This window comes from Streptomyces sp. NPDC058665, from assembly GCF_042714995.1.
GTDB lineage: Bacteria > Actinomycetota > Actinomycetes > Streptomycetales > Streptomycetaceae > Streptomyces.
This window is the reverse complement of the sequence record NZ_JBHXRX010000028.1, coordinates 1-106,930: the sequence shown is the minus strand read 5'-3', so window position 1 is coordinate 106,930 and position 106,930 is coordinate 1. Positions and strand designations below refer to the sequence as shown.

Annotated in this window: 99 protein-coding genes; 68 read left to right on the top strand and 31 right to left on the bottom strand. The window is 70.4% G+C overall.

Annotated elements, in window-relative coordinates:
• Positions 1–4 precede the first annotated feature (4 nt).
• A complete protein-coding gene (locus ACFWV8_RS20240; protein ID WP_384203759.1) occupies positions 5–1,042 on the bottom strand; it encodes a PAC2 family protein in 1,038 nt (345 codons plus the stop codon).
• Between the two features lie 254 nt (positions 1,043–1,296).
• On the opposite strand from ACFWV8_RS20240, the gene ACFWV8_RS20235 reads away from it, so the two are divergent.
• The 5 genes from ACFWV8_RS20235 to ACFWV8_RS20215 are packed head-to-tail and all read left to right on the top strand — an operon-like array spanning position 1,297 to position 7,293.
• Positions 1,297–2,781 carry an enolase C-terminal domain-like protein gene (locus tag ACFWV8_RS20235; RefSeq protein WP_384203756.1) on the top strand — a complete coding sequence of 495 codons (1,485 nt, stop codon included), beginning with the start codon at positions 1,297–1,299 and terminating at the stop codon, positions 2,779–2,781.
• The gene (locus ACFWV8_RS20230) at positions 2,778–3,566 is read left to right on the top strand and encodes an SDR family NAD(P)-dependent oxidoreductase (RefSeq protein ID WP_384203753.1); all 789 of its coding nucleotides are present in this window, start codon (positions 2,778–2,780) and stop codon (positions 3,564–3,566) included. Before ACFWV8_RS20235 ends, ACFWV8_RS20230 begins: the two co-directional genes overlap by 4 nt.
• A 57-nt stretch (positions 3,567–3,623) precedes the next feature.
• Positions 3,624–4,694, top strand: coding sequence for a sugar ABC transporter substrate-binding protein (locus ACFWV8_RS20225; protein WP_384203750.1), 1,071 nt, complete (start codon positions 3,624–3,626; stop codon positions 4,692–4,694).
• 2 nt (positions 4,695–4,696) lie between these two features.
• Positions 4,697–6,265 carry a sugar ABC transporter ATP-binding protein gene (locus tag ACFWV8_RS20220; protein ID WP_384203747.1) on the top strand — a complete coding sequence of 523 codons (1,569 nt, stop codon included), beginning with the start codon at positions 4,697–4,699 and terminating at the stop codon, positions 6,263–6,265.
• A complete protein-coding gene (locus ACFWV8_RS20215) occupies positions 6,262–7,293 on the top strand; it encodes an ABC transporter permease (RefSeq protein WP_384203744.1) in 1,032 nt (343 codons plus the stop codon). Before ACFWV8_RS20220 ends, ACFWV8_RS20215 begins: the two co-directional genes overlap by 4 nt.
• A 111-nt stretch (positions 7,294–7,404) precedes the next feature.
• On the opposite strand, the gene ACFWV8_RS20210 is transcribed toward ACFWV8_RS20215, so the two are convergent.
• From ACFWV8_RS20210 to ACFWV8_RS20190, 5 genes are all read right to left on the bottom strand, one after another.
• Complete coding sequence (locus ACFWV8_RS20210) at positions 7,405–8,076, bottom strand: FadR/GntR family transcriptional regulator (RefSeq protein WP_384203741.1); 672 nt, start codon at positions 8,074–8,076, stop codon at positions 7,405–7,407.
• Between the two features lie 153 nt (positions 8,077–8,229).
• Positions 8,230–9,843, bottom strand: coding sequence for an FAD-dependent oxidoreductase (locus tag ACFWV8_RS20205; RefSeq protein WP_384203738.1), 1,614 nt, complete (start codon positions 9,841–9,843; stop codon positions 8,230–8,232).
• Between the two features lie 27 nt (positions 9,844–9,870).
• Positions 9,871–11,424: a glycerol kinase GlpK gene (glpK, locus tag ACFWV8_RS20200; protein ID WP_384203736.1), complete on the bottom strand. Its 1,554-nt coding sequence runs from the start codon at positions 11,422–11,424 to the stop codon at positions 9,871–9,873.
• A 45-nt stretch (positions 11,425–11,469) separates the two neighbouring features.
• Positions 11,470–12,261 carry an MIP/aquaporin family protein gene (locus ACFWV8_RS20195; RefSeq protein ID WP_384203734.1) on the bottom strand — a complete coding sequence of 264 codons (792 nt, stop codon included), beginning with the start codon at positions 12,259–12,261 and terminating at the stop codon, positions 11,470–11,472.
• A gap of 226 nt (positions 12,262–12,487) precedes the next feature.
• Entirely contained in the window at positions 12,488–13,252 is a 765-nt protein-coding gene (locus tag ACFWV8_RS20190) for an IclR family transcriptional regulator (RefSeq protein WP_384203731.1), read from the bottom strand.
• A gap of 239 nt (positions 13,253–13,491) precedes the next feature.
• Here ACFWV8_RS20190 and metH point away from each other — a divergent pair, with 239 nt between their 5' ends.
• The 3 genes from metH (at position 13,492) to ACFWV8_RS20175 (ending at position 20,172) form a co-directional block, all read left to right on the top strand.
• Positions 13,492–17,001: a methionine synthase gene (gene metH / locus ACFWV8_RS20185; RefSeq protein WP_384203727.1), complete on the top strand. Its 3,510-nt coding sequence runs from the start codon at positions 13,492–13,494 to the stop codon at positions 16,999–17,001.
• 399 nt (positions 17,002–17,400) lie between these two features.
• On the top strand, positions 17,401–18,102 hold the full coding sequence (locus ACFWV8_RS20180) for an HAD family hydrolase (RefSeq protein ID WP_384203725.1): 702 nt from the start codon (positions 17,401–17,403) through the stop codon (positions 18,100–18,102).
• A gap of 465 nt (positions 18,103–18,567) precedes the next feature.
• A complete protein-coding gene (locus ACFWV8_RS20175) occupies positions 18,568–20,172 on the top strand; it encodes an ABC transporter substrate-binding protein (RefSeq protein ID WP_384203722.1) in 1,605 nt (534 codons plus the stop codon).
• Between the two features lie 72 nt (positions 20,173–20,244).
• Here ACFWV8_RS20175 and ACFWV8_RS20170 read toward each other — a convergent pair whose 3' ends face one another.
• Together ACFWV8_RS20170 and ACFWV8_RS20165 are read right to left on the bottom strand one after the other, a co-directional pair.
• On the bottom strand, positions 20,245–20,916 hold the full coding sequence (locus ACFWV8_RS20170; protein WP_023542799.1) for a response regulator transcription factor: 672 nt from the start codon (positions 20,914–20,916) through the stop codon (positions 20,245–20,247).
• 86 nt (positions 20,917–21,002) lie between these two features.
• Positions 21,003–21,851 (bottom strand): RecB family exonuclease, encoded by an 849-nt coding sequence (locus tag ACFWV8_RS20165; protein WP_384203773.1) that lies wholly within the window; start codon positions 21,849–21,851, stop codon positions 21,003–21,005.
• A 123-nt stretch (positions 21,852–21,974) separates the two neighbouring features.
• Here ACFWV8_RS20165 and ACFWV8_RS20160 point away from each other — a divergent pair, with 123 nt between their 5' ends.
• From ACFWV8_RS20160 to ACFWV8_RS20150, 3 genes are all read left to right on the top strand, one after another.
• On the top strand, positions 21,975–23,261 hold the full coding sequence (locus tag ACFWV8_RS20160) for a site-2 protease family protein (RefSeq protein WP_384203719.1): 1,287 nt from the start codon (positions 21,975–21,977) through the stop codon (positions 23,259–23,261).
• Positions 23,262–23,314: 53 nt separating this feature from the next.
• Complete coding sequence (locus tag ACFWV8_RS20155) at positions 23,315–24,217, top strand: tRNA (adenine-N1)-methyltransferase (protein WP_329389626.1); 903 nt, start codon at positions 23,315–23,317, stop codon at positions 24,215–24,217.
• 193 nt (positions 24,218–24,410) lie between these two features.
• The gene (locus tag ACFWV8_RS20150) at positions 24,411–25,004 is read left to right on the top strand and encodes a hypothetical protein (RefSeq protein WP_384203716.1); all 594 of its coding nucleotides are present in this window, start codon (positions 24,411–24,413) and stop codon (positions 25,002–25,004) included.
• 74 nt (positions 25,005–25,078) lie between these two features.
• On the opposite strand, the gene ACFWV8_RS20145 is transcribed toward ACFWV8_RS20150, so the two are convergent.
• Positions 25,079–25,399: a ferredoxin gene (locus ACFWV8_RS20145; protein ID WP_329389630.1), complete on the bottom strand. Its 321-nt coding sequence runs from the start codon at positions 25,397–25,399 to the stop codon at positions 25,079–25,081.
• 253 nt (positions 25,400–25,652) lie between these two features.
• Between ACFWV8_RS20145 and arc the strand changes: the two genes are divergently transcribed.
• From arc to prcA, 6 genes are all read left to right on the top strand, one after another.
• Complete coding sequence (gene arc / locus ACFWV8_RS20140; RefSeq protein ID WP_329389632.1) at positions 25,653–27,419, top strand: proteasome ATPase; 1,767 nt, start codon at positions 25,653–25,655, stop codon at positions 27,417–27,419.
• A 236-nt stretch (positions 27,420–27,655) separates the two neighbouring features.
• The gene (gene dop, locus ACFWV8_RS20135; RefSeq protein WP_329389634.1) at positions 27,656–29,167 is read left to right on the top strand and encodes a depupylase/deamidase Dop; all 1,512 of its coding nucleotides are present in this window, start codon (positions 27,656–27,658) and stop codon (positions 29,165–29,167) included.
• Positions 29,168–29,300: 133 nt separating this feature from the next.
• Positions 29,301–29,519 (top strand): ubiquitin-like protein Pup, encoded by a 219-nt coding sequence (locus ACFWV8_RS20130; protein ID WP_329389636.1) that lies wholly within the window; start codon positions 29,301–29,303, stop codon positions 29,517–29,519.
• Positions 29,520–29,847: 328 nt separating this feature from the next.
• On the top strand, positions 29,848–30,120 hold the full coding sequence (locus tag ACFWV8_RS20125; protein WP_384203770.1) for an endonuclease VII domain-containing protein: 273 nt from the start codon (positions 29,848–29,850) through the stop codon (positions 30,118–30,120).
• A complete protein-coding gene (gene prcB, locus ACFWV8_RS20120) occupies positions 30,072–30,917 on the top strand; it encodes a proteasome subunit beta (protein ID WP_384203711.1) in 846 nt (281 codons plus the stop codon). Before ACFWV8_RS20125 ends, prcB begins: the two co-directional genes overlap by 49 nt.
• A gap of 53 nt (positions 30,918–30,970) precedes the next feature.
• Entirely contained in the window at positions 30,971–31,744 is a 774-nt protein-coding gene (prcA, locus tag ACFWV8_RS20115) for a proteasome subunit alpha (protein ID WP_329389642.1), read from the top strand.
• A 93-nt stretch (positions 31,745–31,837) separates the two neighbouring features.
• On the opposite strand, the gene ACFWV8_RS20110 is transcribed toward prcA, so the two are convergent.
• Positions 31,838–32,890 (bottom strand): LacI family DNA-binding transcriptional regulator, encoded by a 1,053-nt coding sequence (locus tag ACFWV8_RS20110; RefSeq protein WP_384203708.1) that lies wholly within the window; start codon positions 32,888–32,890, stop codon positions 31,838–31,840.
• Positions 32,891–33,026: 136 nt separating this feature from the next.
• Here ACFWV8_RS20110 and ACFWV8_RS20105 point away from each other — a divergent pair, with 136 nt between their 5' ends.
• From ACFWV8_RS20105 to ACFWV8_RS20050, 12 genes are all read left to right on the top strand, one after another.
• Complete coding sequence (locus ACFWV8_RS20105) at positions 33,027–34,298, top strand: MFS transporter (RefSeq protein WP_384203705.1); 1,272 nt, start codon at positions 33,027–33,029, stop codon at positions 34,296–34,298.
• A gap of 9 nt (positions 34,299–34,307) precedes the next feature.
• Positions 34,308–35,669: a Pup--protein ligase gene (gene pafA / locus ACFWV8_RS20100; protein WP_329389648.1), complete on the top strand. Its 1,362-nt coding sequence runs from the start codon at positions 34,308–34,310 to the stop codon at positions 35,667–35,669.
• Between the two features lie 125 nt (positions 35,670–35,794).
• A complete protein-coding gene (locus tag ACFWV8_RS20095) occupies positions 35,795–36,730 on the top strand; it encodes an FKBP-type peptidyl-prolyl cis-trans isomerase (RefSeq protein ID WP_384203703.1) in 936 nt (311 codons plus the stop codon).
• A gap of 43 nt (positions 36,731–36,773) precedes the next feature.
• On the top strand, positions 36,774–37,148 hold the full coding sequence (locus ACFWV8_RS20090; protein ID WP_384203700.1) for an FKBP-type peptidyl-prolyl cis-trans isomerase: 375 nt from the start codon (positions 36,774–36,776) through the stop codon (positions 37,146–37,148).
• A 196-nt stretch (positions 37,149–37,344) separates the two neighbouring features.
• Complete coding sequence (locus ACFWV8_RS20085; protein WP_384203697.1) at positions 37,345–38,301, top strand: helix-turn-helix transcriptional regulator; 957 nt, start codon at positions 37,345–37,347, stop codon at positions 38,299–38,301.
• An 18-nt stretch (positions 38,302–38,319) separates the two neighbouring features.
• The gene (locus ACFWV8_RS20080) at positions 38,320–39,288 is read left to right on the top strand and encodes a helix-turn-helix transcriptional regulator (RefSeq protein WP_384203694.1); all 969 of its coding nucleotides are present in this window, start codon (positions 38,320–38,322) and stop codon (positions 39,286–39,288) included.
• Between the two features lie 23 nt (positions 39,289–39,311).
• Positions 39,312–39,578, top strand: a complete 267-nt coding sequence (locus ACFWV8_RS20075; protein WP_384203691.1) for a hypothetical protein — start codon at positions 39,312–39,314, stop codon at positions 39,576–39,578.
• A 17-nt stretch (positions 39,579–39,595) separates the two neighbouring features.
• Positions 39,596–39,793 (top strand): hypothetical protein, encoded by a 198-nt coding sequence (locus tag ACFWV8_RS20070; protein ID WP_384203689.1) that lies wholly within the window; start codon positions 39,596–39,598, stop codon positions 39,791–39,793.
• Positions 39,794–39,999: 206 nt separating this feature from the next.
• Complete coding sequence (gene tatA / locus ACFWV8_RS20065; RefSeq protein ID WP_384203686.1) at positions 40,000–40,293, top strand: Sec-independent protein translocase subunit TatA; 294 nt, start codon at positions 40,000–40,002, stop codon at positions 40,291–40,293.
• 112 nt (positions 40,294–40,405) lie between these two features.
• Complete coding sequence (gene tatC, locus ACFWV8_RS20060; RefSeq protein WP_384203683.1) at positions 40,406–41,299, top strand: twin-arginine translocase subunit TatC; 894 nt, start codon at positions 40,406–40,408, stop codon at positions 41,297–41,299.
• Positions 41,300–41,388: 89 nt separating this feature from the next.
• A complete protein-coding gene (locus tag ACFWV8_RS20055; RefSeq protein ID WP_384203767.1) occupies positions 41,389–44,217 on the top strand; it encodes a DEAD/DEAH box helicase in 2,829 nt (942 codons plus the stop codon).
• 143 nt (positions 44,218–44,360) lie between these two features.
• Entirely contained in the window at positions 44,361–44,642 is a 282-nt protein-coding gene (locus tag ACFWV8_RS20050; RefSeq protein WP_384203681.1) for a DUF6355 family natural product biosynthesis protein, read from the top strand.
• Positions 44,643–44,688: 46 nt separating this feature from the next.
• Here the strand turns inward: ACFWV8_RS20050 and ACFWV8_RS20045 are convergent, their stop codons facing one another.
• From ACFWV8_RS20045 to ACFWV8_RS20035, 3 genes are all read right to left on the bottom strand, one after another.
• On the bottom strand, positions 44,689–45,648 hold the full coding sequence (locus ACFWV8_RS20045; protein ID WP_384203678.1) for an ADP-ribosylglycohydrolase family protein: 960 nt from the start codon (positions 45,646–45,648) through the stop codon (positions 44,689–44,691).
• Between the two features lie 53 nt (positions 45,649–45,701).
• Positions 45,702–46,547: a siderophore-interacting protein gene (locus ACFWV8_RS20040; RefSeq protein WP_384203675.1), complete on the bottom strand. Its 846-nt coding sequence runs from the start codon at positions 46,545–46,547 to the stop codon at positions 45,702–45,704.
• Positions 46,548–46,670: 123 nt separating this feature from the next.
• Positions 46,671–47,576, bottom strand: coding sequence for a 5'-3' exonuclease H3TH domain-containing protein (locus tag ACFWV8_RS20035; RefSeq protein WP_384203764.1), 906 nt, complete (start codon positions 47,574–47,576; stop codon positions 46,671–46,673).
• A gap of 292 nt (positions 47,577–47,868) precedes the next feature.
• On the opposite strand from ACFWV8_RS20035, the gene ACFWV8_RS20030 reads away from it, so the two are divergent.
• The 4 genes from ACFWV8_RS20030 to ACFWV8_RS20015 all read left to right on the top strand — a co-directional run bounded on the left by ACFWV8_RS20030 (position 47,869) and on the right by ACFWV8_RS20015 (position 53,223).
• Positions 47,869–49,026 carry a glycine betaine/L-proline ABC transporter ATP-binding protein gene (locus ACFWV8_RS20030; RefSeq protein WP_384203671.1) on the top strand — a complete coding sequence of 386 codons (1,158 nt, stop codon included), beginning with the start codon at positions 47,869–47,871 and terminating at the stop codon, positions 49,024–49,026.
• Positions 49,019–51,640, top strand: coding sequence for an ABC transporter permease/substrate binding protein (locus ACFWV8_RS20025; RefSeq protein WP_384203668.1), 2,622 nt, complete (start codon positions 49,019–49,021; stop codon positions 51,638–51,640). The genes ACFWV8_RS20030 and ACFWV8_RS20025 overlap by 8 nt, the downstream gene beginning before the upstream one ends.
• Before the next feature lie 287 nt (positions 51,641–51,927).
• Entirely contained in the window at positions 51,928–52,476 is a 549-nt protein-coding gene (locus ACFWV8_RS20020) for a helix-turn-helix domain-containing protein (RefSeq protein ID WP_384203665.1), read from the top strand.
• 15 nt (positions 52,477–52,491) lie between these two features.
• A complete protein-coding gene (locus ACFWV8_RS20015) occupies positions 52,492–53,223 on the top strand; it encodes a helical backbone metal receptor (protein WP_384203663.1) in 732 nt (243 codons plus the stop codon).
• On the opposite strand, the gene ACFWV8_RS20010 is transcribed toward ACFWV8_RS20015, so the two are convergent.
• Positions 53,162–54,403 carry a TDT family transporter gene (locus ACFWV8_RS20010; RefSeq protein ID WP_384203660.1) on the bottom strand — a complete coding sequence of 414 codons (1,242 nt, stop codon included), beginning with the start codon at positions 54,401–54,403 and terminating at the stop codon, positions 53,162–53,164. The two genes, ACFWV8_RS20015 and ACFWV8_RS20010, sit on opposite strands and share 62 nt — an antisense overlap.
• Positions 54,404–54,473: 70 nt before the next feature.
• Here ACFWV8_RS20010 and ACFWV8_RS20005 point away from each other — a divergent pair, with 70 nt between their 5' ends.
• A complete protein-coding gene (locus tag ACFWV8_RS20005; protein WP_384203657.1) occupies positions 54,474–55,397 on the top strand; it encodes a LysR family transcriptional regulator in 924 nt (307 codons plus the stop codon).
• Positions 55,398–55,491: 94 nt separating this feature from the next.
• On the opposite strand, the gene ACFWV8_RS20000 is transcribed toward ACFWV8_RS20005, so the two are convergent.
• From ACFWV8_RS20000 to ACFWV8_RS19985, 4 genes are all read right to left on the bottom strand, one after another.
• The gene (locus tag ACFWV8_RS20000; protein ID WP_384203654.1) at positions 55,492–56,952 is read right to left on the bottom strand and encodes an alkaline phosphatase PhoX; all 1,461 of its coding nucleotides are present in this window, start codon (positions 56,950–56,952) and stop codon (positions 55,492–55,494) included.
• A 111-nt stretch (positions 56,953–57,063) separates the two neighbouring features.
• Positions 57,064–57,780, bottom strand: coding sequence for a gamma-glutamyl-gamma-aminobutyrate hydrolase family protein (locus ACFWV8_RS19995; protein ID WP_384203652.1), 717 nt, complete (start codon positions 57,778–57,780; stop codon positions 57,064–57,066).
• A gap of 244 nt (positions 57,781–58,024) precedes the next feature.
• Positions 58,025–59,506, bottom strand: a complete 1,482-nt coding sequence (gene eat, locus ACFWV8_RS19990; protein ID WP_384203649.1) for an ethanolamine permease — start codon at positions 59,504–59,506, stop codon at positions 58,025–58,027.
• Between the two features lie 176 nt (positions 59,507–59,682).
• Positions 59,683–60,435, bottom strand: coding sequence for a FadR/GntR family transcriptional regulator (locus tag ACFWV8_RS19985; protein WP_384203646.1), 753 nt, complete (start codon positions 60,433–60,435; stop codon positions 59,683–59,685).
• A gap of 78 nt (positions 60,436–60,513) precedes the next feature.
• Between ACFWV8_RS19985 and ACFWV8_RS19980 the strand changes: the two genes are divergently transcribed.
• Genes ACFWV8_RS19980 through ACFWV8_RS19965 form a run of 4 tightly spaced genes read left to right on the top strand, consistent with a single transcriptional unit; the run spans position 60,514 to position 65,052 of the window.
• A complete protein-coding gene (locus ACFWV8_RS19980) occupies positions 60,514–61,884 on the top strand; it encodes a glutamine synthetase family protein (RefSeq protein ID WP_384203644.1) in 1,371 nt (456 codons plus the stop codon).
• Between the two features lie 11 nt (positions 61,885–61,895).
• The gene (locus ACFWV8_RS19975) at positions 61,896–63,269 is read left to right on the top strand and encodes an aldehyde dehydrogenase family protein (protein WP_384203642.1); all 1,374 of its coding nucleotides are present in this window, start codon (positions 61,896–61,898) and stop codon (positions 63,267–63,269) included.
• A 3-nt stretch (positions 63,270–63,272) separates the two neighbouring features.
• On the top strand, positions 63,273–64,076 hold the full coding sequence (locus ACFWV8_RS19970; RefSeq protein ID WP_384203639.1) for a 3-oxoacyl-ACP reductase: 804 nt from the start codon (positions 63,273–63,275) through the stop codon (positions 64,074–64,076).
• Between the two features lie 31 nt (positions 64,077–64,107).
• The gene (locus tag ACFWV8_RS19965; protein WP_384203637.1) at positions 64,108–65,052 is read left to right on the top strand and encodes a DUF2510 domain-containing protein; all 945 of its coding nucleotides are present in this window, start codon (positions 64,108–64,110) and stop codon (positions 65,050–65,052) included.
• Positions 65,053–65,060: 8 nt separating this feature from the next.
• Here ACFWV8_RS19965 and ACFWV8_RS19960 read toward each other — a convergent pair whose 3' ends face one another.
• Positions 65,061–66,263 carry an amino acid deaminase/aldolase gene (locus ACFWV8_RS19960; protein WP_384203633.1) on the bottom strand — a complete coding sequence of 401 codons (1,203 nt, stop codon included), beginning with the start codon at positions 66,261–66,263 and terminating at the stop codon, positions 65,061–65,063.
• An 802-nt stretch (positions 66,264–67,065) separates the two neighbouring features.
• Between ACFWV8_RS19960 and ACFWV8_RS19955 the strand changes: the two genes are divergently transcribed.
• The gene (locus ACFWV8_RS19955) at positions 67,066–68,010 is read left to right on the top strand and encodes a hypothetical protein (protein WP_384203630.1); all 945 of its coding nucleotides are present in this window, start codon (positions 67,066–67,068) and stop codon (positions 68,008–68,010) included.
• A complete protein-coding gene (mycP, locus tag ACFWV8_RS19950; RefSeq protein ID WP_384203627.1) occupies positions 68,007–69,224 on the top strand; it encodes a type VII secretion-associated serine protease mycosin in 1,218 nt (405 codons plus the stop codon). The genes ACFWV8_RS19955 and mycP overlap by 4 nt, the downstream gene beginning before the upstream one ends.
• Here the strand turns inward: mycP and ACFWV8_RS19945 are convergent.
• Entirely contained in the window at positions 69,199–69,918 is a 720-nt protein-coding gene (locus ACFWV8_RS19945) for a serine hydrolase (RefSeq protein WP_384203624.1), read from the bottom strand. The two genes, mycP and ACFWV8_RS19945, sit on opposite strands and share 26 nt — an antisense overlap.
• Positions 69,919–69,995: 77 nt before the next feature.
• On the opposite strand from ACFWV8_RS19945, the gene ACFWV8_RS19940 reads away from it, so the two are divergent.
• Positions 69,996–70,754: an SseB family protein gene (locus ACFWV8_RS19940; protein WP_384203621.1), complete on the top strand. Its 759-nt coding sequence runs from the start codon at positions 69,996–69,998 to the stop codon at positions 70,752–70,754.
• Here ACFWV8_RS19940 and ACFWV8_RS19935 read toward each other — a convergent pair.
• Complete coding sequence (locus ACFWV8_RS19935) at positions 70,745–71,107, bottom strand: DUF1844 domain-containing protein (protein WP_329389709.1); 363 nt, start codon at positions 71,105–71,107, stop codon at positions 70,745–70,747. The two genes, ACFWV8_RS19940 and ACFWV8_RS19935, sit on opposite strands and share 10 nt — an antisense overlap.
• A 399-nt stretch (positions 71,108–71,506) precedes the next feature.
• Between ACFWV8_RS19935 and infC the strand changes: the two genes are divergently transcribed.
• The 9 genes from infC to ACFWV8_RS19890 all read left to right on the top strand — a co-directional run bounded on the left by infC (position 71,507) and on the right by ACFWV8_RS19890 (position 81,546).
• Positions 71,507–72,223 carry a translation initiation factor IF-3 gene (gene infC, locus ACFWV8_RS19930; protein ID WP_384203619.1) on the top strand — a complete coding sequence of 239 codons (717 nt, stop codon included), beginning with the start codon at positions 71,507–71,509 and terminating at the stop codon, positions 72,221–72,223.
• 124 nt (positions 72,224–72,347) lie between these two features.
• Positions 72,348–72,542: a 50S ribosomal protein L35 gene (gene rpmI, locus ACFWV8_RS19925; RefSeq protein ID WP_078078233.1), complete on the top strand. Its 195-nt coding sequence runs from the start codon at positions 72,348–72,350 to the stop codon at positions 72,540–72,542.
• Positions 72,543–72,639: 97 nt separating this feature from the next.
• On the top strand, positions 72,640–73,026 hold the full coding sequence (rplT, locus tag ACFWV8_RS19920) for a 50S ribosomal protein L20 (RefSeq protein ID WP_242571084.1): 387 nt from the start codon (positions 72,640–72,642) through the stop codon (positions 73,024–73,026).
• Positions 73,027–73,201: 175 nt separating this feature from the next.
• Entirely contained in the window at positions 73,202–74,041 is an 840-nt protein-coding gene (locus tag ACFWV8_RS19915; protein ID WP_384203616.1) for a TrmH family RNA methyltransferase, read from the top strand.
• Positions 74,042–74,136: 95 nt separating this feature from the next.
• Complete coding sequence (locus ACFWV8_RS19910) at positions 74,137–75,378, top strand: ATP-binding protein (RefSeq protein WP_384203613.1); 1,242 nt, start codon at positions 74,137–74,139, stop codon at positions 75,376–75,378.
• Between the two features lie 125 nt (positions 75,379–75,503).
• The gene (gene pheS / locus ACFWV8_RS19905) at positions 75,504–76,634 is read left to right on the top strand and encodes a phenylalanine--tRNA ligase subunit alpha (protein WP_384203610.1); all 1,131 of its coding nucleotides are present in this window, start codon (positions 75,504–75,506) and stop codon (positions 76,632–76,634) included.
• A complete protein-coding gene (locus ACFWV8_RS19900; protein ID WP_384203607.1) occupies positions 76,634–79,189 on the top strand; it encodes a phenylalanine--tRNA ligase subunit beta in 2,556 nt (851 codons plus the stop codon). Before pheS ends, ACFWV8_RS19900 begins: the two co-directional genes overlap by 1 nt.
• 428 nt (positions 79,190–79,617) lie before the next feature.
• A complete protein-coding gene (locus ACFWV8_RS19895) occupies positions 79,618–80,955 on the top strand; it encodes a transcriptional regulator (protein WP_384203605.1) in 1,338 nt (445 codons plus the stop codon).
• 51 nt (positions 80,956–81,006) lie between these two features.
• Positions 81,007–81,546: an NUDIX hydrolase gene (locus ACFWV8_RS19890; protein WP_384203602.1), complete on the top strand. Its 540-nt coding sequence runs from the start codon at positions 81,007–81,009 to the stop codon at positions 81,544–81,546.
• Between the two features lie 37 nt (positions 81,547–81,583).
• Here the strand turns inward: ACFWV8_RS19890 and ACFWV8_RS19885 are convergent, their stop codons facing one another.
• Positions 81,584–82,444, bottom strand: a complete 861-nt coding sequence (locus ACFWV8_RS19885) for a 3-hydroxybutyryl-CoA dehydrogenase (RefSeq protein ID WP_384203599.1) — start codon at positions 82,442–82,444, stop codon at positions 81,584–81,586.
• A 158-nt stretch (positions 82,445–82,602) separates the two neighbouring features.
• Here ACFWV8_RS19885 and ACFWV8_RS19880 point away from each other — a divergent pair, with 158 nt between their 5' ends.
• Complete coding sequence (locus ACFWV8_RS19880) at positions 82,603–83,913, top strand: glycoside hydrolase family 10 protein (RefSeq protein ID WP_384203597.1); 1,311 nt, start codon at positions 82,603–82,605, stop codon at positions 83,911–83,913.
• Positions 83,914–83,938: 25 nt separating this feature from the next.
• Here ACFWV8_RS19880 and ACFWV8_RS19875 read toward each other — a convergent pair whose 3' ends face one another.
• Positions 83,939–84,835 (bottom strand): DMT family transporter, encoded by an 897-nt coding sequence (locus tag ACFWV8_RS19875; protein WP_384203594.1) that lies wholly within the window; start codon positions 84,833–84,835, stop codon positions 83,939–83,941.
• Between ACFWV8_RS19875 and ACFWV8_RS19870 the strand changes: the two genes are divergently transcribed.
• From ACFWV8_RS19870 to ACFWV8_RS19860, 3 genes are all read left to right on the top strand, one after another.
• Positions 84,834–86,270 carry a PLP-dependent aminotransferase family protein gene (locus tag ACFWV8_RS19870; protein ID WP_384203591.1) on the top strand — a complete coding sequence of 479 codons (1,437 nt, stop codon included), beginning with the start codon at positions 84,834–84,836 and terminating at the stop codon, positions 86,268–86,270. The two genes, ACFWV8_RS19875 and ACFWV8_RS19870, sit on opposite strands and share 2 nt — an antisense overlap.
• Positions 86,271–86,360: 90 nt before the next feature.
• On the top strand, positions 86,361–86,813 hold the full coding sequence (locus ACFWV8_RS19865) for a GNAT family N-acetyltransferase (protein ID WP_384203588.1): 453 nt from the start codon (positions 86,361–86,363) through the stop codon (positions 86,811–86,813).
• 31 nt (positions 86,814–86,844) lie between these two features.
• Positions 86,845–87,420, top strand: a complete 576-nt coding sequence (locus ACFWV8_RS19860) for a histidine phosphatase family protein (RefSeq protein WP_384203585.1) — start codon at positions 86,845–86,847, stop codon at positions 87,418–87,420.
• A gap of 54 nt (positions 87,421–87,474) precedes the next feature.
• On the opposite strand, the gene ACFWV8_RS19855 is transcribed toward ACFWV8_RS19860, so the two are convergent.
• Positions 87,475–88,452: an SDR family NAD(P)-dependent oxidoreductase gene (locus ACFWV8_RS19855; RefSeq protein WP_384203582.1), complete on the bottom strand. Its 978-nt coding sequence runs from the start codon at positions 88,450–88,452 to the stop codon at positions 87,475–87,477.
• Between the two features lie 200 nt (positions 88,453–88,652).
• Between ACFWV8_RS19855 and ACFWV8_RS19850 the strand changes: the two genes are divergently transcribed.
• Positions 88,653–89,300: an HD domain-containing protein gene (locus ACFWV8_RS19850; protein WP_384203762.1), complete on the top strand. Its 648-nt coding sequence runs from the start codon at positions 88,653–88,655 to the stop codon at positions 89,298–89,300.
• 42 nt (positions 89,301–89,342) lie between these two features.
• On the opposite strand, the gene ACFWV8_RS19845 is transcribed toward ACFWV8_RS19850, so the two are convergent.
• Positions 89,343–90,050 (bottom strand): SDR family NAD(P)-dependent oxidoreductase, encoded by a 708-nt coding sequence (locus ACFWV8_RS19845; RefSeq protein WP_384203579.1) that lies wholly within the window; start codon positions 90,048–90,050, stop codon positions 89,343–89,345.
• Between the two features lie 102 nt (positions 90,051–90,152).
• Between ACFWV8_RS19845 and ACFWV8_RS19840 the strand changes: the two genes are divergently transcribed.
• Positions 90,153–90,992, top strand: coding sequence for a helix-turn-helix transcriptional regulator (locus ACFWV8_RS19840; RefSeq protein WP_384203576.1), 840 nt, complete (start codon positions 90,153–90,155; stop codon positions 90,990–90,992).
• 61 nt (positions 90,993–91,053) lie between these two features.
• Here the strand turns inward: ACFWV8_RS19840 and ACFWV8_RS19835 are convergent, their stop codons facing one another.
• The gene (locus ACFWV8_RS19835; RefSeq protein ID WP_384203573.1) at positions 91,054–91,800 is read right to left on the bottom strand and encodes a TetR/AcrR family transcriptional regulator; all 747 of its coding nucleotides are present in this window, start codon (positions 91,798–91,800) and stop codon (positions 91,054–91,056) included.
• Positions 91,801–91,893: 93 nt separating this feature from the next.
• On the opposite strand from ACFWV8_RS19835, the gene ACFWV8_RS19830 reads away from it, so the two are divergent.
• Together ACFWV8_RS19830 and ACFWV8_RS19825 are read left to right on the top strand one after the other, a co-directional pair.
• Positions 91,894–92,418: an NAD(P)H-binding protein gene (locus ACFWV8_RS19830; protein ID WP_384203570.1), complete on the top strand. Its 525-nt coding sequence runs from the start codon at positions 91,894–91,896 to the stop codon at positions 92,416–92,418.
• Positions 92,384–92,611, top strand: a complete 228-nt coding sequence (locus ACFWV8_RS19825) for a hypothetical protein (RefSeq protein WP_384203568.1) — start codon at positions 92,384–92,386, stop codon at positions 92,609–92,611. Before ACFWV8_RS19830 ends, ACFWV8_RS19825 begins: the two co-directional genes overlap by 35 nt.
• Before the next feature lie 33 nt (positions 92,612–92,644).
• Here ACFWV8_RS19825 and ACFWV8_RS19820 read toward each other — a convergent pair whose 3' ends face one another.
• Entirely contained in the window at positions 92,645–93,223 is a 579-nt protein-coding gene (locus tag ACFWV8_RS19820; protein ID WP_329389742.1) for a helix-turn-helix domain-containing protein, read from the bottom strand.
• Between the two features lie 85 nt (positions 93,224–93,308).
• On the opposite strand from ACFWV8_RS19820, the gene ACFWV8_RS19815 reads away from it, so the two are divergent.
• The gene (locus ACFWV8_RS19815) at positions 93,309–94,190 is read left to right on the top strand and encodes an SDR family oxidoreductase (protein ID WP_384203564.1); all 882 of its coding nucleotides are present in this window, start codon (positions 93,309–93,311) and stop codon (positions 94,188–94,190) included.
• A gap of 39 nt (positions 94,191–94,229) precedes the next feature.
• Here ACFWV8_RS19815 and ACFWV8_RS19810 read toward each other — a convergent pair whose 3' ends face one another.
• Positions 94,230–94,805 carry a CGNR zinc finger domain-containing protein gene (locus ACFWV8_RS19810; RefSeq protein ID WP_384203561.1) on the bottom strand — a complete coding sequence of 192 codons (576 nt, stop codon included), beginning with the start codon at positions 94,803–94,805 and terminating at the stop codon, positions 94,230–94,232.
• Positions 94,806–94,886: 81 nt separating this feature from the next.
• Between ACFWV8_RS19810 and ACFWV8_RS19805 the strand changes: the two genes are divergently transcribed.
• Positions 94,887–96,059, top strand: coding sequence for an epoxide hydrolase family protein (locus tag ACFWV8_RS19805; protein ID WP_384203558.1), 1,173 nt, complete (start codon positions 94,887–94,889; stop codon positions 96,057–96,059).
• A 62-nt stretch (positions 96,060–96,121) separates the two neighbouring features.
• Here the strand turns inward: ACFWV8_RS19805 and ACFWV8_RS19800 are convergent, their stop codons facing one another.
• Positions 96,122–97,063 (bottom strand): RNA-binding protein, encoded by a 942-nt coding sequence (locus tag ACFWV8_RS19800; protein ID WP_384203555.1) that lies wholly within the window; start codon positions 97,061–97,063, stop codon positions 96,122–96,124.
• Positions 97,064–97,193: 130 nt separating this feature from the next.
• Between ACFWV8_RS19800 and argC the strand changes: the two genes are divergently transcribed.
• The 5 genes from argC (at position 97,194) to ACFWV8_RS19775 (ending at position 102,176) form a co-directional block, all read left to right on the top strand.
• Complete coding sequence (argC, locus tag ACFWV8_RS19795) at positions 97,194–98,222, top strand: N-acetyl-gamma-glutamyl-phosphate reductase (RefSeq protein WP_384203552.1); 1,029 nt, start codon at positions 97,194–97,196, stop codon at positions 98,220–98,222.
• A gap of 82 nt (positions 98,223–98,304) precedes the next feature.
• The gene (gene argJ / locus ACFWV8_RS19790) at positions 98,305–99,474 is read left to right on the top strand and encodes a bifunctional glutamate N-acetyltransferase/amino-acid acetyltransferase ArgJ (RefSeq protein WP_384203550.1); all 1,170 of its coding nucleotides are present in this window, start codon (positions 98,305–98,307) and stop codon (positions 99,472–99,474) included.
• Positions 99,471–100,418, top strand: coding sequence for an acetylglutamate kinase (gene argB, locus ACFWV8_RS19785; protein WP_384203548.1), 948 nt, complete (start codon positions 99,471–99,473; stop codon positions 100,416–100,418). Before argJ ends, argB begins: the two co-directional genes overlap by 4 nt.
• Entirely contained in the window at positions 100,415–101,629 is a 1,215-nt protein-coding gene (locus ACFWV8_RS19780) for an acetylornithine transaminase (protein WP_384203545.1), read from the top strand. The genes argB and ACFWV8_RS19780 overlap by 4 nt, the downstream gene beginning before the upstream one ends.
• 7 nt (positions 101,630–101,636) lie before the next feature.
• Positions 101,637–102,176: an arginine repressor gene (locus tag ACFWV8_RS19775; RefSeq protein ID WP_329389760.1), complete on the top strand. Its 540-nt coding sequence runs from the start codon at positions 101,637–101,639 to the stop codon at positions 102,174–102,176.
• 25 nt (positions 102,177–102,201) lie between these two features.
• Here the strand turns inward: ACFWV8_RS19775 and ACFWV8_RS19770 are convergent, their stop codons facing one another.
• Together ACFWV8_RS19770 and ACFWV8_RS19765 are read right to left on the bottom strand one after the other, a co-directional pair.
• The gene (locus ACFWV8_RS19770) at positions 102,202–102,915 is read right to left on the bottom strand and encodes a L,D-transpeptidase (protein WP_384203543.1); all 714 of its coding nucleotides are present in this window, start codon (positions 102,913–102,915) and stop codon (positions 102,202–102,204) included.
• Positions 102,916–102,951: 36 nt separating this feature from the next.
• Positions 102,952–103,581 (bottom strand): pyridoxamine 5'-phosphate oxidase family protein, encoded by a 630-nt coding sequence (locus ACFWV8_RS19765; protein ID WP_384203540.1) that lies wholly within the window; start codon positions 103,579–103,581, stop codon positions 102,952–102,954.
• A gap of 65 nt (positions 103,582–103,646) precedes the next feature.
• On the opposite strand from ACFWV8_RS19765, the gene ACFWV8_RS19760 reads away from it, so the two are divergent.
• From ACFWV8_RS19760 to argH, 3 genes are all read left to right on the top strand, one after another.
• Positions 103,647–104,054 (top strand): DUF488 domain-containing protein, encoded by a 408-nt coding sequence (locus ACFWV8_RS19760; protein ID WP_384203538.1) that lies wholly within the window; start codon positions 103,647–103,649, stop codon positions 104,052–104,054.
• A gap of 61 nt (positions 104,055–104,115) precedes the next feature.
• A complete protein-coding gene (locus ACFWV8_RS19755) occupies positions 104,116–105,309 on the top strand; it encodes an argininosuccinate synthase (protein ID WP_384203536.1) in 1,194 nt (397 codons plus the stop codon).
• Between the two features lie 55 nt (positions 105,310–105,364).
• Positions 105,365–106,792: an argininosuccinate lyase gene (gene argH, locus ACFWV8_RS19750; RefSeq protein WP_384203534.1), complete on the top strand. Its 1,428-nt coding sequence runs from the start codon at positions 105,365–105,367 to the stop codon at positions 106,790–106,792.
• The last annotated feature ends 138 nt before the right edge of the window (positions 106,793–106,930 follow it).

Here is a 106,930-nt window from a genome sequence, read left to right as displayed (position 1 = left end):
GTCCTCAGTCGTCCGAGGAATCCTCGTCGTCCCCGTCGTCCGGACCCGGCTCCCGGTCAGGGCCGGTGCCTGTGCCCGAATCGGGTCCGGGGCGGGGCGGCCGGGGCGGGCGCCCACGGCCGGGACCCGACGTGTCGCGCAGATATGTCCCCGAGCCCTCGCCGCTCTCCGTGGCGTGTCCGCCGGGCGACTGCCCCGGACCGCCGTCACGCCGGCGCAGATACCGCTCGAACTCCCGCGCGATGGCCTCGCCCGATGCCTCCGGCAGCTCCGCGGTGTCGCGCGCCTCCTCCAGCGACTGGACGTACTCCGCCACCTCGCTGTCCTCGGCGGCCAGTTGGTCCACGCCGAGCTGCCACGCCCGCGCGTCCTCCGCCAGCTCGCCCAGCGGGATCCGCAGCCCGATCAGATCCTCCAGCCGGTTCAGCAGAGCCAGCGTCGCCTTCGGGTTGGGCGGCTGCGAGACGTAGTGCGGTACGGCGGCCCAGAGGCTCACCGCGGGTACCCCCGCGTGCGTGCACGCCTCCTGAAGGATGCCGACGATCCCGGTCGGGCCCTCGTACCGGGTCTCCTCCAGGTCCATCGTCCTGGCCAGGTCCGCGTCCGAGGTCACGCCGCTGACCGGCACCGGGCGGGTGTGCGGGGTGTCGCCGAGCAGCGCGCCCAGGATCACCACCATCTCCACGCCCAGCTCATGGGCGAAGCCCAGGATCTCGTTGCAGAAGGAGCGCCAGCGCATGGAGGGTTCGATCCCGCGGACCAGCACCAGGTCACGGGGTTTCTCGCCGCCGACCCGGACCACGGAGAGCCGGGTCGTGGGCCAGACGATCTTCCGTGCTCCGCCGTCCAGATAGACCGTGGGCCGGTTGACCTGGAAGTCGTAGTAGTCCTCGGCGTCGAGCGCCGCGAACACCTCGCCCTTCCACTCCCGGTCCAGATGTCCGACCGCGGTGGAGGCCGCGTCGCCGGCGTCGTTCCAGCCCTCGAACGCGGCCACCATGACCGGGTCGATCAGCTCGGGTACCCCCTCGAGCTCGATCACCCAGGCCTCCTTCCGAAGTGTGCTCTGAACGTACGGACCAACCTTACGGCTTCTCAGCTACCGGCCCGCAGCCCCCGTGCACGCGCGGGTGAACTTCCGCGTCGCTGGGCATGGCTGGGGGTGCCGACCCCGGAATCGGAGAATTCATCCGAGCTGTGACCGTAAATTTCGTTCCGCCCCTGGACGTTTACCCGTCAACGACGCTATACATCGGATGACCGAAGAGGTCCGATGTTCTTCTCAGGGGGCGTGCAGTGAGTCAGACCGTCACAGAGTTCGAGGTACACGACATCCGCTTCCCCACCTCGGAACAGCTCGACGGCTCGGACGCGATGAACCCCGACCCCGACTACTCCGCCGCGTATGTGGTCCTGCGCACCGGCGAGGGCGCCGAGGGCCATGGATTCTGCTTCACCATAGGCCGCGGCAACGACGTGCTCGCCGCCGCCATCGAAGCCCTGCGGCCGTACGTCATCGGCCGCCGGGCACCGCGTACCGCAGCCGATCTCGCCGCGCTCCACATCGAGCTCACCCATGACTCGCAACTGCGCTGGCTCGGTCCGGAGAAGGGCGTGATGCACATGGCCGCGGGCGCGGTCATCAACGCCGCCTGGGACCTCGCCGCCAAGGCGGCGGGCCTGCCCGTCTGGGAGTTCCTGGCTGGCATGACGCCCGAGGAACTGGTCTCGCTCGTCGACTTCCGCTATCTCACCGACGCCATCACCCCGGTCGAGGCGCTGGAGATCCTGCGCGCCGCCGAGCCTGGCCGGGCTGAGCGCGCGGCCCGGCTGCGCGCCGAGGGCTACCCCGCGTACACCACATCGCCCGGCTGGCTCGGCTACGACGACACCAAGCTCGTCACCCTCGCCGAACAGGCCGTCGCCGACGGCTTCCAGCAGATCAAGCTCAAGGTGGGCGGCGATCTGGACGACGACGTACGGCGGATGAAGCTGGCCCGCGCGGCGGTCGGCCCCGACATCCGGATCGCCGTCGACGCCAACCAGCGCTGGGACGTGCCCGACGCGATCCGCTGGATGACCGCGCTGGCCCCGCACGAGCCGTACTGGATCGAGGAGCCCACCAGCCCCGACGACATCCTCGGTCACGCCGCCGTCCGGGCCGGCCAGCCGGTCAAGGTCGCCACCGGCGAACACATCGCCAACCGCGTGGTGTTCAAGCAACTGCTCCAGGCCGAGGCCGTCGACTTCGTCCAGATCGACGCGGCGCGCGTCGCCGGCGTCAACGAGAACCTGGCGGTCCTGCTCCTCGCCGCCAAGTACGGCAAACCGGTCTGCCCGCACGCGGGCGGAGTCGGCCTGTGCGAACTGGTCCAGCATCTGGCCATGTTCGACTACGTTGCCGTCTCGGGCACCTGGGAGGACCGTGCGATCGAATACGTCGACCACCTCCACGAGCACTTCACCGACCCCGTGGTGATCGACTCCGGCCGCTACGTCGCGCCGGGCGCCCCGGGCTTCTCCGCGCGGATGCGCCCGGAGTCGATGGCCGCGCACCGCTATCCGGAAGGGCCCGTCTGGCAGGCCCGCCGCTCGGGTCCTGTCCGGGCGACCTCTGCCGGGCCCGGGGCGTCTGGTACGGCACCTCGCCGCGTTGCCGAAGCGCCCACAGGAAACCACCCTGCGGGCACTTCGGCGCCTTGCGATGCACCGCACCAGACGCCCCGGGCTGATCCGACAAGATCGCCCGGACAGGACCCCACCGAGGAGGTCAACTCATGACCGGGGCACAGGACACAGGAGACTTCGCGGGCCTGGGCGCCCTCGTCACCGGCGGTGCCTCCGGCATCGGGGCGGCCGTCGCGACCCTGCTGCTCGCGCGCGGCGCGCGCGTCGCCGTACTCGACCGGGACACCGAATCCGCCCCCGAAGGCACCCTGGCGCTCAAGGCCGATGTGACCGACGACGCCGCCGTCCGCGCCGCGGTCGACGCTGCCGCCGCCGAGTTCGGCGCCCTGCACACCGTCGTCTCCAACGCCGGGATCGGCGCCATCGGCACCGTCACCGACAACGACGACGCCGAGTGGCTGCGGGTCCTCGACATCAACGTCCTCGGCATGGTCCGCACCGCGCGCCACGCCCTGCCCCATCTGCGGCGCGCCGCCGCCGGCCGGCCCGGCTGCGTCTCGATCACCCACACCTGCTCCATCGCCGCCACGGCGGGGCTGCCCCAACGCGCCCTCTACAGCGCCAGCAAGGGCGCCGTGCAGTCGCTGACCCTCGCGATGGCCGCCGACCACGTCCGTGAGGGCGTCCGCGTCAACTGCGTCAACCCCGGTACCGCGGACACCCCCTGGGTCGGCCGCCTGCTCGACCAGGCACCCGACCCGGCGGCCGAACGCGCCGCCCTCGAAGCGCGCCAGCCCACGGGACGGCTGGTCAGCGCGGACGAGGTCGCCGCGGCGGTCGCGTACCTCGCCAGCCCCGCCGCGGCTGCCGTCACGGGCACGGCACTCGCGGTCGACGGCGGAATGCAGGGCCTCCGTCTGCGCCCCGCCACGCCCTGAGCCCGCCACGCCCTGAGCCTGAGTCTGAGCCGACACTCATCCAAGGACGGAAAAACCATGCTGCGACACCCAGTGGGGCGATCCCCACGCACCGTACTGCGTACGAGCGCCGCGGCCTGCGCCGCGCTGCTCGCCGTGACGGCCCTCGCGGGCTGCAACCGTGACTCGGAGAGCGGGGACGGCGGTGGCGGCAAGGTCGGCATCGACCTGCCGCGCAGTGACAGCGACTTCTGGAACTCCTACCAGCAGTACATCGAGTCGGGCGTCAAGGACGAGGAGATCGACGCGCTGTCGCTGACCAACTCGCAGAACGACATCGGCAAGCTCGTCTCCAACGTCCAGGCCTTCACCGACCAGGGCGCCAAGGCCGTGGTCATGGCCCCGCAGGACACCGGCGCGATAGCCGAGACGCTGGCCGAGCTGAACGACAAGGACATCCCCGTCGTCAGCGTGGACACCCGCCCCGACAAGGGCGACGTCTACATGGTCGTACGGGCCGACAACCGGGCGTACGGGCAGCAGGCCTGTGAATACCTCGGCGAACAGCTGGGCGGCAAGGGCAAGGTCGCCGAGTTCCAGGGCGACCTCTCCTCCATCAACGGCCGTGACCGCTCGGAGGCGTTCAAGAGCTGCATGGACGAGAAGTTCCCCGGCATCAAGGTGTTCGAGCTGGCCACCGAGTGGAAGGGCGAAGTGGCGTCCGCCAAGCTCCAGTCCACGCTCGCCGCCCACCCGGACCTGAACGGCATCTACATGCAGGCCGGCGGCGTCTTCCTGCAGCCCACCCTCGCCCTCCTGGAGCAGAAGAAGCTCCTCAAGCCGGCGGGGGAGAAGGGCCACATCACGATCATCTCCAACGACGGCATCCCGGAGGAGCTGGACGCGATCCGCGAGGGCAAGATCGACGCCACCGTCTCGCAGCCCGCCGACCTCTACGCCAAGTACGCCCTGTACTACGCGAAGGAGGCGCTGGCCGGGAAGACCCCGAAGGAGGGTCCGACCGACCACGACTCCAACATCATCAAGATCCCGAACGGTTACGAGGACCAGCTTCCCGCGCCCCTGGTGACCAAGGAGAACGTGGACGACAAGGCGCTGTGGGCCAACCAGCTGGAGAAGAAGAGCTAACCATGAACCAGGCCCAGGCACCTGCGGCCGGGGCGCCGGCAGCGGCGGCGCCCGCCGTCCACGCGGAGGGCATCGTCAAGCGCTTCGGTCCCACCGTGGCGCTCGACGGTGTCCGGCTGACCGTCGCGCCCGGCGAGTCCCACGCACTCGTCGGGCGCAACGGCGCCGGCAAGTCCACCCTCGTCAGCGTCCTCACCGGACTCCACGAGGCCGACGCGGGAAAGGTGAGCTTCGGCGGAGAACCGGCGCCCGCCTTCGGCGACATCTCGGCCTGGCAGTCCAAGGTCGCCTGCGTCTACCAGAAGTCGATGGTCGTACCCGACCTGACCGTCGCCGAGAATCTCTTCCTCAACAACTACGGCCTGGACAAGGGCGGTTCGGGGATCGGCGGGCGCCTCATCAGCTGGCGCGGGCTCCGTACCCGCGCCGAGGAGCTGCTCGCCGAGTACGGCGTCAGCGTCGACCCGAACACCCGGGCCAAGGATCTCGCCGTCGAGCAGCGGCAGTTCGTGGAGATCGCGCGCGCCCTCTCCTTCGGCGCCCGGCTGATCATCCTCGACGAGCCGACGGCCCAGCTCGACGCCCGCGGCATCGACAGCCTCTTCGAGAAGCTCCGCGACCTCCAGAGCCAGGGGGTGGCGTTCCTCTTCATCTCGCACCACCTCCAGGAGGTGTACGAGCTGTGCAGCACCGTCACCGTCTACCGCGACGCCCGCCATGTCCTGACCGCGCCGGTCGCCGATCTGGCCAAGGCGGACCTGGTGACGGCCATGACGGGCGACGCGGCGAGTTCGGCGGCCGACTGGCACGCCGCCAACGCGGTTGTCCCGGACCGGACCGTGGAGCCCGTACTGACCACCGAAGGGCTCGCCCTGGAGGGCGAGTTCGAACCGCTCGACCTCGAAGTGCGGCCCGGTGAGGTCCTCGGTGTGGCCGGGGCAGCCGCCAGCGGCAACACCGCGCTGGGCGAGATCCTGGTCGGCATGCGGAAGGCGACGGCGGGCCGCGTCGCGGTGCGCGACCGGACGGTCAGGCCGGGCAGCGTCCCGGACTCGCTGGACGCCGGGATCGGCTACATCCCCGAGGACCGGCACCTCCAGGGACTCGTACTGAACCGCAGCGTCGCCGAGAACGCCACGCTCACGGTCGCCGACCAGCTCGGCCCGTGGGGGACCGTACTGCCCTCCCGTACACGGGAGTTCGCCCGGTCGATGATCGCCTCGCTGGACATCAAGACCACCGGGCCCGAGCAGCCGGTCTCGGGTCTCTCCGGCGGCAACCAGCAGAAGGTGGTGGTCGCGCGGGCGCTGGCCCGCGCGCCCAGCGTGCTGGTGGCCCTGCGCCCCACGGCGGGGGTCGACGTGAAGTCGAAGGATTCGCTGCTCGGTGTCGTACGCCGGGTGGCCGACGAAGGAAACGCGGCCGTGATCATCTCCGACGAGCTGGATGATCTGCGGGTCTGTGATCGCGTACTGGCCCTGTTCCACGGGCGAGTGGTGGCAACGTTCGGGAGCGGGTGGACCGACCGGGAACTGGTCGCCGCCATGGAAGGTGTGGGGGAGAACCGATGACCGAGACGATACGACCGCCGGTGCTCGACAAGGAGCGTGCCGACGACCATCCGCTGAGCCGGCTGAAGCTCATCAGGTGGAGCGACTTCTCGCTCGTGCCGGTGATCCTGGTGCTGATGGTGATCGGCTTCATCGTCTCGCCGGTCTTCCTCACCTCCAACAACCTGATCAGCGTCGTCCAGCAGTCGTCCGAGCTGAGCCTGCTGGTGCTCGGCCAGGCACTGATCCTGATCTGCGGCCGGATGGACCTGTCGCTGGAGTCGACCATCGGCATCGCGCCGGTCATCGCCATGTGGATGGTGCTGCCGAGCGAGGGCGGCCGGTTCGCCGGACTGGATCTGCTGCCCGTCTGGATGGCCATCCCGGCGTGTCTGCTGGTCGGCATGATCGTCGGAGTCGTCAACGGCTTCCTGATGCTGAAGCTGCGGGTCAACGGGTTCATCGCGACCCTCGGCATGCTCACGATGCTGCGCGGCCTCCAGATCGGCATCACCGAGGGCAAGTCGATCACCGATGTCCCGGAGTCCTTCCGCTACCTCGGCAAGACCGACTGGCTCGGGGCGCCCGCCGCCGTCTGGATCTGTCTGGCGCTCTTCGCGATCGGCGGGGCCTCGCTCGCCTGGCTGCGCCACGGGCGTTCGCTGTACGCCATCGGCGGCAACCCGGAGGCGGCGCGCGCCGCCGGTATCCGGGTGGACCGGATCACCTGGATCGTGCTCGCGATCGGCGGTGTCCTCGCGGCCTTCGCCGGCATCCTCTACACCGGCCACTACGGCTCCGTCGCGGCGACCCAGGGCAACGGCTGGATCTTCCAGGTCTTCGCCGCCGCCGTCATCGGCGGCATCAGTCTCAAGGGCGGGCGCGGCACGCTCTTCGGGGCGCTGACCGGTGTGCTGACGCTTCAGCTCGTGGTGAACGTGATGACGCTGGGCGGGGTTCCGGCGCTCTGGAACCAGTTCCTGAACGGCGCGATCATCATCGTCGCCCTGGTCATCTCGCGGTTCGCGAGCGGCGAGAAGCAGGACTGACCTGTCACGACGTCGCCGCCGAAGCGGGTCATGGACACGGTCATGGACACGGGCCTCCCGGGATGGATTCCTCTCCCGGGAGGCCCGTCGGCGTATGCCGCGCCGTCCCGCTCAGAGCGTCGAACGCAGCCACTGCTCCACACTCGCGACATGCACCGTCGCCCACGAGCGGGCCGCCTCCGCGTCCCGGTCGCGCAGCGCGGCCAGGATCGCCCGGTGCTCGTGCAGGGTGCGGCTGACCGCGTCCTCCTGGGTCAGCCCGCGCCAGACCCGGGCCCGTGTCGTCGGCCCCGAAAGACCGTCGAGCAGCGAGCAGAGAACCGAGTTGCCCGAGGCCTGCACGATCCCTCGGTGGAACTCCAGGTCGGATGCCACCAGCTCCTCCACCGAGGGCTCCGGCCCCAGCGCGTCCAACTGCTCGCTCAGCGCGTCCAGTTCGGAGTCCTTGATCCGGGAGGCGGCCATCGCCGTCGCGGCCGGCTCCAGGATCCGCCGTACCGCCAGGAACTCCAGCACCGTGTCGTCACGGTGGAAGTCGACGACGAAACTCAGCGCCTCCAGCAGGAGTTGCGGATCGAGGCTGGTGACGTACGTCCCGTCCCCCTGCCGTACGTCGAGAATGCGGATCAGCGACAGGGCGCGTACCGCCTCGCGCAGCGAGTTGCGCGACAGGCCCAGTTCGGCGGCGAGCTCGCTCTCCTTGGGAAGGCGGTCCCCCGGGCGCAGCGTGCCCGAGACGATCATTCCCTTGATCTTCTCGATGGCCTCGTCGGTGACAGCCATGGGCGACCTCCATACATCCGATGTATCGGCCTCCATTATGCGTCTCCGCGCGCGCCCGGCGCCCCCTTCCCCCGGAGTTCTCCGAGAACGACGGCGCCGGGGACGGTCCTGCCGGCCCCGGCGCTGTTTCGGAACTTGGTTCGAGGCGTGACCTCAGCCGGGCCGCTCGGCGAGCAACCGCTCGACCCTGGCCCGGATCTCGTCGGTGGCGAGCCCCCGGATCGTCAGCGTCGTACGGCGCCGCAGTACGTCGTCCGGGGTCTCGGCCCACTCGTGGTCGCGCGCGTACACGACCTGCGCCCAGATCTCCGGCGCGTCCGGGTGGATACGCTCGCCCAGCTCGGGGTGCTCGTACGCCAGGCGCGCGATGTCGAACGCCAACGACCCGTAGTGCCTGGCCAGATGGTGGGCGGTGTCGCGCGCCATCCCGTCGCCGTGCGAGCCGCCGTCGATCAGCAGCCGGTGCGTCACCGCCTGCGGGTTGGCGATGCCGGGCAGCGGCAGCATCTTCGGCAGCCGCGAGGTGGGTTCGATGTCGGAGCCGAGGGGACGGCCCGGCAGGGTCTCCAGCTTGTCCAGCACCGTACGGCCGATATGGCGGAACGTGGTCCACTTGCCGCCGGCCACCGACAGCATGCCGCCGCTGCCCTCGGTGACGACCGTCTCCCGTCTGGCGGTCGCGGTGTCACCGGGACCGCCGGGCAGTACCCGCAGGCCGGCGAACGAGTAGGTGATCAGCTCGCGCGAGAGCTGCTGGTCGCGGACGGACAGCGACGCCTCGTCCAGGATCTGGCGGATGTCCGCGTCTGTGACCGCCACATCCGCCGGGTCGCCCTCGTACGTCTCGTCCGTCGTGCCCAGCAGGAGCATGTCCTCCCAGGGGAGGGCGAAGGTGATGCGGAACTTGTCGATCGGTGTCGCGAGCGCCGCGTTCCACGGGGCGGTGCGCCGCAGCACGAGGTGTGCGCCCTTGGAGAGCCGGATGGAGGGCTCGGACCTCGGGTCCTCCAGCTTGCGTACCTGGTCGACCCAGGGGCCGGTGGCGTTCAGTACGAGCCGGGCGTCGACCCCGAACTCCGTACCGTCCAGGCCGTCCTTGAGGTCGGCGCCCGTCACCCGCCCGCCGGTGAACCGCAACCCGGTGACGTGGGCGTGGTTGAGGACTGCTGCGCCCGACTCGACGGCGGCGCGGACCGTCATGACGGCCATCCGCGCGTCGTTCATCTGGTCGTCGCCGTACACGGCCACGGCCCGCAGATTGTCCGTCCGCAGCTCGGGTACCGCGCGCCGCGCCTTCGCCGGGCTCAGCAGATGCCCCACGCCGTCGCCGAAGGCGGACAGCGCCGAGTACGCGAAGACACCGGCACCCAGCTTGGCCGCGCTGTGTGGCCCGTTCTTGTAGACGGGGAGATAGAAGGTGAGCGGGTTCGCCAGATGCGGCGCCACCCGGCGGGAGACCGCGCGGCGCTCGAAGTGGTTCTCGGCGACCAGCTTCACCTCACCGGTCTGCAGATAGCGCAGACCGCCGTGGAGCAGCTTGGAGGAGGCGGAGGAGGTGGCGCCCGCGAAGTCGCCACCGTCCACCAGGGCCACCCGCAGTCCCGACTGGGAGGCGTGCCAGGCGGTGGAGATGCCCAGGATGCCGCCGCCGATGACCAGCAGGTCGTAGGTGGCGCGGGACAGTTGCTCCCGGGTCTCGGCGCGGGTCGGCAGGGAGCCGCCGGCCGGATGCGTGCCCAGGGCGGGACCGCTGTGAAGGGTGGTCATGGTCTCTCCTCGATCGGACGGGACTGGTCAGCTGTCCTCGTCGTCGTCCAGCCAGGCCTTGGTGCGCTCGACGGCCTTGAGCCAGTTCTTGTATTCGCGCTCGCGCTTCGTCGCGTCCATGTCCGGTGTCCACTCCGCGGCCCGGCGCCAGTTGGCCCGCAGCGCGTCGGTGTTCGGCCAGAAGCCGACCGCGAGACCGGCGGCGTAGGCGGCGCCCAGGACGGTGGTCTCGGCGACCATCGGACGTACGACGGGCGCGTCGAGGACGTTGGCGAGCGTCTGCATCAGCAGGTTGTTGGCGGTCATACCGCCGTCGACCTTGAGTGACGTCAGCTCCACCTTGGAGTCCTTGGTCATGGCGTCGCTGATCTCACGGGTCTGCCAGGCCGTGGCCTCCAGCACCGCGCGGGCCAGGTGCGCCTTGGTGACATAGCTGGTGAGACCGGCGATCACACCGCGGGCCGAGGAGTCCCAGTGGGGCGCGAACAGCCCGGAGAAGGCGGGCACGAAGTACGCGCCGCCGTTGTCCTCCACGGAGGAGGCGAGCGTCTCGATCTCCGGCGCGGAGTTGATCAGGCCCAGCTGGTCACGCATCCACTGCACCAGCGCGCCGGTGACGGCGATGGAGCCCTCCAGGGCGTACACCGCCGGCTGGTCCCCGATGCGGTAACCGACCGTGGTGAGCAGCCCGTTGTAGGAGTTGATGGGCTTGTTGGCGGTGTTCATGAGCATGAACGTGCCGGTGCCGTACGTCGACTTGGCCTCGCCCTCGGCGAAGCAGGTCTGGCCGAACAGCGCCGCCTGCTGGTCACCGAGCGCCGAGGCGACCGGGACCCCGTTCAGCGGACCGCCCTTGGCCGTTCCGTACACCTCGGACGAGGAGCGGATCTTGGGGAGCATCGCCGTCGGGACACCGATCGAGTTGCAGATCTTCGGGTCCCACTCCAGGGTGTCGAGGCGCATCAGCATCGTCCGCGAGGCGTTGGTGACGTCGGTGACGTGCACACCGCCGTTGACGCCGCCGGTCAGATTCCAGATCACCCAGGAATCCATGGTGCCGAAGAGGATGTCGCCGCTCTCCGCGCGCTCGCGCAGGCCCTCGACGTTGTCCAGCAGCCAGCGGGCCTTCGGCCCGGCGAAGTAGGTCGCCAGCGGCAGTCCGGTGTCGCGGCGGAACCGGTCCTGGCCGACGTTGCGGCCCAGTTCCTTCACGAGCGCGCTCGTGCGGGTGTCCTGCCAGACGATGGCGTTGTGGACGGGCTCACCGGTGTTCTTGTCCCACAGCATCGTGGTCTCGCGCTGGTTGGTGATCCCGATCGCCAGGACGTCGGCCTTGGTGACCCCGGCCTTCTCGACGGCGTTCGCCAGGACCTCCTGGACGTTGACCCAGATCTCCTTGGCGTCGTGCTCGACCCAGCCCGGCTTCGGGAAGATCTGCTGGTGCTCCTTCTGGTCGACGGCGACGATGCGCGCGTCGACGTCGAAGATGATGCAGCGGCTGGACGTCGTGCCCTGGTCGATGGCCGCGATGAAGGGTCCCGCTCCGCGGGCGGAAGTCCCGGTGCTCTGTGCGTCACTCACGGTGTCTGCTCCTGCTCGGTTCGGAGGGCGGAGGGAAGGCGGGGCCTACTTGAGGGCCCAGTTGAAGAAGCCGGCCGCGGCGGCGCCGCCGAGCAGCGGGCCCACGACGGGGATCCAGGCGTACGTCCAGTCGGAGCCGCCCTTGTTGGGCAGCGGCAGCAGGGCGTGGACGATGCGGGGGCCGAGGTCACGCGCCGGGTTGATGGCGTACCCGGTGGGGCCACCGAGCGAGAGGCCGATGCCCACGACGACCAGTGCGACGATCAGCGCGCCCAGCGTGCCGAGGCCGTTGCCCTCGTTGTTCAGTCCCTGCGTGAGGATCGCGATCACCAGGACGAAGGTGGCGATGATCTCGGTGAGGAGGTTCTGCGCGGTGTGCCGGATCTCCGGGCCCGTCGAGAAGATACCGAGGACCGGACCGGCCTTCGGCGCGGTCTTCTGGTCGACCAGGCCCTCGACGCTCGGCTGTGCGGCGAGGATCTCCGGGTCGGTCAGGTGCGCCTTGAACTGGCCCATGTACGTCAGCCACACCAGGGTGGCGCCGATGAGGGCGCCGAGCAGCTGGCTCGCCATGTAGAGGGGGACGTCCCCCCACGGCGTCGTGCCGGCTATCGCGAGACCGAGGGTGACCGCGGGGTTCAGATGCGCGCCGGAGACGCCGGTGGCGAGATAGGCGCCGGTGAGAACGGCGAGACCCCAGCCGAAGCTGATGGCGACCCATCCGGCGCCGTGCGATTTCGAGCGCTTGAGGACGACGCCCGCCACCACACCGCCACCGAGAAGCAGCAGAAGCGCGGTACCGACCATCTCGCCGATGAAGATGTCGTAGTGAGACACCCGAGACTCCTTCGTCCAGGGAAGGCAGACCGGCGGCTCACACCGATGGTCCGCGCCCTCGGTTAAGGGCATTGCCGGCCCTTGGCGTTGTCGTGCACTCAGGATGATCTGCCGATCAATGTTCGACAATGCCGACCGCTGAACGGCAGTGTCATCCTGCGATGGATGCGTCGTCAAGGGCTCCGCAGTCGGAACCTTGTACTTCTCAGATCATCAGCCATCCGGTTCAGAACCGCCCGGCGCCGACATCCCTGGACACCGAACGGGCACATTCGCGCACCGCCGTGATCAGCTCCGGGCGGACTTCGCCGCCTTCGCACAGCCGTTCCACCGCGCCGGTGAGCGCGATGGCTCCGACCGGCATCCGGCGCCTGCCGTGAATCGGCGCGGCCACCGCGGCCACCCCTTCCCAGGTCTCCTCGACGTCCGTCGCCCACCCTCGCGACCTGGTGAGTTCGAGAATCGTCTCGAATTGCTCCAGATCGGTGACGGTGCGTGTGGTGAGCTCCTCGCGGGCGCCCCTGACGGCCTCACCGCGGGCCACCGGGTCGTACGCGGCGAGCACCTTCCCGAGAGCCGTGGAGTGCAGCGGCTGCATCGCGCCCACTTCGAGGACCTGCCGGCTGTCGTCGGGCCGGAAGACGTGATGCACGATCAGTACGCCCTCCAGGTGCAGCACCCCCAGATGCACGCTCTCGCCGCTGGACCGCGCCAGATCGTCCGTCCACACCAGGGCGCGGGACCGCAGCTCATGGACGTCCAGATAGCTGTTGCCGAGCCGCAGCAGCTCGGCGCCCAGCTGATAGCGGCCGGAGACCTCGTCCTGCTCCACGAAGCCCTCGGCCTGGAGCGTACGGAGAATGCCGTGCGCCGTACCCTTGGCCAGCCCGAGCGAGGAGGCGATGTCGGACAGGCCGAGCCTGCGCTCACCGCCGGCCAGGAGCCGCAGCACCGCCGCCGCGCGCTGCAGCGACTGAATACTCTTCGCCATCGGCCGGGCCTCCACTACACAGTCGTTCGGCAATGCTGAACATTATGGGCCCATGCCGACTCCCCTCGAAGGTCACCGGATTCCTTCCCCGGGCAGGGACATGACAGTCCGCCTCATGGCGACAGTCCGCCCCGTGGTACGGAAACGCCGTACGGAGCCGTGCACCGCTACCCTTGCCGGGTGCCCCTTCCACCGGAAGGCGCAAAGCCGACAGCCGTCGCATCCCCGGGAGTATGTTCATGGCCCCGTCCTCCAGCCTTTCCGCCGACAGCCGGACCCGAATCGAAGCGCTGCGCGAGGCGCTCGCCACCCGTGTGGTGGTGGCCGACGGCGCGATGGGCACGATGCTCCAGGCCCAGGACCCGACGATGGAGGACTTCCAGAACCTGGAAGGCTGCAACGAGATCCTCAATGTGACCCGCCCGGACATCGTGCGCTCGGTCCATGAGGAGTACTTCGCGGTCGGTGTCGACTGCGTGGAGACGAACACCTTCGGCTCGAACTTCGCCGCTCTGGCCGAATACGACATCCCCGAGCGCGTCTTCGAACTCTCCGAGGCCGGCGCCCGTATCGCCCGCGAGGCCGCCGACGAGTTCACCGTGTCGACGGGACAGCAGCGCTGGGTGCTGGGCTCGATGGGTCCCGGCACGAAGCTGCCGACGCTGGGGCACGTGGACTACCCGACGCTGCGCGACGCCTACCAGCGCAACGCCGAGGGCATGATCGCCGGTGGCGCCGACGCGCTGCTGGTCGAGACGACGCAGGACCTGCTCCAGACGAAGGCGGCCGTCCTCGGCGCCCGGCGCGCCCTCGACGCCACCGGCACGAATCTGCCGGTCATCTGCTCGGTGACCGTCGAGACCACGGGCACCATGCTCCTGGGGTCCGAGATCGGCGCCGCGCTGACGGCGCTGGAGCCGCTCGGTATCGACATGATCGGTCTGAACTGCGCCACCGGCCCCGCCGAGATGAGCGAACACCTGCGGTATCTGGCCCGCCACTCCCGTATCCCTCTCTCCTGCATGCCCAACGCCGGACTGCCCGTCCTCGGCAAGGACGGGGCGCACTACCCGCTGTCCGCCGGTGAACTCGCGGACGCGCAGGAGAACTTCGTACGCGACTACGGACTCTCGCTCGTCGGCGGCTGCTGCGGTACGACTCCGGAGCATCTGCGCCAGGTGGTGGAGCGGGTGCGCGGGGCCGGCATCACGGAGCGGGTGCCGCAGCCGGAGCCGGGGGTGGCCTCCCTCTACCAGAGCGTGCCGTTCCGGCAGGACACCTCGTATCTGGCGATCGGCGAGCGGACCAACGCCAACGGGTCGAAGAAGTTCCGTGAGGCGATGCTCGAAGGGCGCTGGGACGACTGCGTGGAGATGGCCCGCGGCCAGATCCGCGAGGGCGCGCACCTGCTCGACCTGTGTGTCGACTACGTCGGCCGGGACGGTGTCGCCGACATGGCCGAACTCGCCGGCCGGTTCGCGACCGCCTCCACGCTGCCGATCGTGCTGGACTCCACCGAACTGCCGGTCCTGCGCGCCGGGCTGGAGAAGCTCGGCGGACGAGCGGTCATCAACTCGGTCAACTACGAGGACGGCGACGGGCCCGAGTCCCGCTTCGTGAAGGTCACCGAACTGGCGGTGGAGCACGGGGCGGCGCTGATCGCGCTCACCATCGACGAGGAGGGCCAGGCCCGTACCCCCGAGCACAAGGTCGCGATCGCCGAGCGGCTGATCGCCGATCTGACCGGCAACTGGGGCGTCCACGAGTCGGACATCCTCATCGACACCCTGACGTTCACGATCTGTACCGGTCAGGAGGAGTCGCGCAAGGACGGCATCGCGACGATCGAGGCGATCCGGGAGCTGAAGAGGCGCCACCCCGAGGTGCAGACCACACTCGGTCTGTCCAACATCTCCTTCGGCCTCAACCCGGCCGCCCGCATCGTCCTCAACTCGGTGTTCCTGGACGAGTGCGTGAAGGCCGGCCTGGACTCGGCCATCGTGCACGCCTCGAAGATCCTGCCGATCGCCCGGCTGGAGGAGGAGCAGGTCAAGGTCGCGCTCGACCTGATCTACGACCGCCGCGAGGAGGGCTACGACCCGCTCCAGCGGCTGATGGAGTTGTTCGAGGGCGTCAACACCAAGTCGATGAAGGACGGCCGCGCCGAGGAACTGCTGGCGCTGCCCCTGAACGAGCGCCTGGAGCGGCGCATCATCGACGGCGAGAAGAACGGCCTGGAGGACGACCTCACCGAGGCCCTGCGGGCGCGTCCCGCGCTGGAGATCGTCAACGACACCCTGCTGAACGGCATGAAGGTCGTCGGCGAGCTGTTCGGCTCCGGCCAGATGCAGCTGCCGTTCGTGCTCCAGTCCGCCGAGGTGATGAAGACGGCGGTGGCGTTCCTGGAGCCGCACATGGAGAAGACCGACGACGACGGCAAGGGCACGATCGTGCTGGCCACGGTGCGCGGCGACGTGCACGACATCGGCAAGAACCTCGTCGACATCATCCTCTCCAACAACGGCTACACCGTGGTCAATCTCGGTATCAAGCAGCCCGTCTCCGCGATCCTCGAAGCCGCCGAGGAGCACCGGGCGGACGTGATCGGGATGTCCGGGCTGCTGGTGAAGTCCACGGTGATCATGAAGGAGAACCTCCAGGAGCTGAACCAGCGCAAGATGGCGGCCGACTTCCCCGTCATCCTCGGCGGCGCCGCCCTGACCCGCGCCTACGTCGAGCAGGACCTGCACGAGATCTACGAGGGTGAGGTCCGCTACGCCCGTGACGCGTTCGAGGGCCTGCGGCTGATGGACGCGCTCATCGGCATCAAGCGCGGCGTCCCCGGAGCCGTACTGCCCGACCTCAAGCAGCGCCGCGTCAGGCCCGCCGCCACGGCCGTGGTGGAGGAGCGCCCGGAGGAGGGCGCGGTCCGCTCGGACGTGTCGGTGACCAACTCCGTTCCGGAGCCGCCGTTCTGGGGCAGCCGCGTCATCAAGGGCATCCAGCTCAAGGAGTACGCGTCCTGGCTGGACGAGGGCGCGCTGTTCAAGGGGCAGTGGGGGCTCAAGGAGTCCCGCAAGGGCGGACCCAGTTACGAGGAACTGGTGGAGACCGAGGGCCGGCCGCGGCTGCGGGGCTGGCTGGAGAAGCTCCACACGGACAACCTGCTCGAAGCGGCCGTCGTCTACGGCTACTTCCCCTGCGTCTCCAAGGGCGACGACCTCATCCTGCTCGGCGAGGACGGCTCGGAGCGCACCCGCTTCACCTTCCCGCGGCAGCGGCGCGGGCGGCGGCTCTGCCTTGCCGACTTCTTCCGCCCCGAGGAGTCCGGCGAGAGGGATGTGGTCGGACTCCAGGTCGTCACGGTCGGCTCGAAGATCGGCGGCGCGACGGCGGAGCTGTTCGAGAAGAACGCCTACCGGGACTATCTCGAACTCCACGGGCTCTCCGTCCAGCTCGCCGAGGCCCTCGCCGAGTACTGGCACGCCCGCGTCCGCTCCGAGCTGGGCTTCGCGGGCGAGGACCCGTCCGAGGTCGAGGACATGTTCGCCCTGAAGTACCGGGGCGCCCGCTTCTCGCTCGGCTACGGCGCCTGCCCCAACCTGGAGGACCGCGCCAAGATCGCCGGCCTTCTGGAGCCCGGCCGGATCGGCGTGGAGCTCTCCGAGGAGTTCCAGCTCCACCCCGAGCAGTCCACGGACGCCATCGTCATCCACCACCCCGAGGCGAAGTACTTCAACGCGCGCTAGGGCGTGTTTTAGAAGTAGCGTCGTCCGCCCATTGGGCGGGGCCCACGGCGTCTGGTGCGTGCGATCGCAAGGCGGAGGATCAACCCCGTAGATGGACCGGACGTACTTGGATGACTCCGACAACGCGGCGAGCGCGCGTGCCAGGCGTCGTGGGCCAGACGGGACTTCTAAAACACGCCCTAGGGGTGCTCGCCGGGCTCGCGGTCCCTGATCCGGTCTGATCGGTAAGACACCCCCTAGGCCGGCCGGGGCACCGCACGGCGCGGCAAGCCGCTGACCGCGCACTTCGCGCGGCCGAGCCGTACACTGGTCGGCCCAGTGCAGGCCGGTTGCCGGACCCGACGGGAATCCCGTCAGGAAAGGCGACCGGCCTTCTCGTCCCTCTCGGAGGTGTGCCGGATGACCAGTACGGTTCCCGCGTCCATGACCCGCACGGCCGAAGGATCCGCCCTTCAGGCCGTTCTGCTCGACATGGACGGCACCCTGGTCGACACCGAGGGCTTCTGGTGGGACACGGAGGTCGCGGTCTTCAAGGACCTCGGCCACCCCCTGGACGACGCCTGGCGGGACGTGGTCGTCGGCGGCCCGATGACCAGGAGCGCCGGCTATCTCATCGAGGCCACCGGCGCCGACATCACCCTCGCCGAGCTGACCGTGCTGCTCAACGAGCGCTTCGAGGAGCGCATCGGCGCCGACGTGCCGCTGATGCCCGGCGCCGCCAAGCTCCTCGCCGAGCTGGCCCACCACGGCGTGCCCACAGCCCTGGTCTCCGCGTCCCACCGGCGCATCATCGACCGGGTGCTGGAGTCCGTGGGACGCCACCACTTCTCCCTCACCGTGGCCGGTGACGAGGTGCTGAACACCAAGCCGCACCCCGACCCGTATCTGCTCGCGGCGCGCGGGCTGAGCGCCGCCCCCGCGAGATGCGCCGTCATCGAGGACACGGCGACCGGTGTGGCATCGGCCGAGGCGGCGGGCTGCCGCGTGGTCGCGGTGCCCTCGGTCGCGCCCATCGCTGCCGCCGCGGGGCGGGTGATCGTGGAGTCCCTCGAAGAGGTCGATCTGGTATTCCTGCGTGGTCTGATTACGCACCAACACTGATACGCGTACAGAGCGTGGCCCCTGAAACTATCGACAATAGGTGGCTTTCTATACACGCTCAGGGACTCCTTGTTGATCATTGCGCGAATGATCATGAAGACCCTCAATTGAGCGCGAGTGATGTTGGTCACTCCCCGCCCTGTCGTCATCGGTGACCATGCCCGTTCGAGGGCTCCGGGCGGACCGTTAACCCTGCCGTTACGGGCAGCCATGTGTCCGGTTTTATGGCTTGATGTGCGAATGATTCTGGCGCCCTGATACCGCTTCACAGCAATCCCTGATCACTTTGCGATGAGGCCCGAAGCGGGCCCGGTTCAGGACGTCCGCACCCGCCGACTAATCTCGTCGCGAGAACTTTCGCCACACGTTCGCCGCCTCAAAGGTGTGATCCGACGGTCAATCACGTCGCGGAATTCTCAGCCACCGGTGGATCGCATGGTGTTCGGATGAGGGAGTACGTCCAGGATGAAGCGCAAGAGTCTCGTGCTGCCGGTTGTGGCCGGTCTGCTCGCCCCGGTGCTCGTCGCCTGCGGCGGCTCGGACAGCTCGTCGGACGACGGTGAGGCCATAGTCGTGGGCACCACCGACCAGTTCACCGCCACCAAGGAGTCCCCGGCGCCCCTGGACCCGGCGTTCGCGTACGACGCGGGCTCCTGGAACATCCTGCGCCAGACCCTCCAGACGCTGATGCACGTCCCGCGCGGCGGCGGTGCCCCCGTTCCCGAGGCCGCGTCGAACTGCCGCTTCTCCGACAACCAGAACGAGAGCTACCGCTGCGAGCTGCGCGACGGGCTCAAGTTCGCCGACGGCACCGAGGTCACATCGGAGGACGTGAAGTTCTCCATCGACCGTGTCATCGACATCAACTCCGAGGCCGGCGCGGTGGGCCTGCTCGCGAACATCGACACGATCGAGACGCCCAGCGACTCCGAGGTCATCTTCCACCTCAAGACCCCTGACGCCACGTTCCCGTACAAGCTCTCGACGCCCGTCGCCGGCATCGTCTCCCCGGAGTCGTACGAAGGCAAGAAGCTCCGTGACGGCTTCGACCTGAGCGGCTCGGGCCCGTACAAGTTCAACGCCGAGGTGAAGGACGACAAGATCGTCAAGGCGGTCTTCACCAAGAACGGCTCGTACAAGGGCGACCTCAAGCTTCGCAACAGCAAGGTCGAACTGCGCTCGTACCCCGACGCCGCCGCCATGGGAAAGGCCCTCGACTCCGGTGAGATCGACGTGATGGCCCGCACCATGGCCCCCGACCAGATCGAGCAGATGCTCACGAAGCCCAAGGACAGCGTCGCGCTCACCGAGATGCCGGGTCTGGAGATCCGCTACCTCGCCTTCGACACCGACGAGCCGGTGGGGAAGGAGAAGGCCGTACGCCAGGCCGTCGCCTCCCTCGTGGACCGCGGCCAGATCGCCTCCGAGGTGTACGGCTCCACGGCCGAGCCGCTCTACTCGCTCATCCCGGCGACCGTCACGTCGCACACCAACTCGTTCTTCAACAAGTACGGAGAGCCGAACCGGGCCGAGGCCGAGAAGCTCCTCGAAGACGCCGGTGTGCAGACGCCGGTGAAGTTCACCATGCACTACACCACCGACCACTACGGCGAGGCCACCGCCAAGGAGTTCGAGATGCTCAAGGAGCAGCTCAACTCCAGCGGCCTCTTCCAGGTCGACACCAAGGGCGCCGAGTGGGCCAAGTTCCGGCCCGCCCAGACGCGCGGTGAGTACACCGTCTACGGCATGGGCTGGTTCCCCGACTTCCCCGACCCGGACAACTACATCGCGCCCTTCCTCGACACGGACAACTTCCTCAACGCGCCCTACGCGAACCAGAAGGTGATCAGGGAACTGATCCCGCAGTCGCGCAGCGAGGCCGAGCGCAGCGCCGCCGCCAAGGCCTTCTCGGAGATGCAGGACATCGTCGCCGAGGACGTGCCGGTACTGCCGCTCTGGCAGGGCAAGCAGTACGTCGCCGCCGCCGACGACATCTCCGGCGTCGAGTGGGCCCTCAACCCCTCCGGCGAACTGCTGCTCTGGGAGCTGGGCACCGGCAGCGCGGTCTGACCGGCCCGACAGTCGTCATACGGAGAGGTCCCCGGCATCACGTCGATGCCGGGGACCTCTCCGTACGACCGGCTACTGGGCGCCCGGACGGACCAGACCGCTCTCGTACGCGTACACGGCCGCCTGCACCCGGTCACGCAGGCTCAGCTTCGTGAGCACATGACCCACATGCGTCTTGACCGTCGTCTCACTCACGAAGAGGTCCGCCGCGATCTCCGCGTTGGACAGCCCCCGCGCCACCAGCTTGAGAACCTCCACCTCACGCTCGGTCAGCGTGTGCAGGGTGTCCGGCACCTGCTCGTCGCCGGACGGCAGATGGTCCGCGTACTTGTCGAGCAGCCTGCGGGTGATGCTCGGCGCCAGCATCGCCTCACCGGCGGCCACCACCCGGATCGCCTGCACCAGCTCGTTGGCGGGCGCGTCCTTGAGCAGAAACCCGCTCGCCCCGGCGCGCAACGCCTCCACCACGTACTCGTCCAGATCGAACGTGGTCAGCACCAGCACCTTCGCCGGACCGTCCTTGCCGGGACCGGTGATCTGACGGGTCGCCTCGACACCGTCCATCCGGGGCATCCGGATGTCCATCAGTACGACATCGGGCTGGAGCGCCCGGACCTGGTCGATCGCCTGGAGGCCGTCCCCGGCCTCGCCGACGACGGCGATGTCCTGCTCGGCCTCCAGGATCATCCGGAAGCCGGTGCGCAGCAGTGGCTGGTCGTCGACCAGTAGGACGCGGATGGCCACGGGATCTCCTTCGGTGGGACTGATCCCGGTCCATTCTGCCCTGAGCGCCCGGCCGTGACCCCGGCGGGCACACACCGCTCTTCCCGCTACGCCCCCTGAGCCGGCCCGGCGGAAGCCACCGGCCCGGCAGCGCCGGCCACCTCCGGAACGGCAAGCGGCTCGGCGCCCCGCCGCGACGGCACCGTCAGCGGATACACCGGCGGAGTGCCCCCGAACTCCGGACACACCGCCTGGTGGTCGCACCAGCCGCACAGCTTCGTCGGCCGCGGCCGCCAGTCGCCCGTCTCCGTCGCCTGCCTGATCGCGTCCCAGAGCGCCAGAAGCTTGCGCTCCACGCGCTCCAGATCGGCCTCGACCGGGTCGTACGTCAGCACGTCGCCACTGCCCAGATAGACCAGCTGGAGCCGGCGCGGCACCACCCGCTTGAGCCGCCAGATCACCAGCGCGTAGAACTTCATCTGGAACAGCGCGCCCTCCGAATACTCCGGACGCGGCGCCTTCCCCGTCTTGTAGTCCACGATCCGCACCTCACCCGACGGCGCCACATCCACCCGGTCGATCACCCCGCGCAGCCGCAGCCCCGACTCCAGCTCCGTCTCCACGAACAGCTCACGCTCCGCCGGCTCCAGCCGCGTCGGATCCTCCAGCGAGAACCACCGCTCCACCAGCCGCTCGGCCTCCGAGAGCCAGCCCGCCAGCCGCTCCCCGCCCTCGTCCCCCGCGAACAGCTCGCCCAGCTCCGGTCTCGACTCCAGCAGCCGGTCCCACTGCCCGGGAACCATCGACCTGGCCCGCGGCGCCGTACGCTCGACAGCGGGGTCGTCGAACAGCCTCTCCAGCACCGCGTGCACCAGCGTCCCCCGGGTGGCCGCCTCGCTCGGCTTCTCCGGCAGCTTGTCGATCACCCGGAACCGGTACAGCAGAGGGCACTGCATGAAGTCGCTCGCACGCGACGGCGACAGCGAAGTGGGCTGCTGACTCGTACTCATGACGCAGACCCTACGGCCCGCCACTGACAGCGAGCGGAATACCATCGACGTAAGACCCTCGCGAACAGCATGATCGAGCGAGCGACGGTGCCGCAACGAAGGGATGACGTGAACAAGGACGACGAGAGCGGCGAGAGCAGGAGGCCGCGGTCCGGTCCTGAGGACGCGCCCCCCGGCGGCAAGCGCAAGCGGCCCGAAGACCCCGGCGGCGGGATCCTGATGGGCCGTCCCTTCGGCGTGCCCGTCTACGTCGCCCCCAGCTGGTTCCTGGTCGCCGCCCTGATCACCTGGGTCTTCGGCGGCCAGCTCGACCGGGTGCTGCCCGAACTCGGCGGTGTCCGCTACCTCGTCGCGCTCTTCTTCGCCGTCGCCTTCTACGCCTCCGTACTGGTCCACGAACTGGCCCACACCGTCGTCGCGCTGCGCTACAAACTCCCCGTCCGCCGAATCCAGCTCCAGTTCTTCGGCGGAGTCTCCGAGATCGAGAAGGAGTCGGAGACCCCGGGCCGCGAATTCATGCTGGCCTTCGTCGGCCCCCTGCTCTCTCTCGTCCTCGCGGGCTTCTTCTACCTCACGATGCTCGCCGTCGAGCCCGGCACCGTGCCCGGCGTCCTCCTCGCCGGCCTGATGATCTCCAACCTCATCGTCGCCGCCTTCAACCTGCTCCCCGGCCTGCCCCTCGACGGCGGCCGGATGCTGCGCGCCGTCGTCTGGAAGATCACCGGCAAGCCCATGACCGGCACCGTCGCCGCCGCCTGGGTCGGCAGGGCACTCGCCGTCGCCGTCCTCATCGGCCTGCCCCTGCTCACCCACACCGGCGCACTCGGCAACTCCACCAAGGACATCGGCGGCGTGGAGACCGTCACCGACGCGCTCCTCGCCGCCATCCTCGCCGCGATCATCTGGACCGGCGCCGGCAACAGCCTGCGCATGGCCCGCCTGCGCGAACACCTGCCCGACCTGCGCGCCCGCGCCCTCACCCGGCGCGCCGTCCCCGTCGAATCGGCCACCCCGCTCTCCGAAGCGCTGCGCCGCGCCAACGAGGCCGGAGCCCGCGCGCTCGTCGTCGTCGACGGCCAGGGCGAACCGACCGCGCTGGTCCGCGAGGCAGCCATCGTCGGCGTCCCCACCCACCGCCGCCCCTGGGTCGCCGTGAGCGGCCTCGCCCAGGACCTCACCGACGGGATGAAGGTCCCCGCCGAACTCGCCGGAGAAGCGCTCCTCGACCGCCTCAGGGCCAGCCCCGCCACCGAGTACCTGGTGGTCGAGGAGACCGGCGAGATCTACGGAGTCCTGTCCACGGCCGACGTGGAACGCGCCTTCGTCGCCGCCATGGCCAGGCCCGACAGCAAGTGAGGGCCGCTCAAGCCAGGTGAGGAAGGCCCAAATGGAGCAGGTAGTCTGACCGCATGTCCGAACCGACCGGTGCCGCCCGTCGTCGCGGCCCCTTCAAGGTCGGGGACCAGGTCCAGCTCACCGACCCCAAGGGACGCCACCACACCTTCACGCTCGAAGCGGGGAAGAACTTCCACACCCACAAGGGTTCCTTCCCCCACGACGAGCTGATCGGTGCTCCCGAGGGCAGTGTTGTCCGCACCACGGGAAACGTCGCCTACCTCGCGCTGCGCCCCCTGCTCCCCGACTACGTCCTGTCCATGCCCCGCGGCGCCGCCGTGGTCTACCCCAAGGACGCGGGCCAGATCCTGGCCTTCGCCGACATCTTCCCCGGCGCCCGCATCGTCGAGGCGGGAGTGGGATCGGGCTCGCTCAGCAGCTTCCTGCTGCGCGCCATCGGCGACCAGGGCATGCTGCACTCCTACGAGCGCCGCGAGGACTTCGCCGACATCGCCCGGCAGAACGTGGAGCGCTACTTCGGCGGCCCTCACCCCGCCTGGCAGCTCACCGTCGGCGACCTCCAGGACAACCTCTCCGACACCGAGGTGGACAGGGTCATCCTCGACATGCTCGCGCCCTGGGAATGCGTCGAGCCCGTGTCGAAGGCGCTCGTACCCGGCGGCATCCTCTGCGCGTACGTCGCCACCACCACCCAGCTCGCCCGCACCGTCGAGACCATCCGAGAGCACGGCTCGTTCAACGAACCGGCCGCCTGGGAGTCGATGGTCCGCAACTGGCACGTCGAGGGACTCGCCGTACGCCCGGACCACCGCATGATCGGCCACACCGGCTTCCTGATCACCGCCCGCCGTCTCGCCGACGGCGTGGAGCCGCCCCTGCGCCGCCGCCGCCCCTCCAAGGGCGCCTACGGCGAGGACTACGACGGCCCGGGAAGCGGCAGCGGCTCCCGAGGCTGAGCCCGCTGAGGCCACTGAGCCCGCGTCACCGCTCACAACACGACACCACCGCCGCCGAGTTCACGTCCACCCGACGCGAACTCGGCGGCGCAGTCTTTACGTTGGCCTTACGGACCCCGCTGTTCCACCGCACTGTGACGTGTGGCACCATTCACGCCACCCCCACCGGCACCGCCTTCACAGGAGTCACCGCGTGCAGATCTCCGACGTCCCGGACCTCGCGCACACCCAGCCGCGTCCGGTGCACTGGCTCGCCACGGCCACCGCGATGGCCGCCGTGGTGGCCTTCGCCGGTCTGCTCCAGCCCGACGCCGCCACGGCCGACCAGCCCGGCTCCGAACCCACCGCCCACACCGCGCCGAACACGGCACCGCTGCCCGCGCCCGACACCGCCGCCGTGGACTTCCCACTGGAGTGCGGTGGCGCGAAAGCGCTGGTCACGAAGGAAGCCACCGGAGACCTCGACGGCGACGGCAGCCCCGAGACCGTGGCCGCCGCCCGCTGCGACGCGGGATCCGGCACCCCGCCGAGCGGTCTGTACGTCCTCACCGCCACGAAGGACGGCGGCGCCCCTCGTATCGTCGCCACGCTCGTGGACCCGGCCGACCGGCAGAGCGTGGCCGACCTGGAGACGAGCGACGGCGTCGTCCGGGCCCGGCTGCTCGGCTACTCGGGCCCCGACGTACCCGGCTGCTGCCCCGACGAGGAGACCACCCCCACCTGGGAATGGAAGAACGGCGCCTTCGTACGGAGCGAAGGCGCACAGAACCAATCGCGCAGCGTCTGATCCGGTCACCCCAGGTGATCTCACCATTGCCGCGCCGACGGCGTAACCTCTAACTCAGGAGCCTGCGGGGAGGCTCATTCCGCGTCGGGGCCGTACACCTCGACACTGTCCGAAACGCGCCGTACATGAATGCAGTCACCCGGGCATTCCTTCGCCGAGTCGACGACATCCCTGAGGATGGGCAGCGGCACCCGCGTGGTGGCGCCGGGTGACTGGAGAAGTTCGTCGTCGGCGCTCTTCACATAAGCGAGGCCGTCGATGTCGAGCTCGAAGACATCAGGGGCGTACTGGGCACAGATCCCGTCACCCGTGCAGAGGTCCTGGTCGATCCAGACTTCGAGCGGCTCGGAGCCCTCGGTGACGGCATCTGTCGGAACCTGCTGCTGCACGGTCATATCTCCTGCCGTTTCCTGCTTGGGGTGAGGCAATCTCGGGCAAGTCGCGCCAGCCCGGACGGGTGTTGAACACTTCGACGATACAACCGGCCGCTTTCCGATGTTGAACGGTGGGTATTCCCCTGGCGTGAGGGAGAGCGCAAGGGTGAAGATCGGACACGCCCCGACAGTCTTTGTGATCTAGGGGTTTTAATCACCACCTACCCAGGTAGGGTCAGGAAGCGTCCAGCTCCCCTTGGAGGAGGTGAGGACCGTGGCAGCCCACGACGACGACATCAACCGCGGCATCCGGCCCGGACGAGGGTCTGAAGACCCGGCCGGCCAGGTTGCCTATCTCGAGCAGGAAATCGCCGTCCTGCGACGTAAGCTCGCCGACTCTCCGCGTCATACGAGGATTCTCGAAGAGCGGATCGTCGAACTGCAGACGAACCTGGCAGGTGTGTCCGCGCAGAATGAGCGGCTCGCCAATACGCTGCGTGAGGCCCGCGACCAGATCGTGGCCCTCAAGGAAGAGGTCGACCGGCTCGCGCAGCCGCCGGCCGGCTTCGGTGTCTTTCTGCATGCGAACGAGGACAGCACGGCCGACATCTTCACCGGGGGCCGCAAGCTCCGGGTGAACGTCAGCCCCGGCGTCGAGCTCGAAGAGCTCCGGCGCGGCCAGGAAGTCATGCTCAACGAGGCCCTCAACGTGGTCGAGGCCATGGAGTTCGAGCGGGCCGGGGACATCGTCACCCTCAAGGAGATCCTTGAGGACGGCGAACGCGCCCTGGTCGTGGGACACACCGACGAGGAACGGGTGGTACGGCTCGCCGAGCCGCTGCTCGACATCAACATCCGCGCCGGCGACGCCCTCCTGCTCGAACCGCGCTCCGGCTATGTCTACGAAGTCGTTCCCAAGAGCGAGGTCGAAGAGCTCGTCCTCGAAGAGGTCCCCGACGTCGACTACAGCAAGATCGGCGGTCTCGGCGGCCAGATCGAGATGATCCGCGACGCGGTCGAGCTCCCGTACCTCTACCCGGACCTCTTCAAGGAGCACGAACTGCGCCCGCCGAAGGGCATCCTGCTCTACGGTCCGCCCGGCTGCGGCAAGACACTCATCGCCAAGGCCGTCGCCAACTCCCTTGCCAAAAAGGTCGCCGAGGTGAGCGGCCGGCCCGCGGGGAAGAGCTACTTCCTCAACATCAAGGGCCCCGAACTCCTCAACAAGTACGTCGGCGAGACCGAGCGGCACATCCGCCTGGTCTTCCAGCGCGCCCGTGAGAAGGCCAGCGAGGGCACACCTGTCATCGTCTTCTTCGACGAGATGGAGTCCCTCTTCCGCACCCGCGGATCCGGCGTCAGCTCGGACGTGGAGAACACCATCGTCCCGCAGCTCCTCGCCGAGATCGACGGTGTGGAAGGCCTGGAGAACGTCATCGTCATCGGCGCCTCCAACCGCGAGGACATGATCGACCCCGCGATCCTGCGGCCCGGCCGGCTCGACGTGAAGATCAAGATCGAGCGTCCGGACGCGGAGGCGGCCAAGGACATCTTCGCGAAGTACCTCCGCTCCTCGCTGCCCCTGCACGAGGACGACCTGTCCGAACACAAGGGCTCGCCGGAGTCCACGGTGGAGGGCATGATCCAGTCCGTCGTCGAGCGGATGTACACCGAATCCGAGGAGAACCGCTTCCTCGAGGTCACGTACGCCAACGGCGACAAGGAAGTCCTGTACTTCAAGGACTTCAACTCCGGCGCGATGATCCAGAACATCGTCGACCGGGCCAAGAAGATGGCGATCAAGGACTTCCTCGACGAGAACCAGCGAGGACTCCGCGTCGCCCATCTGCTGCAGGCCTGCGTCGACGAGTTCAAGGAGAACGAGGACCTGCCCAACACCACCAACCCCGACGACTGGGCCCGTATCTCCGGCAAGAAGGGCGAGCGGATCGTATTCATCCGCACCCTCGTCACCGGAAAGCAGGGCGCGGACACCGGACGGTCCATCGACACGGTGGCCAACACCGGGCAGTACCTGTAAGGCACAGACCGGCTGCGGATGTCCGGACGGGCATCCGCAGCCGGTTGCTTTCCCCGTACCTTTCACCACACCAGGGCAATGACGGAAACGATCTCCCCACCAGTGCAAAGGCGTTCTAGGCTCTTCGGTACCGCCGCGTCGCGCAGTGCGGGGCCAGGCACCGCACACGCACCGGAGAGACAGCGGTACTTGAGCGCCGTTCCCGAACGGGAGCGCCGCCGGGCAAGGAGGGCCGCATGACCGTACGGCGAGTAATGGGCATCGAGACGGAGTACGGCATCTCCGTCCCCGGCCAACCGAACGCCAATGCCATGCTCACCTCGTCCCAGATCGTCAATGCCTACGCGGCGGCGATGCACAGGGCGCGCCGCGCCCGCTGGGACTTCGAGGAGGAGAACCCGCTGCGGGACGCACGAGGCTTCGACCTCGCCCGCGAGGCCGCCGAGTCCAGCCAGCTCACCGACGAGGACATCGGGCTGGCCAACGTGATCCTCACCAACGGCGCGCGGCTGTACGTCGATCACGCACACCCGGAGTACAGCTCACCGGAGATCACCAACCCCCGCGACGCCGTCCTGTGGGACAAGGCAGGCGAGCGCATCATGGCCGAGGCCGCCGAACGCGCCGGCCAGCTCCCCGGCGCCCAGCCGATCCTGCTGTACAAGAACAACACCGACAACAAGGGCGCCTCGTACGGCACGCACGAGAACTACCTGATGAAGCGGGAGACCCCGTTCTCGGACATCGTGCGCCACCTCACGCCGTTCTTCGTCTCACGGCAGGTCGTCACGGGCGCCGGCCGCGTGGGCATCGGCCAGGACGGCCACGAGCACGGCTTCCAGATCAGCCAGCGCGCGGACTACTTCGAGGTCGAGGTCGGACTGGAGACCACCCTCAAACGGCCCATCATCAACACCAGGGACGAGCCGCACTCGGACGCCGAGAAGTACCGCAGACTCCATGTGATCATCGGCGACGCGAACCTCTCGGAGATCTCCACCTATCTCAAGCTCGGGACGACATCCCTGGTCCTGTCCATGATCGAGGACGGGTTCATCAATGTCGACCTGGCCGTGGACCAGCCGGTACGCACACTCCACCAGGTCTCGCACGACCCGTCCCTGGGACAACTGGTCACGCTCCGTAGCGGGCGGACACTCACCGCCGTACAGCTCCAGATGGAGTACTTCGAGCTGGCGCGCAAATACGTCGAGGAACGCTACGGCGCCGACGCCGACGAGCAGACCAGGGACGTGCTCGGCCGGTGGGAGGACACGCTCAACCGGCTGGAGAGCGACCCGATGAGCCTGTCGGGCGAGCTGGACTGGGTCACGAAGAAAGAGATCCTGGAGGGCTACCGCCGCAGGGACGGCCTGGAATGGGACGCGGCGCGGCTGCATCTGGTGGATCTCCAGTACTCGGACGTACGCCCCGAGAAGGGCCTCTACAACCGTCTGGTGGCCCGCGGGAAGATGGACCGGCTCCTGGACGAACCGGACGTGGAGCGGGCCGAGACAAAGCCTCCAGAGGACACCCGGGCCTATTTCCGGGGCCGCTGTCTGGAGCAGTACGCGGACGACGTGGCGGCGGCCTCCTGGGACTCGGTCATCTTCGACCTCCCGGGCCGGGACTCGCTCCAGCGGGTACCGACCCTGGAGCCGCTGCGGGGCACCCGTAACCACGTGAAAGAGCTCCTGGACCGGTGCCGTACGGCCGAAGACCTCGTCCGCGTGCTCTCGGGCGGCTGAAATGGTCCAGGTCCGGGAATCATGAAGGTGGCCCCCGGACGTTGTACGAACTGCGGGGCCGATGTCGGACCCTGCTTGTAGGGTCGGATCTTGAAGGTCACATCGAGCGGGGCAACCGAGCGGGGTGAGGGATATGGCGACCAAGGACACCGACGGCGGGCAGCAGAAGGCGACGCGCTCCACCGAGGACGTCGAGGAGACGACCGAGGACGCACAGCAGTCCGAGGACCTCAAGGAACGCCAGGAAAAACTGTCGGACGACGTGGACTCCGTGCTGGACGAGATCGACGACGTCTTGGAAGAGAACGCGGAGGACTTCGTGAGGTCCTTCGTGCAAAAGGGCGGTGAGTAGTTAGCGGATGTCCGAGTCGATCACCGAGAAACGGTGCTCAACCTGCCGGACGATGCTTCCTGTCAGCGCATTCGCGTCCAACAAGTCTCGGCCTGATGGGCTCCAGACAAACTGTCGCGAATGCGCTGCGGGATATCACCGCCGTCGTCAGGAGGCACGAGGCAGGACGGTCAGGGCGAAGGTGCCTGTCCCACGTGGGTACAAGCGTTGCCCACAGTGCGGCGAGGCCAAGGCCTACTCGGAGTGGGAGCTCAACCCAACTTCGTCGGACGGCTACGCGAGCTACTGCAAGCCCTGCCGGGCCACTCGGAATCGACAGGCCTACTTCATGCGGAAGTACGGCATCACCATGGTGGAGCGCGACGAGATGATCTCGTCGCAGATGGGTATCTGCGTCATCTGTCTCTCCGCTCCCGCCGCGCATGTGGATCACTGCCATGAGACGGGTAGGGTCCGAGGCGTACTGTGCTTCAACTGCAATTCGGCCATTGGCAAGTTGGGGGACGATCCCGACACCCTGCGCCGGGCCACCGCATACCTGGAGGGAAACGCGTGGAAGCCAACACTCGTAGCACCGGGCGTCTACCAGCTGCCTTCCTGACGCCCGGGTCGGCCTCGTTCATGGACTTCCTGTCCGTCCACTCGCCGGAGATCCTGCCGGGCAACCGGGTGCTGCCGCCCGTCCAGGGCGCGATCGAGGCGCCGCACGGGACGACGATCGTCGCCGTCACCTTCGAGGGCGGCGTGATTCTCGCCGGTGACCGGCGGGCCACCATGGGCAACATGATCGCCCAGCGCGACATCGAGAAGGTCTTCCCGGCCGACGAGTACTCGGCCGTGGGTATCGCGGGTACGGCGGGTCTGGCCGTGGAGATGGTCAAGCTCTTCCAGCTGGAGCTGGAGCACTTCGAGAAGGTCGAAGGCGCGCAGCTCTCGTTCGAGGGCAAGGCCAACCGGCTCTCCACCATGATCCGCAGCAATCTCGCCATGGCCATGCAGGGTCTGGCCGTCGTTCCGCTCTTCGTCGGCTGGGACGTCGACCGGGGCAAGGGCCGTATCTTCTCGTACGACGTCACCGGTGGCCGTTCCGAGGAGCAGGGGTACGCGGCCACCGGGTCGGGTTCGCTCTTCGCGCGCGGTGCGATGAAGAAGCTCTTCCGTGAGGGGCTGACGGAGGAGCAGGCCATCACTCTCGTCATCCAGGCGCTCTACGACGCGGCGGACGACGACTCGGCCACCGGTGGCCCGGACGTGGCCCGCAAGATCTATCCCCTTGTCAACATCATGAGTGACGAGGGTTTCCGCAGGGTCACCGAGGAGGAGTCCTCCCGGGTCGCCCGTTCCATCATCGAGCGCCGGCTGGAACAGCCCGACGGCCCGCGCGCCGAGCTGCTCTGACGCCTGGCCTCTTCTGATAAGACATGTCACTGACAGGAAGGGACGGATAGCCGGTGTCGACGCCGTTCTATGTCTCACCCCAGCAGGCCATGGCCGACCGGGCGGAGTACGCCCGCAAGGGCATCGCCCGCGGTCGCAGCCTGGTTGTGCTGCAGTACGCCGACGGCATTGTCTTCGTCGGTGAGAACCCGTCCCGCGCGCTGCACAAGTTCAGCGAGATCTATGACCGGATCGGTTTCGCCGCCGCCGGTAAGTACAACGAGTACGAGAATCTGCGCATCGGTGGTGTCCGCTACGCGGATCTGCGCGGGTATACCTACGACCGTGACGATGTGACGGCCCGTGGGCTCGCGAACGTCTACGCGCAGACGCTCGGCACGATCTTCTCCAGCGCCGGTGAGAAGCCGTACGAGGTGGAGCTGGTTGTCGCCGAGGTGGGTCCGACGGCCGACGGGGACCAGATCTACCGGCTGCCGCACGACGGATCGATCGTCGACGAGCACGGCTCGGTGGCTGTGGGCGGTAACTCCGAGCAGATCAGTACTTTCCTGGACCAGCAGCACCGTGACGGGATGACGCTCGCGGAGGTGCTGAAGCTGGCTGTGCAGGCCCTGTCCCGTGACACGAACGGGGGCGAGCGGGAGATTCCCGCCGAGCGGCTGGAGGTGGCGGTCCTGGACCGTACCCGGCCGCAGCAGCGCAAGTTCAAGCGCGTCGTGGGGCGTCAGCTCGCGCGTCTGCTGGAGGCGGACGGCGCGGCGTCCACGCCGACGGACGCTCCCTCGGACACCGAGGAGACGGAAGGGTCCGGCGAGTCCGACGAGTGAGTGACGCGAGTCCTCCGGTGCCCCGTACCGCCCGTGCGGTCCGGGGCACCGGTCTGTCCGGGCATCTTCCGCGTGGCCGCCGGTCCGTCTGTCTCAGGCCGGTGGGGGCGCTGTCGAGCCGCGGGTCACCAGGGATACGGGCAGGACGGTGTTCTCGGGTTCGCGTCCGTCGAGGATGGCCAGCAGTGCCGACATCCCGTGCTCGCCGACCCGTTCGGCGGGCAGCCGTACGGTGGTGAGTTCGGGTTCCAGCGCGGTCGCGAGCCCGGAGTCGTCGAAGCCGGTGACGGAGATGTCGTCCGGCACTCGCAGGCCGAGTTTCCGGGCGGCTTTGACGGCGCCGGCCGCCAGCACGTCGCTGTCGCAGATCAGTGCCGTGGCGCGGGGCCCTGGGCCACGCAGGGCCTGTTGGGCCGCTTCTCGCGCGGCGTGCACTTCCAGGGCCGAGGGCATGGTGTGTACGACTGCCCCCGGCACGCCTCGTACGGCCTCGGCGAGGGTGTCGGCGCGCACGGTGAAGGTCCAGGACGTCACGGCCGAGGCCAGGTGGACGATCCTGCGGTGGCCCTGTCCCAGGAGGTGGCCGGTCACCTGGCGCATGGCGTCCGCGATGTCGAGGTTCACGTGCGCGGCGGCGCCGGATCCGGCGGGGTCGCTGTCGAGCATCACGAGCGGCAGGTCGGTGCCCCGGATCGCGGCGAGCGCGTCGGTGGCCATGGAGGAGGCGATCACGCCGTCGAGTGCCGCCCGTGCGGAGGCGAACGGGTCTCTGGCGGGTCCGACGCCCTCCGGTGAGGGATAGAGGACCACCCCGAATCCGTGTTCGGCGGCGACCGAGGCGGCGCCTGTGTAGACGCGGGCGAAGAACTCGTGGGTGAGTGCCGGGACGACCAGGAGCGCGGTCCTGGTCCGGCCGAGGCGGAGGCTGCGGGCGGCGAGGTTGGGCCGGTAGCCCAGCTCGCGCGCCGTGTCGCGGACGAGTCCGGCGGTGCGTTCGGAGACCCGGCCGGTCCACTTGTCGCCGAGCACGAGGGAGACCGTCGCCTGCGACACCCCGGCGGCACGCGCCACGTCCCTGCTGGTCGGTCTCGCGGATCTCGCGGCGGTGCCGGGCGCGGAGCGGTCGGTACGGGGCGGCTCTGTCATGGGTGTCGTCCTCCGCGGTGACTGCTGCGGCCCGAAAGCCGGTGGACCCGCGGGCTCCGGACATGGTACGTATGAGCCCGCACGTTATACGTAAAACTTGCCGTGCCGGGCGAACCGGGGGACAGAAGGGGGAGCCATGGCCACCGGCTATGTGGAGATTCTCAGGGCACCGCACGCGGCACGGCTGCTCGCGGGCACGCTCGTCGGGCGGCTGCCGAGCGCCACAGGCCATATCGCGATCGTCCTGTTCACCCGCGACGCGGGCGGCAGCTACACCCTCGCGGGCATCCTGGCGGCCGTCTACGGGCTGTCCACCGCGATCGGCCAGCCGCTGCTCGGCCGGGCCGTGGACCTGGTCGGCCAGCCGCGGGTCCAGCTCCCCGCGGCCCTCGTCTCCGCCATCGGCATGGTGTTCCTCGCCGCCAACGGCATCGACCCGCTGCCCCTCGCCTACGCGGCGGTGGTCGTCGCGGGCTTCTTCACGCCGCCGCTCGAAGGCGGCCTGCGGGCCCTGTGGCCCAGCGTGCTCGGCAGGGAGGACCGGGTGCACCGGGCGTACGCCATGGACGCCGTGGCGCAGGAGGTGATGTTCACGGCCGGACCGCTTTTCGTCACCCTCCTCGTGGCCCTCTGGTCCCCGGGCGCCGCCCTTCTGGTCATCAACGCCATAGGCGTCGTCGGCGCGCTCACGGTCGTGCTCTCCGAACCCTCCCGCGCCTGGCGCTCGGCGCCCCGCGAGGCGCACTGGCTCGGCGCCCTGCGCTCACCCGGGCTTCTCGCGCTTCTCGCCGCCTTCCTCTTCGTCGGCCTGGCACTGGGTTCCATCACCGTCGCCGGCGTCGCGTACGCGGACGACCGGGGCCGCGAGTCGGTGTACGGGTGGCTGATGGCCGCTCTCGGTCTCGGGGCGCTGGTGGGCGGTCTCGCGTACGGGGCCAGGCAGTGGACCGGCACCCCCGAGCGCCGGCTGCTGGGGATCACCGCGCTGCTCGCCGCCGGCTATCTCCCACTGATGCTCACTCCCGGCGTCGTGGCCATGACTGGGCTCGCCGCGCTCGCCGGGGTCTTCCTGGCGCCCGCGCTGGCCTGTGCCTTCATCGTGGTGGACCGGCACGCCCCGCGCGGCACCGTCACGGAGGCGTTCTCCTGGCTCGTGACGACCTTCGGCGTGGGCGCCGCCTTCGGTACGGGAGTGGCCGGCCCGGTCGTCGAACTCGCCGGTACGTCGGAGAGCTTCGGCGTCGCGGGGGCGGGCGGTTGCGCCGCGCTGCTGGTTCTGCTGGCCACCCGGAAGGTCCTGGGGGCTCCCCGCGAGGACGCCGCGTCCGGCCCCATCGGGGAAGCCGGTCTCGAAAATGATCGCAACGGTGCGGCCCAACACGGTTTCAGCTCAGGCCATCAGGCGTAATGTTCAGACATGGACCGCCGCATTTTCGGGCTGGAGAACGAGTACGGCGTCACGTGCACCTTCAGGGGACAGCGCCGGCTGTCCCCTGACGAAGTGGCGCGCTACCTCTTCCGCCGTGTTGTGTCATGGGGCCGCAGCAGCAACGTCTTCCTGCGGAACGGTGCCCGCCTCTACCTCGACGTGGGTTCGCATCCGGAATACGCGACACCCGAATGCGACAACGTGACCGAACTGGTCACGCACGACAAGGCGGGCGAGCGCATTCTCGAAGGCCTGCTCGTCGACGCCGAACGCCGCCTGCACGAGGAGGGAATCGCGGGCGACGTCTATCTGTTCAAGAACAACACCGATTCGGCGGGAAACTCCTACGGCTGCCACGAGAATTATCTCGTCGCCCGCCACGGGGAATTCTCCCGGCTCGCGGACATCCTCATCCCGTTCCTCGTCACCCGGCAGCTGCTGTGCGGCGCCGGCAAGGTGCTGCAGACCCCGCGTGGCGCGGTCTACTGCGTCAGTCAGCGCGCCGAGCACATCTGGGAGGGTGTCAGCTCCGCCACCACCCGCTCCCGGCCGATCATCAACACCCGTGACGAACCGCACGCCGACGCGGAGCGCTACCGCCGGCTGCATGTCATCGTCGGCGACTCGAACATGTCCGAGACGACCATGCTCCTCAAGGTCGGCGCCACGGATCTCGTGCTGCGCATGATCGAGGCGGGCACGGTCATGCGTGACCTCACCCTGGAGAACCCGATCCGGGCGATCCGCGAGGTCAGCCACGACATCACCGGCCAGCGCAAGGTGCGCCTGGCCAGCGGGCGCGAGGCGTCCGCCATCGAGGTCCAGCGGGAGTACTACGAGAAGGCCGTGGACTTCGTCGACCGCCGGGGCATCCGCACCGGCACCGTGGAGCAGGTCCTGGAGCTCTGGGGCCGGGCGCTCGACGCGATCGAGGCCGAGGATCTGGACCGGATCGGCACCGAGATCGACTGGGTCATGAAGTACAAGCTCATCGAGCGCTACCGGGCCAAGCACAACATGACCATGTCCCACCCCCGGGTCGCCCAGATAGACCTCGCCTACCACGACATCCACCGCCGTCGCGGGCTCTACTACCTCCTGGAGAAGCGCGGCCAGGCGGCCCGGATCTGCAACGACATGAAGATCTTCGAGGGCAAGTCCGTGCCCCCGCAGACCACCCGGGCACGGCTGCGCGGAGACTTCATCCGCCGGGCCCAGGAACAGCGGCGGGACTTCACCGTCGACTGGGTCCATCTCAAGCTCAACGACCAGGCGCAGCGCACCGTGCTGTGCAAGGACCCGTTCCGATCCGTGGACGACCGGGTGGAAAAGCTGATCGCCGGTATGTGACAGTTCGATCACCTGTTCCGGCCGTCCGGAACGCGACTCGGGCCCCGTACGTTTCTCGTGCGGGGCCCTTGCCACGCCCTAGAGTGTCGAGGAACTTAACCTTCCGTCTGAGATCTGAGGAATTCGTGCGCCGACTTGCCGGCCTCATCGTCATCCCCCTCCTGCTGCTGTCCACAGCGGCCTGCGGTGACGACGGAGGCTCCGACTCCACCTCGTCCAAGAACGGGCTTCCCGAGATCACAGCGGGTGCCAAGTTCGGTGAGAAGCCGACTCTCGGGAAGGGTGAGGGGACCCCGCCGAAGGAGCTGCAGACCGACGTCATCAGTGAGGGTGACGGCGAGAAGCTCAAGAAGGGTGACGCGATCCAGGTCAATTACCTGGGCCAGTCCTGGGACTCGACCAAGCCCTTCGACAACAGCTTCGACCGCGAGGCCCCCTTCGACCTGACGCTCGGCGCCGGCATGGTCATCCAGGGCTGGGACAAGGGCCTGGAGGGCCAGCGGGTCGGCAGCCGGGTCGCGCTCGGCATTCCGCCGGAGCTCGGTTACGGGGCGCAGGGCCAGGGTGACATCAAGCCCAACTCCACCCTCGTCTTCGTTGTCGACATCCTGAAGGCGACGCAGGTCCCGACCACCGCCAAGGGCACCGAGGTCGCGCAGGACGACGCCGATCTGCCCAAGGTCGGGGTGAACGCAGACGGCAAGGCCCCCACGGTCAAGATCCCGAAGGTGGACCCGCCGGCCAAGCTCGTCTCCAACTACGTGCTGGAGAGCAAGGGCGAGGTCGTCAAGGACACCGACTCGGTCGTGCTGAACTACGAGGCGCTGCTGTGGAAGGACGCCAAGACCTTCGACAGCACGTACAAGAACGGCAAGACCGTCACGTTCCCGCTGCCGCAGCTCACCCTCAAGGGGCTGAAGGACGGCGTCGTGGGCAAGAAGGTCGGCAGCCGGGTGCTGGTCGTGATCCCGCCGGCGGAGGCGTTCGGTGACAAGGAGCAGCAGGGCATCCCCAAGAACTCCACTCTGGTGTTCGCCGTGGACATCCTGGCGAAGGTGTAAGACTGTCCCGGTTGCCCCGTTCATCATTTAGAGGAGCAGTTCAGTGAGCATCGAGAAGCCCGAGATCGACTTCCCGGGTGGCGAGCCGCCGGCCGACCTGGAGATCAAGGACATCTGGGAGGGCGATGGTGCCGTGGCCAAGGCGGGCGACACCGTCTCCGTCCACTACGTGGGCGTGGCCTTCTCCACCGGTGAGGAGTTCGACGCCTCCTGGAACCGCGGTGCGCCGCTGTCGTTCCAGCTCGGTCTCGGACAGGTCATCTCCGGCTGGGACCAGGGTGTCCAGGGCATGAGGGTCGGCGGGCGCCGTCAGCTGACGATTCCCTCGCACCTGGCGTACGGCGAGCGTGGCGCGGGCGGCGGTGCCATCGCCCCCGGCGAGACGCTGATCTTCGTCTGCGATCTCGTCTCCGTCTGACCGGTGTCTGTGGCCGGCGTCGCTGATCGACGCGGCCGATCGGCGTTGTCGGCGGAATGACGCACCTGTCCGATCACATACGGACACACCGAGGGCCCATGCTGTCCGGCGTGGGCCCTCGGCTTTTGCCGCGGGACCGCCGGGCGGTACGGTCGACGCGCGGATCCGGCACTATCAAATGAGGTGTAGGGCGTCGATGGCCATTGCCAAGGCCGAGCGGTTGATGAATCTCGCGCTGTGCCTGCTCGGCACCCGGCGCCCGCTCAGCAAGCGCGAGTTGCGCGAGTCCATCGAGGCATATCTGGAAGCCGGCTCCGACGACTCCTTCAACCGGATGTTCGAGCGGGACAAGGACGATCTGCGCGAACTCGGCCTGGTCATCGAGACCGTGGAGAATCTGGACGGCGAGACCGGTTATCTCGCCCGCCGCGACAGCAACCGGCTCCCCGCGATCACGCTGGACGCCGAGGAGGCCGCCGCGCTCGGTCTCGCCGCCAAGGTGTGGCAGCAGGCCCGGCTCGCGGGCGCGGCCAGTGGCGCGCTCCAGAAGCTGCGGGCCGCGGGCATGCCGGAGGCGGAGGATTCGTACGAGGCGCACCACAGCGCCCTGGAGCCGCGCATTCCCGTTCATGAGGCCGCGTTCGAGCCTCTGATGCTCGCCTGCCGCGATCGCAGGCCCGTGGTCTTCGACTATCGCAAGGCCAACGCCGCGAGGCCCGAGCAGCGCCAGGTCGAGCCGTGGACCCTGGAGTGCTGGCGGGGCCACTGGTATCTGGCCGGCTGGGACCGGGAGCGCCGGGCTGAGCGGGTCTTCCGGCTCTCGCGGATCACCGGCCGGGTCCGCTCCAGGGCGGGGGAGTTCACCGCTCCCGTACCCGACGTGGTCACCGTGCGCGAGACCGTGGAGACCTGGGCGGGTGAGACGGCGACGCGCTCGGCGCTGATCCGGCTCCGTTCCGAGAGCGGATATCCGCTGCGCGCGAGGGCGGTGTCGTCGCGTGAACTGGGCGACGGCTGGGACGAGTTGGAGATTCCGTACGGTCACGGCCTGGACGCCTGGCTGGTGGAGTTCGGGCCCGACGTGGTCGTGCTGGAGCCCGCGGATCTGCGGGCCGACGTCGTGGACCGGCTGCGCGCCGTGGCCAAGGGCTGAGGGGACTTCGTACACACCATGGCAGCCAACGCCATCGACCAGACCCGCCGGATGCTCTCGCTGGTGACCTATCTGCGCGAGCGCCCGGGGGCGCACGTCCAGGACGTCGCGCGCGCCTTCGGGATCACCGAGGACGAGCTGATCTCGGACCTCGACGTGCTGCCCATGTGCGGGACGAGTTTCCGCGGTGGTGACCTGCTCGACATCGACACCGACGGCGACCGCATCTGGTGGCACAACCCGGACGACGTCGCCGAGCCGCTGCGGCTCGCCGCGGACGAGGCCACCGCGCTGCTGGTGGCCGCCCGCGCCGTCGCCACCCTGCCGGGGCTGCGGGAGAGCGACCGGCAGGCGCTGCTGCGGGCCACCGCCAAGCTGGAGGCCGCCGCCGGGGAGGTGGCGGGTGCCAGCTCCCGGCTCTCGGTCACCTTCGAGTCCGAGGGCGGTGTCTTCGCGGATGTGGACCGGGCCATCTCCGAGCGGCGTCGGCTCTGGCTGCGTTACTACTCCCCGGCGCGCGACGAGCTGACCGAGCGTGAGGTCGACCCGATCAGGCTGTTCGCCGTGGGCCACACGTACATGGAGGCCTGGTGCCGGCTCTCCGAGGCGCGGCGTACGTTCCGGCTCGACCGGGTCGCCGAGATCAGGCTGCTCGACGAGCCGGCCGCGCCGCCGGAGCTGGAGCTGCGTGATCTCTCCGAGGGGTTGGTGCAGCCGGCGGCCGAGGATCCCGAAGTGGTGGTCGAGGTCGGGCCCGGCGGGCGCTGGGTCGCCGAGTACTACCCGCACGACAGCGCGGAGGAACTGCCCGACGGGGGCTTGCGGATCACGCTGCGTACGCCCGCGCCGGCCTCGCTGCGCCGGCTCGCGCTGCGTCTCGGCAGGGACGGCCGTATCACCTCCCCGCCGGATCTCGCGGAGAGCGCGCGGCTGGCGGCGGGCGAGGCGCTGGCGGCGTACGAAGCCGACGACTACCGACGCAACTAGGGGATTTGGGGAAAATGTCCGTGATGGGTGGTTTCTCGGCGCCTGCGTCCATGGTGCCGGCGTCCATGGTGCCGGTCCTCTTCCAGGCTGCCTGCCCCGAGTGCCGGGCCCGCTTCGAGCTCTCGGCCGGCGCGCTGCGGCTCGCGATCGGCGCCAGCCGCCGTACGACCTTCTACTCCTTCACCTGCCCCGAGTGCGAGACGGCGGTGCGCAAACCCGCCGGTGAACGCATCGTCGAACTGCTCATGGGCGGCGGCGTCCGGACGCTGCGCCTGCATTCGACTCTCTAGGGAAAAGGCTTCCTCGCGTGTTCTGGCCCATGCTCGCCATCGCCCTCGGATTCTGCGGACTCACCGTGCTCGGTGTCCTCGCGGTCCGTGTCTTCGTCGAGGCCCAGCGCCTCGGCCACCAGGTCGCCTCCACCACGCGGCGGATCAACCAGGCGGCCGAGGAGCTGGAGCTGGCCGCTACCCATCTCGCCAAGACCGGCGATGCCATCCGATAAATGAATGCACCCTCCCTCCATCACCAGTTCGGGCGGTAGGGTGACGAAGCGGTCTCGGACTGGAGGCGGGGGCCGTCGTAGGGAGTACGCACAGGCATTGCCCAGCGTTTACCCCTGCGGGTTACGATCGCTGCCAGCACGGTGGTCAGACAACTGTCCGGCTGTCGTCCAAGACTCCTGTCGCCTCGGTGAAGAAGGTAATCGCTATGGGTAGGCTCGGCCCCACCGAGATCATCCTCATTCTTGTCGTCATCATCCTGCTCTTCGGCGCCAAGAAGCTTCCCGACATGGCCCGTTCGCTCGGCAAGTCGGCGCGCATCCTCAAGAGTGAGGCGAAGGCGATGAAGACCGACGACAACAAGAGCGGCACCGTTCCGACGGACCCGCCGACCGCCTCCGCCGAGCCGGACCAGCCCGCGCCCCGGACGATCCAGGCCGCGCCCGGCGATGTCACGAGCTCGCGCCCCGTCGCCGAGCCGACCGACTCGACCAAGCGCTGATCCGACCCCTGGGCCGATGCACGCACCGGGCACGGTGACGGCCTTCCGCACGAGATGAGGACGTGGGTTGCCCAAGTCTGCCCGCACAGAAGAGAAGGATCCCGAGGGGCGCATGCCGCTCGTGGAGCATCTTCGTGAGCTGCGCAACCGGCTGTCGAAAGGGATCCTCGCGATCGTCGTGGTGACGATCGTGGCGGTGTTCTACAGCGAGCAGATCATGTCGTTCCTCTCGGAGTCGGTCCCCAAGTGTGAGAACGGGCTCCAGGAGAGCGACGGCGGCAACTGTGCCGTCGTCTCCTTCAACACCCTCACCTCGCCGTTCACCACGACGATCCGGGTCAGCCTCACCGCCGGCATCATCGTGTCCAGCCCGGTCTGGCTCTACCAGCTGTGGGCGTTCATCGCCCCGGGCCTGCACAAGAACGAGAAGAAGTACACGTACGCGTTCGTCGCGAGCGCGGTGCCGCTCTTCACGGCCGGTGCCTACCTGGCCTACATCATCCTGCCGATCAGCGTGAAGGTGCTCATCAGCCTCACGCCGGAGGGCTCGTCCAACATCCTCTCGCTCGACGAGGTCCTCGACTTCACCACCCGTATGGTGCTGGTCTTCGGTCTCGCCTTCGAGCTGCCACTGGTGCTGGTCATGCTCAACATGACCGGCATGGTGACCGGCCGCCGGATGGCCGGCTGGTGGCGCGGTGTCGTCATGGGCGTCTTCGTCTTCGGCGCGGTGATCACCCCGACGACCGACCCCGTGGGCATGCTCGCGCTGGCCGGTCCCATCGTCGTCCTCTACTTCGGCGCGGTCGGCTTCTCGCTCGTCAACGACCGGCGCAGGCGCCGCAAGAACCCGGACGCGGATCTGGACGACGACGAGGCGTCGGATCTGGACCACACTCCTGAGAGCGTCGGCGACGTCGAACCGGTCTCGTCCGTGGCCGCACTGCCCGAGCAGGCGGACAGCGGCCGTAACGCCCGGGTGAACGGCTACGACGACATCACCTGACCTGGGCCGGCGACCGCCGGTGGGCCGTGGTACCTCGCCCGTAAAGATCGCGCTGACTGTCAGAGGTGGCGGGTAGGCTCGTGAGCAAGATGACAGAGGACCTCACACCGGCCGAGCGGTACGCCGCAGCTCGGATCCGGGCAGCCGAGCAGGCCACCGCACTCGCGCCGTTCCGCGAGATGTACGACTTCGGCCTCGATCCGTTCCAGATTGAGGCATGCCAGGCGCTGGAGTCCGGCAAGGGCGTCCTGGTCGCCGCGCCCACGGGCTCCGGCAAGACCATCGTCGGCGAGTTCGCCGTGCACCTGGCCCTCGCCGAGGGCCGTAAGTGCTTCTACACCACACCCATCAAGGCGCTGTCCAACCAGAAGTACGCGGACCTGGTGAAACGCTACGGCGCGGACAAGGTCGGGCTGCTCACCGGCGACAACAGCGTCAATTCCGACGCCCCGGTGGTTGTCATGACCACCGAGGTCCTGCGCAACATGCTCTACGCGGGCTCCCAGTCGCTGACCGGGCTCGGCTATGTGGTGATGGACGAGGTGCACTACCTCTCCGACCGCTTCCGGGGCGCCGTCTGGGAAGAGGTGATCATCCACCTCCCCGAGTCCGTGACGCTGGTGTCACTGTCGGCGACGGTCTCCAACGCCGAGGAGTTCGGTGACTGGCTGGACACCGTCCGCGGCAGCACCGAGGTGATCGTCTCCGAGCACCGCCCCGTGCCGCTGTGGCAGCACGTCTTCGCGGGCCGCCGGATGTACGACCTCTTCGAGGAGAGCACCGACCACGGCGGCCGGGGCGGCGCCCGCCGCGAGGTCAACCCCGACCTCGTCCGGCTGGCCCGGATGGAGAACCAGAAGACGTACAACCCCCGTGAGCGCCGTCGCGGCAAGATGGTCCGGGAGGCGGACCGAGAGCGCGAGCGTCGGCAGCGGAGCCGGATCTGGACGCCGGGCAGGCCCGAGGTCATCGAGCGGCTCGACGCCGAGGACCTGCTGCCCGCCATCACGTTCATCTTCAGCCGGGCCGGCTGCGAGGCCGCCGTACAGCAGTGTCTGCACGCCGGGCTGCGGCTGAACGACGACAGCAGGCGCGCACGGGTCCGCGAGATTGTGGAGGAGCGCACCGCGTCCATCCCCACCGAGGACCTGCATGTGCTGGGGTACTACGAGTGGCTGGAGGGCCTGGAGCGCGGCATCGCCGCCCACCACGCCGGCATGCTGCCCACCTTCAAGGAAGTCGTCGAGGAGCTGTTCGTACGCGGTTTGGTCAAGGCCGTGTTCGCCACGGAGACCCTGGCGCTCGGCATCAACATGCCCGCCAGGTCCGTCGTCCTGGAGAAGCTCGTCAAGTGGAACGGCGAGCAGCACGCCGACATCACACCCGGCGAGTACACCCAGCTGACCGGGCGCGCCGGGCGCCGTGGCATCGATGTCGAGGGCCACGCGGTGGTCCTCTGGCAGCGCGGCATGGACCCGGGCGCGCTCGCCGGTCTCGCGGGCACGCGCACGTATCCGCTGCGCTCCAGCTTCCGGCCGTCGTACAACATGGCGGTCAATCTGGTGCAGCAGTTCGGCCGTCACCGCTCGCGCGAGCTGCTGGAGACGTCGTTCGCGCAGTTCCAGGCGGACAAGTCGGTGGTGGGGATCTCCCGTCAGGTCCAGCGGAACGAAGAGGGGATGGAGGGCTACCGGGAGGGCATGACCTGCCACCTGGGGAACTTCGAGGAGTACGCGCGGCTGCGCCGCGACCTCAAGGACCGCGAGACGGAGCTGGCCAAGCAGGGTGCCGTGCAGCGGCGGGCCGCCGCCGCCTCCTCGCTGGAGAAGCTCAAGCCCGGTGATGTCATCCATGTCCCGACCGGCAAGTTCGCCGGGCTCGCGCTGGTGCTCGACCCCGGGCTGTCGGCCGGGCGGGCCAATGGACACCGGGGCATGGAGTATCACGACGGCCCGAGGCCGCTCGTCCTGACCGCCGAGCGGCAGGTCAAGCGGCTCGCGTCGATGGACTTCCCGGTGCCGGTCGAGCCGTTGGAGCGGATGCGGATCCCCAAGAGCTTCAACCAGCGCTCGCCGCAGTCGCGTCGGGATCTGGCGTCCGCGCTGCGCACGAAGGCCGGTCATATCGTGCCGGAGCGGCACCGCAAGGGGCGGGCGGCGGCAGCCGACGACCGCGAGATCTCGCGGCTGCGCTCGGAGTTGCGCGCGCACCCGTGCCACGGCTGCGACGAGCGCGAGGACCACGCGCGCTGGGCCGAGCGCTACCACCGGCTGCAGCGGGACACCCGGCAGCTGGAGCGGCGGATCGAGGGCCGGACGAACACCATCGCCCGCACCTTCGACCGTATCGTCGCCCTCCTCACGGAGATGGACTATCTGCGCGGCGACGAGGTCACGGGCAACGGCAAGCGGCTCGCGCGGCTCTACGGCGAACTGGACCTGCTGGCCAGCGAATGTCTGCGCGAAGGCGTCTGGGAGGGGCTCTCCCCGGCCGAACTGGCCGCGTGCGTCTCGGCGTTGGTCTTCGAGGCGCGCCAGTCGGACGACGCGGTGGCGCCCCGGCTGCCCACTGGCGCGGCGAAGGCCGCGCTCGGCGAGATGGTCCGTATCTGGGGCCGGCTCGACGCTCTGGAGGAGGACTTCAAGATCAACCAGGCGGAGGGCGTCGGCCAGCGCGAGCCCGACCTCGGCTTCGCCTGGGCCGTGCACATGTGGGCGTCGGGCAAGGGACTCGACGAGGTGCTGCGGGACGCCGAGATGCCGGCGGGTGACTTCGTCCGCTGGTGCAAGCAGGTGATCGACGTCCTCGGGCAGATCGCCGCGGCGGCGCCCCGCGAGAACAGCACGGTCGCGAAGAACGCGCGCAAGGCGGTCGACGCGGTGCTGCGCGGGGTCGTGGCGTACAGCTCGGTGGGGTGACGGCGGCCCGAGTCGCCCGATTCAGTGACCTGTTGGGCTCTTACGGGTGAATCAGGAAATCACTCAGGGTAGTTGATGGCATGCTCTCTGTGCGCACCGATCACCGGTGCCCGGGTTCCACGTCCTCAACAAGGAGCAGCCGCATGCGCGTTCGTCAGTCCCTCCCCGCCCTCGTCGGCGCCGTCGCCATGGTCCTGGGAATGTCCACCGCGGCGACGGCGGCCCCGTCCGCCGCGACGCCCTGTGGGTACTACGCGTCGTCCAGCGACTCGTACTACAACCACTGCACGAATGACGGCTCGCGCGTCGTCATCGAGGTCGAGGTCTCGGGCTGGAACTACGAGCAGTGTGTGGGTCCGGGCGTCACGTGGCTCGGCTCCACCAGCAAGGTGAGCGACGCGTGGTATGTGGGACGCACCTGCTGACCCTTTTTCGCGGAAGGGCCCGGACACCGAGTGTCCGGGCCCTTCGTCATGCGGCCAACCGCCGTGCGAGCGCGGTCAGTTCGGGCGTACGCAGCACACGGTCGCCGAATCCGGGCAGGGGCACATGGAGCGGTTCGGTCCAGCGGCGGGGGATCGCGGCGAAGCCGTAGGCGGCGCCGGCGAGCGCGCCGGTGACCGCCGCGACCGTGTCCGTGTCCCCGCCCAGGTCGATCGCCGCGGCGAGGGAGGTCTCGAACGAGTCGGTGGTCCGCAGCGCCCAGAGGGCCGAGCCCAGACACGGCCACACCGCGCCGTTGAACTCCGTGGCGTCGTCCGGGTGCCAGCCGGGATCGAGCACCGTCGCCCAGCGCGGGCGGTGGTCCTCGCGTACATCCCGGAGAGCGCCGGGCACGGCGGCCACCGGGTCACCGCCGTCCAGCGCCACCCGGATCAGCTCGTGCAGCACGGCCGTGCCCTCCCACGCCGCCGCGTCACCGTGGGTGAGCGCCGCGATCCTGCGGGCGGCCGACATGGTGGCCTCGCGGCCGGCGGCGGCGAAGTGCACGGCGGGGGTGGCCGCGCGCATCAACGAGCCGTTGCCGGCGGCCCGTCCGGAGCGCTGGAAGTGGAGTGGAGCGGCGAGGTCCCAGGGATCGCCGCTCGTTAGGACCTGTTCCGTCTGGAGTCCGATGTCCTTGGGGTCGGCCGCGGCCCAGCGCCTGAACCGGTCGAAGATGTCGGGCAGTTCGAGGCCGCCGCGCTCCAGCAGCGACTCGCCGATGAGGACCGCCATCTGCGTGTCGTCGGTCGCCTCGCCCGGCTCCCAGCCGCCGCCACCGCACATCTCGCCCACGCCGTCCGGGAAGCGGGCGGCGAAGACGCCGGCGGGGCCGAACTCGAAGGGCGCTCCGAGCGCGTCGCCGACGGCGGAGCCGACGACCGCTCCGCGTGCGCGGTCGGCGCGCGCGGTTCTGTCCGAGGGGGCCGGGTGGTCCGGTGGGGTCATCCGGCCAGGATAGGGAGGCCGGACGCCGTCCGGCGATCGAGGGGAGTCCGGCGTCAGGCCGTCGGGTTCTCCTGCTCGCGCTCCACCTGCTCGTTCCATTCGCGCTTGACCGCCCGCCATGCCTCGTCGTTCTGGCCCAGCCGCCAGTAGCCCGAGATCGACAGCCGCTCGCGCGGGATCTGCCGGTCGTGCCGCAGATGACGGCGGAGCTCCTTCACGAAACCGGCCTCGCCGTGCACGAAGGCGTGCACGTCACCGGCGGGGAACTCCAGCGCCCGTACCGCGGCGACCAGCGCCTCGCCGACCGGGCGGCCCCCGCGGCGCAGCCAGACGATCTCCGCGCCGGCGGGAGCGGCGATCTTCTGCTCCTCCTCGGGGGCCTCGATCTCGACGAAGACCTTGATCCTGGCGCCCTCGGGAGCCTGCTCGACCGACGCGGCGATCGCGGGCAGCGCGCTCTCGTCACCGACGAACAGATGCCAGTCGGCGGCCGGGTCGGGGGCGTACGACCCGCCGGGGCCCAGGAACCGCACCGTCTCGCCGGGCTTCGCGGCGGCGGCCCAGGGCCCCGCCAGGCCCTCGTCGCCGTGCACCACGAAGTCGATCGTGATCTCCCCGGCGGCCGGATTCCACTCGCGCACCGTGTACGTACGGGTGGTGGGCCACTGTTCGCGCGGGAAGCCCTCGCGGATCCGGTCCATGTCGAACGGCTCGGGATAGCTGACACCCTCGGCGGCGAACAGCAGCTTGACGTAGTGGTCGGTGAATCCGCCGGACCGGAGCCCGGCGGGTCCCTCGCCGCCGAGGACCAGGCGCACCATGTGCGGCGTGATGCGCTGGGTGCGTATGACCCGCGCCTCCTGGACCTTCGGTGACCTGCGGGCCGGCTCTGCTGCCACGGCGTCTCCCTCGACTCGTGCGGTGCTTAGGTATGCCTAAGTTAACACCACGCCGTCGGCCCGCGCGCGATATGTGCGTACCGATGTGTGAACCGATACGCGTCCCCGGTGTGACTCGCGCCGTCACTTCCCCAGCGTGGTGAGCAGCCGGTGCATGGCGTTGTTCAGACCCCACCGCGCGGCCAGCGCCTCCACCAGCTCCGGGTCGAGCGGCTCGGAGGGCAGCGCCGGGTCGAAGTCCGGCAGCGGGACGTCCCCGGCGACCCGCACCACCTTGGGCGCGACCGCCACATAGGCCCTGGCCTCGTCCAGCCGCTTGCGCTGCGAGGGCGTGAGCCCGGACCGCGGGTCGTCCACCGCCGCCATGATCCCCGCCAGATCGCCGTACGCGTCGAGCAGCTTGGCCGCCGTCTTCTCGCCGATCCCGGGCACGCCCGGCAGCCCGTCGCTCGGGTCGCCGCGCAGCAGCGCCAGATCGACATAGCCGGGCCCGTCGACCCCGTACTTCTCGCGCAGCCATGCCTCGTCCGTCACCTGGAGCGAGCCGACCCCCTTCAGGGGATACAGCACCCGCACCTGGCGGGCGTCGTCCACGAGCTGGTACAGGTCGCGGTCGCCGGTGATCACATCCACCGGGCCGGTGGCGCGGCCGGTGAGGGTGCCGATCACGTCGTCCGCCTCGTAACCCGCCACGCCGACCCGGGCGATCCCCAGCGCGTCGAGCACCGCCTCGATGATCGGCACCTGCGGGGCGAGCGTGTCCGGGGTCTCCTCCTCGTCCGGCCCCTCCGGCCGCTCCACCGCCACGCGATGCGCCTTGTACGACGGGATCAGCTCCACTCGCCACCGCGGCCGCCAGTCGTTGTCCCAGCAGGCCACGAGGTCGTCCGGGTGGTGGTCCTGGACGAGCCGGGCGATGAAGTCGAGCAGGCCCCGGACCGCGTTGACGGGCGTGCCGTCAGGGGCACGCACCGAGTCGGGGACCCCGAAATAGGCCCGGAAGTAGAGGGAGGCGGTGTCGAGGAGCATCAGGCGTCGCGTCACACCCCGATGATGCCGCATCCCACTGACAGTGGCCGGACGGTGGACGGGTCCCGCCGGCCACTGGCGCCCGTACCGGTCTGACCTGCGCGGCAGCGCGCCGAGTGGTGTGGACCACATAAATGTTTGGGTCATGAGGACCAGGGCAGGCGCGCACACGGAGCGGACCCGGACACGGACTCACGAAGACCGCCGGACATCACGGGCAGACCCCGTGCCGCTCCACGGCCCGCCGGCGGGGGTGGCGGGCCGTTTCTCATTTCGACGGCGTGAGGTATATGTGTCCAGGCTGCAGGCGGAACACCTGTACAAGGTATTCGGCGCACGACCCGGTGAAGCGGTGGGGAAGCTCGAAAGCGGCGCGGACCGCGAGGAGTTGCGCGCCGAAGGTACGACCGCAGCGGTGATCGACGCCTCGTTCTCCGTCGACCCCGGTCAGATATTCGTCGTGATGGGACTCTCCGGATCCGGCAAGTCCACCTTGCTGCGCATGCTCAACGGACTGCTGGAACCGACCGCCGGCAGAGTCCTCTTCGACGGCCAGGATCTGACCGCCCTGAGCGCGGCCGAGCTGCGTACCGTGCGCTCCACCAAGATCAGCATGGTCTTCCAGCACTTCGCGCTCTTCCCGCACCGCAGCGTGCTGGAGAACGCGGGATACGGCCTGGAGGTCCAGGGCGTCCCACGGGCCGCACGGAACAAGCGCGCCACCGAGGCGCTGGAGCTCGCGGGCCTGGCCGGCTGGGAGAAGGCCTGGCCCGACGAGCTGTCCGGCGGTATGCAGCAGCGCGTGGGTCTGGCCCGCGCGCTGGCCACCGACGCGGACCTGCTGCTCATGGACGAGTCGTTCAGCGCGCTCGACCCGCTGATCCGCCGTGACATGCAGGACCAGCTCCTGGAACTCCAGAAGCGGCTGAAGAAGACCATCGTCTTCATCACCCACGACCTCAACGAGGCCATGCGGCTCGGCGACCGGATCGCCGTGATGCGCGACGGCGAGATCGTGCAGCTGGGCACCGCCGAGGACATCCTCGTCACCCCGGCCAACGACTACGTCGCCTCCTTCACCCAGGACGTCGACCGCTCACGGGTGCTGACCGCAGGCGCGATCATGGCGGACGCCGACACCGCGCACGGCCTCCGTACGGAGGGCGGCAAGGAACTGCGTACCGATGAGGACGTGCTCGCGGCGGCGCCCGCCAGCGTCACCACGAGCACCCCGATCATCGAGCTGTTCACCCCCTGCTCCACCAGTTCGGTGCCCGTCGCCGTCACCGACGACGAGGGGCGGCTGGTCGGAGTCGTACCGCGCGCCAGGCTGCTCGCCGTGCTCGGCGAGCCGATGACGCCCGCAGACGCGCCCGTCGGTACGCCGGCGCCGGTGACCGACGGCGCCCCGGCGGAGCTGTCCGTGGGCAAGGAGGCCGCCAGTGCCTAGGCTCCCGCTCGGCGAGTGGGTCGACAGCGGGGTCGACTTCCTCCAGCGCCATCTCTCCTGGCTGTTCGACGCCATCAGCTCGCTCGTCACCGGCATGTTCGACGCCGTCGACGCGGTGCTGAGCGGCCCGGAACCGCTTGTCCTCGCCGGCATCCTGGCCGTGCTCGCCTGGTGGCTGCGCGGACTGCTCGCCGCCGTACTCGCCTTCGCCGGGTTCGCGCTCATCGACTCGATCGAGCTGTGGGAACTCGCGATGTCGACGCTCTCGCTGGTGCTCGTCGCCACGATCGTCATCCTGGTCGTCGCGGTGCCGCTCGGTGTCTGGGCCTCGCGCTCGGCCACCGTCAGCGCCGTCATCCGGCCGGTGCTCGACTTCATGCAGACGATGCCCGCGATGGTCTATCTGATCCCCGGCATCATCTTCTTCGGCGTGGGCGTGGTGCCCGGCATCATCGCCACGATCATCTTCGCCCTGCCGCCCGGCGTCCGTATGACGGAGCTGGGCATCCGGCAGGTCGACGCCGAACTGGTCGAGGCCGCCGAGGCGTTCGGCACCAGCCCGCGCAACACCCTGCTGCGCGTCCAGCTCCCGCTCGCGCTCCCGACGATCATGGCCGGCATCAACCAGGTGATCATGCTGGGCCTTTCGATGGTCGTCATCGCGGGCATGGTCGGCGGCGGCGGCCTCGGCGGCGCCGTCTACCGCGCCATCGGCAACGTCGACATCGGCCTCGGCTTCGAGGCGGGCGTCTCCATCGTCATCCTGGCGATGTACCTCGACCGGATGACCGGCGCCCTCGGCAGGCACGTCTCGCCGGTGGGGCGCCGCGCGCTGGCCAAGGCGCAGGCACTGAGCGGTTCGTTCAAGATCTGGGACCACCGTCCGCGTCCCTCGGTCGCCGTCGTCGGCGTGGTCGTACTCGCGCTTGTCGCGGGCGGCATGAGCATCTTCGGCGGCGACAAGACCTCGACCGTCGCGGGCGACGGCGACATCGGCCAGGGCAAGAAGATCAGCATGGGCTACATCCCCTGGGACGAGGGCATCGCGTCCACCTTCCTCTGGAAGGAGCTGCTGGAGCGGCGCGGTTACGAGGTCGAGGCCACCCAGTACGAGGCCGGGGCGCTCTACACCGGCCAGGCCAACGGCCAGATCGACATCCAGACCGACTCCTGGCTGCCGACCACGCACGCCACCTACTGGGCCAAGTACCAGGACAAACTGGAGGACATGGGCTCCTGGTACGACGAGACGTCCCTGGAGCTGTCCGTGCCCTCGTACGTGGACGGCGTCGACTCCCTGGCCGATCTCAAGGGCAAGGCCGGCCAGTTCAAGGGCCGGATCATCGGTATCGAGCCCAGCGCGGGCGAGATGGGCATCCTGAAGGACAAGGTGCTCAAGGAGTACGGCCTCGAAGGCGAGTACAAGGTCGTCGACGGCTCCACGCCCGGCATGCTGGCAGAGCTCAAGCGCGCGTACGAGAAGAAGGAACCGGTCGTCGTCACACTCTGGTCCCCGCACTGGGCGTACAACACCTACGACCTGAAGAAGCTCAAGGACCCCAAGGAGACCTGGGGCAAGGGCGACGGCGTGCACACGCTCGCCCGCAAGGGCTTCTCCGCCGACAACCCGGGCGTCGCCAAGTGGCTCAAGAACTTCGAGATGACTGAGGACCAGCTCACCAGCCTCGAAGCGGAGATCCAGGGCGCCGGCAAGGGCAAGGAGCAGGACGCCGTACGCGCCTGGCTGAAGGACAACCCCGGGCTGGCCGACAAGTGGACCCCGGTCGCCGGGGTCAGCAAGGGCGCGAACGGCAAGGACGAGCGTGAACGGCCCATCGAAGTCGCCTGGTTCCCCTGGGAGGAGGACATCGCCGCCACGTATCTGTGGAAGGCGGTGCTGGAGGAACGGGGCTACACGATGAACCTCAAGCAGTTCGAGGTCGGCCCGATGTACGCCGCGCTCTCCCGGGGGCAGATCGACGTCCAGTTCGACGGCTGGCTGCCCAACACCCAGAAGAGGTACTGGGACAAGTACGGCGACAAACTCTCCGACCTCGGTTCCTGGTACGGGCCGACGTCCCTGGAGATCGCCGTGCCCAGTTACGTCAAGGGCGTCGACTCGCTGGAGGATCTGAAGGGCCGCGAGGACGAGTTCAAGGGCCGGATCGTCGGTATCGAGCCGGGCACCGAGACCATGAACCTCCTCAAGAACGACGTCCTGCCGGGCTACGGCCTGGACGGCGACTACAAGGTCGTCGACAGCTCGACGCCGGGCATGCTGGCCGAACTTGAGCGGGCGTACGGCAAGAAGGAGCCGATCGCGGTCATGTTGTGGACCCCGCACTGGGCCTACAACGAGTACGAGCTGACCAAGCTGAAGGACCCCAAGAAGGCCTTCGGCGATGGCGACCAGATCCGGACCGTGGCCAACAAGGACTTCCCCGAGAACTACCCGCAGCTCACCAAGTGGTTCAAGGACTTCAAGCTCAGCGAGCAGCAGCTGGCCGGTCTGGAGAACGAGATCCAGAAGCGCGGTGCGGGACATGAGGAAGAGGCGGTCAAGGCCTGGATGGACAAGAACCCGGGCATCGCGGACCGGATCGCCCCGCAGTGAGCGGTCGGCGCTGAGCCGCAGGCGGTAGGCCGTCGCGCTCAGCGGCAGCGGCAGTGGCGGAAAGTAGCGGGCGGACACCGTGAGAGACGGTGTCCGCCCGCTGTTTCCGCCCACCGCGCTCTGGGGGTGCGGTCGGCGCTGAGCGTCGTACGTTGGAGCTGTGGCCCTCGGACACGTCCTACGGGTCGGTAACCGGATCCGGGCGGATCGGCGGCGGGTGAGACAGACCGTACTTACACGGCCGTCAACTCTGAGAAGATGACGATCCGGCCGGAGGGAGCCCAGACATGGACGACAAGGAAGCGCTCAGGGTGGGCGCCGCCGTCCGAAGACGGCGCAGGTCCCTCGGGCTGACGTTGGCGGCCGTCGCCGACCGCAGCGGACTGTCCGTACCCTTCCTCAGCCAGATCGAGAACGAACGGGCCCGGCCCAGCTCCCGCTCGCTGGAGCGGGTGGCCGAAGCCCTGGAGACCACCACCGCCGCGCTGCACGCCGCGGCGGACTCGGCGCGCACCGTCGATGTCGTCCGGGCCCACGAGGGCGGCCATGGCGTACGCAGGGTGGCACGCGGCGGCCACCAGCTGCACGCCAAGGAGTACACCGGCGAGCAGGACACCGGGCGCGAGCACCAGCACCGCAACGACGAGGTCATGTACATCGCCGACGGTGCGGCCGAGGTGGAGGCCGAGGGGCGGGCCTACCGCCTGGAGCGCGGCGACACGCTGTATCTCTCCGGAGGCGTCAGGCACCGCTGGCGCGCCACCGAGCCCGGTACCCGCATCTTGGTCGTCGCCGTCGCCGAGCACATCGACGCGACGTTCGACACCCGGCGCTGAGCGGCGGGCGCCGCCGTGCCGAGAGACCGTGGGGGCCGGCGGATCGTTTCACTCGTTCCCTCGCTCACGGAGGCCGTCGCGGTCACCGCGCCCGGACTGCTGGTGGGCGCCACCGACTGGTGCGTCCACCCCGCCGGCCTCGACGTCGTACGTGTCGGCGGCACCAAGAATCCCGACATCGCCGCGATCACCGCGCTCCGCCCCGATCTCGTCGTCGCCAACGAGGAGGAGAACCGCGGGCCCGATCTGGCCGTGCTGCGGGCGGCGGGCATCGAGGTGCTGGTCACCGAGGTGCGCGACCTCGACCAGGCCTTCGCTGAGCTGGAGCGGCTGCTCGTGACGGGCTGCGGGCTCACGGTGCCGCGCTGGCTGGACGAGGCCCGCGACGCCTGGGCGGCGGTGCCCCCTCCGTACGGAGGAGGGCGCCGGGCGGTCGTACCGATCTGGCGCAGGCCCTGGATGGTGCTCGGGCGGGACACCTTCGCCGGGGATCTGCTCGCCAGGCTCGGTGTGCGCAACGTCTACGGCGACCGGGCCGAGCGCTACCCCCGTATCCCGCTGGACGAGCTGCGGGCCTCGGGGGCCGACCTTGTCGTCCTGCCCGACGAGCCGTACCGCTTCACCGCCGACGACGGCCCGGAGGCCTTCCCCGGGCTGCCTGCGGCGCTGGTCGACGGGCGGTTCCTCACCTGGTACGGGCCGTCACTGGCCCAGGCGCCGGCGGCGCTGCGGGCAGCACTCCGCTGACGAGACCGTGGACCGTACGGGTCCAGGCGACCGCCCACGCGGCTGTCAGCAGGGCGAACAGGGCGAACGCGAGCCAGGTCGGGGCGGCCGGGCCGGTGGCGCTGCCGAGCCCGGCGGCGCCGGTCACACAGGTGCCGACCGGGAAGGTGAAGGCCCACCAGGTCATCGAGAACGGCATTCCGCGCCGGGCGCCCCGTACGACCATCGCGACCGCCAGGGCCAGCCACAGCAGCGCGAAGCCCAGCACCGGGACGCCGTACAGCACCGCGAACGCGTCCAGCGCGGACAGGTACGGGGACGAGGGCCCGAGCGCGACGGGGGCCGCCTCGGCGAGATGGCCGACCGCCGTCGTGGACTGCCCGAGCGGCCCGAGTACGAGGAAGAGCGCCGGCGTCAGGGCGACGGGCAGCGGACCGAGGAGAACCAGCCGTCCGAAGATCAGCGGCAGCAGGGTGAGCGTGGTGAGGAGGCTCAGACCGAACATCGCGTAACAGCCCAGCAGCAGCGTCCCGCGCCACTGCCCGGCGGGCAGATACGGGATCAGCGGCGGTCCGAGCGCCGCCGACACCATGGGGGCCACCACCGGCAGCAGCCACACCGGGGACGCGTCGGCCGCCCGTATCCGGTGGTGGACCACCATCAGATACGGGATGCCCACCGCCGCCGCCAGGCCGACGAGCGTGCCGGCCGTGAAGAGCACGGTGTCCACGGCCACGGCCGTGTCCTCGCCGATCACGTGCCGGCCCACGGTGAGGGTGGCGCCGCCGACCGCGAGCAGGGCCATCGCGAGGCATCCGTAGAAGGGCGCCACGGCGGGGTCGAGCAGCTGGGCGCGTGCCTGGTCGCGGTGGTGGATCCAGTGCCCGGCGCGGGCGGCGAGGACGAGCAGGAGCATCAGCGCCGACAGCGCCCAGACGGTGGCGGAGAAGGCGCGCGACACGGGGGCGAGCGACGGGGCCCAGGGGAGTGCGGCGCCCGCGCTCGCGACGATCGCCGTCCCCATCACGCTCGCGTACCAGTTGGGGCCGACATGGCGCAGGGCCGGGAATCGCCGGGGGGTTTGCCGCACGGTCGGCGGGACGGCCGTGTCCACCGTGGCGAGGACTCCCGGGGCGGCGGGGGCGGTCGGAGCGGTGGCGGCGTTCGGAACGGTCGGGGCGGTCGGGGCGAGGCTGGGCATACCCGCACCCTCCTCGCTCCGTGCCCTCCTCACCAGGCCCCTTGGCGCTATGAGGCCATAACCTGCGTATATGACCGATGAGCCTCCCCCGACCCTCGCCCACCGGGTGCCCGAGCTGGGCGCGCTGGAACTGCTCATCGCCGTCGCCCGGCACGGCAGCATGGGGGCGGCCGCCCGCGAGCTGGGCATCAGCCAGCCCGCCGTGAGCAGCCGGATACGGTCCGTCGAACGGCAGCTCGGCGTCAGCCTCTTCGACCGTTCGCCCAGCGGCTCCCGGCTCACCCGCGCCGGCGCTCTCGTCACGGACTGGGCCCGGCGGATCATGGAGGCGGCGGAGGCCTTCGACGCGGGCGCGCAGGCGCTGCGTGACCGGCGTGACTCACGGCTGCGGGTCGCAGCGAGCATGACCATCGCGGAGTATCTGCTGCCCGGCTGGCTCATCGCGCTGCGCGCGGCCCGGCCGGACACGGCCGTCTCGCTCCTGGCGGGCAACTCGGGCGCCGTGGCCGCGCGGCTGACCGGCGGCGAGGCTGACATCGGCTTCGTGGAGGGCCTGGCCGTGCCCGGAGGGCTGGACGGCACGGTGATCGGCCGCGACCGGCTGGTGGTCGTGGTGGCGCCGACGCACCCGTGGGGCGACCGGCGCACGGCTCTGACACCCGCCGAGCTGGCGGCGGCACCGCTGATCCTCCGTGAGGAGGGCTCGGGCACCCGGCAGGTGCTAGACGCGGCGCTCGCCTCCTACGGAGGTCCCGCCGAGCCGCTGCTCGAACTGTCCTCGACAACGGCGGTCAAAGCGGCGGTGGTGAGCGGCGCCGGGCCATCGGTGCTCAGCGAACTCGCCGTGAGGGAGGAGCTGGCGTCACACCGGCTGAGGGAGGTGGAGGTGGCGGGGATCCGGCTGCGGCGCGAGCTGCGTGCCGTCTGGCCGACCGGGCACCGCCCCGGCGGGCCGGCCCGCGACCTGCTGGCCCTGACACGCGCGACCCCCTGACCGCTCACGTCGCGCCCCGAGAGCCGTACCCCGAAAGCCGTCCTCCGAGAGCCGCGCCCCGGACGATCGGGGCGCGGCCATGAGCGGCGGAGCGTCAGCGCTGGTGGCGCCAGGGGCCGGTGATGGCCACCTGGATGCCGGGGCCCTGGATGCTCGCGTACAGCGTCTTTCCGTCGGGCGAGAAGACCACACCGGCGAACTCGCTGTACTCGGGCTCCTCGGCGGTGCCTTCGTTCAGCTCGTTACGGGCGATCGGGTAGGTCCTGCCCTCGTCCGTCGCGCCGAACAGGTGCTGGATCCCGTCGCCGTCCTCCGCCAGGATCACACCGCCGTACGGGGAGACCGTGATGTTGTCCGGGCCGTCGAAAGCGCCGTCCTTCGACGGGTCCTGGTTGATGCCCAGGATCAGCTTCAGGGTCAGCTTGCGGCGGGCCGGGTCGTAGAACCACACCTGGCCGTCGTGCTGCTTGGGGCTCTCCTCACGCGCGTAGGAGGAGACGATGTACGCGCCGCCGTCGGCCCACCACATGCCCTCCAGCTTGCGGGCGCGCGTGACCTGCGTGTCGGTGAACTGCTCTCGTACGGACACGGTCTTGGCGTCGCGGTCGGGCACGGTCACCCAGTCGACGCCGTAGACGGTCCCGGCCTTCGTGGCGCGGGAGAGGTCGTCCACGAACGCGCCCCGGGAGTCGAAGCACTTGAAGGCCTCCAGCACACCGGCGGTGTCGGAGAGCTCGCGCAGCTTGCCCCGGCCGTGGCGGAAGCCCTTCGGCGGGGTCCAGCGGAACAGCAGGCCGTTCGGCTCGTCGGCGTCCTCGGTGAGATACAGATGGCCGCGCTTGGTGTCCACGACGACGGCCTCGTGGTCGTACCGGCCGAGCGCCTTGATCGGCTTGGGGTGCAGGTTCGCGCGGCGGTCGTACGGGTCCACCTCGAAGACATAACCGTGGTCCTTGGTCATGCCGTCCTCACCGGCCCTGGTGGTGTCCTCCTCGCAGGTCAGCCAGGTGCCCCACGGGGTGCGCCCGCCCGCGCAGTTCTCCTGCGTACCGGCGACGCCGACCCACTCGGCCACGGTCTCGCCGTGCTTGGAGACCTCGACCACGGTGCAGCCGCCGGGGGCGGCGGGGTCGTACACGAGTCCCGGCGTGAGCGGCACGGGGAAGTCGGCCTCCGCGCGGTCGCCGCCGATCTCGTGGTTGGTGACCAGGAGCGTGGAGCCGCGCGTGCCCCGGAAGGCGGCCGTGCCGTCGTGGCTGCCCGGCGTGAACTCGCCACTGTCCAGCTTGGTGACACCGGCGTGGGTGATGACCTTGTACGAGAAGCCGGCGGGGAGCGCGACCAGCCCCTTCGGGTCGTCGATCAGGGGACCGTACCCGGTCTTGCCGCCGAGCGCCTGGGCGGACCTGGCTTCCTGGTCTCCGGGCGCGGTGGCTTCCGCGTTCTCCTCCGAGTAGGCGTACGCGGACGCGGTGGAGAGGACACCGGCGGTACCGACGAGGGTGAGGCCCACGGCGGCCGAGTTCTTGGAGAAGTCTCTACGGGTGATGGGCACGTTCATCTCCTGTGGATGCGCTGTGGGGCGGCCGAGGTGACCGGAGCCTGGGCTACGGTTCCCTCCATCCGCGAACGGCGGGTGAACGGGACACCATCAACGCATGCTGTCTCACCGGCCGGGCGGTCGTGCGCCCACCCGCCCCCGCTCGCGCGCCGCGGTCACCAGTGCCGCCATCACGCGCACGTCCTCGCCCATCTCGGGATGCCACTGGACCCCCAGCGCCCATCGCTCGTCCACCAACTCGACGGCTTCCACGGTCCCGTCGCCCGCGTACGCCGACGGGATCAGGCCATCGCCCAGCCGGTCCACCGCCTGGTGGTGGGAGGACGGTACGTCCGACTCCTCCGGTACGACGGTTCCGTAGCGCGTCCCCGGCACCGGCTTCACGGGGTGCTCGCCGAACACGCCGGGCGTCGTGGCCGTGTGGCCCTCCAGATGCTGGACGAGCGTCCCGCCGAGGGCGATGTTCAGCAGCTGCATGCCCCGGCAGATCGCGAGCAGCGGCGTTCCGGACGCCAACGCGGCCTCGATCAGGGCCAGTTCCCATTCGTCCCGCTCCCGGGCCGGCGGTCCGGTACGGGGGTCTGGCTCGGCCCCGTAGCGTACGGGCTCGACATCCGGACCGCCCGCGACGACCACCCCGTCGAGCCGGGCGACCACCGAGGCGGCGGTGGCCGACTCGTCCGGCGGGAGCATGACGGCCACACCGCCCGCGCGCTGGACGAGCCGGGGGTATCCCACGGGCAGCAGGGCCGCGGGGAGATCCCAGACGCCCCACTTGGCCGACGTCTCCAGATACGTGCTGACGCCGATGAGCGGCTTCACTGAACGTTCCTCCGATGTGGTGCTGTGCTGTGGCGCTGTTCCGCGGTGCTGTCCGGTCCGACAGCGTCTAGGGCGTGTTTTAGAAGTCCCGTCTGGCCCACGACGCCTGGCACGCGCGCTCGCCGCGTTGTCGGAGTCATCCAAGTACGTCCAGTACGAGGATGATCCTCCGCCTTGCGATCGCACGCACCAGACGCCGTGGGCCCCGCCCGGTGGGCGGACGACGCTACTTCTAGAACACGCCCTAGTCCCGTTCGAGCTCCGCCTCGGCCGCCGCGAGCGCGGCGAACTCCTCCTCGGGCGCGGCTGCGACCAGCCGGTGCCGACTGTAGAAGGCGAAGTAGGCGAGTGCCACGACATAGACGCCGAGCGCGATGAACGCGGCGTCCTTGTCCACCAGGAAGGTCGCCACCAGCGCGGACAGGGCCAGTACGAAGGCCACTCCGGAGGTCAGCATGCCGCCCGGTGTCCGGTACGGACGGTGCAGACCGGGCTCGCGGCGCCGCAGTACGAGATGGGACAGGGCCATCAGGGCGTAGGAGATGGTGGCGCCGAAGACCGCGACGTTCAGCATCCGCCCGCCGTTGCCGCTGCCGGCGGCGAGGGCGAAGCCGATCGCGCCGGGGATCAGCAGCCCCAGATAGGGCGCCTTGCGGCTGCTCGTCAGGGAGAGGAAGCGGGGCAGATAGCCGGCGCGGGAGAGCGCGAACAACTGCCGGGAGCCGGCGTAGATGAGGGAGAAGAAGGACGCGACGAGACCTGCGAGGCCCGCGTAGTTGACGAACCGGCTGAGCGCGGTGGGATCGCCGTCGCCCTGGAGCGCGACGACCAGCGGGTTGCCCGCCTCCTGGACGGCGGCGGAGCCGCGGGCGCCGGTGGCGGCGAAGAACGTGATCAGGGCCAGCAGCGCGAGGACGCCCATCGAGATCGACAGCGCCCTCGGCATCGACTGCACCGGGTCCTTGGCCTCCTCGGCGGCCAGCGGCACACCCTCGACACCGAGGAAGAACCACATGCCGAAGGGGAACGCGGCCCAGATGCCCAACAGGCCGTACGGCAGCCAGGAGTTGGAGCCGAAGGCGTCCTCCTGGACGGGGATGTCGTTGAGGTTGCCGCTGTCGAAGTCCGTGAAGGCGCCCACGGCGAAGATCAGCAGCGCGGCCACGGCGATGGCCGTCACGACCAGGCTGAAGCGCAGCGCCTCGCCGACTCCCCAGAGGTGGATGCCGATGAAGATCGCGAAGCAGGCGAGATAGACCGGCCAGCCCGCGTCCAGCCCGAAGAGGTTGAGCGACTCGACGTAGTCACCGATGAAGATGGAGATCGCGGCCGGCGCCAGGATGTACTCGATGAGGATGGCCGTGCCGGTCAGGAAGCCGCCCCAGGTGCCGAGCGCGCGGCGGGCGAAGCCGTAACCGCCGCCCGCCGTCGGCAGGATGGCGGACAGTTCGGCGAGCGAGAAGACGAGACAGGCGTACATCGCGCCCATCAGGAGCGTCGCGATGGCGAGTCCGCCGAAGCCGCCCTCGGAGAGTCCGATGTTCCAGCCCGAGAAGTCCCCGGAGACGACGTAGGCGACACCGAGACCGGTCAGCAGCAGCCAGCCGGCGCTGCCGCGCTTCAGGGTGCGGCGTCGCAGATAGTCCGTGGCGGCGTCCGGCGCGGGGCCGCCGGCCGGACGCGACGGATCGGCTGGTGGGATACGGGAGTCCGTGCCTTCGGCCATGAGCCGCTCCTGCCTGGGGTTCCTGCCACGGGTCAAAGGTGTGAGGCCATACCATTGCGGCCTCAACGCCCAGGCGCAAGCCCCCTGCGTTAAACGACTGTTACGGCGGACCGCTACGGCCCCGCACGGCGGGGACGGCCATGGTCCGCGCGGCCCACCCCCCTCGCTACCCGCTCTCAGGCCAGAAAACCCCGCAGCAGCGCCGCCGTCCCGCCGCAGTGCTCGCGCATCACCTCGCGCGCCGCCTCCGCGTCGCCGTCCAGGACCGCCTCCACCAGCGCGGTGTGCTGCTGCTGGGAGTGCTCCAAGTTCCGTACCAGCAGCGGAATGCAGTCCAGCAGATCGTTCACCGTCGCGCGGACCGACACATAGCTCTCGGTCAGCCGCGCCGAGCCCGACAGCTCCGCGAGCGTCAGATGCAGCAGCGTGTCGAGGCGGCGGTAGTCGCCCAGCGGGGCGTCGTGCGTCGCCGCGAGCGCCGCACGCAGGCGGGACGCCTCCGGCCCGGACAGGCCGTGCGCCGCGCAGAGCCCGGCAGCGCCCACCTCCAGCACCTCGCGGAACCGCAGCACGTCCTCGATGTCCACCCCCGATACCCGGCGCCGCAGCTCCTCCTCGACCCCCTGCGACGGGGCGTCGGGCCGGGGCAGGACGAACGTGCCGCCGTAGCGCCCCCGCCGGCTCTCCACCAGCCCCTGGTCGGTGAGGACCTTCAGCACCTCGCGCAGCGTGACCCGGCTGATCCGCAGCCGCTCCGCCAGCTCCCGCTCGGCTGGCAGCCGTTCACCGCCCGCGACCAGACCGAGGCGCAGTACCTGCAGGATCTGCTCCAGGGCCTCCTCGAAACCGTTGCCCGCCCGCACGGGACGCAGGACGGGCGTCAGCCGGTCGGCCGGCTCACTCTTCCTCGCCGCATCCTTCTTCGCCACGTCGCCGTTTCCCCTTCCCAAGCAATGGTCTCCCGGAATACCTTAAGGTCCCCGGCTGGCCGATGGAGGAGTTGTCCCGTGGCAGACCGCACACCCCCACTCTCCGTCGAGGAGCTGCGCGCCCTCGTGGCGAACGGCGAGATCGACACCGTGGTCCTGGCCTTCCCCGACATGCAGGGCAGACTCCAGGGCAAGCGTTTCGCCGCCCAGTTCTTCCTGGAGGACGTCCTGGAACACGGCACTGAGGGCTGCAACTACCTCCTCGCCGTCGACGTCGAGCTGAACACCGTCGACGGCTACGCGATGTCCTCCTGGGACCGCGGCTACGGCGACTTCGCCATGCACCCCGACCTCGCGACCCTGCGCCGCGTCCCCTGGAACGAGGGGACGGCGATGCTGATCGCCGACCTCGCCTGGAACGACGGCTCACCGGTCGTCGCCGCGCCCCGCCAGATCCTGCGCCGCCAGCTCGACCGGCTCGCCGAGCACGGCTACACCGCGCACGTCGGCACGGAGCTCGAATTCATCGTCTTCAAGGACACCTTCGAGCAGGCCTGGGACAGCGGCTACCGCGGCCTCACCCCCGCCAACCAGTACAACATCGACTACTCCGTCCTCGGCACCGGCCGTATCGAGCCCCTGCTGCGCCGGATCCGCAACGACATGACCGCCGCCGGTCTGACCGTCGAATCCGCCAAGGGCGAGTGCAATCCGGGCCAGCACGAGATCGTCTTCCGTTACGACGAGGCCCTGCTCACCTGCGACCAGCACGCCATCTACAAGACCGGCGCCAAGGAGATCGCCTCCCAAGAAGGCGTCTCCCTCACCTTCATGGCCAAGTACAACGAGCGCGAGGGCAATTCCTGCCACATCCACCTCTCGCTCCAGTCCGTCGACGAGCCGGGCACGAACGTCATGGCGGGCGACGACCCCCACGGCATGTCACCCGTGATGCGGCACTTCCTGGCCGGCCAGCTCGCCGCGCTGCGCGAGTTCTCCCTGCTGTACGCGCCGAACATCAACTCCTACAAACGCTTCGCGCCCGGCTCCTTCGCCCCGACCGCCGTCGCGTGGGGCAACGACAACCGCACCTGCTCGCTGCGCGTCGTCGGCCACGGCCGCTCCATGCGCTTCGAGAACCGGCTGCCCGGCGGCGACGTCAACCCCCATCTGGCCGTCGCCGGCCTGGTCGCGGCGGGCCTCCACGGCATCGAGCACGAGCTCGAACTCCCCGAGGTCTGCACCGGGAACGCCTACACCTCCGAGTACGAGCAGGTCCCCACCACGCTGCGCGAGGCCGCCGACCTCTGGGAGCACAGCCCCATCGCCAAGGCCGCCTTCGGGGACGAGGTCGTCGCCCACTACCTCAACCTGGCGCGGGTCGAACTGGCCGCCTTCGACGCCGCCGTGACCGACTGGGAGCTGCGCCGCTCCTTCGAACGCATGTGAGGAACACAGCCGTGCCCGACGAGCCCCACGTCCACCAGATCCTCAACCCGGCGACCGAGGAGGTCGTCGCCACCGTCCCGGCGACGAGCGCGACCGAGGTCGACGCTGCGGTCGTACGGGCCGCCGCCGCCCAGCGCCGGTGGTCGCAGGCCGGGCCCGCCGACCGCGCACGACTGCTGCGCCGGTTCGCCGCCATCGTCGACGCCCACCTCGAAGAACTCGCCCGGCTGGAGGTCCGGGAGGCGGGCCACACCCTCGGGAACGCCCGCTGGGAGGCGGGCAACGTCCGCGACCTCCTCGACTACGCGGCCGGGGGAGTGGAGCGCCTGACCGGCCGTCAGATCCCGGTCGCCGGCGGCCTCGACATCACCCTCCTCGAACCCCTCGGCGTCGTCGGGGTCATCGCCCCCTGGAACTTCCCCATGCCCATCGCCGCCTGGGGCGCCGCACCGGCCCTGGCGGCAGGCAACGCCGTACTCCTCAAGCCCGCCGAGACCACCCCCCTGACCGCGCTGCGACTGGCCGAACTCGCCCTGGAGGCGGGCCTTCCCGAGCATCTGTTCCACGTGCTGCCCGGCGCCGGGGGCGTCGCGGGCCAGGCCCTGGTCGACCACCCCGGCGTTGCCAAGATCGTCTTCACCGGCTCCACCCGGGTCGGCAAGGAGATCATGGCCCGGGGGGCGCGGCACATGAAACGCGTGACCCTCGAACTCGGCGGCAAGAGCCCCAACATCGTCTTCGCCGACGCCGACATCGAACGGGCCGCCGCCGAGGCCCCGATGGCCTACCTCGACAACGCCGGACAGGACTGCTGCGCCCGTACCCGCATCCTCGTCCAGCGCACCGCGTACGACCGGTTCCTCGAACTCCTCGCCCCCGCCGTGCGATCGGTCGTCGTCGGCGACCCGTCGGACGAGAAGACCCAGATGGGCCCGCTGATCTCGCGCACCCAACTGGAGCGCGTGCGCGGATACGTCTCCGACGACCGGGCGGCCGTCCGGGGCAGCGCCCCCGACGGACCGGGCTTCTGGTTCCCGCCGACCGTCCTCACCGACCTCCCGGCCGACGACCCCGCCCTGACCGAGGAGATCTTCGGCCCCGTCGCCGTCGTGATCCCGTTCGACGACGAGGAGCAAGCCGTCCGCCTCGCCAACGACACCGAGTACGGGCTCTCCGGCTCCCTCTGGACCCGCGACCTCGGCCGCGCGCTGCGCGTCTCGCGCGCCGTCGCCGCCGGCAACCTGTCCGTCAACTCCCACAGCAGCGTGCGCTACTCGACGCCCTTCGGCGGCTACAAGCAGTCCGGCGTCGGGCGTGAGCTGGGCCCCGACGCCCTCACCGCGTTCACCGAGACCAAGAACATCTTCATCAGTACGGAGGCCTGACCCATGCCCGACGAGATCAACCAGAGCGCCGAGACTCCCGTCTGCCGCCGGCTGGTCGGCCGCACCGCCGTCGTCACCGGCGCGGGCAGCGGCATCGGTCTCGCCACCGCGCGCCGGCTCGCCTCCGAAGGGGCGCACGTCGTCTGCGGCGACATCGACGAGAGCGCGGGCAAGGCGGTGGCGGACGACGTGGGCGGCATCTTCGTCCAGGTCGACGTCACCGACGCGGAACAGGTCGACGCCCTCTTCAAGAAGGCGTTCGACACCTACGGCAGTGTCGACATCGCCTTCAACAACGCGGGCATCTCGCCCCCCGAGGACGACTCGATCCTTACCACCGGCATCGACGCCTGGCGCCGGGTCCAGGAGGTCAACCTCACCTCCGTGTACCTCTGTTGCAAGGCCGTCATCCCCTACATGCGACAGCAGCGGCGCGGCTCGATCATCAACACCGCGTCGTTCGTCGCGACCATGGGCGCGGCCACCAGCCAGATCTCGTACACCGCCTCCAAAGGAGGTGTGCTCGCCATGTCACGTGAGCTGGGCGTGCAGTTCGCCCGCGAGGGCATCCGGGTCAACGCGCTCTGCCCGGGGCCGGTCAACACCCCGCTGCTGCGCGAGCTGTTCGCGAGCGACCCGGAGCGGGCCGCGCGGCGGCTGGTGCACATCCCGGGCGGGCGGTTCGCGGAGGCGGAGGAGATCGCCGCGGCGGTGGCGTTCCTGGCCAGCGACGACGCGTCGTTCGTCAACGCGACGGACTTCATGGTCGACGGCGGTATCGGCGGGGCGTACGTGACCCCTCTGTAGGGCCGCCCCCGGGGGCTCTTAGGGTGGCGGAATGAGCATGACGACGCCGCCCGGCTGGTACGCGGACCAAGGCGTGCCCGGCACCGAGCGCTGGTGGGACGGGAACGCCTGGACCGCGCACACCCGGCCGCTCGGCGGTACGGCTCCCGTACCGGGGCCGTACCAACAGCCGTACCGGCAACCGCCGACGGTGCCTCCCGGGCCGGGCGGCGGCCGGGGCGGCGGTCGCGCGCGGGGCCTCGCCGTGGCCGGGGTCGGCGTGCTTGTCGCAGCCGCGATCGTCGCCGGTGTCACGCTCCTCGGCGACGACGGGACCGAGACCGTGCCCCGGTCCGCCCCCACCACCAGCGAGCCCGCGCCGGACCCGACGGACGGCACCGGCGAGAGCCCCACGGCCGAGCCGAGCGCCGACCCCGACATCCTGGTCGACCAGCTCAACGGCATCACGCTGCCCATCCCCGACGACTGGGAGAAGTCGGACAGCCTCGTGGACCGCGCGGTCACCATGACGACCGTGGCGGACCGTGAGTGCCCCGGCGAGACGAACCGGTACTGCCGCTACGGCCGGGTCATGTCCGCCACCGCCACCCAGACCGACGCGGACAGCCCCGAAGCCCTCGCCAAGGAGGACATCCAGGACGCGTCCGACGCCCTGTACGACGAGGACACCATCGGCAACACCCCCTACGGGAACGTCACTTCGCACACCGTCGTCAGGTCCGAGGCCGTCTCCGTCACCGGGCGCACCGGCTATCTGGTGCGCTGGAAGGTCACGACGGGCAAAGGGCAGGGCGGTTACGTCCAGTCGCTGGCCTTTCCCTCCGCCATCGGGGCGGGATCACTGGTCGTCGTCCGGTTCGCCTTCGACGCGGGGCCCGAGGGCCCGCCCGTCAGCGGCATGGACACGATCACCAAGGGCATCCGGACGATCGGTGACAGCACGGGCGGCGTCGGCAGCTCCATCGAGCCCTCCTGAGCGGTGCCTCAGAGGTACGTACGACCCTCGCCCCGGTACGTCGGCACCGTCGCCGTCACCCGGTCACCCTCGATCAGCACCAACTCGTCGAAGCGCTCGCACAGTTCGCCGGCCTTCGCGTGCCGGAACCAGACCCGGTCGCCGATCAGCAGATCGTCGGCGGCCGAGCCGAGCAGCGGGGTCTGCACCTCGCCGGCGCCCTCCTGGGCGTCGTACCGCAGCCCCTCCGGGAGATACGGCTCCGGCAGCCGGTCCCGGCCGGCCGGCCCCGACGCCGGATAGCCGCCGCCGAGCACGGTGACCACGCCGACACCGGGCCTGCGCACCACCGGCTGCGCGAAGAGCGCGGCCGGACGGCCCCTGAAGGAGGTGTAGTTGTCGAACAGCCGCGGCGCGTACAGCCCCGACCCGGCGGCGATCTCCGTGACCGAGTCCTCGGCCGCGGTGTGCTGCACACTGCCTGTGCCGCCGCCGTTGACGAACTCCAGCTCCGGCGCCACCAGCCGCACCGCGCGCACCACCGCCCCGCGCCGCTCGGCCAGTTCCCTGCGCGCGGCGGTCTGCATCAGCCGCACCGCACGCGAGCGCAGCGGGCGGTCCGCGACCGAGTCACCGACACCGGCGACATGACCCTCGTACGCCATCAGCCCCACCAGCCGGAAACCGGGCCTGCGGACGACCGACCTGGCCAGCTCGGCCAGCTGCGCGGGCTCCCGCAGCGGTGAGCGCCGGGAACCGATCCGGACCCGCCCGCCGAACATGTGGAGCGCCGTGTCCAGCTCCAGACAGACCCGGATCTCCTCCGTGCCGCCGGCCCGCGAGAGATCGACGAGGTCCAGCTGGGCAGGATCGTCGATCACCACCGTCACGGCTGCCGCGAGCTTCGGATCGGCTGCGAGCTCCGCGAACGCGCCCCGGTCGACCGACGGATAGGCGAGCAGCACGTCGTCGAAACCGGCACGCGCCAGCCACAGCGACTCGGCCAGCGTGAACGACATCACGCCGGCGAAGCCGTCGCGTGCCAGGACCCGCTCAAGCAGCGCGCGGCACCGCACCGATTTGCTGGCGACCCTGATCGGTTTGCCCGCCGCCCGGCGGACGAGATCGTCCGCGTTGGCGTCGAATGCTTCGAGATCGACGACGGCGAGCGGGGCGTCCAGATGTGCGGTGGCCCGGTCGTACCGGGCCCGGTCGGCGGCGCGGGGAGTCATCTTCCGAGCTTGCCAGACGGGCCTACCCGACGGTAGGGCCTGTCTTCCGGGTCTTGCCGGACTCGCGGGGTCCGGTACGCACGCCCGCCCCCATAGCCCTTCGGGCACGGGAGGTGCCCGTCGCGTCGTCGGAGTCGGCCGAGTACGACGGGCCATCTGCGACGCCGGTCCTCCGCCTTGCGGTCGCGCGCGCCAGGGCGCGAGTCCCGCCTTGCGGGCGGACCACGCCCATTGTCGGACATGGCCCAGGGGGACGTTCTGGTCAGATCCGCCCCGACCTGCGGACCTGTTCCCGCGCGGTGCTCTCCAGCCCGTAGAGTGACGCCCACGCGGCGACGAACGGGCCTGCCCCGTCCGGCGATCCGCCGTGGACAAGGCCGTGATCACAGGGGGGCGGATGAGTACCGAAGCGCGGCGCGCGCCCTTGCCGCCCCGCCCCGCCGGCCCACCGCCACCGTCGGGACCCCCGCTCGCACAGCCCACCCACGGTCGCGACGAAGCCACCGGATCCGACCGCACCGGGAAGCCGCGCACCGAGCCCACGGAAGCGCCGGGCGGAGCGCCCGCCGGGGCAGCGGGCCGGTCCTCCGGCGGGACGCCCGCTATACCCCCGCGACCGTCCGGACCGCCCCCACAGCGACCGCCCGCGCAGCGAACGGGCCCACGGTCCACCGTGCCGCCCGACGAGGACACGGCCCGCCTCCGCGCCGTACCCCCGGCCCCGCCCGCCGGCGGCGTACCGCCCCGGCCCGTCCGGCCGCCCGCGACACCCCCACCGCCGTCGGCGCCGACATCATCGGCCATGGGCAGGCCAACGACGCTCCCGCCACCGCCCCCCGGCTACCAGATCTCCCGCGAGACCCCGCGCGGCCCGGCCGGGCCGCCCGCCCCCTCCGGCGGCCGGCCACTCCCGCCGCCGCCCTACCGCTGGCCGGTGGAGCCTCCCGTAACCACCGCCGACACGACCATCGGGCCGGGTCCCGTGCCCGCTCGCCACCCCGGCAGGACAGCCGCCGCGATCGCCTGTGTCGTCCTCGGCCTCGGCCTGATCGGCGGCGCCGTCACCGGCAGCTGGCTGACCGGGGACTCGTCCGCCGACCCCGCCACGGGCGCCGGCTACGCACCGCTCCGTTCGCTCTGGCACAGCACCCCCGTCGACACGTTCTTCCCGCGCACCCTCAAGGGCGACGGCGCGGGCCCCGGCGGCGCCGACCGGACCTGGACCAGGGTCGCCGCGGCTCCCGACAGCGGCTGTACGGGAGCCCTGGACCCGCTCCTCCTGAAGACGCTGCGCCCGGTCGGCTGCCAGCGGGTCCTGCGGGCGACCTACGTGGACGCCACCAGCAGTACGGTCACCACCGTCGGCATGGTCTTCACGGAGGCCGAACCGGCGGGCATGGAAGCCCTGGGCGCCCGGTTCACCAACGAGAAACTGGGCGAACGCACCGACCTGATGCCCCGCACCTATCCGGTCAAGGGCACCGTGGCCGCGGGCTTCGGTGACGGACAGCGCGCGAGCTGGACGGTGAACGTCCTCACCGAGGCCCCCGTCGTCGTGTACGCCGTCTCCGGCTTCGCCGACGGACGCCAGGTCCCCGACCCGCAGCCGGTCGACAAGGCCACCGCCGACGGCGCGAAGACGGCGGCGGCCCAGTCCGGGCTCGGCCACGACGCCAAGGGCATAGCCGAGCGGGTCGAGCGCGGTCTGCGTACGACAGCGAGCAAGGCGACGGAGAAGCCCGAATGACCACGCCCCCGCGCGCGAGGCGCGCGTCCCGCCGCCGCCACCGTTTCGCGGCCACGCTCGCCGCCGCCTCCTTCCTGCTCGCCGTCCCCGCGACGCCCGCCCACGCGGACGTCATACGCGCCCAGCAGTGGGCCCTCGAAGCGATGCACACCGACGACGCCTGGCGCACCACCAAGGGCGACGGGATCACCGTCGCCGTGCTCGACACCGGCGTCGACCCCACCCACCCCGACCTCGCCGGGCAGGTCCTGACCGGCAAGGACCTCATCGGCTTCGGCGCCGGGAGCGGCGACCGGGCCTGGGCTCGTCACGGCACCGCCATGGCGGGCATCATCGCGGGCCGGGGACACGGCCCCGGCCGCGAGTCCGGCGTCCTCGGGATCGCCCCCGAGGCGAAGATCCTCCCGGTCCGCGTGATCCTCGAAGGCACCGACCCGGACCGGGCCAAGGCCCGCAAGTCGCGCGGCGGTTCACTCGCCGACGGGATCCGCTGGGCCGCCGACAACGGCGCCGACGTCATCAACCTCTCCCTCGGCGACGACAGCGAGTCGGCCCACCCGGAGCCGGGCGAGGACGCCGCCGTCCAGTACGCGCTGTCCAAGGGCGCGGCCGTCGTCGCGTCGGCGGGCAACGGCGGTGAGAAGGGCGACCGCATCTCCTACCCGGCCGCCTACCCCGGCGTGATCGCCGTGACGGCCGTCGACCGTTACGGCACGCACGCCGCGTTCTCCACCCGCCGCTGGTACGCCACCGTCAGCGCGCCCGGTGTCGACGTCGTCATAGCGGACCCCGACCGGCGTTACTACGAAGGCTGGGGCACCAGCGCCGCCGCCGCCTTCGTCTCCGGCGCCGTCGCCCTCGTACGCGCGGCCCACCCCGGGCTCAAGCCGGCCCAGATCAAGAAGCTGCTCGCCGACACCGCGCGTGACGCCCCGGACAACGGCCGCTCCGACTCGACCGGTTACGGCATCGTCGATCCGGCCGCGGCGATCGAGGCGGGCGGAAAGCCGACCACCACGGCCGCCGATTCGAAGGACAAGGCGACCGGCTACACGAAGAAGTACTTCGGCCGCGGCCCCGACAACGCCTCGGGAGACTCCGAGCCCGCCGCCTGGCTCGCCCCGGTCGCCGGCGGCCTCGGCGCGCTCCTGCTGGCCGGCGCCGTGGTGCTCTGGCGCGGCGGACCGGTCAGCGGGCGCCGCCGGCCGCACTGACGGCGGCCCGCGCCACCGCCTCGACCAGGGCGATGCCCGCGTCCTTCGTAGGATGACCGCCCGACAGGACCGCCAGGAGGATGTCGCGGTCCCCCGCGGTGACGCGGCCGACCGAGTTGACCACCCACAGCCCGTTGGCGCTCAGCGGCATCCACCCGTTCTTCAGCGCCGGCGCGCCGCCCGCCGCCGAGACACCCCACGCCTGGTCCGGCACCACCCGGGTCATCAGGTCCGCCACGAAGGCGCGCGAGCGCTCGCTCAAAGGCGTCGTCCCGCCTCCGAACACGGCCTCCAGCAACGCCAGTTGATCCGCCGCGGTGGTGCGCGTGAGGCCCCAGGACTCCGCCGCAGCCGACTCGCGCAGCCCGAGGCGCCGGTGGGCCGCGTCCAGTCCACCGGCGCCGCCGACCACCTTCAACAGCCCGGTGGCGGCGTCGTTGTCGCTCCGCTCGATCATGTCGGCTGCCGACGCGCGCTCGTGGGAGGTCGGCTCGCGGCCCGTGTCCTGGGTGCGCAGCAGAAGAGCGGCGAGAATGCCGAGCTTGACGACGCTGGCGGTGGGGTGCGTGTGGTGCGCCGGGCCGGAGGCGTGGCGGTACGCCGTGGTGCGCCCGGTGACCGTGTCGCGGACGGCGACGTCGTACGTGACGTTCGCGCCGGTCGTGACGGCGAGCGGTTCGCCAGGAGCGCGCATATGTCCCCCTCGGTCCGCCGCCGATTCTGCCCGGTGCCCGCGCGGGGCGTCGAGAGCGCGGACACTAGGCTCACTGCGTGGCCCTCAAGAACATCCCCGACCCCGGTTTCTCCGACGACGACGGCACCGCCGACCCCGTCCTCACCGAAGCCCTCGCCGCCTGGTCCGGCGACCGGACCGCCGAACCGCGCGTCCTCGCCGCCCTCAAGGGCGCCCGGCTGCTCGTCCCCGTCGTCGCCGTCCTCGGCGAGACCGAAACGGACGAGCGGGGTCTGCGGCGCGAGAAGAACAGCGACATGGCCGTCCCCACGCTCCAGGCCGGTGGCCGGCGCGCCCTGCCCGCCTTCACCTCGACCGCCTCGCTGGCCCGCTGGGACCCGGGGGCGCGCCCCGTCGCCGTCCCGCTGCACCAGGCACTGAGCGCGGCGGCGCACGAGAAGGCCGACACGGTCGTCATCGACATGGCGGGGCCCGTGCCGTACGAACTGGCCGGACCGGCCCTGTTCGCGCTCGCCGAGGGCCGTACGAGCACCGACCCGCTCGACGATCCGGCCGTCGTCGCCGCGGTCAGGGAGGTGGCCGCGGCCGAGCCCTCCGTACTGAGGGCCCATCTCGGCCCGGGTGAGGCCGACGGCACCCTCGCGCTCGTCCTGCTGCCGGAAGCAGCCCCGGGGGACGCGGTCCGGCGGATCGCCTCCGCGCTGGCGGCCCACGACGTGCTGAGGGCCCGCCTGGTGCGCGGTCTCGACCTGGCGCTGCTGCCGGCCGGTGTCACACCTCCGGGCGAGCCCCTCTTCGTACGGGAGTCCCCGGGCGTCCCGAGCGATCAGCCGTAGACCGGTCCCGTGTACTTCTCGCCCGGACCCTGGCCCGGCTCGTCCGGGACCAGGGACGCCTCGCGGAACGCCAGCTGGAGCGACTTCAGCCCGTCGCGCAGCGGCGCCGCGTGGAAGGAGCTGATCTCCGTCGCGCTCGCGTCCATCAGCCCCGCGAGCGCGTGCACCAGCTTGCGCGCCTCGTCCAGGTCCTTGTGGTCGCTGCCGTCCTCCGTGAGACCGAGCTTCACCGCCGCGGCGCTCATCAGATTGACGGCGACGGTCACGATCACCTCGACGGCCGGTACCTCCGCGATGTCGCGGGTCATCTCGTCGTAACTGGCGGGCGACGGAGACTGGGGTGTGTCGGTCATCGGGTCATCATCTCTCTGGGGGCGGGAAAGGCCCTCAGCGTAGTTGACAGGGCCGTGCGCGCCGGAGGCCGACGAGACAGAGGCCGACAAGACATGAGGCCGAGGCCGCCCCGTTCCGGCCGGTGAGCATTCGTGCCAAGTGCTGATATCCTGTAGTTGACCGGTCGGCCACGTGTGCCGACCCACAAGTGGAGGCTCCGTTCTCCCACCTGGCCGCCCTCACGGGTGGCGGGTCACCGGTCAGGTGGTCCCCATCGTTCCGTACGGACGATGGAACCACCCGATACGCCCCGCGGTTTCGACGCGGCGGTGTTCCGGTATTCATGGAGCTCCCGCCTGTGTCCCGTCCGGGGCATTTTTCGTTTCCCCCCGCGGTTGGTCTGACGAAACAGACGTTACGTGGCTGTCTGCCAGGCAGTCTCGTGGTGCTACCGAGGAGGATCCATCAGCGCTGAGCCCCGCATTAACGACCGGATTCGTGTTCCCGAGGTCCGCCTTGTCGGCCCCAGCGGCGAGCAGGTCGGCATCGTGCCGCTTGCGAAGGCCCTGGAGCTCGCGCAGGAGTACGACCTGGACCTGGTCGAGGTCGCGGCGACCGCCCGTCCGCCCGTGTGCAAGCTCATGGACTACGGGAAGTTCAAGTACGAGTCGGCCATGAAGGCCCGTGAGGCGCGCAAGAACCAGGCGCACACGGTCATCAAGGAGATGAAGCTCCGGCCGAAGATCGACCCGCACGACTACGACACCAAAAAGGGCCACGTCGTCCGGTTCCTCAAGCAGGGTGACAAGGTCAAGATCACGATCATGTTCCGTGGTCGCGAGCAGTCCCGCCCCGAACTGGGCTTCAGGCTGCTCCAGCGTCTCGCTTCGGATGTCGAGGAGCTCGGCTTCATCGAGTCGAACCCGAAGCAGGACGGCCGGAACATGATCATGGTTCTGGGCCCGCACAAGAAGAAGACCGAAGCCATGGCCGAGGCCCGCGAGGCCCAGGCGGCCCGGAAGGCGGAGCGCCAGGGTTACGCGAACGACGACCACGTGGACGAGTCCCCGGACGCCGCGAAGGCCCGTACGGACGCCGCCGCCGAGGCTTCGGCCGAATCGTCCTCCGAGGCGTGACACAAGGGCCGCCGGCCAGGCGGCCCGCGGAGTCCCGCCCGGGTTCCATACACAGCAATCTGACGCTCCCGCCCGCCGGTCCGACCGACCGGCGGGGAGTGCCACTGATGAGGAGAACGGCGTTATGCCGAAGAACAAGACGCACAGCGGTGCGAAGAAGCGCTTTCGCGTGACCGGCTCCGGCAAGATCCTTCGCCAGCGTGCGGGCCGTCGCCACTACCTGGAGCACAAGCCGTCCACCCTGACGCGCCGTCTCGCCGGCACGGTGGAGCTGGCGCCGGGTGACGCAGCGAAGGCCAAGAAGCTTCTCGGCCTGTAGGCGCGGGCCCCGCCGTCGCGCGGGGCACGGCCGCATACCGACCACGCCGTTCTCGGGTCACGCCAACGCCAGTGACCCAGCTACAAGGAGTTAACAAGTGGCACGCGTCAAGCGGGCAGTCAATGCCCACAAGAAGCGCCGGGCGATTCTGGAGCAGGCCAAGGGTTACCGCGGCCAGCGTTCACGCCTGTACCGCAAGGCCAAGGAGCAGGTAACCCACTCCCTGGTCTACAACTACAACGACCGCAAGAAGCGCAAGGGCGACTTCCGCCGGCTGTGGATCCAGCGGATCAACGCCGCCGCCCGCCAGAACGGGATGACGTACAACCGCCTCATCCAGGGTCTCAACGCCGCCAACGTCGAGGTGGACCGCAAGATCCTGGCCGAGCTCGCGGTCAACGACGCCAACGCGTTCGCCGCGCTCGTCGAGGTTGCCCAGAAGGCGCTCCCGAGCGACGTCAACGCCCCGAAGGCCGCCGCCTGATCCCCTGCCGGATCACGGAGCAGAGCACTTCCCGCCGGACCCGCAGGCACACCGCCTGCGGGTCCGGCGCGTTCCACCCGAAATCGCAGCACGCGCCTTCCACCCGTAACCGCAGCACGTACGCCCGGCGCCCGCCACGCGCGCGTACGTCCGCACGAGAAGCGAGCCGCCGCCCATGGGCACCCCCGAGCTGATCTCTCCGCGTTCCCCGCGCGTCACCGCCGCCCGGCGGCTGGCCAGACGGGCCTTCCGCGGCAAGGAACGCCGGTTCATCGCCGAGGGCCCGCAGGCCGTGAGGGAGGCGGTCGAGCACCGGGGCGACGACGGTGCCCCGACGCTGGTCGAGCTGTTCACAACCGTCGAGGCCGCCGAGCGGTACGCCGGTATCGTCGAGGCCGCCCACACCGCCGGGGCGCGGGTGCACTACGCGGACCCCGCCGTCCTCGCCGACGTCTCCCAGACCGTCACCCCGCAGGGGCTGCTCGGCGTCTGCCGCTTCCTCGACTCGCCGTTCGACGCGGTCCTGCGGGCGCGGCCCCGTCTCGTCGCCGTCCTCGCGCACGTACGCGACCCCGGCAACGCGGGCACCGTGCTGCGCTGCGCCGACGCCGCGGGCGCCGACGCCGTCGTCCTCACCGACGCGTCCGTCGACCTCTACAACCCCAAGTCGGTCCGGGCGTCGGTCGGTTCGCTCTTCCATCTGCCGGTCGCCGTCGGCGTGCCCGTCGAAGAGGCCGTGGCGGGCCTGCGGGAGGCGGGCGTACGCGTGCTGGCCGCCGACGGGGCGGGCGACGACGACCTGGACGACGAGCTCGACGCGGGCACCATGGGCGGTCCGACGGCCTGGATCTTCGGCAACGAGGCATGGGGGCTGCCGGCCGAGACGCGGGCGCTGGCGGACGCTGTCGTACGCGTTCCGATCCACGGCAGGGCCGAGAGTCTGAACCTCGCGACCGCCGCGGCCGTATGTCTCTACGCCTCGGCCCGCGCGCAGCGTGTCCGCACTGTGAGCTGAGGGGGTCCGCGCAGTCACCTTGAGCGATGAGAACGAGTAGGGTGACCGGAAACTCGGGGGCCCACCGGGCTCTTCGGAAGAGGTGGGATACGGGCATGACGGTCGGGGCGAGCGGGTCGGCCATCACACGGGGACCCGTCAGGCCTGGTCCCGGCGGCACCGGCCCGCCGGGCCTCGCGCGGGAAGCACTCGCGCACCAAGCGGGCGGCCTCGGCCAGGACCCCGGTCAGGGCTTCGGGATCGATCCCGACGACCTCCCCGACGGTCTCGTCGTCGCCGACGAGACGGGCCGCGTGATCTGCTTCAACGCCGCCGCCGCCCGGATCACGGCGGTCGTCGCCGCCGATGCCGTCGGCACCCCGCTGGAGCGCGCGCTGCCCCTCGAAGACCTTGAAGGCCGCCGCTGGTGGGCCCTCACCGATCCGTACGGCGGTCTCCTCACCCGCTACGGCCAGCCCGAACGCAATCTGCTGCTGCCCGGCGGCCGTGAGGTCCTGGTCTCCGCCCGCTACGTCCGCGCGTACCCCCAGGGGCCCGTCCGCAGGCTCGTTGTCAGTATCCGCGGCACCGAGGCCCGGCGCCGTACCGAACGCAGCCATGCCGAGCTCATCGCGACCGTCGCGCACGAGCTGCGCTCCCCGCTCACCTCGGTGAAGGGCTTCACCGCGACGCTGCTCGCCAAATGGGAACGGTTCACCGACGACCAGAAGCGGCTGATGCTGGAGACCGTCGACGCCGACGCGAACCGGGTCACCAGGCTCATCGCCGAACTGCTCGACATCTCCCGGATCGACTCCGGACGTCTGGAGGTACGGCGCCAGCCGGTCGACATCGGCACCGCCGTGGGCCGCCACATCCAGTCCATCACCGCGTCCGGCCAGTCCCCGGACCGTTTCCTCGTCCGTATCCAGCAGCCGCTGCCCGCGCTGTGGGCGGATCCCGACAAGATCGATCAGATACTCGGCAACCTGCTGGAAAACGCGGTGCGCCACGGCGCGGGAACCGTCACCATCGAGGTGGCACCCGCCCACGTCAAACACGCGGAGCACCCGCACGCGGAGCACGGCGGCGCGGAGCACACCCACGCCGACGGCGGCGCGAAAGGAACAGCGGTCACCGTGAGCGACGAAGGCCCCGGCATCCCCGAGGAGTCGATGGCCCGCGTCTTCACCCGCTTCTGGCGGGGGAGCAAGCGCGGTGGCACGGGGCTGGGCCTGTATATCGTCAAGGGCATCGTCGAGGCGCACGGCGGGACGATCACCGTCGGCCGCGGACCCGGCGGCGGTGCGCAGTTCCGATTTATCCTGCCCGTCGGCGCCCCGGCCTATCTGGCCTGACCACCGGCGGGCTTACACACTCCGCACGGCCTTTAGACTCGATCCTTGGCACCTTTGCGTCCTCGGCCATCGAGCGGGGTCGTTTTCGCCCGGGTCCTGTCAAACCAACGGAAGTACGGGAAGAGATGTCCGCACCCAACAAGTCGTACGACCCAGTCGAGGTCGAGGCGCTGAAACCGGAAGAGATCGAGCGTATGCGGGACGAGGCGCTCGCCGCCTTCGCCGCCGCCGGCGACCTCGACGCGCTCGCGCACGCGAAGACGGCGCACGCCGGCGGCACCTCGCCCCTGTCGCTCGCCAACCGTGAGATCGGCGCGCTGCCCCCCCAGGCCAAGGCCGAGGCCGGCAAGCGCGTCGGCCAGGCCCGCGGCGCCGTGAACAAGGCGCTCGCCGCCCGCCAGGTGGAGCTGGAGGCCGAGCGTGACGCACGGGTGCTGGTCGAGGAGGCGGTGGACGTCACACTGCCGTACGACCGCGTCCCGGCCGGCGCCCGGCACCCGCTCACCACGCTGATGGAGCGCATCGCCGACATCTTCACGGCCATGGGCTACGCGGTGGCGGACGGCCCCGAGGTCGAGGCGGAGTGGTTCAACTTCGACGCCCTGAACTTCGTGCCCGACCACCCGGCACGCCAGATGCAGGACACCTTCTTCGTCCAGGACCGCGACGGCACGGCCGGCGACGAGTCCGGAGTGGTGCTGCGTACGCACACCTCACCGGTCCAGGCGCGCGCGCTGCTCGACCGTGAGCCGCCCGTCTATGTCATCTGCCCCGGCCGCGTCTACCGCACCGACGAGCTGGACGCCACCCACACCCCGGTCTTCCACCAGGTGGAACTGCTCGCGGTGGACGAGGGCCTCACCATGGCCGACCTCAAGGGCACCCTCGACCACATGGTCCAGGAGCTCTTCGGCGGCGAGGGCATGAAGACCCGGCTGCGGCCGAACTTCTTCCCCTTCACCGAGCCGTCCGCCGAGATGGACATGGTCTGTTACGTGTGCCGCGGCGAGTCCGTCGGCAACCCGGACCGGCCCTGCCGTACCTGCGGCAGCGAGGGCTGGATCGAGCTGGGCGGCTGCGGCATGGTCAACCCGAAGGTGCTCGTCGCCTGTGGTGTGGACCCCGAGAAGTACAGCGGATTCGCCTTCGGGTTCGGCATCGAGCGGATGCTGATGTTCCGCCACAACGTCGAAGACATGCGAGACATGGTCGAGGGTGACGTCCGGTTCACCCGGCCGTTCGGGATGGAGATCTGATGCGCGTCCCGCTTTCCTGGCTGCGGGAGTACGTCGACCTGCCGGCCACCGAGACAGGCCGCGACGTGCAGGCCAAGCTCGTCCCCGCCGGTCTTGAGGTCGAGACCGTCGAACAGCTCGGCGCGGACCTCAAGGGCCCGCTCGTCGTGGGCAAGGTCCTCACCGTCGAGGAGCTGACGGAGTTCAAGAAGCCCATCCGCTTCTGCACCCTCGACGTGGGCGACGCCAACGGAACCGGTGAGCCGCAGGAAGTCATCTGCGGCGCGCGGAACTTCGCCGTCGGCGACAAGGTCGTGGTGGTCCTGCCCGGCGCCGTGCTGGCCGGCGGGTTCGAGATCTCCTCCCGCAAGACGTACGGCCGGACGTCGCACGGCATGATCTGCTCCAGCGGCGAGCTGGGCATGGGCGACGACGGCAGCGGCGGCATCATCGTCCTGCCGCCGGAGTACGAGGTCGGCACCGACGCGATCGAGCTGCTCCAGCTCGTCGACGAGGTCCTCGACATCGCCGTCACACCCGACCGCGGCTACTGCCTGTCGATGCGCGGCATCGCCCGCGAGACCGCCATCGCGTACGGTCTCCCGCTGCGTGACCCCGCTCTGCTCGACGTGCCGGCCCCGAACTCCTACGGGCACCGGGTCGAGATCGCCGACCCGGTGGGCTGCGACCACTTCACCGCCCGTACGGTCACCGGCCTCGACCCCGAGGCGCGCTCGCCGATCTGGCTCAGGCGCAGGCTCCAGAAGGCCGGGATGCGGCCGATCTCGCTGGCCGTCGACATCACCAACTACGTGATGCTGGAGATCGGCCAGCCGCTGCACGCGTACGACCGCAACCTGGTCGATGGCCCGATCGGTGTCCGGCGTGCCGAGCAGGGCGAGGTGCTGACCACGCTCGACGGCGTCAAGCGCGTCCTGGACGCGGCCGACCTCGTCATCACCGACGACCGGGGCCCCATCGGCCTCGCCGGTGTGATGGGCGGCGCCGACACCGAGATCGCCGACGGCGAGATCGCGCCGAGCCCGCTCTCCGTGACGACGGCCTCCGCCGGGCGCGCGCCGCGCGGCACCACCGAGGTCGTCATCGAGGCCGCGCACTTCGACCCGATCTCCATCGCCCGTACCGCGCGCCGGCACAAGCTGGCGTCCGAGGCGTCCAAGCGCTTCGAGCGCGGCGTCGACCCGCACGCCGCGTCGGCTGCGGCGCAGCGGACCGTCGATCTGCTGGTGCTGCTCGCGGGCGGTTCGGCGGAGGCGGGTGTCACCGAGGCCGTCGCGCCGTCCGGGCCGCACACCATCACGATGGCCGCCGACCACCCCGACCGGGTGGCCGGTCTCGCGTACGGCAGGGAGACCGTCGTCCGCAGGCTCCAGCAGGTCGGCTGCGACGTCCAGGGACAGGACGAGCTGATCGTCGCCGTCCCGAGCTGGCGGCCCGACCTGCGCGAGATCAACGACCTCGCGGAAGAGGTCATCCGGCTGGAGGGGTACGAGAATCTGCCCTCCACACTGCCCAGGCCGCCGGCCGGGCGCGGGCTCACCGAGCGGCAACGGCTGTACCGCAGGGTCGGCCGCGCGCTGGCGGGCGCGGGCTATGTCGAGGTGCTGAACTACCCGTTCATCGGTACGGCGCAGCTCGACCAGCTCGGACTGGACGCCGACGACGACCGTCGCCGTACGGTCGACCTCGTCAACCCGCTCGTCGACACCGAGCCCGCGATGCGCACGACCCTGCTGCCGGGTCTCTTCGGCGCGCTGCGCCGTAACGACGGCCGTGGCTCGCACGATCTGGCGCTGTACGAGTCGGGCCTGGTCTTCCGGCCCACGGGCGAAGAGAAGGTACCGGCCAGGCTGCCCGTCGACCGGCGCCCCACCCCTGAGCAGCTCGCGTCGCTCGACGCCGCGCTGCCCCGGCAGCCGCGCCACGCGGCCGTGGTCCTCGCCGGTGCGCGTGAGCGGGGCGGCTGGTGGGGCGCCGGCCGCCCCACCGACTGGGCGGACGCCGTGGAGGCGGCCCGTACGGTCGCCGCCGAGGCGGGCGTCGAGCTGACGGTGGAGACCGACCAGCACGCGCCGTGGCACCCGGGTCGCTGCGCGGCGCTGTATGCCACGGTGGACGGCGAGCGGACCCTGGTCGGCCACGCCGGTGAGGTGCACCCGCGCGTCATCAAGGCGTACGGCCTGCCGGAGCGCACCTGCGCGATGGAGCTCGCACTGGACCTCGTGGAGCTGGCGGGCACGGGCCCGCTGCGGGCGCCGCGGATCTCGGCCTTCCCGGTCGCCACCCAGGACGTGGCGCTGGTCGTGGCCAAGGACGTGCCGGCCGCCCACGTGGAGCGGGCGCTTCGCGAGGGCGCGGGTGAACTGCTCGAATCCGTCCGGCTGTTCGACGTGTTCACCGGCGAGCAGCTGGGCGAGGGGCGCAAGTCCCTGGCGTACGCGCTCCGGTTCCGCGCCGCCGACCGGACGCTGACCGTGGACGAGGCGTCGGCCGCGCGCGACACCGCGGTGGCGCTGGCCGCCGAGCGCACGGGTGCGGTGCTGCGCGGGGCGTGAGCCCGCGGACGGGACAGCGGAACGACCGAGGGGCGCGACCGGTTTCAGTTCCGGACGCGCCCCTCGGGGGTGTCTTGCCGGTCAGGTGGGACTCTCCACGGATACCGGCGCAGGCCGGGGGGACGAACACTGCGCCGTATCCGCCTCGCAACCGCCGGCGCGGCCGATGCGCCGCCCGCCCCGCCGCGGAGTAGGGCAGGTGGCGGGGCGGACGACACGGGGTGGGCCGCCGTACCGCACGAGGGGGAGTGCGGCGGCCCCGGCCGCTCTTTGCGAGGCGACCAGTCAACAGCGGCGGCGCCCGGCACGGCAGGGCGCACAACGGCCTGATCCGGGCATTACGTTCACACCCCGTGCGATGTCCCGCTCCATTACGCTGTGGCTCCCTGGGGGGTGTCCGGTGCACCCGCGGGTCTCCGGAGGGGCACATGCAGCCCAACACCCTGCTGGATTCGCTGATCGACGAAGCGGGTATGTCCCACGCCGGGTTCGCCGCCCGGGTCAACCGGGCCGGACAGCCGCGCGGGCTCGGCCTCCGGTACGAACACACGTCTGTGCTGCGGTGGTTGAGGGGCCAGCGGCCACGTGGCCAGGTGCCCGAGCTGATCTGTGAGGTGCTGGGCGAGCGCCTGGGACGCACCCTCACGCTGGACGACATCGGCCTGGGCGTGAGTCCGGGGACACCGGGCCGCGACGCCACCCTGCCGGTCTTCGTGGAGCGGGCCACCGCGCTGTGGCGCTCCGACCAGCAACGACGCGGCCATGTCGTGGGCGCGCCCGCCGTCACCGGTACGTATGCCGTGATGCCCGTCTGGGAGTGGGAGAACCCTCCGGCGGACGCGGACGTCTCGCGCGGCGGCCCGAGCCGTGTCGGGCCGGCCGACATCGAACTGCTGCGGACGGCCAGGGCGCACTACGAGCTGATGTACCGCAGGGCCGGCGGTCTCGCCACCCACGCGCGGATCGTCGGCTTCCTCAACGCCGAGACCGCGCCCCTGCTGCGCGGTGGCTACAGCGACGCGACGGGCCGCCAACTTCACCGCGCCACCGGCGGGTTGGTGGCGGTGGCCGGTATCTGCGCGTACGACTCCGACGCGCAGGGGCTCGCCCAGCGCTACTTCCACCAGGCGCTGCGGCTGGCGAAAGCCAGCGGGGACACGGGACTTGGCGCGTACGCCGTCGCGCTGCTCGTCAACCAGTCGCTGTTCATGGGGGAGTACCGGCAGGCGGTGGCCTTCGCCGAGGCGGCGCTGCGTACGGCGGGCCGGGCGATCACACCGGCGCTGGCCGCCGATCTGTACGCCATGCAGGCCAAGTCGTACGCCCTGCTGGGCGACGGGAGCGGGGCGCGGGCGTGCATCAGCCGGGCGGAGGCCGAGGCGGGGCGGATCAGACCGGGGCAGGAGCCTGAGGAGACCGGCTATGTGGAGCCGGGGCTGGTCAATGTGCAGGTCGCCGAGGCGCTGCTGAGCCTCGGTGAGCTCGATGCCGCGCGGACGCACGCCGCCGAGGCGGTCGGCACGCCGGCGCACGACCGGGGGCGGGTGCACCGGCTCGCGATGCTCAGCCAGATCGAGCTGCGGCAGGGCGAACCGGACCGGGCGGCCCGTACGGCGCGGGAGATGGCCGAGCGCGCCCGGGGGATGGAGTCGCTGCGGCTCAGGGACCGAATGGGCGTGGTGCGGCTGGGGCTGGTGGAGAGCGGCTCGGCGGAGGCGACGGAAGCGGCCGGATTCATCGCACGGGCCCTGCGCGTTCCCCTGTGAGGAGGCGACTGCTGCCATATTGCCAACTCCCAATCGGAAGGTGGCAAAACCGTGCAGTGGGCGAACTTAAGCGAACAGACTGTGTATGAGAATCGCTGGTTCCAGGTCAATCTGGCCGATGTCGAACTCCCCGACGGCCGGCATCTGGACCACTTCCTCATCCGGCTCCGCCCGGTGGCCGTGGCGACGGCGGTCAACGAGGCCAACGAGGTGCTGATGCTCTGGAGGCACCGTTTCATCACCGATAGCTGGGGCTGGGAACTGGCCGCAGGTGTCGTCGAGGACGGCGAGTCCGTCGAGACCGCGGCGGCGCGGGAGATGGAGGAGGAGACCGGCTGGCGGCCCGGCCGCCTCCGGCATCTGCTCACCGTGGAGCCGTCCAACGGACTCACCGACGCCAGGCACCATCTCTACTGGTCGGATTCGGCGACCTACACCGGCCACCCGGCGGACGACTTCGAGTCCTCGCGCCGGGAGTGGGTACCGCTCAAGCTCGTTCCCGACCTGATCGCGCGGGGTGAGGTGCCGGCCGCCAACATGGCGGCCGGACTGCTGATGCTCCATCATCTGCGCCTGGGAGGCGGCGGATAGGGAGCTAGGGTCTGTCGTTCGGATCTCGCCGGGCGGCTCAGCCGTACGGGTAGAAGCCCGAGCCCGACTTACGGCCGAGGCGCCCCGCGTCCACCATGCGCTGAAGCAGGGGGGGAGCGGCGTACAGCGGCTCCTTGTACTCCATGTACATCGAATCGGCGACCGAAGCGACCGTGTCCAGGCCGATCAGATCGGAGAGCTTGAGCGGTCCCATCGGGTGGGCGCAGCCCATCTCCATGCCGTTGTCGATGTCCTCGCGGCTCGCGATACCGGACTCGAACATCCGGATCGCGGAGAGCAGATAAGGAATCAGAAGGGCGTTCACCACGAAACCGGACCGGTCCTGGGCGCGGATCGCGTGCTTGCCCAGCACGTCCTCGACGACGGACTCGGCGCGCTTGACCGTCTCGTCGGACGTCGTCAGCGCCGGGATCAGCTCCACCAACTGCTGGACCGGTGCCGGGTTGAAGAAGTGGATGCCGATCACCCGGTCGGGCCGGGAGGTCGCGACGGCCAGCTTGACCAGCGGAATGGAGGAGGTGTTGGACGACAGGATCGCGTCCGGGCGCGTCACGACTTGGTCGAGGACCTGGAAGATCTCCGTCTTGACCTGCTCGTTCTCGACGACGGCCTCGATCACCAGATCGCGGTCGGCGAACTCCCCGAGATCGGTGGTGAAACTGAGCCTGTCGAGCGTCGCGTCGCGCTCCTCCTCGGTGATCTTGCCGCGCTCGGCGGCTTTCGAGAGGGAGTTGAAGAGGCGGGTGCGCCCTATCTCCAGGGCCTCGCCGGTGGTCTCCGCGACCATCACCGCAAGGCCGCTGCGGGCGCACACCTCCGCGATGCCCGCGCCCATCTGGCCGCAGCCCACCACTCCGACGCGTTCGATGTCGGTCACATCGTGCCTTTCGCTGGTCCCGGTCCTGCCGGGCCCCGTGTGATTCCGGTGCCCGCCTCGGCTCCCGACGTTACTCCGCGCAGGTGTGTGCACGGCGGGCCGGGGCGGGCATGCTGTGCGGCAACATCCGACCGAGATAACCGACGAGGGGTCAGTAAATGCGGCAAATCGGTAGAAGAGGGTTCGTGACGGCAACGGCCGGTGCGCTCACCTCACTGGCGGTGGCGGGCGACGCGGTCGCCGCGGCGGGTAGGGCGGGTACCGCGGGGACGAGTGGGGAGACCGGAGCGGCGGCGGGCGCGGAGGGCGCCGCCGGGTCCGGTCGTCACATCCCGCGCGGTGAAATGCGCGGGATGTGGCTCGCGACGGTCGTCAACCGCGACTGGCCGTCGAAGCCAGGACTGCCCGCGGCCGAACAGCGCGCGGAGCTGCTGAAGTTCCTGGACACCGCCGTCACGCGGAAGCTGAACGCCGTCGTCTTCCAGGTACGGCCGACCGCCGACGCGCTGTGGCCCTCGCCGTTCGAGCCGTGGGCCGAGTGCCTGACCGGCGTACAGGGCAAGGACCCGGGCTGGGACCCGCTGGGTACGGCGGTGAAGGAGGCCCACAAGCGCGGTCTCGAACTGCACGCCTGGTTCAACCCGTACCGCGTGGCCAACCACACGGACCCGTCCCGGCTGATCCCGAGCCACCCCGCCCGCAAGCACCCGGAGTGGATCCTTCCGTACGGCGGGAAGCTCTACTACAACCCGGGCATCCCCGAGGTCAGGAAGTTCGTCCAGGACGCCATGCTCGACGCCGTACGGCGCTACGACATCGACGCCGTGCACTGGGACGACTACTTCTATCCCTACCCGGTCGCCGGTCAGGTCTTCGACGACGACGCGCAGTACGCGAAGTACGGCGCCGGCTTCCCCGACAAGGCCTCCTGGCGGCGCGACAACACCGACCGGCTGGTGCGCGAGACGGCGGAGCGGATCAAGAAGATCAAGAAGCATGTCGCCTTCGGCATCAGCCCGTTCGGGGTGTGGCGCAACATCGCCACCGACCCGACCGGCTCCGACACCACGGCCGGCGTGCAGACCTACGACGATCTGTACGCCGACACCCGCAAGTGGGTCAAGGAGGGCTGGATCGACTACATCACCCCGCAGATCTACTGGAACATCGGCTTCGCCGCCGCCGATTACGCGAAGCTCGTGCCCTGGTGGAGCGAGGTGGTCAGGGGCACGGGCGTCGACCTCTACATCGGCGAGGCCCTCTACAAGGCGGGCGACCCCGCCCAGCCCGCGCCGTGGCAGGACGTGGCGGAGGTCTCCCGTCATCTGACCTTCGCGAAGCAGTACCGGGAGGTTCGCGGGCACTGCTACTTCTCCGCGCTGGAGTGCGTGAACGACAAGAACGGAGCGTTCGCGAGGGCGGTGGCCGACCACTACAAGTCCCGGGTACGCCCGCCCCGGCAGGGCTGATCCGTCCTGATCGGAAAGACACGGCCTAGGCGCGGGCGCGCTGGGTGACCGCGATGCACAGCAGTACGGCGACGGCCGCCAGTGGCGCGGCCGTCGCCGGGTGCTCCCCGAGCAGCAGCACCGACCAGACCAGGGTCAGCAGCGGCTGGGCGAGCTGGAGCTGGCTCGCCTTCTCGACCCCGATCGTGGCCATGCCCCGGTACCAGACATAGAGGCCGAAGAAGGTCGATCCCGCCGCCACCCACACCAGACCGGTCACCCCCTGGGCCGTCAGCCGTACCGGCTCGAAGGACAGGGCGACGGCCGAGACCACCAGATTGAGCGGCAGGCACGCGACCAGCGCCCAGCCGATCACGTGCCAGCCCGGCATCAGCCGCGCCAGTCTGCCGCCCTCCGTATAGCCGGCCGCGCACACCACCAGCGCGCCGAACAGATACAGATCACCGGTCGAGACGGCCCCGCCGCTCTGCTGGAGGGTGAAGGCGATCACCACGCCCGCGCCCGCTACGGCCGCGCCCCAGAACGTCCGCGACGGGCGCCTGCCGGTGCGCAGCGCCGAGAACGCGGCGGTGCTCAGCGGCAGCAGCCCCACCACGACGGCGGCGTGCGCCGTGGTCGAGGTCCGGAGGGCCAGCGTCGTCAGCATCGGGAAACCGATGACCACACCGGCGGCCACCACGGCGAGCGCGCCCCAGTGCCGCCGCTCCGGGACCGGCACGCGCACCGCCAGCAGAAAGCCGCCCGCGATCAGCGCGGCCAGCACGCCGCGGATCGCGACCAGGGACCAGGGGCCGAAGCTCTCCAGCCCCCAGACGGTCGCGGGGAAGGTCAGCGAGAAGGCGAGAACGCCCCCCGCCGCGAGGAGGGTGCCGCCGGTGACCGCTACCGGCGTCGGACGAGTAGCGCTATCCTGTGCTGTCATGCATGAGCGTAGCAGTGTGGCCGACTTGGCGAAGTCCCTCCGGGAAGAGCTCAACCGCTACTCACCTGATGGAAAGCTGCCGTCCAGCAGGGAGCTGGTCGAGCGGTACCGCGTCTCCCCGGTGACCGTCTCCCGGGCACTCGCCCAGCTCTCCGCCGAGGGCCTGGTCGTCACCCGTCCCGGCGCCGGATCCTTCCGCGCGCCCGCCCGCCCCGGCACACCGCGGCCGGGGGACACCTCCTGGCAGGAGGTCGCGCTCAGCGCCGACGCCACCACCGAACTCGTCCCGCGCAGCGTCGACTCCTCCGCCGTACTGACCACCCTCGCCGCGCCCCCACCCGGGGTGATCGAGTTCAACGGCGGCTATCTGCACTCCTCCCTCCAGCCCGAACAGGCCATGGCCGGCGCCCTCGCCCGCGCCGGCAGACGCCCCGGCGCGTGGAGCCGCCCGCCCACCGACGGACTGCCCGAACTCCGCCAGTGGTTCGCCCGCGACATCGGCGACACCTGGACGGCCGCCGAACTCCTCGTCACCTCCGGTGGCCAGAGCGCCCTGACCACCGCCCTGCGCGCGCTCGCCCCGCCCGGCGCGCCCGTCCTCGTCGAATCACCCACCTATCCCGGCATGCTGGCCATCGCACGGGCCTCCGGACTGCGCCCCGTCCCCGTGCCCGTCGACCCCGACGGCGTACGCCCCGAACTCCTCGCCGCCGCCTTCCGGGCCACCGGCGCACGCGTGTTCGTCTGTCAGCCCCTCTTCCAGAACCCCACCGGGGCCGTCCTCTCCCCGGCGCGGCGGCCCGAGGTGCTGCGCATCGCCCACGAGGCGGGCGCCTTCGTCATCGAGGACGACTTCGTACGCCTCCTCGCCCACGAGGACGCGGGCCCGCTGCCCCGCCCGCTCGCCGCCGACGACCACGACGGAGTCGTCGTCCATGTCCGCTCCCTCACCAAGGCGACCTCGCCCAGCTTCCGGGTCGGGGTGCTGGCCGCCCGGGGCCCGGTGCTCGAACGCCTCCGCGCCATCCATGTCGTCGACTGCTTCTTCGTCGCCCGCCCCCTCCAGGAAGCGGCCCTCGAACTGGTCGGCTCACCCGCCTGGAACCGCCATCTGCGCTTCCTCCCGGGGGAGTTGCGCGACCGCAGGAACGCCATGACCGGAGCCGTCGGCCGGCACCTGCCCGAACTGGCCCTCCCGTACATCCCGTCAGGCGGCTATCACCTGTGGCTGCGCCTGCCGGACGGCACCGACGAACAGGCCCTCGTCTCCGCCGCCCTGCGCGCGGGCGTCGCCGTCACCCCCGGCCGCCCGTACTTCTGTGCCGAACCCTCAGCAGCCCATCTGCGGCTGGGATATGCGGCCGTCGCGGGACCGCAGGAGATCGCCGACGGCGTGCGGCGGCTGCGGACCGCCTGCGACGAGGTGCTGAACTGACCACATGCCTTTCCAGATGCCTGGATCCCACATGCCTTGATCGTGGCATCCGCCACTGACAATCGGCCCGCCACCTGGCAGCCTTCCGCCATGACCGAGACGACGACCCCCGCGACCTCCGCCGCGTACGAGATCTCGAACGACCCCGCACGCCTCGACGCGGACCGGATCCACCGCTGGCTCTCGACGGACGCGTACTGGGCGCTCGGCCGCGACCGCGACGTCCAGGACAAGGCGATCGCCGGATCGCTCAACTTCGGTGCCTACGACGCCGGCTCGGGCGAACAGGTCGCCTACGCCCGCGTCGTCACCGACCACGCCACCTTCGCCTGGCTCTGCGACGTGTACGTCGCCCCCGTCGCCCGCGGCAAGGGGCTCGGCACCGAACTCGTCGCCGCCGTACGTGGCCACCTCACCCCCCTGGGGGTGCGGCGCATGATGCTGGCCACGGAGGACGCCCACGGCGTGTACGAGAAGGTGGGGTTCAAGTCACTCGAAAACCCCCTGATGTGGATGACTCTGGACCTTCAGGTCCCCTCTTGACCTGTGCCGTTTTGGGGATCACGATCCCGGCATGAGTGTTCGGGTCACGTTGGTCGCCGCCGCGCGCAGCTCAGCCCCACTTGCCGAACGATTCGACGACGACCGCCCCCTCGACCAGGCAGGCTGGCACGAGGTGCAGCTCGTCGCGCACTCGCTCGTGCCGCTGGCCGCCGCCGAGTTGCGCTACTGCTCGCCCACCGCGCGCAGCCGCGCCACCGGGGAGGCCCTCGGCTACGCGCCCCTGGTCCAGCCGGCGCTCCGGGACTGCGACATGGGCCGCTGGCGCGGCTGCACCTTCGCGGACGTCGCAGCCCGTGAACCCGCCGCCGTGGACGCCTGGCTCGCCGACCCACGCTCGGCGCCGCACGGGGGCGAACCGCTGCTGGCGTTCATCTCCCGTATAGGCGGCTGGCTGGACACACGCCCCGCCGACAACATCGGCGCCATCGTGGCCGTCGCCGAACCGGCGGTCATCAGGGCGGCCCTCGTCTACGCCCTGCACGCCCCCGCACCGACCTTCTGGAACGTGGACGTCCGCCCGCTCTCCACGGTCACCCTCATGGGCGCCCCGGGCCGCTGGAGCCTGCGCCTCGACGCTCGCGTCTGACCGGGGCCCGCCGTGTGCGCGGTGTGCGTGGTGCGCGCCCCTGGCGCGAAGCCCTCAGCCCGCCGTCGCGAACGCGTCGACGCCCGTCAGTTCGGCGGAGAGCCGCCAGAGCCGCGCCGCCTGCTCGGGGTCCGCCGCGTATGTGCGTACCCCGCCCTTGAAGTCGTCCTCGTCGGCCGGGTCGGCGATGTCGCAGTCCTCGCAGTACACCCCGCCCGCACCGGCCAGTCGCGGTGAAGTAGCCGCCCACACCTGCGTGGCCGCGCCCTGCTCAGGTGACTTGAAGGACGGGTTGAGCGGGTTGCCCTCCTCGTCGATCCAGCCGAAGCCCACCATCTCCTCCTTGGGAAGATGGCGCTGAAGCGGCGTGAGGATGCCACCGGGGTGCAGCGAGAAGGCCCGGACCCCGGCGTCCTTGCCGAGCGCGTCCAGATGGACGGCGAACAGCGCGTTGGCGGTCTTCGCCTGCCCGTACGCCTGCCACTTGTCGTAACCCCGCTCGAAGCGCATGTCGTCCCAGCGGATGGGGGAGTGGCGGTGACCTGCCGACGACACCGAGACGACACGGGCGCCGCCCGGCTCGATCGCGGGCCAGAGGCGGTTGACGAGCGCGTAGTGGCCGAGGTGGTTCGTCGCGAACTGCGCCTCCCAGCCCGGTCCGACGCGGGTCTCGGGGCACGCCATGACCGCGGCGTTGTTGATCATCAGATCGATGCCGCGCCCGGACGCGAGGAACCCCTCGGCGAACGCGCGGACGCTGTCGAGGTCACCGAGGTCGAGCTCGCCGACCTCGACCTTCCCCGCCGGTCCCTCGATCCCGGCGACGGCCTCCTCGGCGGCGGCGCGCCGCCTGGCGGGCACCACGACCCGAGCGCCCGCGCCGGCCAGCGCGCGGGTCGTCTCCAGCCCCAGCCCCGAGTAGCCGCCGGTGACGACCGCGAGCTTCCCGCCGAGGTCCACGCCCCGCAGAACCTTTTCGGCGGTGCTCGTCGCGCCGAAGCCTGAACCGATCTTGCGCTGAGGAGTAGTCATGGTCCGACGGTACGTATTGGAGCGTTCTCGAAGTCAAGCGGCCGACAGCGGCCGGGTACGGCGGGGCGTGTGCCCGGGTCTGTGGGGCATCCGGCCCTGTGGTCATGGCACGCGGGTCACCGGCTCAGGAGACTGGAGAAGCGGGCCGGGGCGACCGGCTCCCCACACGGACCGGCGAGCAGAAGGACCAGGTGATGACGATGGCCTACGACCCCTCCGCACCGGCGGGCGTGAGCGTGCCGGACACGAAGCTCGCGCGGGCGGCGACCGAGCTCGTACGCGACACCGTGAGCGAACTGATCTACGACCACTCGCGCCGCGTCTACTTCTTCGGCAGCCTCCAGGGGCGCAACCGCGATCTCGCCTTCGACCCCGAACTCCTCTACATCGGGGCCATGTTCCACGACCTGGGCCTCGGCGAACCCTTCCACACCAGCGGCCGGCGCTTCGAGGTCGACAGCGCCGACGAGGCACGTCGCTTCCTCCGGGCGTACCAGGTGCCCGAGGACAGCGTCCGGCGCGTCTGGACCGCGATCGCCCTGCACACGACCCCGGGCGTCCCCGAGTTCATGGAGCCGGAGGTGGCACTGGTGACCGCGGGCGTCGAGTACGACGTCCTCGGCATCGGATACCACGACATCGGCGACGACGACCGCACCGCCGTCGTCGCGCTGCACCCGCGTCCTGGCTTCAAGCAGCGCATCCTCGGCGCCTTCACCGACGGCGTCCGGCACAAGCCGGAGACCACCTTCGGCAACGTCAAGGCCGACGTCCTCGCCCACTACGTGCCCGGCTTCGAGCGCGGCGACTTCGTGCGTACGATCCTGGACTCGCCGTGGCCCGAGTGACGGTGGCCGTGGGGCGTTCGACGGGGTGCGGCTTCGGTGCCTCTACCAGGGCAGCGGACCCGTCACGTCGAAGTAGCCGCCGGTCGGGCCGTCCGGGCCCACCTGGGCCATCCGTACGATGATCTCCGCCCCCTCCTCGACGGTCTGCGTACCGGTGTTCCCGTTCAGATCCGTCTTCGTGTAGCCGGGCTCCACCGCGTTGATCCGGATGGCCGGGAACGCCTTCGCGTACTGGACCGTGATCATGTTGACCGCCGTCTTGGACGCCGGATAGGCCACGCCCGGGTACGCGGCGGCCGGTGAGCCCGGCTCCGTCACCCTGGCCATCGAGCCGAGGGAACTGCTGACGTTGACCACCACCGGGGCGGCCGACCGCTCCAGCAGCGGCAGGAACGCGTGGGTCACGCGCACCGTCCCGAAGACGTTCGTGTCGAAGACCGCGCGCACGTCGTCGGCGGTCACCTCCCCGGCGCCGATCACGCCTCGGTCCGGCGTCCGCCCTTCGACGCCCGCGTTGTTGATCAGTACGTCCAGTCCGCCGTCCGCCTCGACGGTCTTCGCCGCTGCGGCGACGGACGCGTCGTCGGTGATGTCGATGACGACCGGCCGCGCACCCAGCAGCTCGGCGGCGCGGCGTCCGCGCTCCGGGTCGCGGCTGCCCAGGTAGACGGTGTGGCCCGCGGCGACGAGGCGGCGGGCGGTCTCGAAACCGAGGCCTTTGTTGGCCCCGGTGATCAGTGTCGTAGTCATGGCTTCAGCCTCCGGCCGAGGCGGATCGTCAACCAGACGTCCCGTTTTCCTGGGACTGGTGGTACCAGGACGCCGCGCCGTCCGGGGCGCACACTGGTGGACATGGCGGAAGCGGAGTTCGGACAGGCGGTGCACCGGTGGCGCGACCGGGTCTCCCCGGAGGCCGCCGGACTGACCATCGGCGGGCACCGGCGCGCGCCGGGACTGCGCCGCGAGGAACTGGCCATGCTGGCCGGCATCTCCGCGGACTATGTCACCCGGCTCGAACAGGGCCGCGCGGCCAACCCCTCGACACAGGTCGTCGAGTCCCTGGCCAGAGCCCTGCGGCTGTCGGCCACGGAACGCGAGCACCTGTTCCGGCTGGCCGGGCTGGTGCCGCCGGGGGCGGACACCGTACCGGCGTATCTCAGCGCGAGCGTCCAGCGCCTGCTGGACCGACTCGCCGGGACGCCTGTCGCGGTGTACGACGCGTCCTGGACGCTGCTCACGGCCAACCCGCCGTACGCCGCGCTGATGGGAGATCCCTCCGACTGGCGCGGTAACGCGCGCAACGGCGTGTGGCGGCACTTCCTGGGCCCAGGCACGCGGGCACGCCACACGCCCGAGTCGCTGCGCCTGTTCGAGAGCGCGCTCGTCTCCGACCTGCGTGCCGCCGCCGGCCGCTATCCGGCCGACCGGCGGCTGCGGCGGCTGGTCGCGGAACTGCGCGCCGGCAGCGAGCGGTTCGCGGAGCTGTGGGACTCCGGGACCGTCGGCCGCCACGAGGCCGCGCGCAAGACGATCGACCACCCGCAGGTGGGGGCGGTGACACTGGACTGCGACGTACTCACCGTGGCCGGGAGCGACCTGCGCATCATGATCTACACGGCCGAGCCCGGCACGGAGGACGCGGAACGCCTCGCGCTGCTCACGGTGCTTGGCACACAGACGCTGGTCGGATAGACCGGGGCGGACCGCGCGTCCCGGAAGTACCCGCCCTCCGGGGTGATCAGCTCGGCGCCCTTCATACGACGTCCGTCACCCCGTCCTCGTCCGGGTGCAGCGCGTCCAGGATGAGGGTGAGGCCGAAGGCGAACTCGTCTCCGTAGGAGTAGCCGGGCTTGAGGGCGTGCTCCACGGCGAGTTCGGTGAGATGGGGGTACGCGTCGGCGGGCATGTCGCTCAGGATGGTTTCCGCGACCTCGTCCAGCTCCGCCGAGCTGCTGAACGGCAGGCTCACCTCCTGGATCACGAAGCCGTACAGATAGCTGTCGATCAGCGACACGGCATGCGCGGCCATCGGGACGGAGAACCCTCCCGCCCGCAACGCGCCGATGACCGCGTCATGGTGACCCAGGGTCGCCGGGCCGGGCCGGGTCCGGGAGTCCATCAGGCCGACGGCCCACGGATGGCGGCCGAGCACGGCACGGGCGGAGTCCGCGCGGCGGCGCATGGCGTTCTTCCAGTCCGTGTCGCGCGGCGGCAGCTCGATCTCGCCGAACACCGCGTCCACCATGCCGTCGAGGATGTCCTCCCTGCCCGCGACATGGTGATAAAGCGACATCGCCTCGACGCCCAGCGGTTCGGCGATGGCCCGCATGGTGAGCGCGGCTGTTCCCTTCTCGTCCGCCACCGCCACCGCCGTACGGATCACGCGCTCGCGACTGAGCGGCGTACGCGCCGACGTCCTGCGCCCGCCGCGGGCCGTGCTCCTGCCCGCGCCCGGACCGCGGCCCGCACCGTCGCCCGTGCCCTTGTTTCCCTCGGGCATCCGCCCTCCTTCTCGCTCCTCTTGACCGCCTTACGGCATAAGGCTAACTTGCCTTACAGGATAAGGTTGCCACTCCGGCGAAGGGGCCGCGTCATGGGCACGGACAACGCGAAGAAGATCTGCATCGTCGGGGCCTCGGGGAAGCTCGGGCAGTACATGGTTCGCCACGCGCTGGAGCGCGGTTACGAGGTGGTCGGCGTCTGCCGCGAGCGCAGCGTGCCGAAACTGGCCGCGTTCGAAGGCCGCATCACCATCGTCCCCGGACCCACGAACGACCCCGGCGTGATCAAGCGAGCGGTCGCCGGATGCGACGGAGTGCTGACGGTGCTGGTGCCGTGGGGTGTGCGGCAGTACTCCTCCGGTACGGCGCAGGCGGTGCTCGACCACGCCCGGCCGGGGGCACGTCTGATCTTCTCGTGCGGCTGGCACATCACCCGCGACGGCAAGGACGCGTACTCACGGATGTTTCCGCGCGGCCCTCGGCGCCTCCGCCGCGCTGGGCAAGCTGGTCCGCGCCGTCGAGATCGACGACCAGGTGGAGGCGTGCGGCCGCGTGTTCGCCGGCGACACCGCGTGGACCGTGGTGCGCGGCAGCACTCTCAAGGAGGGCGAGAGTGAGGGCCTGCCCGTCTGGAGCCGCCATGTCGGCGACCCGATCCTGGCCGGCAATCTGACCCGCCGTGTGGATTACGCCCTGTTCATGGTGGAGGCGCTCACCGACGACACCCTGATCCAGGAGGCCCCGGCGATCGTCGGCTGTCGCACCCCCAGCGCCCTGGCCCACGCGAAGGGCCTCAACGACTGTGCCTAGCGGGCCGGTCGGGCCCTGCTGCGACGCCGGGCCTCACCCCAGCGACGCGCTCGCCGCGCGCAGCTCGTCGAGGGCCGTCAGGACGTACCCGGCCAGTTGGTCGTCCGCGCCCCTGGCGCCGTCGGACCATTCGGCGTAGCCCCGTTTGAAGGCGAGAAGGCCCAGTTCACCGGCGAGCGCGGCGGTCGGACCCGGTATGCCGCGGGCCGCCAGAGCGGTTGTCATCGCGGCCGCGAGGCTGACGCTCTTGAGGGCGTCACGCTCCTGGAGTTCGGCGCTGGCGGCGACGGCCGCCTTCAGGCGAGGGGCGAGATCCCGGTTCATGGCGCCCATCGCGCCGGAGGCACGCTCAAGACCGGCGGCGACCGCCTGGAGCGGCCCGGCGTCGTCGGGCGCCTCGGCGATCCCCTCGGCCAGCAGCCGGCTCAGCGTCTCCTGACCGGCCACCAGCAGTTCGCGCTTGTCGGGGAAGTGCCGGAAGAAGGTGCTCTTGGTGACCCCGGCGCGCTCGGCGATCTGCGCGACCGTCGTCGCGTCGTACCCCTGCTCGGTGAAGAGGTCGACCGCCGCGACGACAAGACGTTCGCGCGCCCCTGGTTCCCATCGGCCCATGGCCGCATTCTACGTGATGGGACTCTTGCCCCGTCACTCTGCTACAGTGACGGGACAAGAGTCCCATCACTCGCGGGAGATTTCCATGCGCGTCTTCGTCACTGGCGGTACCGGTCTGATCGGGTCCGCCGTCGTCGCCGAACTGCTCGGCAACGGCCACACCGTCCTCGCCCTCGCCCGCTCCGACGCGTCCGCGCTGGTCGCCGAGGCGGCCGGCGCCGAGCCGCTCCGGGGAGGGCTCGCCGATCTGGACGTCCTTCGCGCCGGCGCCGGCCAGGCCGACGGGGTGATCCACCTGGCGTTCGCCAACGACTTCAGCAGCCCGGAGGCCGTCGAGAAGGCGGTCGCCGAGGAAAGCGCCGCCATCGCGGTCCTCGGCGAGGAACTCGTCGGCAGCGACCGCCCCTTCGTCACCGCCTCGGGCACGCCGCATGTGCCGGGCCGTGCCTCCACCGAGTCGGACCCGCCGGCGACCGAAGGTCCTGTCGGGGGTCGCGGTCGCGCGGTCATGGCGGCCCTGGGCCTGGCCTCGCGCGGGGTCAGGAGCACGGCCGTACGTCTGCCGCGTACGGTTCACCACCAGGGCGCGGGCGGGTTCGCCGGTCTGCTGACCGGCATCGCACGCCGGAGCGGAGTGTCGGGCTACCCGGGCGACGGCGCACAGCGCTGGCCGGCCGTCCACGCGCTCGACGCGGCCGTGCTCTTCCGGCTCGCCCTGGAGGGGGCGCAGGCCGGCAGCTCCTGGCACGCCGTGGCGGACGAGGGCGACAGCGTGCGTGACATCGCCGAGGTCATCGGCCGACGGCTGGGCGTGCCGGTCGAGTCGGTGCCGCCGGAGACCTACGGCGCTCTGGGCCCGATCTTCGCGGCGGACCAGCCCTCGTCCAGCGCCCACACCCGGGGGACCCTCGGCTGGGAGCCGAGGCACCCGAGCCTTCTGGCGGACCTGGAGAACATAAAGCCCTGATGGGGGCGGGAGTGGTGTGGCCGAGCGCCGAGCTGACGGTCACTCCGCTGATCCGGGTTTTTTGCGCTGGTTGGCGTTGAACCGCGCTTTCTTCTGACGATTGCCGCATGTGTTCATGTCGCACCATTTGCGGGTGCGGCTTTGGCTGGTGTCGAAGAAGGCGGCTCGGCAGCTCGGCGAAGCGCAGAGGGCCAGTTTTCCGTCCCGTTCCCCCGAGATGATGCTGATCGCGTCGGCGGCGATCACGCTGAGGGCGTCTTCCACGCGGGAAGCCGGGCTGAGCTGCCATTGCCGCTTGCCCTCGGGCGTCAGGACGGCCGCGGCCCGACCCTGGGCACTGCGGTCGTTGATGACGTGGACGGCGGGTGCGGGGAGAGCGTCCTGGATCGCGGCCGCTGTCGCGGCGGCGTGGATCGACTCCCTCAGTTCCCGGGCGAGGTCGAGTTGGGCGGTGGTGCACGAGTCCACGGCGAGGCCGTACACGGCCAGCCAGTCGATGAGTCGCCGCGGTGTGGGAATGCGTTCCACCGCGTCGCCATGACGCTCCGACAGAGTCCCCGTGAAGCTGGTCGCCAGCACCGAACCGAGGCGGAAGTCAGGGAAGCCGGCGCGCATGGAACCACCTTAGCCGGTTGCGGCGTGGCTCGGAGAGCTGTTAGAACCGTCTTAGCCGGTTCCAGGAAGCCAGGAGGTCTCATGCCCCGTCCGACCAGCGACGTGCAAGCATTTGAAGCCCACGCGACCGAAGCCGATCTCGACGATCTGCGCGTACGACTGGCCGCGGCGCGACTGCCGGAGGCCGAGACGGTTCATGGCGCCGCGCCCGGCTCTCGCCGGTGGGAGCAGGGCGTTCCTCTGGCCGACCTTGTCGATGTCGTGAACTACTGGCGCACCGGCTATGACTGGCGGTCGTTCGAGGAGCGCCTCGACCGGATCGGCCAGTTCCGTACGACCATTGACGGTCTGGGAATCCACTTCCTGCACCGCCGGTCCGCGCGCGCGGATGCCACTCCTCTGATCCTGACGCACGGCTGGCCGGGCAGCATTGCCGAGTTCACCGATGTGGTCGAGGAGCTGGCGGATCCGAAAGACGCGGACGCGCCGGCGTTCCACGTCGTGGTCCCGTCGCTGCCGGGCTTCGGGTACAGCGAGAAGCCGGCCACGACCGGGTGGGGAACCGAGAAGATCGCGGCCGCGTGGGTCGAGCTGATGGGAAGGCTCGGCTACAGCGAGTTCGTGGCCCACGGCGGCGACTGGGGAGGCAACATCACCACGGTCCTCGGCGGCAGGTTCGCGGCGCACGTTCTCGGCATCCACACCACGTTCGCGGAAGCGCCGCCCGGGTTGACGACGGACGGGCTGACGGCGGTCGAGCGCCGGTGGACCGAGGAAACCCGCGATTTCTGGCACCACCGCGCGGCGTACGCGAAGCAGCAGGCGACCCGGCCGCAGACCATCGGCTACTCACTCGTGGACTCACCGGTCGGGCTTCTTGCCTGGATCCTCGACAAGTTCGCCGAGTGGTCGGACACCGAGGACAGCCCGTTCGAGATGATCTCCAGGGACCGCGTTCTTGACGACGTCACCCTGTACTGGCTGACGCGGACCGGCGCGTCGGCGGCCCGCATCTACTACGAAAGCCACAACTCACTCGACCCCGAACTCCGGGTCGACGTCCCGTCAGCGATCACGATGTACCCCCGCGACATCGAGAAGAGCCCGCGCACCTGGGCACAGGAGCGCTACCGCCGGATCGTCCGCTGGAGGTCACCCGAGACCGGGGGACATTTCCCGTCCCTGGAGGTCCCCGAGTATTTCGTCAAGGATCTGCGAGAGGGCCTCGCGGCAGTGCTGGCCGCCAACCGGTGAACGGCGCTGCCCGAGCGTGGCCGGCGCGCAGGGTTTCGTCGGGGCGGCTTTCACGAATCGGGTCACCATCGTGCGCGCAGCACGCCGTCGCCGTCGGGCAGGGCGGCGTGGAGGAGCGGGTGGCGTTCGTCGAGGTGGAGGGGCAGGGCGCGGGCCGCCCGCGCGTCGGCCAGCAGGGCGGCGAGCTCCTGGTACTCGGTCTCATCGACCACCACGTCTCTGATCGTTCCGTCCTGCGCCTCCCAGACGAACTCCATGTGCCATTCGGATGGCAGTGCGGCCAGGATCGCCCCGACGTCGGGTCGCAGGTCGGGCCAGACGGTCAGCAGGGCTCGCGGACCGAGACCGGCACGGACCGCGTCGAGGTTCTCCGTGGTGAGGCGGTGCCGGCGTGTGGCGTTGACCATGTAGGTCTCCTCCAGGAGAAGCCCCTGTCGCGCCGCCAGCTCGGTGCGCACGGACGCCCAGAAGACGTCGTCGGCCACCTCTGTCACCTCTGGTTCCGCGGCGTAAGGGGAAGCCGTCAGCGGTTCCGGGAAGAGGCCGAGTGCGCGTGTACGGGCCACGGCGTCCGTGCAGGGCCGGTCGCTGCCCACGTACACGTACTGGTCCCACCCGACGTGCACGGTGAACACGTCTCCCGCCTCCAGCCGGCACCAGGCGCCCTGTTCGCGGAGCATGACGCGGATCAGCTCCAGGGCCACCGCCAGGGAGACCTCGGCCCCGTCGTGGTAGGCGGCGAGGCCGGCCGGGAAAAGCTCGCCGAGACCATGTCCCTCGACCGCCGGCCGGGCACCGAAGTGGACGAACCCGGTGACGGAGGGCTCACGGATCTCCAGCCGGTCAATGCCCGCGGCTTTCGCGAAGGCGGAGACCGCGGCCAGGTACGCGGCTTCGACCGGCCCGTGGTCGCTGACCGTATCCTCAGCGCCCCGGTAGCCGCCGTGCTCGTCACGGTCGGCGGGGTCGTACTTGGTGATCCGGTGAACGAAGGCCGGCGGCACGCTACTCCTGGTCGGGGTCGAAGGTGGCGCCGGCGCGGAACAGCCGGCCCCCTCAGGCGGTCCGGCCACGGGCCCATTGCATAAAGCTGCGTAGTTACGTATAGTCATGCCATCGACGAGGAGGGCTTCGATGGCAGTACGTGCAGCGGTGGCGGGAGCCAGTGGATATGCCGGAGGGGAAGTGCTCCGGCTGCTCCTGGGACACCCCGGCGTCGAGATCGGTGCTCTCACCGGGAACTCTAACGCCGGTCAGCGCCTCGGTACGCTCCAGCCTCACCTCGGGCCGCTGGCCGAGCGGGTCCTGGAGCCGACCACGGCCGACGTGCTCGCCGGTCACGACGTCGTCTTTCTCGCCCTGCCGCACGGGCGGTCCGCCGCCGTCGCCCAGCAACTCGGCGACGAGGTGCTCGTGGTCGACATGGGCGCGGACTTCCGGCTGAAGGACGCCGCCGACTGGGAGGCGTTCTACGGCTCCCCCCATGCCGGTACCTGGCCCTACGGCCTCCCCGAACTGCCGGGCAGCCGCGCCGCGTTGGAGGGGTCCAGACGCGTCGCGGTGCCCGGCTGCTATCCGACGGCCGTCTCGCTCGCGCTCTTCCCCGCGTACGGCGCAGGCCTGGTCGAGCCGGAGGCCGTCATCACCGCCGCCACCGGCACCTCCGGCGCGGGCAAGGCCGTCAAGCCGCATCTGCTCGGCTCCGAGGTCATGGGCTCCATGAGCCCGTACGGCGTCGGCGGCGGCCACCGGCACACCCCCGAGATGATCCAGAACCTCAGCGCCGTCGCGGGCATGCGCGTCGGCGTCTCCTTCACCCCCACCCTCGCCCCCATGCCCCGCGGCATCCTCGCCACCTGCTCCGCGAAGGCGCGGCCTGACGTCACCGCGGCCGACATCCGCGGCGCGTACGAGAAGGCCTACGCCGACGAGCCGTTCGTCCAGCTCCTGCCCGAGGGCCAGTGGCCGGCGACCGCGTCCGTGTACGGCTCCAACGCCGTACAGGTCCAGGTCGTCCTGGACGAGAACGCCCGGCGCGTCATCGCGATCAGCGCCATCGACAACCTCACCAAGGGCACGGCGGGCGGCGCGGTCCAGAGCATGAACATCGCCCTCGGGCTGCCCGAGGAGACCGGGCTCCCGGCCACCGGCGTCGCACCGTGAGCCAGGCTCCCCACAGCCGCGCCACGAAAGACACCACCACCCACACCAACACGCACACCACCCGGCCGAAGAAGGAGTTGCAGTGAGCGTCACGGCAGCAGGCGGATTCACGGCGGCGGGCATCACCGCCGGGATCAAGGACAGCGGCACCCCGGACCTGGCCCTTGTGGTCAACACCGGTCCGCGCCGCGCCGCCGCGGGCGTCTTCACCTCCAACCGCGTCAAGGCCGCCCCCGTCCTCTGGTCGGAGCAGGTCGTCAAGGGCGGCCGGATCTCCGCGGTCGTCCTCAACTCCGGTGGCGCCAACGCCTGTACGGGCCCCAAGGGTTTCCAGGACACCCACGCCACCGCCGAGAAGGTCGCCGAGGTACTGAACGAGGCCGAGCCCGGGACCCACAGCCCCGGCGAGATCGCCGTCGCCTCCACCGGGCTCATCGGTATCAACCTCCCGATGGACAAGCTGCTGCCCGGCGTCGAGAAGGCCGCGGCCGAACTCTCCCCGCACGGCGGCGAGAAGGCCGCCATCGCCATCAAGACCACCGACAGCGTGCACAAGACGGCCGTCGCGGGCGGCGAGGGATGGACCGTCGGCGGTATGGCCAAGGGCGCCGGCATGCTCGCCCCCGGTCTCGCCACCATGCTCGTCGTGCTCACCACCGACGCCGACGTCGACAGCTCCGCCCTCGACTCGGCCCTGCGCGCCGCCACCCGTACCACCTTCGACCGCGTCGACTCCGACGGCTGCATGTCCACCAACGACACGGTGCTCCTGCTCGCCTCCGGCGCCGCCCGGGTGACGCCCGGCTACGAGGAGTTCGCCGAGGCCGTCCGCGCCGTCTGCGACGACCTCGGCCGCCAGCTCATCGGCGACGCGGAAGGGGCGAGCAAGGACATCCGCATCGAGGTGATCAACGCGGCGAGCGAGGACGACGCCGTCGAGGTGGGCCGCTCCGTCGCCCGTAACAACCTCCTCAAGTGCGCCCTGCACGGCGAGGACCCCAACTGGGGCCGGGTGCTCTCCGCGATCGGCACGACCTCCGCCGCCTTCGACCCCGACCGGCTCAACGTCGCCATCAACGACATCTGGGTCTGTAAGAACGGCTCCGTCGGCGAGGACCGCGACCTGGTCGACATGCGCTTCCGGGAGGTACGGATCACCGCCGACCTCGCCGCCGGCAGCGAGTCGGCCGTCATCTGGACCAACGACCTCACCGCCGACTACGTCTACGAGAACAGCGCGTACAGCTCATGACCGCACGCAAGCACACCGCGCTGCCCAAGGCGCAGATCCTCATCGAGGCGCTGCCCTGGCTGACCCGCCACAACGGCAAGATCGTCGTCATCAAGTTCGGCGGCAACGCCATGGTGGACGAAGACCTCAAGGCCGCCTTCGCCCAGGACGTCGTCTTTCTGCGCCAGGCCGGTCTCAGGCCGGTCGTCGTGCACGGCGGCGGGCCGCAGATCAGCGCGCAGCTCGACCGGCACGGGCTGGTCAGCGAGTTCAAGGCCGGGCTGCGGGTCACCACACCCGAGGCGATGGACGTCGTACGGATGGTGCTCGCCGGCCAGGTCCAGCGCGAGCTCGTCGGGCTGCTCAACCAGCACGGCCCGCTCGCCGTCGGGATGACCGGCGAGGACGCGCACACCATCTCGGCGACCCGGCACCGGCCCCGTATCGACGGCGAGCTGGTCGACATCGGCAGGGTCGGCGAGATCACCGAGATCGACCCGGGCGCCATCGAGGCGCTGCTCGCCGACGGCCGTATCCCGGTCATCTCCTCCATCGCGCGCAGCGCCGACGACGGACACGTCTACAACGTCAACGCCGACACCGCCGCCGCCGCGCTCGCCGCGGCCCTCGGCGCCGAGACGCTGATGGTGCTCACCGATGTCGAGGGCCTGTACGAGGACTGGCCGAACAACGACGACGTGATCAGCAGGCTCACGGCGAGCGAGCTGGAGAAGCTGCTGCCCGAGCTGTCCAGCGGCATGGTGCCGAAGATGGAGGGCTGTCTGTTCGCCGTACGCAACGGGGTCAACACCGCCCGCGTGCTCGACGGCCGCGTACAGCACTCGATCCTGCTGGAGATCTTCACCGACGAAGGCATCGGCACGATGGTCGTCCCCGACGGCCAGGAGCACGCGACCGCGGCGACATCCGGGACCACGGAGACCACGACAGGGGGAGCGTCATGACCGACGACAGCAACCAGGAACTCACGCGCCGCTGGCGGCACGTGATGGCCGACAACTACGGCACCCCGAAGCTCTCCCTCGTGCGCGGCGCCGGCGCCACCGTCTGGGACGCCGACGGCAACGCGTACGCCGACTTCGTCGGCGGCATCGCCGTGAACGCGCTCGGCCACGCGCACCCCGCCGTCATCGACGCGGTCACCCGGCAGATCTCGTCCCTCGGCCATGTGTCGAACCTCTACATCGCAGCCCCGCCCGTCGCCCTCGCCGAACGGCTCATCGACCTCGCCGACCGCCCCGGCCGTGTCTTCTTCTGCAATTCGGGCGCCGAGGCGAACGAGGCCGCGTTCAAGATCGGCCGGCTCACCGGCCGCCGCCACATGGTCGCCACCGACGGCGGCTTCCACGGCCGCACGATGGGCGCGCTCGCGCTCACCGGGCAGCCGCCCAAACAGGAGCCGTTCCTGCCGCTGCCCGGCGATGTGACGCATGTTCCGTACGGAGACGCCGACGCCCTCAGGGCGGCCGTCACCGAGGAGACCGCGCTGCTGATCATCGAGCCGATCCAGGGGGAGAACGGCGTGGTCGTCCCGCCCCGGGGCTATCTCGAAGCGGCCAGGGAGATCACCCGCGCCACCGGCACCCTGCTGGTCCTCGACGAGGTCCAGACGGGGGTGGGGCGCACCGGGCACTGGTTCGAGTACCAGGCGCACCAGAGCGTCGAGCCCGATGTCGTCACGCTCGCCAAGGGTCTCGGCGGCGGCCTGCCGCTCGGCGCGACGCTCGCCTTCGGCCCGGCGGCCGATCTGCTCAGGCCCGGTCAGCACGGGACGACCTTCGGCGGCAACCCCGTCGCCTGCGCCGCCGGACTCGCCGTCCTGGACACGCTCGGCGCCGACGGGACGCTCGACACGGTGAAGAGGCTCGGGGAGAAGCTGCGGGACGGAATCGAGGCGCTCGGACACCCGCTGGTCTCGCATGTCCGTGGCGCGGGGCTCCTGCTGGGTATCGTGCTCACCGAACCGCTCGCGCCGCAGGCGCAGCAGGCGGCTCAGGATGCCGGTTTTCTGGTGAACGTGCCAGCTCCCGATGTCGTACGGCTCATGCCACCGCTGATCATCGGCGACGACGAGGTGGAAACGTTCCTCCGGGCCCTGCCCGGCATCCTCGACACCACCCACGGGACCAACGGGGACGGACGATCCGGGGAATGAGAAGACGATGACCGAGGCGCAGGCACCACCGGAGCACAACGGCCCCTCCGTCCCGCAGACCCGCACCGCGCGCCACCGCCGGATCGTGGACATCCTCAACCGGCAGCCGGTCCGCAGCCAGAGCCAGCTCGCCAAGCTCCTCGCCGACGACGGTCTGAACGTCACCCAGGCGACGCTCTCGCGCGACCTGGACGAGCTGGGCGCCGTGAAGATCCGCAACACCGGCGGTGAGCTGATCTACGCGGTCCCCAGTGAGGGCGGCTACCGCACCCCGCACGCCCCGCTCGGCGAGTCGGCGAAGGAGGAGCGGATGCGGCGGCTCTCCGGCGAACTGCTCATCTCCGCCGAGGCCTCCGCCAACCTGGTGGTGCTCCGTACGCCGCCGGGCGCCGCCCAGTTCCTGGCATCGGCCATCGACCAGGCGGAACTGCGCCCCATCCTCGGCACCATCGCGGGCGACGACACGCTGCTGCTGATCAGCCGCGACCCGGCGGGCGGCCAGGCGCTGGCGGACCATCTGCTGCGGCTGGCCCAGAAGGACGGCTGAACGCCTGAGCGGGTACGCCGCCGGGTCAGTAGTTCGTGATGGCCGTACGGCCGGACGCCGTGCCCACCGCGATGTGCGGTGAGCGCCCGGGGTCGGCCCACGCCAGGATGCGGCTCATCGCGCCGGCCGGTACGGAGACACAACCGGCCGTCGCGCCCTTGCCGTTGACGTGCAGGAAGATCCCGGCGCCCCGGCCGCGCACGGGCCGGTCGTAGTTGAAGCCGATGACCAGGGCGCGGGCGTACTGCGCGCCGTACGCGCTCAGACGCTCGGCCTCCGCCGCACGGCAGTCGGCCGGCAGGTCCTCGACCCAGCGGTTGTACGCGCGCGAGTCGTTGTCCTGGCACCACCAGGACCGGTCGGTCACCGGGCGGTAGCTGAAACGGGTCCCCGCAGGGGCGGGCCGGATGCCGAAGGCGTACGGCAGGTCGTACAGCCCCGTCGGCGTGGTCGATCCGCCCTGCACGCGCTCGGTGCCCTTGACCAGCCCGCCGGCCCCGAACCGCGCGTCCGCCGACCCCGCCGCCACCCAGCGGCTCCCGCGCCGGTCCCACCAGGTGAGGCGCCCCGTGGTCGAGCCGGTTGCTGCGGCCTCGGCAGTGATCAGCTGGCTGCCGCCGCCGGTGTCGGCCATCCGCTCGGGGAGCGGCACGGAGGTACCCGCGGGCGCGACGGGGCCGGCCGCGACCGTGGCGACGACGGCGAGCAGGACCGACCCGAGCGTGAGAAGGGTGCGCATGCTCGGACCGTACGCCGGTGACCGGGTGACGGCCTCTCAGGATCCCGCGGCTTGGTCCGTCCGGGGCGGGGAGCCGGCGCCGGCGCCGTCCGTACGCGCGGGCAGCGGCAGCGGCAGGGCGGGCAGCCCGTCCAGGCTCACGCCCACGTACTCCTTCTTCTCGCAGTACTCCGCGAACTCGTCGTCCGTCTTCCGGGCGAAGTGCGTCGCGTGCTGGGTGCGCTCCTCCCGGTACTCCATGAAGGGAACGGCGAATCCGCACGAGTCGCTGATCCGTACCGCGCCGACCAGGATGAGCGCCCGCGCGCTCGGCCCGTCCGCGTCCGCGAAGTGCCCGATGTACTCGGCCCAGCGCGGATCGTCCCGGAAGACCGGTTCCCCGCGCCCGTGCACCCGCAGGATCTTCGGCGGTCCGTCGAACGCGCACCACATCAGGGTGATGCGGCCGTTCTCGCGCAGATGGGCGATGGTCTCCGCGCCGCTGCCGCCGAAGTCGAGATAGGCGAGTGTCGACTCGTCCAGTACGACGAGGCTGCCGGAGCGGCCCTTGGGCGAGAGATTGATGTGACCGTCATCGGCGCGCGGGGCCGTTGCGGTGAAGAAGAGGGGCTGTTCCTCGATGAATGTACGAATGCGGCCGTCGATTCGTTCGTAGTGCTTTCCCATGGCATTTATTGTCGGCGCCGACAATCGCGCGCGTCGAGACCGAGGGACGGGATGGGCCGGGACGCATGACGAAGAAGAAGGCCACGCACGACGTACGCGTCCGACGGGTCTACGAGCCGCCGGCGCCGGACGACGGGACTCGGGTGCTCGTCGACCGGCTCTGGCCGCGCGGGCTCGCCAAGACCGAGGCCTCGTTCGACGACTGGCTCAAGGACGCGGCCCCCTCGGCCGAACTGCGGAAGTGGTACGGGCACGATCCGGGGAAGTTCGAGGAGTTCGCCGACCGCTACCGCGCCGAGCTGGCGGCGGCCGGATCTGCCTCGGGCGAGGCCCTGGAACGGCTCAGGGAACTGGCCGCCGACGACACCCTCACCCTGCTCACCGCCACCAAGGACCTGGACCACAGCCACCCCCTGGTGCTGGCGGCGGAGGTCACGGAGAGCACCGGGGGGATCACTCAGCGACTGCTTTGACAAAACATACGGAGGGCTGCATAGTTATACCCATCAGCGTATGCACCGTAAGGAGAAACCCGTGACCGAGCGCGTCGTACTCGCCTACTCGGGAGGCCTGGACACCTCCGTCGCCATCGGCTGGATCGCCGAGGAGACGGGCGCCGAGGTCATCGCCGTCGCCGTGGACGTCGGTCAGGGCGGGGAGGACCTCGACGTCATCCGCAAGCGCGCGCTCGCCTGCGGTGCGGTCGAGGCCGAGGTCGCGGACGCCAAGGATGAGTTCGCCGAGGAGTACTGCCTCCCGGCGATCAAGGCCAACGCGCTCTACATGGACCGCTACCCGCTGGTCTCGGCGCTCTCCCGGCCGACGATCGTCAAGCACCTCGTGGCCGCCGCCAAGAAGCACGGCGCCGACACCGTCGCCCACGGCTGCACCGGCAAGGGCAACGACCAGGTCCGTTTCGAGGCAGGCATCGTCGCCCTCGCCCCCGGGCTGAAGTGCATCGCCCCGGTCCGCGACTACGCGATGACCCGCGACAAGGCGATCGCCTTCTGCGAGGAGAAGAGCCTCCCGATCGCGACCACCAAGAAGTCCCCGTACTCCATCGACCAGAACGTCTTCGGACGGGCCGTCGAGACGGGCTTCCTGGAGGACATCTGGAACGCCCCGATCGAGGACATCTACGAGTACACCTCCAACCCGGCGGAGCCCCGCGAGGCCGACGAGGTCGTCATCTCCTTCAAGGAGGGCGTCCCGGTCGCCATCGACGGCAAGCCCGTCTCGGTCCTCCAAGCGATCCAGCAGCTCAACGAGCGGGCGGGCGGCCAGGGCATCGGCCGGATCGACATGGTCGAGGACCGGCTCGTGGGCATCAAGTCCCGTGAGGTGTACGAGGCGCCGGGCGCGATCGCGCTGATCACCGCCCACCAGGAGCTGGAGAACGTCACCGTCGAGCGCGAACTGGCCCGCTACAAGCGGCAGGTCGAGCAGCGGTGGGGCGAGATGGTCTACGACGGCCTGTGGTTCTCCCCGCTGAAGCGGGCCCTGGACGGCTTCATCAACGAGGCCAACCAGCACGTCACCGGCGACATCCGGATGACCCTGCACGGCGGCCGGGCCGTCGTCACCGGCCGGCGCTCCGAGGAGTCGCTGTACGACTTCAACCTGGCCACGTACGACTCGGGCGACACCTTCGACCAGTCCAAGGCACAGGGCTTCATCGAGCTGTTCGGTCTCTCGGCGAAGATCGCCGCGAAGCGCGACCTGGCCTGACCCGACCGAGCCCGTCCGGCGATCGACGACCGCACCCCCAAGGAGCACCCCCGCAGTGAGCAGCAACACCGGTGACGTCCGGCTCTGGGGCGGCCGTTTCGCCGACGGCCCCGCCGAGGCCCTGGCCAAGCTGTCGGCGTCCGTGCACTTCGACTGGCGCCTGGCGCCGTACGACATCGCGGGCTCCCGCGCGCACGCGCGCGTGCTCAGCAAGGCAGGCCTCCTCGACGAGGAGGAGCTGGACCGGATGCTCGCCGGGCTCGACCGGCTGGAGGCGGCCGTCGCCGACGGCTCGTTCACCGGGACCATCGCCGACGAGGACGTCCACACCGCCCTCGAACGTGGTCTCCTCGAACAGCTCGGCCCGGACCTCGGCGGCAAGCTGCGCGCCGGCCGGTCCCGAAACGACCAGGTCGCCACCCTCTTCAAGATGTATCTGCGCGACCACGCCCGGATCATCGGCGCACTGGTCGCCGAGCTCCAGGACGCGCTCGTGGGTCTCGCCGAGGCACACCCGGACGTGGCCATGCCGGGCCGTACGCATCTCCAGCACGCCCAGCCGGTGCTCTTCGCCCACCATGTGCTGGCACATGTGCAGTCCCTCTCGCGGGACGCGGAGCGGCTGCGGCAGTGGGACGAACGGACGGCGGTCTCCCCGTACGGCTCCGGCGCGCTGGCCGGGTCGTCGCTGGGGCTCGACCCGGAGGCGGTCGCGGCGGATCTCGGCTTCGAGCACGGCTCGGCCGCCAACTCCATCGACGGCACGGCCTCGCGGGACTTCGTCGCCGAGTTCGCCTTCATCACCGCGATGATCGGCGTGAATCTCTCGCGTATCGCCGAAGAGGTCATCATCTGGAACACGAAGGAGTTCTCCTTCGTCACCCTGCACGACGCGTTCTCCACCGGCTCGTCGATCATGCCGCAGAAGAAGAACCCGGACATCGCCGAGCTGGCGCGCGGCAAGTCGGGCCGGCTCATCGGCAATCTGACCGGGCTGATGGCCACGCTGAAGGCGCTGCCGCTCGCGTACAACCGCGATCTCCAGGAGGACAAGGAGCCGGTCTTCGACTCCTGCGACCAACTGGAGGTCCTGCTCCCCGCGTTCACCGGGATGATGGCGACGCTCACGGTCAACCGGGAGCGGATGGCGGAGCTGGCCCCGGCCGGGTTCTCGCTCGCCACGGACATCGCGGAGTGGCTGGTCCGGCGGGGCGTGCCGTTCCGCGTCGCGCACGAGGTCGCGGGGGAGTGCGTCAAGGTGTGCGAGGGGCAGGGGATCGAGCTCGACGAGCTGACCGACGAGCAGTTCGCCGGGATCTCGGAGCATCTGACCCCGGAGGTCCGTACGGTCCTCAATGTCTCCGGCGCGCTGGCGTCGCGGGACGGGCGCGGCGGTACGGCGCCTTCGGCGGTCGCGGTCCAGCTCGCCGAGCTGAAGACGGACCTGGCGCTCCAGCACGCGTGGGCGACGGCCAAGAAGTAGCCGGCAGAACGTCGCCGGGGGGGGGCGAGCGGGGCGCCCCCCCCCGCCCGGATAATTGATGCGATTAACAACCCGCCCTTACAGCGGGGGTTAAAGGATCGAAGGGCCCCGAACAAACCCGCGCCAACGGGCGGGCCG

What these genes read in the sequence shown, in the direction of transcription:
- ACFWV8_RS20145 (WP_329389630.1), bottom strand. Translation starts at nt 25,399, where the DNA reads ATGACCGTGCAGCAGCAGGTTCCGACAGATGCCGTCACCGAGGGCTCC.
- metH (WP_384203727.1), top strand. Translation starts at nt 13,492, where the DNA reads ATGGCCCCGTCCTCCAGCCTTTCCGCCGACAGCCGGACCCGAATCGAA.
- ACFWV8_RS19965 (WP_384203637.1), top strand. Translation starts at nt 64,108, where the DNA reads ATGAGCATGACGACGCCGCCCGGCTGGTACGCGGACCAAGGCGTGCCC.
- mycP (WP_384203627.1), top strand. Translation starts at nt 68,007, where the DNA reads ATGACCACGCCCCCGCGCGCGAGGCGCGCGTCCCGCCGCCGCCACCGT.
- ACFWV8_RS19810 (WP_384203561.1), bottom strand. Translation starts at nt 94,805, where the DNA reads ATGCGCGCCGGCTTCCCTGACTTCCGCCTCGGTTCGGTGCTGGCGACC.
- ACFWV8_RS20010 (WP_384203660.1), bottom strand. Translation starts at nt 54,403, where the DNA reads ATGCCCAGCCTCGCCCCGACCGCCCCGACCGTTCCGAACGCCGCCACC.
- ACFWV8_RS20220 (WP_384203747.1), top strand. Translation starts at nt 4,697, where the DNA reads ATGAACCAGGCCCAGGCACCTGCGGCCGGGGCGCCGGCAGCGGCGGCG.
- ACFWV8_RS19870 (WP_384203591.1), top strand. Translation starts at nt 84,834, where the DNA reads ATGCATGAGCGTAGCAGTGTGGCCGACTTGGCGAAGTCCCTCCGGGAA.
- ACFWV8_RS19805 (WP_384203558.1), top strand. Translation starts at nt 94,887, where the DNA reads ATGCCCCGTCCGACCAGCGACGTGCAAGCATTTGAAGCCCACGCGACC.
- argC (WP_384203552.1), top strand. Translation starts at nt 97,194, where the DNA reads ATGGCAGTACGTGCAGCGGTGGCGGGAGCCAGTGGATATGCCGGAGGG.
- ACFWV8_RS19850 (WP_384203762.1), top strand. Translation starts at nt 88,653, where the DNA reads ATGGCCTACGACCCCTCCGCACCGGCGGGCGTGAGCGTGCCGGACACG.
- ACFWV8_RS19835 (WP_384203573.1), bottom strand. Translation starts at nt 91,800, where the DNA reads ATGCCCGAGGGAAACAAGGGCACGGGCGACGGTGCGGGCCGCGGTCCG.
- ACFWV8_RS20160 (WP_384203719.1), top strand. Translation starts at nt 21,975, where the DNA reads ATGATCGAGCGAGCGACGGTGCCGCAACGAAGGGATGACGTGAACAAG.
- ACFWV8_RS20110 (WP_384203708.1), bottom strand. Translation starts at nt 32,890, where the DNA reads ATGACAGAGCCGCCCCGTACCGACCGCTCCGCGCCCGGCACCGCCGCG.
- ACFWV8_RS19855 (WP_384203582.1), bottom strand. Translation starts at nt 88,452, where the DNA reads ATGACTACTCCTCAGCGCAAGATCGGTTCAGGCTTCGGCGCGACGAGC.
- ACFWV8_RS20080 (WP_384203694.1), top strand. Translation starts at nt 38,320, where the DNA reads ATGGCAGCCAACGCCATCGACCAGACCCGCCGGATGCTCTCGCTGGTG.
- ACFWV8_RS20035 (WP_384203764.1), bottom strand. Translation starts at nt 47,576, where the DNA reads ATGCTCCTCGACACCGCCTCCCTCTACTTCCGGGCCTATTTCGGGGTC.
- tatA (WP_384203686.1), top strand. Translation starts at nt 40,000, where the DNA reads ATGGGTAGGCTCGGCCCCACCGAGATCATCCTCATTCTTGTCGTCATC.
- ACFWV8_RS19770 (WP_384203543.1), bottom strand. Translation starts at nt 102,915, where the DNA reads ATGCGCACCCTTCTCACGCTCGGGTCGGTCCTGCTCGCCGTCGTCGCC.
- ACFWV8_RS19845 (WP_384203579.1), bottom strand. Translation starts at nt 90,050, where the DNA reads ATGACTACGACACTGATCACCGGGGCCAACAAAGGCCTCGGTTTCGAG.
- ACFWV8_RS19895 (WP_384203605.1), top strand. Translation starts at nt 79,618, where the DNA reads ATGCAGCCCAACACCCTGCTGGATTCGCTGATCGACGAAGCGGGTATG.
- ACFWV8_RS19875 (WP_384203594.1), bottom strand. Translation starts at nt 84,835, where the DNA reads ATGACAGCACAGGATAGCGCTACTCGTCCGACGCCGGTAGCGGTCACC.
- argB (WP_384203548.1), top strand. Translation starts at nt 99,471, where the DNA reads ATGACCGCACGCAAGCACACCGCGCTGCCCAAGGCGCAGATCCTCATC.
- ACFWV8_RS19765 (WP_384203540.1), bottom strand. Translation starts at nt 103,581, where the DNA reads ATGGGAAAGCACTACGAACGAATCGACGGCCGCATTCGTACATTCATC.
- ACFWV8_RS19915 (WP_384203616.1), top strand. Translation starts at nt 73,202, where the DNA reads ATGGGCACCCCCGAGCTGATCTCTCCGCGTTCCCCGCGCGTCACCGCC.
- ACFWV8_RS20045 (WP_384203678.1), bottom strand. Translation starts at nt 45,648, where the DNA reads ATGACCCCACCGGACCACCCGGCCCCCTCGGACAGAACCGCGCGCGCC.
- ACFWV8_RS20125 (WP_384203770.1), top strand. Translation starts at nt 29,848, where the DNA reads ATGCGGAAGTACGGCATCACCATGGTGGAGCGCGACGAGATGATCTCG.
- ACFWV8_RS19945 (WP_384203624.1), bottom strand. Translation starts at nt 69,918, where the DNA reads ATGCGCGCTCCTGGCGAACCGCTCGCCGTCACGACCGGCGCGAACGTC.
- ACFWV8_RS19760 (WP_384203538.1), top strand. Translation starts at nt 103,647, where the DNA reads ATGACGAAGAAGAAGGCCACGCACGACGTACGCGTCCGACGGGTCTAC.
- ACFWV8_RS19830 (WP_384203570.1), top strand. Translation starts at nt 91,894, where the DNA reads ATGGGCACGGACAACGCGAAGAAGATCTGCATCGTCGGGGCCTCGGGG.
- ACFWV8_RS20055 (WP_384203767.1), top strand. Translation starts at nt 41,389, where the DNA reads ATGACAGAGGACCTCACACCGGCCGAGCGGTACGCCGCAGCTCGGATC.
- ACFWV8_RS19970 (WP_384203639.1), top strand. Translation starts at nt 63,273, where the DNA reads ATGCCCGACGAGATCAACCAGAGCGCCGAGACTCCCGTCTGCCGCCGG.
- eat (WP_384203649.1), bottom strand. Translation starts at nt 59,506, where the DNA reads ATGGCCGAAGGCACGGACTCCCGTATCCCACCAGCCGATCCGTCGCGT.
- tatC (WP_384203683.1), top strand. Translation starts at nt 40,406, where the DNA reads ATGCCGCTCGTGGAGCATCTTCGTGAGCTGCGCAACCGGCTGTCGAAA.
- ACFWV8_RS19860 (WP_384203585.1), top strand. Translation starts at nt 86,845, where the DNA reads ATGAGTGTTCGGGTCACGTTGGTCGCCGCCGCGCGCAGCTCAGCCCCA.
- ACFWV8_RS19775 (WP_329389760.1), top strand. Translation starts at nt 101,637, where the DNA reads ATGACCGAGGCGCAGGCACCACCGGAGCACAACGGCCCCTCCGTCCCG.
- ACFWV8_RS19955 (WP_384203630.1), top strand. Translation starts at nt 67,066, where the DNA reads ATGGGCAGGCCAACGACGCTCCCGCCACCGCCCCCCGGCTACCAGATC.
- ACFWV8_RS19900 (WP_384203607.1), top strand. Translation starts at nt 76,634, where the DNA reads ATGCGCGTCCCGCTTTCCTGGCTGCGGGAGTACGTCGACCTGCCGGCC.
- pheS (WP_384203610.1), top strand. Translation starts at nt 75,504, where the DNA reads ATGTCCGCACCCAACAAGTCGTACGACCCAGTCGAGGTCGAGGCGCTG.
- ACFWV8_RS19880 (WP_384203597.1), top strand. Translation starts at nt 82,603, where the DNA reads ATGCGGCAAATCGGTAGAAGAGGGTTCGTGACGGCAACGGCCGGTGCG.
- rpmI (WP_078078233.1), top strand. Translation starts at nt 72,348, where the DNA reads ATGCCGAAGAACAAGACGCACAGCGGTGCGAAGAAGCGCTTTCGCGTG.
- dop (WP_329389634.1), top strand. Translation starts at nt 27,656, where the DNA reads ATGACCGTACGGCGAGTAATGGGCATCGAGACGGAGTACGGCATCTCC.
- ACFWV8_RS20180 (WP_384203725.1), top strand. Translation starts at nt 17,401, where the DNA reads ATGACCAGTACGGTTCCCGCGTCCATGACCCGCACGGCCGAAGGATCC.
- ACFWV8_RS19815 (WP_384203564.1), top strand. Translation starts at nt 93,309, where the DNA reads ATGCGCGTCTTCGTCACTGGCGGTACCGGTCTGATCGGGTCCGCCGTC.
- ACFWV8_RS19960 (WP_384203633.1), bottom strand. Translation starts at nt 66,263, where the DNA reads ATGACTCCCCGCGCCGCCGACCGGGCCCGGTACGACCGGGCCACCGCA.
- ACFWV8_RS20105 (WP_384203705.1), top strand. Translation starts at nt 33,027, where the DNA reads ATGGCCACCGGCTATGTGGAGATTCTCAGGGCACCGCACGCGGCACGG.
- ACFWV8_RS20155 (WP_329389626.1), top strand. Translation starts at nt 23,315, where the DNA reads ATGTCCGAACCGACCGGTGCCGCCCGTCGTCGCGGCCCCTTCAAGGTC.
- ACFWV8_RS20085 (WP_384203697.1), top strand. Translation starts at nt 37,345, where the DNA reads ATGGCCATTGCCAAGGCCGAGCGGTTGATGAATCTCGCGCTGTGCCTG.
- ACFWV8_RS19935 (WP_329389709.1), bottom strand. Translation starts at nt 71,107, where the DNA reads ATGACCGACACACCCCAGTCTCCGTCGCCCGCCAGTTACGACGAGATG.
- ACFWV8_RS20225 (WP_384203750.1), top strand. Translation starts at nt 3,624, where the DNA reads ATGCTGCGACACCCAGTGGGGCGATCCCCACGCACCGTACTGCGTACG.
- ACFWV8_RS20020 (WP_384203665.1), top strand. Translation starts at nt 51,928, where the DNA reads ATGGACGACAAGGAAGCGCTCAGGGTGGGCGCCGCCGTCCGAAGACGG.
- ACFWV8_RS20175 (WP_384203722.1), top strand. Translation starts at nt 18,568, where the DNA reads ATGAAGCGCAAGAGTCTCGTGCTGCCGGTTGTGGCCGGTCTGCTCGCC.
- ACFWV8_RS19780 (WP_384203545.1), top strand. Translation starts at nt 100,415, where the DNA reads ATGACCGACGACAGCAACCAGGAACTCACGCGCCGCTGGCGGCACGTG.
- ACFWV8_RS20210 (WP_384203741.1), bottom strand. Translation starts at nt 8,076, where the DNA reads ATGGCTGTCACCGACGAGGCCATCGAGAAGATCAAGGGAATGATCGTC.
- ACFWV8_RS20005 (WP_384203657.1), top strand. Translation starts at nt 54,474, where the DNA reads ATGACCGATGAGCCTCCCCCGACCCTCGCCCACCGGGTGCCCGAGCTG.
- ACFWV8_RS20075 (WP_384203691.1), top strand. Translation starts at nt 39,312, where the DNA reads ATGGGTGGTTTCTCGGCGCCTGCGTCCATGGTGCCGGCGTCCATGGTG.
- ACFWV8_RS20165 (WP_384203773.1), bottom strand. Translation starts at nt 21,851, where the DNA reads ATGCAGTGCCCTCTGCTGTACCGGTTCCGGGTGATCGACAAGCTGCCG.
- ACFWV8_RS20205 (WP_384203738.1), bottom strand. Translation starts at nt 9,843, where the DNA reads ATGACCACCCTTCACAGCGGTCCCGCCCTGGGCACGCATCCGGCCGGC.
- ACFWV8_RS20230 (WP_384203753.1), top strand. Translation starts at nt 2,778, where the DNA reads ATGACCGGGGCACAGGACACAGGAGACTTCGCGGGCCTGGGCGCCCTC.
- ACFWV8_RS20190 (WP_384203731.1), bottom strand. Translation starts at nt 13,252, where the DNA reads ATGGCGAAGAGTATTCAGTCGCTGCAGCGCGCGGCGGCGGTGCTGCGG.
- ACFWV8_RS20130 (WP_329389636.1), top strand. Translation starts at nt 29,301, where the DNA reads ATGGCGACCAAGGACACCGACGGCGGGCAGCAGAAGGCGACGCGCTCC.
- pafA (WP_329389648.1), top strand. Translation starts at nt 34,308, where the DNA reads ATGGACCGCCGCATTTTCGGGCTGGAGAACGAGTACGGCGTCACGTGC.
- ACFWV8_RS19910 (WP_384203613.1), top strand. Translation starts at nt 74,137, where the DNA reads ATGACGGTCGGGGCGAGCGGGTCGGCCATCACACGGGGACCCGTCAGG.
- ACFWV8_RS19865 (WP_384203588.1), top strand. Translation starts at nt 86,361, where the DNA reads ATGACCGAGACGACGACCCCCGCGACCTCCGCCGCGTACGAGATCTCG.
- ACFWV8_RS19840 (WP_384203576.1), top strand. Translation starts at nt 90,153, where the DNA reads ATGGCGGAAGCGGAGTTCGGACAGGCGGTGCACCGGTGGCGCGACCGG.
- ACFWV8_RS20215 (WP_384203744.1), top strand. Translation starts at nt 6,262, where the DNA reads ATGACCGAGACGATACGACCGCCGGTGCTCGACAAGGAGCGTGCCGAC.
- ACFWV8_RS19820 (WP_329389742.1), bottom strand. Translation starts at nt 93,223, where the DNA reads ATGGGCCGATGGGAACCAGGGGCGCGCGAACGTCTTGTCGTCGCGGCG.
- ACFWV8_RS20050 (WP_384203681.1), top strand. Translation starts at nt 44,361, where the DNA reads ATGCGCGTTCGTCAGTCCCTCCCCGCCCTCGTCGGCGCCGTCGCCATG.